118 protein-coding genes, 3 tRNA genes and 2 pseudogenes (2 of these 123 cut by a window edge) are annotated in these 115,343 nt (G+C 44.4%); 77 read left to right on the top strand and 46 right to left on the bottom strand.

Annotated elements, in window-relative coordinates; translation table 11 throughout:
* Window positions 1-228 carry the 3' portion of a hemerythrin domain-containing protein gene (locus QTA56_RS09545; protein WP_267980738.1) on the top strand. The gene continues 219 nt to the left of window position 1, outside the view, so the window shows 228 of its 447 coding nt (coding positions 220-447); the start codon falls outside the window, past its left edge; its stop codon occupies window positions 226-228.
* Window positions 229-256: 28 nt separating this feature from the next.
* Here the strand turns inward: QTA56_RS09545 and QTA56_RS09540 are convergent, their stop codons facing one another.
* The 3 genes from QTA56_RS09540 to serA all read right to left on the bottom strand — a co-directional run bounded on the left by QTA56_RS09540 (window position 257) and on the right by serA (window position 3,340).
* Window positions 257-1,126 carry an EamA family transporter gene (locus QTA56_RS09540; RefSeq protein ID WP_267980737.1) on the bottom strand — a complete coding sequence of 290 codons (870 nt, stop codon included), beginning with the start codon at window positions 1,124-1,126 and terminating at the stop codon, window positions 257-259.
* A complete protein-coding gene (locus tag QTA56_RS09535) occupies window positions 1,123-1,992 on the bottom strand; it encodes an EamA family transporter (RefSeq protein ID WP_267980736.1) in 870 nt (289 codons plus the stop codon). The genes QTA56_RS09540 and QTA56_RS09535 overlap by 4 nt, the downstream gene beginning before the upstream one ends.
* A gap of 115 nt (window positions 1,993-2,107) precedes the next feature.
* Window positions 2,108-3,340: a phosphoglycerate dehydrogenase gene (serA, locus tag QTA56_RS09530; protein ID WP_267980735.1), complete on the bottom strand. Its 1,233-nt coding sequence runs from the start codon at window positions 3,338-3,340 to the stop codon at window positions 2,108-2,110.
* 358 nt (window positions 3,341-3,698) lie between these two features.
* Here serA and QTA56_RS09525 point away from each other — a divergent pair, with 358 nt between their 5' ends.
* The 3 genes from QTA56_RS09525 (at window position 3,699) to QTA56_RS09515 (ending at window position 6,366) form a co-directional block, all read left to right on the top strand.
* Entirely contained in the window at window positions 3,699-5,108 is a 1,410-nt protein-coding gene (locus tag QTA56_RS09525) for an FAD-binding oxidoreductase (protein ID WP_267980734.1), read from the top strand.
* A 75-nt stretch (window positions 5,109-5,183) separates the two neighbouring features.
* On the top strand, window positions 5,184-5,525 hold the full coding sequence (locus QTA56_RS09520; protein ID WP_267980733.1) for a hypothetical protein: 342 nt from the start codon (window positions 5,184-5,186) through the stop codon (window positions 5,523-5,525).
* Window positions 5,526-5,601: 76 nt separating this feature from the next.
* Window positions 5,602-6,366 carry a nucleotidyltransferase domain-containing protein gene (locus tag QTA56_RS09515; RefSeq protein ID WP_267980732.1) on the top strand — a complete coding sequence of 255 codons (765 nt, stop codon included), beginning with the start codon at window positions 5,602-5,604 and terminating at the stop codon, window positions 6,364-6,366.
* A 30-nt stretch (window positions 6,367-6,396) separates the two neighbouring features.
* On the opposite strand, the gene QTA56_RS09510 is transcribed toward QTA56_RS09515, so the two are convergent.
* From QTA56_RS09510 to QTA56_RS09500, 3 genes are all read right to left on the bottom strand, one after another.
* The gene (locus QTA56_RS09510; protein ID WP_267980731.1) at window positions 6,397-6,711 is read right to left on the bottom strand and encodes a putative quinol monooxygenase; all 315 of its coding nucleotides are present in this window, start codon (window positions 6,709-6,711) and stop codon (window positions 6,397-6,399) included.
* A 1-nt stretch (window position 6,712) separates the two neighbouring features.
* Window positions 6,713-7,312, bottom strand: a complete 600-nt coding sequence (locus QTA56_RS09505; protein ID WP_267980730.1) for an NAD(P)H-dependent oxidoreductase — start codon at window positions 7,310-7,312, stop codon at window positions 6,713-6,715.
* Window positions 7,313-7,417: 105 nt separating this feature from the next.
* Complete coding sequence (locus QTA56_RS09500; protein WP_267980729.1) at window positions 7,418-8,290, bottom strand: DUF4349 domain-containing protein; 873 nt, start codon at window positions 8,288-8,290, stop codon at window positions 7,418-7,420.
* 181 nt (window positions 8,291-8,471) lie between these two features.
* Between QTA56_RS09500 and QTA56_RS09495 the strand changes: the two genes are divergently transcribed.
* Together QTA56_RS09495 and craA are read left to right on the top strand one after the other, a co-directional pair.
* Window positions 8,472-8,843, top strand: a complete 372-nt coding sequence (locus QTA56_RS09495) for a hypothetical protein (protein ID WP_267980728.1) — start codon at window positions 8,472-8,474, stop codon at window positions 8,841-8,843.
* Between the two features lie 354 nt (window positions 8,844-9,197).
* Window positions 9,198-10,430, top strand: a complete 1,233-nt coding sequence (craA, locus tag QTA56_RS09490) for a chloramphenicol efflux MFS transporter CraA (protein ID WP_411956091.1) — start codon at window positions 9,198-9,200, stop codon at window positions 10,428-10,430.
* Between the two features lie 100 nt (window positions 10,431-10,530).
* Here the strand turns inward: craA and sodC are convergent, their stop codons facing one another.
* Both sodC and QTA56_RS09480 read right to left on the bottom strand, forming a co-directional pair.
* Window positions 10,531-11,112 (bottom strand): superoxide dismutase [Cu-Zn] SodC, encoded by a 582-nt coding sequence (gene sodC, locus QTA56_RS09485; protein ID WP_267980727.1) that lies wholly within the window; start codon window positions 11,110-11,112, stop codon window positions 10,531-10,533.
* 379 nt (window positions 11,113-11,491) lie between these two features.
* Window positions 11,492-12,586, bottom strand: a complete 1,095-nt coding sequence (locus QTA56_RS09480; protein WP_267980726.1) for an AI-2E family transporter — start codon at window positions 12,584-12,586, stop codon at window positions 11,492-11,494.
* A gap of 341 nt (window positions 12,587-12,927) precedes the next feature.
* Between QTA56_RS09480 and QTA56_RS09475 the strand changes: the two genes are divergently transcribed.
* Entirely contained in the window at window positions 12,928-13,332 is a 405-nt protein-coding gene (locus QTA56_RS09475; RefSeq protein ID WP_267980725.1) for a hypothetical protein, read from the top strand.
* A 75-nt stretch (window positions 13,333-13,407) separates the two neighbouring features.
* Here QTA56_RS09475 and QTA56_RS09470 read toward each other — a convergent pair whose 3' ends face one another.
* A complete protein-coding gene (locus tag QTA56_RS09470; protein WP_267980724.1) occupies window positions 13,408-14,052 on the bottom strand; it encodes a ParA family protein in 645 nt (214 codons plus the stop codon).
* A 99-nt stretch (window positions 14,053-14,151) separates the two neighbouring features.
* Between QTA56_RS09470 and QTA56_RS09465 the strand changes: the two genes are divergently transcribed.
* Window positions 14,152-14,619, top strand: a complete 468-nt coding sequence (locus tag QTA56_RS09465; protein WP_267980723.1) for a Holliday junction resolvase-like protein — start codon at window positions 14,152-14,154, stop codon at window positions 14,617-14,619.
* Here QTA56_RS09465 and QTA56_RS09460 read toward each other — a convergent pair.
* The gene (locus tag QTA56_RS09460) at window positions 14,616-15,257 is read right to left on the bottom strand and encodes a class I SAM-dependent methyltransferase (protein WP_267980722.1); all 642 of its coding nucleotides are present in this window, start codon (window positions 15,255-15,257) and stop codon (window positions 14,616-14,618) included. The genes QTA56_RS09465 and QTA56_RS09460 overlap by 4 nt on opposite strands.
* Before the next feature lie 165 nt (window positions 15,258-15,422).
* Here QTA56_RS09460 and QTA56_RS09455 point away from each other — a divergent pair, with 165 nt between their 5' ends.
* The gene (locus QTA56_RS09455; RefSeq protein ID WP_267980721.1) at window positions 15,423-15,986 is read left to right on the top strand and encodes a hypothetical protein; all 564 of its coding nucleotides are present in this window, start codon (window positions 15,423-15,425) and stop codon (window positions 15,984-15,986) included.
* Window positions 15,987-16,043: 57 nt separating this feature from the next.
* Here the strand turns inward: QTA56_RS09455 and QTA56_RS09450 are convergent, their stop codons facing one another.
* Window positions 16,044-16,613: a hypothetical protein gene (locus tag QTA56_RS09450; RefSeq protein ID WP_267980720.1), complete on the bottom strand. Its 570-nt coding sequence runs from the start codon at window positions 16,611-16,613 to the stop codon at window positions 16,044-16,046.
* Between the two features lie 12 nt (window positions 16,614-16,625).
* Complete coding sequence (locus QTA56_RS09445; protein WP_267980719.1) at window positions 16,626-17,411, bottom strand: class I SAM-dependent methyltransferase; 786 nt, start codon at window positions 17,409-17,411, stop codon at window positions 16,626-16,628.
* A gap of 121 nt (window positions 17,412-17,532) precedes the next feature.
* On the opposite strand from QTA56_RS09445, the gene QTA56_RS09440 reads away from it, so the two are divergent.
* A complete protein-coding gene (locus QTA56_RS09440; protein ID WP_267980718.1) occupies window positions 17,533-18,810 on the top strand; it encodes a hypothetical protein in 1,278 nt (425 codons plus the stop codon).
* 52 nt (window positions 18,811-18,862) lie between these two features.
* On the opposite strand, the gene QTA56_RS09435 is transcribed toward QTA56_RS09440, so the two are convergent.
* The 8 genes from QTA56_RS09435 to glyQ all read right to left on the bottom strand — a co-directional run bounded on the left by QTA56_RS09435 (window position 18,863) and on the right by glyQ (window position 25,546).
* Window positions 18,863-19,438 (bottom strand): hypothetical protein, encoded by a 576-nt coding sequence (locus tag QTA56_RS09435; RefSeq protein WP_267980717.1) that lies wholly within the window; start codon window positions 19,436-19,438, stop codon window positions 18,863-18,865.
* A gap of 155 nt (window positions 19,439-19,593) precedes the next feature.
* The gene (locus QTA56_RS09430) at window positions 19,594-20,040 is read right to left on the bottom strand and encodes a hypothetical protein (protein ID WP_267980716.1); all 447 of its coding nucleotides are present in this window, start codon (window positions 20,038-20,040) and stop codon (window positions 19,594-19,596) included.
* Window positions 20,041-20,076: 36 nt separating this feature from the next.
* Window positions 20,077-20,499 carry a hypothetical protein gene (locus QTA56_RS09425; RefSeq protein WP_267980875.1) on the bottom strand — a complete coding sequence of 141 codons (423 nt, stop codon included), beginning with the start codon at window positions 20,497-20,499 and terminating at the stop codon, window positions 20,077-20,079.
* Window positions 20,500-20,635: 136 nt separating this feature from the next.
* On the bottom strand, window positions 20,636-21,229 hold the full coding sequence (locus QTA56_RS09420; protein WP_267980715.1) for a hypothetical protein: 594 nt from the start codon (window positions 21,227-21,229) through the stop codon (window positions 20,636-20,638).
* Complete coding sequence (locus tag QTA56_RS09415; protein ID WP_061397321.1) at window positions 21,222-21,950, bottom strand: adenylate/guanylate cyclase domain-containing protein; 729 nt, start codon at window positions 21,948-21,950, stop codon at window positions 21,222-21,224. Before QTA56_RS09415 ends, QTA56_RS09420 begins: the two co-directional genes overlap by 8 nt.
* Window positions 21,951-22,022: 72 nt before the next feature.
* On the bottom strand, window positions 22,023-24,089 hold the full coding sequence (glyS, locus tag QTA56_RS09410) for a glycine--tRNA ligase subunit beta (RefSeq protein ID WP_267980714.1): 2,067 nt from the start codon (window positions 24,087-24,089) through the stop codon (window positions 22,023-22,025).
* A 46-nt stretch (window positions 24,090-24,135) separates the two neighbouring features.
* Window positions 24,136-24,531 (bottom strand): tautomerase family protein, encoded by a 396-nt coding sequence (locus QTA56_RS09405; RefSeq protein ID WP_267980713.1) that lies wholly within the window; start codon window positions 24,529-24,531, stop codon window positions 24,136-24,138.
* Window positions 24,532-24,565: 34 nt separating this feature from the next.
* Window positions 24,566-25,546, bottom strand: a complete 981-nt coding sequence (glyQ, locus tag QTA56_RS09400) for a glycine--tRNA ligase subunit alpha (protein WP_267980712.1) — start codon at window positions 25,544-25,546, stop codon at window positions 24,566-24,568.
* Between the two features lie 377 nt (window positions 25,547-25,923).
* On the opposite strand from glyQ, the gene QTA56_RS09395 reads away from it, so the two are divergent.
* The 6 genes from QTA56_RS09395 to QTA56_RS09370 all read left to right on the top strand — a co-directional run bounded on the left by QTA56_RS09395 (window position 25,924) and on the right by QTA56_RS09370 (window position 32,528).
* A complete protein-coding gene (locus tag QTA56_RS09395; RefSeq protein ID WP_267980711.1) occupies window positions 25,924-27,111 on the top strand; it encodes a TCR/Tet family MFS transporter in 1,188 nt (395 codons plus the stop codon).
* 118 nt (window positions 27,112-27,229) lie between these two features.
* Window positions 27,230-28,492, top strand: coding sequence for a putative DNA modification/repair radical SAM protein (locus tag QTA56_RS09390; RefSeq protein ID WP_267980710.1), 1,263 nt, complete (start codon window positions 27,230-27,232; stop codon window positions 28,490-28,492).
* Window positions 28,493-28,494: 2 nt separating this feature from the next.
* On the top strand, window positions 28,495-29,289 hold the full coding sequence (locus QTA56_RS09385; protein ID WP_267980709.1) for a TIGR03915 family putative DNA repair protein: 795 nt from the start codon (window positions 28,495-28,497) through the stop codon (window positions 29,287-29,289).
* A gap of 126 nt (window positions 29,290-29,415) precedes the next feature.
* Window positions 29,416-30,681 carry a hypothetical protein gene (locus QTA56_RS09380; RefSeq protein WP_267980708.1) on the top strand — a complete coding sequence of 422 codons (1,266 nt, stop codon included), beginning with the start codon at window positions 29,416-29,418 and terminating at the stop codon, window positions 30,679-30,681.
* A 201-nt stretch (window positions 30,682-30,882) separates the two neighbouring features.
* Entirely contained in the window at window positions 30,883-31,296 is a 414-nt protein-coding gene (locus tag QTA56_RS09375) for a lysozyme inhibitor LprI family protein (RefSeq protein WP_267980707.1), read from the top strand.
* 122 nt (window positions 31,297-31,418) lie between these two features.
* Window positions 31,419-32,528 carry an HPP family protein gene (locus QTA56_RS09370; protein ID WP_267980706.1) on the top strand — a complete coding sequence of 370 codons (1,110 nt, stop codon included), beginning with the start codon at window positions 31,419-31,421 and terminating at the stop codon, window positions 32,526-32,528.
* A 70-nt stretch (window positions 32,529-32,598) separates the two neighbouring features.
* On the opposite strand, the gene QTA56_RS09365 is transcribed toward QTA56_RS09370, so the two are convergent.
* Complete coding sequence (locus QTA56_RS09365) at window positions 32,599-32,868, bottom strand: PspC domain-containing protein (RefSeq protein WP_267980705.1); 270 nt, start codon at window positions 32,866-32,868, stop codon at window positions 32,599-32,601.
* Between the two features lie 352 nt (window positions 32,869-33,220).
* Here QTA56_RS09365 and QTA56_RS09360 point away from each other — a divergent pair, with 352 nt between their 5' ends.
* On the top strand, window positions 33,221-33,865 hold the full coding sequence (locus tag QTA56_RS09360; protein WP_267980704.1) for a hypothetical protein: 645 nt from the start codon (window positions 33,221-33,223) through the stop codon (window positions 33,863-33,865).
* A gap of 105 nt (window positions 33,866-33,970) precedes the next feature.
* Here the strand turns inward: QTA56_RS09360 and QTA56_RS09355 are convergent, their stop codons facing one another.
* A complete protein-coding gene (locus QTA56_RS09355) occupies window positions 33,971-35,167 on the bottom strand; it encodes a DUF7639 domain-containing protein (RefSeq protein ID WP_267980703.1) in 1,197 nt (398 codons plus the stop codon).
* Between the two features lie 150 nt (window positions 35,168-35,317).
* Window positions 35,318-37,141 carry an acyl-CoA dehydrogenase C-terminal domain-containing protein gene (locus QTA56_RS09350; protein WP_267980702.1) on the bottom strand — a complete coding sequence of 608 codons (1,824 nt, stop codon included), beginning with the start codon at window positions 37,139-37,141 and terminating at the stop codon, window positions 35,318-35,320.
* 239 nt (window positions 37,142-37,380) lie between these two features.
* Here QTA56_RS09350 and QTA56_RS09345 point away from each other — a divergent pair, with 239 nt between their 5' ends.
* Window positions 37,381-39,696, top strand: coding sequence for a hypothetical protein (locus tag QTA56_RS09345; RefSeq protein WP_267980701.1), 2,316 nt, complete (start codon window positions 37,381-37,383; stop codon window positions 39,694-39,696).
* Between the two features lie 63 nt (window positions 39,697-39,759).
* Here QTA56_RS09345 and aroE read toward each other — a convergent pair whose 3' ends face one another.
* Window positions 39,760-40,548: a shikimate dehydrogenase gene (aroE, locus tag QTA56_RS09340; RefSeq protein WP_267980700.1), complete on the bottom strand. Its 789-nt coding sequence runs from the start codon at window positions 40,546-40,548 to the stop codon at window positions 39,760-39,762.
* 60 nt (window positions 40,549-40,608) lie between these two features.
* A complete protein-coding gene (pdxR, locus tag QTA56_RS09335) occupies window positions 40,609-42,090 on the bottom strand; it encodes a MocR-like pyridoxine biosynthesis transcription factor PdxR (protein ID WP_267980699.1) in 1,482 nt (493 codons plus the stop codon).
* A gap of 103 nt (window positions 42,091-42,193) precedes the next feature.
* On the opposite strand from pdxR (QTA56_RS09335), the gene QTA56_RS09330 reads away from it, so the two are divergent.
* Window positions 42,194-42,649 carry a GNAT family N-acetyltransferase gene (locus QTA56_RS09330; RefSeq protein WP_267980698.1) on the top strand — a complete coding sequence of 152 codons (456 nt, stop codon included), beginning with the start codon at window positions 42,194-42,196 and terminating at the stop codon, window positions 42,647-42,649.
* 47 nt (window positions 42,650-42,696) lie between these two features.
* Here QTA56_RS09330 and pdxR (QTA56_RS09325) read toward each other — a convergent pair whose 3' ends face one another.
* On the bottom strand, window positions 42,697-44,226 hold the full coding sequence (pdxR, locus tag QTA56_RS09325) for a MocR-like pyridoxine biosynthesis transcription factor PdxR (protein WP_267980874.1): 1,530 nt from the start codon (window positions 44,224-44,226) through the stop codon (window positions 42,697-42,699).
* A 36-nt stretch (window positions 44,227-44,262) separates the two neighbouring features.
* Here pdxR (QTA56_RS09325) and QTA56_RS09320 point away from each other — a divergent pair, with 36 nt between their 5' ends.
* Complete coding sequence (locus QTA56_RS09320; protein ID WP_267980697.1) at window positions 44,263-45,039, top strand: aldolase; 777 nt, start codon at window positions 44,263-44,265, stop codon at window positions 45,037-45,039.
* 9 nt (window positions 45,040-45,048) lie between these two features.
* Window positions 45,049-45,933: a dihydrodipicolinate synthase family protein gene (locus QTA56_RS09315; RefSeq protein WP_267980696.1), complete on the top strand. Its 885-nt coding sequence runs from the start codon at window positions 45,049-45,051 to the stop codon at window positions 45,931-45,933.
* A gap of 54 nt (window positions 45,934-45,987) precedes the next feature.
* Here the strand turns inward: QTA56_RS09315 and hemF are convergent, their stop codons facing one another.
* Window positions 45,988-46,929 (bottom strand): oxygen-dependent coproporphyrinogen oxidase, encoded by a 942-nt coding sequence (gene hemF / locus QTA56_RS09310; protein WP_267980695.1) that lies wholly within the window; start codon window positions 46,927-46,929, stop codon window positions 45,988-45,990.
* A gap of 132 nt (window positions 46,930-47,061) precedes the next feature.
* Window positions 47,062-47,664, bottom strand: a complete 603-nt coding sequence (gene ribA, locus QTA56_RS09305) for a GTP cyclohydrolase II (RefSeq protein WP_267980694.1) — start codon at window positions 47,662-47,664, stop codon at window positions 47,062-47,064.
* Between the two features lie 305 nt (window positions 47,665-47,969).
* Here ribA and dxs point away from each other — a divergent pair, with 305 nt between their 5' ends.
* The 9 genes from dxs to QTA56_RS09260 all read left to right on the top strand — a co-directional run bounded on the left by dxs (window position 47,970) and on the right by QTA56_RS09260 (window position 57,451).
* Entirely contained in the window at window positions 47,970-49,877 is a 1,908-nt protein-coding gene (dxs, locus tag QTA56_RS09300) for a 1-deoxy-D-xylulose-5-phosphate synthase (RefSeq protein ID WP_267980693.1), read from the top strand.
* A gap of 132 nt (window positions 49,878-50,009) precedes the next feature.
* Window positions 50,010-50,840, top strand: coding sequence for an inositol monophosphatase family protein (locus QTA56_RS09295; RefSeq protein WP_267980692.1), 831 nt, complete (start codon window positions 50,010-50,012; stop codon window positions 50,838-50,840).
* 76 nt (window positions 50,841-50,916) lie between these two features.
* Complete coding sequence (locus tag QTA56_RS09290) at window positions 50,917-51,453, top strand: shikimate kinase (RefSeq protein WP_267980691.1); 537 nt, start codon at window positions 50,917-50,919, stop codon at window positions 51,451-51,453.
* A 434-nt stretch (window positions 51,454-51,887) separates the two neighbouring features.
* Complete coding sequence (locus QTA56_RS09285) at window positions 51,888-53,810, top strand: DEAD/DEAH box helicase (RefSeq protein ID WP_267980690.1); 1,923 nt, start codon at window positions 51,888-51,890, stop codon at window positions 53,808-53,810.
* Window positions 53,811-54,227: 417 nt separating this feature from the next.
* Window positions 54,228-55,046 carry an ABC transporter ATP-binding protein gene (locus QTA56_RS09280; protein ID WP_267980689.1) on the top strand — a complete coding sequence of 273 codons (819 nt, stop codon included), beginning with the start codon at window positions 54,228-54,230 and terminating at the stop codon, window positions 55,044-55,046.
* Window positions 55,043-55,822 carry a lipid asymmetry maintenance ABC transporter permease subunit MlaE gene (gene mlaE / locus QTA56_RS09275; protein ID WP_004678635.1) on the top strand — a complete coding sequence of 260 codons (780 nt, stop codon included), beginning with the start codon at window positions 55,043-55,045 and terminating at the stop codon, window positions 55,820-55,822. The genes QTA56_RS09280 and mlaE overlap by 4 nt, the downstream gene beginning before the upstream one ends.
* The gene (mlaD, locus tag QTA56_RS09270) at window positions 55,822-56,499 is read left to right on the top strand and encodes an outer membrane lipid asymmetry maintenance protein MlaD (RefSeq protein ID WP_267980688.1); all 678 of its coding nucleotides are present in this window, start codon (window positions 55,822-55,824) and stop codon (window positions 56,497-56,499) included. The genes mlaE and mlaD overlap by 1 nt, the downstream gene beginning before the upstream one ends.
* A 20-nt stretch (window positions 56,500-56,519) precedes the next feature.
* A complete protein-coding gene (locus tag QTA56_RS09265) occupies window positions 56,520-57,152 on the top strand; it encodes an MlaC/ttg2D family ABC transporter substrate-binding protein (protein WP_267980687.1) in 633 nt (210 codons plus the stop codon).
* An 11-nt stretch (window positions 57,153-57,163) separates the two neighbouring features.
* Complete coding sequence (locus QTA56_RS09260) at window positions 57,164-57,451, top strand: STAS domain-containing protein (RefSeq protein ID WP_267980686.1); 288 nt, start codon at window positions 57,164-57,166, stop codon at window positions 57,449-57,451.
* Between the two features lie 45 nt (window positions 57,452-57,496).
* On the opposite strand, the gene QTA56_RS09255 is transcribed toward QTA56_RS09260, so the two are convergent.
* Window positions 57,497-58,510 carry a CorA family divalent cation transporter gene (locus QTA56_RS09255; protein WP_267980685.1) on the bottom strand — a complete coding sequence of 338 codons (1,014 nt, stop codon included), beginning with the start codon at window positions 58,508-58,510 and terminating at the stop codon, window positions 57,497-57,499.
* Window positions 58,511-58,821: 311 nt separating this feature from the next.
* On the opposite strand from QTA56_RS09255, the gene QTA56_RS09250 reads away from it, so the two are divergent.
* A complete protein-coding gene (locus QTA56_RS09250; RefSeq protein ID WP_267980684.1) occupies window positions 58,822-59,217 on the top strand; it encodes an NUDIX hydrolase in 396 nt (131 codons plus the stop codon).
* On the opposite strand, the gene QTA56_RS09245 is transcribed toward QTA56_RS09250, so the two are convergent.
* Together QTA56_RS09245 and recG are read right to left on the bottom strand one after the other, a co-directional pair.
* Window positions 59,171-59,854, bottom strand: a complete 684-nt coding sequence (locus tag QTA56_RS09245; RefSeq protein WP_267980683.1) for a ComF family protein — start codon at window positions 59,852-59,854, stop codon at window positions 59,171-59,173. The genes QTA56_RS09250 and QTA56_RS09245 overlap by 47 nt on opposite strands.
* The gene (recG, locus tag QTA56_RS09240; protein WP_267980682.1) at window positions 59,847-61,892 is read right to left on the bottom strand and encodes an ATP-dependent DNA helicase RecG; all 2,046 of its coding nucleotides are present in this window, start codon (window positions 61,890-61,892) and stop codon (window positions 59,847-59,849) included. The genes QTA56_RS09245 and recG overlap by 8 nt, the downstream gene beginning before the upstream one ends.
* 18 nt (window positions 61,893-61,910) lie before the next feature.
* Between recG and QTA56_RS09235 the strand changes: the two genes are divergently transcribed.
* Together QTA56_RS09235 and QTA56_RS09230 are read left to right on the top strand one after the other, a co-directional pair.
* Window positions 61,911-62,729, top strand: coding sequence for an NAD(P)H-binding protein (locus QTA56_RS09235; RefSeq protein ID WP_267980681.1), 819 nt, complete (start codon window positions 61,911-61,913; stop codon window positions 62,727-62,729).
* 122 nt (window positions 62,730-62,851) lie between these two features.
* A complete protein-coding gene (locus QTA56_RS09230; RefSeq protein WP_267980680.1) occupies window positions 62,852-63,832 on the top strand; it encodes a putative solute-binding protein in 981 nt (326 codons plus the stop codon).
* Between the two features lie 43 nt (window positions 63,833-63,875).
* On the opposite strand, the gene plsB is transcribed toward QTA56_RS09230, so the two are convergent.
* Complete coding sequence (plsB, locus tag QTA56_RS09225) at window positions 63,876-66,431, bottom strand: glycerol-3-phosphate 1-O-acyltransferase PlsB (RefSeq protein ID WP_267980679.1); 2,556 nt, start codon at window positions 66,429-66,431, stop codon at window positions 63,876-63,878.
* A 357-nt stretch (window positions 66,432-66,788) separates the two neighbouring features.
* On the opposite strand from plsB, the gene QTA56_RS09220 reads away from it, so the two are divergent.
* Complete coding sequence (locus tag QTA56_RS09220; protein ID WP_267980678.1) at window positions 66,789-67,661, top strand: acyl-CoA thioesterase; 873 nt, start codon at window positions 66,789-66,791, stop codon at window positions 67,659-67,661.
* Window positions 67,662-67,793: 132 nt separating this feature from the next.
* The gene (locus tag QTA56_RS09215) at window positions 67,794-69,035 is read left to right on the top strand and encodes a dicarboxylate/amino acid:cation symporter (protein WP_267980677.1); all 1,242 of its coding nucleotides are present in this window, start codon (window positions 67,794-67,796) and stop codon (window positions 69,033-69,035) included.
* 52 nt (window positions 69,036-69,087) lie between these two features.
* Here QTA56_RS09215 and QTA56_RS09210 read toward each other — a convergent pair whose 3' ends face one another.
* The 6 genes and pseudogenes from QTA56_RS09210 to QTA56_RS09185 all read right to left on the bottom strand — a co-directional run bounded on the left by QTA56_RS09210 (window position 69,088) and on the right by QTA56_RS09185 (window position 76,030).
* Window positions 69,088-70,032: a metal-dependent hydrolase gene (locus QTA56_RS09210; protein WP_267980676.1), complete on the bottom strand. Its 945-nt coding sequence runs from the start codon at window positions 70,030-70,032 to the stop codon at window positions 69,088-69,090.
* A gap of 128 nt (window positions 70,033-70,160) precedes the next feature.
* Window positions 70,161-70,937: a ribosome biogenesis GTP-binding protein YihA/YsxC gene (gene yihA / locus QTA56_RS09205; protein ID WP_267980675.1), complete on the bottom strand. Its 777-nt coding sequence runs from the start codon at window positions 70,935-70,937 to the stop codon at window positions 70,161-70,163.
* A gap of 83 nt (window positions 70,938-71,020) precedes the next feature.
* Entirely contained in the window at window positions 71,021-71,473 is a 453-nt protein-coding gene (locus QTA56_RS09200; protein ID WP_267980674.1) for an RrF2 family transcriptional regulator, read from the bottom strand.
* 77 nt (window positions 71,474-71,550) lie between these two features.
* Window positions 71,551-72,762: an NO-inducible flavohemoprotein gene (gene hmpA / locus QTA56_RS09195; protein WP_267980673.1), complete on the bottom strand. Its 1,212-nt coding sequence runs from the start codon at window positions 72,760-72,762 to the stop codon at window positions 71,551-71,553.
* A 504-nt stretch (window positions 72,763-73,266) separates the two neighbouring features.
* Window positions 73,267-74,817: pseudogene (locus QTA56_RS09190) on the bottom strand (helicase HerA-like domain-containing protein).
* A 19-nt stretch (window positions 74,818-74,836) separates the two neighbouring features.
* The gene (locus QTA56_RS09185; protein ID WP_267980672.1) at window positions 74,837-76,030 is read right to left on the bottom strand and encodes a PLP-dependent transferase; all 1,194 of its coding nucleotides are present in this window, start codon (window positions 76,028-76,030) and stop codon (window positions 74,837-74,839) included.
* 167 nt (window positions 76,031-76,197) lie between these two features.
* On the opposite strand from QTA56_RS09185, the gene QTA56_RS09180 reads away from it, so the two are divergent.
* From QTA56_RS09180 to QTA56_RS09030, 31 genes and pseudogenes are all read left to right on the top strand, one after another.
* On the top strand, window positions 76,198-76,926 hold the full coding sequence (locus QTA56_RS09180) for a type 1 glutamine amidotransferase (protein WP_267980671.1): 729 nt from the start codon (window positions 76,198-76,200) through the stop codon (window positions 76,924-76,926).
* Between the two features lie 226 nt (window positions 76,927-77,152).
* Entirely contained in the window at window positions 77,153-77,464 is a 312-nt protein-coding gene (rpsJ, locus tag QTA56_RS09175; RefSeq protein WP_000070912.1) for a 30S ribosomal protein S10, read from the top strand.
* Window positions 77,465-77,521: 57 nt separating this feature from the next.
* Complete coding sequence (rplC, locus tag QTA56_RS09170; RefSeq protein WP_267980873.1) at window positions 77,522-78,160, top strand: 50S ribosomal protein L3; 639 nt, start codon at window positions 77,522-77,524, stop codon at window positions 78,158-78,160.
* 11 nt (window positions 78,161-78,171) lie between these two features.
* The gene (gene rplD / locus QTA56_RS09165) at window positions 78,172-78,774 is read left to right on the top strand and encodes a 50S ribosomal protein L4 (protein ID WP_004683274.1); all 603 of its coding nucleotides are present in this window, start codon (window positions 78,172-78,174) and stop codon (window positions 78,772-78,774) included.
* Window positions 78,771-79,091 carry a 50S ribosomal protein L23 gene (gene rplW, locus QTA56_RS09160; protein WP_004777441.1) on the top strand — a complete coding sequence of 107 codons (321 nt, stop codon included), beginning with the start codon at window positions 78,771-78,773 and terminating at the stop codon, window positions 79,089-79,091. Before rplD ends, rplW begins: the two co-directional genes overlap by 4 nt.
* 11 nt (window positions 79,092-79,102) lie before the next feature.
* Window positions 79,103-79,927, top strand: a complete 825-nt coding sequence (gene rplB, locus QTA56_RS09155) for a 50S ribosomal protein L2 (protein ID WP_004678591.1) — start codon at window positions 79,103-79,105, stop codon at window positions 79,925-79,927.
* A 13-nt stretch (window positions 79,928-79,940) separates the two neighbouring features.
* Window positions 79,941-80,216, top strand: coding sequence for a 30S ribosomal protein S19 (gene rpsS / locus QTA56_RS09150; RefSeq protein ID WP_004678590.1), 276 nt, complete (start codon window positions 79,941-79,943; stop codon window positions 80,214-80,216).
* 11 nt (window positions 80,217-80,227) lie between these two features.
* A complete protein-coding gene (gene rplV / locus QTA56_RS09145) occupies window positions 80,228-80,557 on the top strand; it encodes a 50S ribosomal protein L22 (RefSeq protein WP_004683272.1) in 330 nt (109 codons plus the stop codon).
* Window position 80,558: 1 nt separating this feature from the next.
* Window positions 80,559-81,378, top strand: a pseudogene (rpsC, locus tag QTA56_RS09140) (30S ribosomal protein S3).
* A complete protein-coding gene (rplP, locus tag QTA56_RS09135) occupies window positions 81,318-81,731 on the top strand; it encodes a 50S ribosomal protein L16 (protein ID WP_004678587.1) in 414 nt (137 codons plus the stop codon). The pseudogene rpsC and the gene rplP overlap by 61 nt, the downstream one beginning before the upstream one ends.
* Window positions 81,731-81,928: a 50S ribosomal protein L29 gene (rpmC, locus tag QTA56_RS09130; RefSeq protein ID WP_000849927.1), complete on the top strand. Its 198-nt coding sequence runs from the start codon at window positions 81,731-81,733 to the stop codon at window positions 81,926-81,928. Before rplP ends, rpmC begins: the two co-directional genes overlap by 1 nt.
* On the top strand, window positions 81,925-82,182 hold the full coding sequence (gene rpsQ / locus QTA56_RS09125) for a 30S ribosomal protein S17 (RefSeq protein WP_004760649.1): 258 nt from the start codon (window positions 81,925-81,927) through the stop codon (window positions 82,180-82,182). The genes rpmC and rpsQ overlap by 4 nt, the downstream gene beginning before the upstream one ends.
* 92 nt (window positions 82,183-82,274) lie before the next feature.
* Window positions 82,275-82,643: a 50S ribosomal protein L14 gene (rplN, locus tag QTA56_RS09120; RefSeq protein WP_004657680.1), complete on the top strand. Its 369-nt coding sequence runs from the start codon at window positions 82,275-82,277 to the stop codon at window positions 82,641-82,643.
* 9 nt (window positions 82,644-82,652) lie between these two features.
* A complete protein-coding gene (gene rplX, locus QTA56_RS09115; protein WP_004760650.1) occupies window positions 82,653-82,970 on the top strand; it encodes a 50S ribosomal protein L24 in 318 nt (105 codons plus the stop codon).
* Between the two features lie 15 nt (window positions 82,971-82,985).
* The gene (rplE, locus tag QTA56_RS09110) at window positions 82,986-83,522 is read left to right on the top strand and encodes a 50S ribosomal protein L5 (RefSeq protein ID WP_004678582.1); all 537 of its coding nucleotides are present in this window, start codon (window positions 82,986-82,988) and stop codon (window positions 83,520-83,522) included.
* A 9-nt stretch (window positions 83,523-83,531) separates the two neighbouring features.
* Window positions 83,532-83,837, top strand: a complete 306-nt coding sequence (gene rpsN / locus QTA56_RS09105; protein ID WP_001074624.1) for a 30S ribosomal protein S14 — start codon at window positions 83,532-83,534, stop codon at window positions 83,835-83,837.
* Window positions 83,838-83,848: 11 nt separating this feature from the next.
* The gene (gene rpsH, locus QTA56_RS09100; RefSeq protein ID WP_002049732.1) at window positions 83,849-84,244 is read left to right on the top strand and encodes a 30S ribosomal protein S8; all 396 of its coding nucleotides are present in this window, start codon (window positions 83,849-83,851) and stop codon (window positions 84,242-84,244) included.
* Window positions 84,245-84,257: 13 nt separating this feature from the next.
* Window positions 84,258-84,791 carry a 50S ribosomal protein L6 gene (gene rplF / locus QTA56_RS09095; protein WP_267980670.1) on the top strand — a complete coding sequence of 178 codons (534 nt, stop codon included), beginning with the start codon at window positions 84,258-84,260 and terminating at the stop codon, window positions 84,789-84,791.
* A 14-nt stretch (window positions 84,792-84,805) separates the two neighbouring features.
* On the top strand, window positions 84,806-85,156 hold the full coding sequence (rplR, locus tag QTA56_RS09090) for a 50S ribosomal protein L18 (protein WP_267980669.1): 351 nt from the start codon (window positions 84,806-84,808) through the stop codon (window positions 85,154-85,156).
* Between the two features lie 2 nt (window positions 85,157-85,158).
* The gene (gene rpsE, locus QTA56_RS09085) at window positions 85,159-85,656 is read left to right on the top strand and encodes a 30S ribosomal protein S5 (protein WP_001141025.1); all 498 of its coding nucleotides are present in this window, start codon (window positions 85,159-85,161) and stop codon (window positions 85,654-85,656) included.
* A 6-nt stretch (window positions 85,657-85,662) separates the two neighbouring features.
* On the top strand, window positions 85,663-85,839 hold the full coding sequence (rpmD, locus tag QTA56_RS09080; RefSeq protein ID WP_000849088.1) for a 50S ribosomal protein L30: 177 nt from the start codon (window positions 85,663-85,665) through the stop codon (window positions 85,837-85,839).
* A 3-nt stretch (window positions 85,840-85,842) separates the two neighbouring features.
* Window positions 85,843-86,283, top strand: a complete 441-nt coding sequence (gene rplO, locus QTA56_RS09075) for a 50S ribosomal protein L15 (protein WP_267980668.1) — start codon at window positions 85,843-85,845, stop codon at window positions 86,281-86,283.
* A 45-nt stretch (window positions 86,284-86,328) separates the two neighbouring features.
* Entirely contained in the window at window positions 86,329-87,648 is a 1,320-nt protein-coding gene (gene secY / locus QTA56_RS09070; RefSeq protein ID WP_267980872.1) for a preprotein translocase subunit SecY, read from the top strand.
* Between the two features lie 20 nt (window positions 87,649-87,668).
* Entirely contained in the window at window positions 87,669-87,785 is a 117-nt protein-coding gene (gene rpmJ, locus QTA56_RS09065) for a 50S ribosomal protein L36 (protein ID WP_000867907.1), read from the top strand.
* Between the two features lie 107 nt (window positions 87,786-87,892).
* Window positions 87,893-88,249: a 30S ribosomal protein S13 gene (gene rpsM / locus QTA56_RS09060; protein ID WP_000090815.1), complete on the top strand. Its 357-nt coding sequence runs from the start codon at window positions 87,893-87,895 to the stop codon at window positions 88,247-88,249.
* A gap of 19 nt (window positions 88,250-88,268) precedes the next feature.
* Entirely contained in the window at window positions 88,269-88,655 is a 387-nt protein-coding gene (gene rpsK / locus QTA56_RS09055; protein WP_001040166.1) for a 30S ribosomal protein S11, read from the top strand.
* 12 nt (window positions 88,656-88,667) lie between these two features.
* Window positions 88,668-89,294: a 30S ribosomal protein S4 gene (gene rpsD, locus QTA56_RS09050; protein ID WP_267980667.1), complete on the top strand. Its 627-nt coding sequence runs from the start codon at window positions 88,668-88,670 to the stop codon at window positions 89,292-89,294.
* Window positions 89,295-89,312: 18 nt separating this feature from the next.
* Window positions 89,313-90,320, top strand: coding sequence for a DNA-directed RNA polymerase subunit alpha (locus tag QTA56_RS09045; RefSeq protein WP_004660372.1), 1,008 nt, complete (start codon window positions 89,313-89,315; stop codon window positions 90,318-90,320).
* Between the two features lie 18 nt (window positions 90,321-90,338).
* Window positions 90,339-90,704, top strand: coding sequence for a 50S ribosomal protein L17 (rplQ, locus tag QTA56_RS09040; protein ID WP_004641032.1), 366 nt, complete (start codon window positions 90,339-90,341; stop codon window positions 90,702-90,704).
* Between the two features lie 466 nt (window positions 90,705-91,170).
* Window positions 91,171-92,661 (top strand): flavin-containing monooxygenase, encoded by a 1,491-nt coding sequence (locus QTA56_RS09035; protein WP_267980666.1) that lies wholly within the window; start codon window positions 91,171-91,173, stop codon window positions 92,659-92,661.
* Between the two features lie 136 nt (window positions 92,662-92,797).
* Entirely contained in the window at window positions 92,798-93,298 is a 501-nt protein-coding gene (locus QTA56_RS09030) for a DUF2059 domain-containing protein (RefSeq protein WP_267980665.1), read from the top strand.
* Between the two features lie 52 nt (window positions 93,299-93,350).
* Here QTA56_RS09030 and QTA56_RS09025 read toward each other — a convergent pair whose 3' ends face one another.
* Window positions 93,351-94,523, bottom strand: coding sequence for an acyl-CoA dehydrogenase family protein (locus tag QTA56_RS09025; RefSeq protein WP_267980664.1), 1,173 nt, complete (start codon window positions 94,521-94,523; stop codon window positions 93,351-93,353).
* Between the two features lie 187 nt (window positions 94,524-94,710).
* Between QTA56_RS09025 and QTA56_RS09020 the strand changes: the two genes are divergently transcribed.
* From QTA56_RS09020 to QTA56_RS08990, 7 genes are all read left to right on the top strand, one after another.
* Entirely contained in the window at window positions 94,711-94,968 is a 258-nt protein-coding gene (locus QTA56_RS09020) for an FAD assembly factor SdhE (protein ID WP_267980663.1), read from the top strand.
* Entirely contained in the window at window positions 94,955-95,350 is a 396-nt protein-coding gene (locus tag QTA56_RS09015; protein WP_267980662.1) for a hypothetical protein, read from the top strand. The genes QTA56_RS09020 and QTA56_RS09015 overlap by 14 nt, the downstream gene beginning before the upstream one ends.
* A 207-nt stretch (window positions 95,351-95,557) precedes the next feature.
* Window positions 95,558-95,782, top strand: coding sequence for a hypothetical protein (locus QTA56_RS09010; protein ID WP_267980661.1), 225 nt, complete (start codon window positions 95,558-95,560; stop codon window positions 95,780-95,782).
* 344 nt (window positions 95,783-96,126) lie between these two features.
* The gene (locus tag QTA56_RS09005) at window positions 96,127-97,203 is read left to right on the top strand and encodes a hypothetical protein (RefSeq protein ID WP_267980660.1); all 1,077 of its coding nucleotides are present in this window, start codon (window positions 96,127-96,129) and stop codon (window positions 97,201-97,203) included.
* A gap of 75 nt (window positions 97,204-97,278) precedes the next feature.
* Window positions 97,279-97,860, top strand: a complete 582-nt coding sequence (gene rrtA / locus QTA56_RS09000) for a rhombosortase (protein WP_267980659.1) — start codon at window positions 97,279-97,281, stop codon at window positions 97,858-97,860.
* A 180-nt stretch (window positions 97,861-98,040) separates the two neighbouring features.
* Entirely contained in the window at window positions 98,041-100,245 is a 2,205-nt protein-coding gene (locus tag QTA56_RS08995; RefSeq protein ID WP_267980658.1) for a TRAP transporter large permease subunit, read from the top strand.
* Between the two features lie 67 nt (window positions 100,246-100,312).
* A complete protein-coding gene (locus QTA56_RS08990) occupies window positions 100,313-100,618 on the top strand; it encodes a hypothetical protein (RefSeq protein WP_267980657.1) in 306 nt (101 codons plus the stop codon).
* Between the two features lie 2 nt (window positions 100,619-100,620).
* On the opposite strand, the gene QTA56_RS08985 is transcribed toward QTA56_RS08990, so the two are convergent.
* Window positions 100,621-101,502: a DMT family transporter gene (locus tag QTA56_RS08985; RefSeq protein ID WP_267980656.1), complete on the bottom strand. Its 882-nt coding sequence runs from the start codon at window positions 101,500-101,502 to the stop codon at window positions 100,621-100,623.
* A 126-nt stretch (window positions 101,503-101,628) separates the two neighbouring features.
* Complete coding sequence (locus QTA56_RS08980) at window positions 101,629-102,405, bottom strand: AraC family transcriptional regulator (protein ID WP_267980655.1); 777 nt, start codon at window positions 102,403-102,405, stop codon at window positions 101,629-101,631.
* A 117-nt stretch (window positions 102,406-102,522) separates the two neighbouring features.
* Here QTA56_RS08980 and QTA56_RS08975 point away from each other — a divergent pair, with 117 nt between their 5' ends.
* Window positions 102,523-103,437 carry a DMT family transporter gene (locus QTA56_RS08975; RefSeq protein WP_267980654.1) on the top strand — a complete coding sequence of 305 codons (915 nt, stop codon included), beginning with the start codon at window positions 102,523-102,525 and terminating at the stop codon, window positions 103,435-103,437.
* Between the two features lie 58 nt (window positions 103,438-103,495).
* Here the strand turns inward: QTA56_RS08975 and QTA56_RS08970 are convergent, their stop codons facing one another.
* From QTA56_RS08970 to rnr, 4 genes are all read right to left on the bottom strand, one after another.
* Window positions 103,496-103,939, bottom strand: a complete 444-nt coding sequence (locus tag QTA56_RS08970; RefSeq protein ID WP_267980653.1) for a hypothetical protein — start codon at window positions 103,937-103,939, stop codon at window positions 103,496-103,498.
* 10 nt (window positions 103,940-103,949) lie between these two features.
* Window positions 103,950-104,156, bottom strand: coding sequence for a YheV family putative metal-binding protein (locus tag QTA56_RS08965; RefSeq protein WP_267980652.1), 207 nt, complete (start codon window positions 104,154-104,156; stop codon window positions 103,950-103,952).
* A 38-nt stretch (window positions 104,157-104,194) separates the two neighbouring features.
* Window positions 104,195-106,234 (bottom strand): M3 family metallopeptidase, encoded by a 2,040-nt coding sequence (locus QTA56_RS08960; RefSeq protein ID WP_267980651.1) that lies wholly within the window; start codon window positions 106,232-106,234, stop codon window positions 104,195-104,197.
* Between the two features lie 144 nt (window positions 106,235-106,378).
* On the bottom strand, window positions 106,379-108,799 hold the full coding sequence (gene rnr / locus QTA56_RS08955) for a ribonuclease R (RefSeq protein ID WP_267980650.1): 2,421 nt from the start codon (window positions 108,797-108,799) through the stop codon (window positions 106,379-106,381).
* A gap of 260 nt (window positions 108,800-109,059) precedes the next feature.
* Here rnr and QTA56_RS08950 point away from each other — a divergent pair.
* The 3 genes from QTA56_RS08950 to QTA56_RS08940 all read left to right on the top strand — a co-directional run bounded on the left by QTA56_RS08950 (window position 109,060) and on the right by QTA56_RS08940 (window position 109,359).
* Window positions 109,060-109,149: transfer RNA gene (locus QTA56_RS08950), tRNA-Ser, on the top strand.
* Between the two features lie 11 nt (window positions 109,150-109,160).
* Window positions 109,161-109,237 (top strand) — tRNA-Arg (locus QTA56_RS08945).
* 45 nt (window positions 109,238-109,282) lie between these two features.
* Window positions 109,283-109,359, top strand: a tRNA-Arg gene (locus QTA56_RS08940).
* 122 nt (window positions 109,360-109,481) lie between these two features.
* Here the strand turns inward: QTA56_RS08940 and QTA56_RS08935 are convergent.
* Window positions 109,482-115,343, bottom strand: the 3' portion of a protein-coding gene (locus QTA56_RS08935; RefSeq protein ID WP_411956090.1) for a hypothetical protein. The gene runs 1,605 nt beyond the window's last position; 5,862 of the gene's 7,467 nt are visible here — the last part of the coding sequence; the start codon falls outside the window, past its right edge; the stop codon is at window positions 109,482-109,484.

Genomic DNA, 115,343 nt, shown 5'->3' with positions numbered 1-115,343 from the left:
CATCATGAAATGGATGAACTGGTGGAGAAGCTTGAGGAAACCGACATGAGTAATCCTGGATGGCTTGCCATCGCCAAACAGCTCAGTGAAAAAGTTCATCATCATTTAAAAGAGGAAGAACACAAGTTTTTCCAGCAGGCGGGAAAAATCCTGGAGGATGCCGAAAAAGAAACTTTGGCCAAAAAATATCTTGCTGAATACCATAAATACAAAACCGTAGAAGCTTAATATTTTCAATGAGGGAGAGAAAACAGCGTCATGCTGATGCCGCTGTTTTCTCTCCACGCAAGGTGACGCCAATGGAGGCAATCATAATACAGCCCAATGCCACCCATTGAATCAGGCTAATCTGTTCATGCAGTAAAAACAGCCCTGCCAATGCGGCCAGCGCGGGCGCAAGGCTGGACAGTGTGCCATAACTGAGCTTGCTCAATTGTTTCAGTGCCATCAAATCCAGCGCATAGGGAATTGCGGTTGCCAATAGGGCAATGAGCAGCGCCTTGCCCCAGTATTGAGTATCCAACAAAGCGGGTGCATTGTTCCACAAACCAAAAGGCAGTAAAGTGATAGCGGACAGGCCAATGGCGATGGTCAGCGCATGCATGCCAATATTTTGCTGGACCACCCGATGCCCAAAATAAATATACAGTGCCCAAAAGAAACCAGCCCCGAGAGCGCATGCCGCACCGATATAGGAAAAATTCTGGGCATTGGCATCATGCCACGGTACCATCAGGGCAATCCCTAAAATGGCAAAAGCCACCCAGATATAATCGCTACGCTGTTTAATTGAAAGCAGGGCCAGACCCAAGGGTCCAATAAATTCCAGCCCCACAGCAATTCCCTGTGGCAATTTTCCTAAAGAGCTGTAGAACAGGATGTTCATACAGCCTAAAGACGCACTGTAAAATAACAGGTCACGCCATTTGAGCTGTTTGAGTCTGGATAAAATCTTCCATGAGCGAAACATGACCGCAACCAGAACCGTGGCGAAACTGAGCCTTAAAATCGTGACGGTCAATGGATCAAGGGTTGCAATCAACTGTTTGGCAAATGAGGCACTGATCTGGTAGGCCACCATGGATAAAACCATGTACAGCACGGCAAGCAACTGGAGATTTTTCATATAGCCTCTTTTTGCTGACGGGCATGCTGGGTGGTCACGGTGCAGCCAATGGATGCAATGATAATGGTTGCTAAAGCCAGCCATTGGTTCCAAAGCAGTTTTTCACCCAAGAAGATAAAACCCGATAAAGCGGCAACCGCTGGTTCAAGGCTCATCAGGGTTCCAAAGCTCAGTGGGGTTAAATTGCGCAGCGCGATCATCTCTAATGAAAATGGTAGTGCACTGGCTAAAATTGCCAGTCCAATAAAATAATATAAATTTGGCAGTTCAAACACATGCCCGACTGCACCAGAGAAAGCGGCGAAAGGCAGCAAGCATAGCATACCAATGCTCATCCCTAAACAAACGGTATGATTGCCAGAAATGCCAGAGGGCTTTTGCCCTGCAATGATATAAAATGCCCAGCATGCACCTGCACTGACCGCAAACAATACACCGATTAGGTCGAGACCCTGCTGGGCCTGTTGTAAGGGAAACAGCAGCACCAAGCCTAGAATGGCACAGCCCACCCAGATAAAGTCGTATTTTTGACGGGCATGGTACAGCGCCACACTCAGTGGCCCAATAAATTCAAAGGCCACAGCCAAACCTAAGGGTAAGCGTTCCAGCGATAAATAGAACAGAGCATTCATCCCTGCGAGGGCCATGCCGTAGCTGAGGATTGCTTTCCAGCGTACATTGCTGAAATTGATTTTCCAGATTTTAAAGATGACAGCCAAAATCATTGCGCCAAAAAATAAACGCATGGCAGAGACGGTTAAGACTGGAAAACTTTGAAAGAGAATCTTTGCTAAAGAACCGCTACCCTGCACACATAACATGGCAATCATCAACAACAGTAAGGCATGTACAGGGGTCTTGGACATGGGAGCAACTTAATTATTGGAACGATTGGTATAAATAGAATCTATTTCACATAATAATTCAAACGCCCATAAAAAAGCCACAGCTTAAACTGTGGCTTTTCCTGAATTGTCCTGATTAGAACAATACACGTACGCGGATCGTACCTTCAACATTGTGCAAGGTATCCAGTGCTTCCTGAGACGCAGATGCATCCACATCCATCACAAGGTAACCAATGTCACCTTTGGTCATTAAAGACTGACCTGAGATGTTGATGCCTTGTTCAGCAAACAGGGTGTTGATTTTGGACAATACACCTGGAATGTTCTTGTGGATGTGCAGTAGGCGATGTTGGCCTTCAGTCAATGGCAATGCGATTTCTGGGAAGTTCACCGCAGATAGAGTCATACCCTTATCTGAGTAGGCAACGAATTTCTCAGCAACTTCCAGACCGATGTTCGCCTGCGCTTCCATGGTCGAACCACCTACGTGAGGGGTTAAAATCACGTTGTCCAAGCCACGAAGTGGAGACTGGAATTCTTCGCCGTTTGCTTTAGGCTCTTTCGGGAACACGTCAACCGCCGCACCCGCAATGTGGCCTGATTTAATTGCATCAGCCAAATCTTCGATGATGACACAGGTGCCACGTGCCGCATTGATGAAGATCGAACCCTCTTTCATCTGTGCAAACTGTTCTTTCTTGAAGAAGTTACGTGTAGATGGTACATCTGGAACGTGTAGGGAAACCACATCAGCAGTTGCCAAAAGCTCATCTAAAGAACCAACTTGACGTGCATTACCCAACGGTAACTTGGTCACGGCATCAAAATAGATGACTTTCATACCCAGGCTTTCTGCCAATACAGAAAGTTGCGAACCAATTGAACCGTAACCAACGATACCTAAAGTCTTACTGCGTGTTTCAAATGAACCTACCGCAGACTTGTTCCAGCCACCCGCATGTGTGTCCTTTGATTTTTCAGGAACACGGCGAAGTAATAAAATGGCTTCTGCAAGAACCAATTCAGCGACTGAACGCGTGTTTGAATATGGCGCATTGAACACAGGAATACCACGGGACATTGCCGCTTTTAAATCGACCTGGTTGGTCCCGATACAGAAGCAACCCACCGCAATCAGTTTATTCGCCGCTTCAAAGACTTCCTCAGTCAATTGAGTACGCGAACGGATACCAATAAAGTGCGCATCCTTGACCGCCTCTTTCAAAGCTTCGCCTTCAAGCGCAGTCTTGTGGTAGTCGATGTTGGTATAACCCGCTGCATTTAAGGTATCGATGGCATTTTGATGCACACCTTCTAATAAAAGAAAACGGATTTTGTCTTTAGGTAGAGAAAGATGTTGGCTCATTACGGCTCCGCTACAAAGGCCAAAATTTAGTTGCCGTATCATAGCATAGAGCATGCAGTTATAGATATTTGCTTTAAAATTACCACAGCAGAATTGTTGATAATTTTTCAGCTTCACATGAATTTTATGGCTGATACACATTTTGTTATGACAGTATCTTGATCCTGCGCTTTATCCCATGCCTGCTTCAATGTAAAATGCATGCAACTGGTGGTCAAACCTCAACGAGCTAGGGTTTGTGCTGTCCTGTAGCGTTTCTATATTTTGGATGTTTTCATCATCTTGTTTTTAATAGATTGAAAAATATGATGTTGCCCTCCAGAAACCCGATATTTATTTCTTGCTAGGCCTGTAAACGATGAATGCTTCAGTCGCTTTAACACCTGAGTTATTGACCCAACTAACGGCAATTGTGGGTGAAAACCGTATTAAAACCGATGCCGATAGTCTGCAAAACTGGGGGCGGGACCATACCAAACATTTTGATCCGAACCCATCAGTCATCGTTTTCCCGTCAAGCACGGAGCAGGTTCAGGCCATTGTGAAACTTGCCAATGAATTTAATGTGGCGATTACACCATCTGGCGGTCGTACGGGTCTTTCAGCGGGTGCGGTGGCAACCAATGGCGAGATTGTCATCAGCTTTGACAAGATGAACCAGATTCTGGAGTTCTTCCCAGCCGACCGTATGGTGCGTGTGCAGGCAGGTGTGGTGACTGAACAGTTGCAGAACTATGCTGAAGAGCAGGGTATGTATTACCCAGTGGATTTTGCATCAGCAGGTTCAAGCCAAATCGGTGGCAATATTGGAACCAATGCAGGCGGCATCAAGGTTATTAAATATGGTATGACCCGTAACTGGGTGCTGGGCCTGACTGTGGTGACAGGTAAAGGTGATGTGATCCGTTTAAACAAGGGTATGATTAAAAATGCCACGGGTTATGCTTTGCAGCATTTATTCATCGGTGGTGAAGGGACTTTAGGACTCGTGACCGAGGCGGAAATCAAGCTTGAACGTCAACCACAAAACTTGCAGGTGATGGTGCTGGGTACGCCTGACTTTGAAGCGGTAATGCCTGTGTTACATGCATTCCAGAAAGAAATCGACCTGACTGCGTTCGAGTTCTTTGGTGAAGTGGCGATGCAGAAAGTCCTGGATCGTGGTCATGTACAACGTCCATTTGAAACGCAATGTCCGTTCTATGTGTTATTGGAATTTGAAGCGCCGTATGAACCAATCATGGACAAGGCCATGCAGATTTTTGAGCATTGCATGGAACAGGGTTGGGTAATTGATGGGGTAATGAGCCAAAGTCTGGAACAGGCACAAAGCTTATGGCGTTTGCGTGAAGATATTTCGGAATCAATTGCGCCATTTATTCCATATAAAAATGATATTTCCGTATTGATTACCCATGTGCCTGCATTTATTGCGGAAATTGATGCGATTGTGGCAGACAACTATCCAGACTTTGAAATTTGCTGGTTTGGTCATATTGGTGACGGCAACCTGCACTTAAATATTCTAAAACCTGAAAACCTGACCAAAGATGAATTCTTTGCCAAGTGTCAGGTGGTGAATAAATATGTGTTTGAAACAGTGAAAAAGTATGATGGTTCGATCTCTGCCGAGCATGGTGTGGGAATGACCAAGAAGCCATATCTGGAATATTCACGTTCGCCTGAAGAAATTGAATATATGAAAGCTCTAAAATTAGCTTTTGACCCGAATGGGATTATGAATCCTGGGAAATTGTTTGATCTTTAATGCTTGATTAAACAAAAGAATTTCTGTTAAAAGCGTATCGAAAGATGCGCTTTTTTTATAAAATTAGAGAATGTAATGAAGAATGATATTGATGGGATAAATTCGCTATTTGTAGACTATGATGAAGTTCAGGAAGTACAAATTTTATTTTCAACAGAGAAATCCGCCTATAACCTTAAGCTTATTCTAAAATGTAATATTAATGAAATATTTACGAATGTTTTATTGGTGAATTTTTACAATATAAAATTTTTGAATATACAAAATTCAGGAAATAATTTTACTCAATGGGCTGGTCTGCATATCAGAAAAAGGGATGATGGATGGGAATATTGTAATTACGAGGTTATACAAATTGAGGAAGAAGATGTTTCTTTTTCATTTTATAGCTTTGATTATGAGATTATCTCTGTTTAAAATTCAATGGATTAGAACAGTAACAAGATGATTATCTCTGTTAAGTCTTAAATTTTTAAATGTTGAAGTAATAGTAATGAACATCCACCACGAAATTGAAAAACTCTTTCAACAACGCCAGGACATTCCTCTTTTTTATATTGAAAGTGGTAGCCGTTTATGGGGAATGGCAAGTCCTGACAGTGACTATGATGTACGGGGTTTCCATTTACCGAGTAAAGACCAGTATTTTGACTATAAAAAATACCGTGACCTGATCGAAGTCATGGACGGTGATTTTGACTTTGTGTCCTATGATCTGGATAAAATGTTTGGACTGCTTGCTAAAAGTAATCCAACAGTTCTGGAATGGGTGCGAGCGCATATTGTTTATTTTAATGACTTTCCAGAATGGCAAGGTTTTCGGGATGGTCTGCTTGAACGCATTGATTATAGCGCCTTGTATCACCACTATTTGTCATTGGCAAAAGGTGGCATGAAAGTGATGCAAACCGCGGATAACTTTACTTATAAAAAAGTATTTTATTCGATTCGTGGTCTGATGTCGGCAGAGTTAGCCATACAGGAAATCATGCCTGAATTGCTGATCACCACATTATTTGAACAGGTTTCTGAGCATGATCCGTTGCGCCATTGGGCTGAGGATTATCTCGAAATCAAAAAGCAGCAGAAAGAAAAGGCACAGTTACCCGAAGCTGAACAGACGGCCATTCTCAAGTTGCTGGATAATAAAATTGAGCAGCTGGCGGCAAGAGAGATGCAGAAAGCTGATCGACGTGAGAGCCTGGAAGCGTATTTAACCGAATATAGCCGTCATTTAAAACAGCATTATTATCAGTAAAATAACTTATTTTACTGATGATTTTATCTGTTAAATTCCGCTTTTTAAGATACGGATTTTCACATCAGCAACATGCGCTTTGGTCGCTTCAAAATGCTGCTGCATGTGTGCAGTTTGCATATGGGCTTCCAGATGCGCTGTACTTTGCCATTTCTCTAGCATCACAATGCTGTTTTCATCCTGTGCCTGCATGGCAATTGCTGGAAGATGGTCAACCAGCGGCTCATAACCATGACAGCCATCTTCCGCCAGTACAGTTGGAATGATTTTCTGAAAGGCATCCAGAACGGCCTGACGATGTTCCGCACCTGCATGGGTGCGGATTTCAGCAATAATGGTCAGCATGTTATTTTCCTGTTTGTGCAGTTGCAAAAAGTTGATCTAAATGGGCTTTGTAGGCTTCAAGATAACTTGGCACATTTGGCATCTTGATCACGTCATTGACGATAAATGTTGGCAGTGCTTCCATGCCTAGAAATTGGTTGGCTTTATGGAATGGTAAATACACGCCATCAACGCCTACACCATGAAAAAACTGCTCTGGATCGGTAAAGGCCTCGATCGGGGCATTCCAGGTCAGCGACAGCATGTATTTCTTACCCTGAATCAAGCCGCCTGAACCATATTTCTTTGACGCATCTGAACGGCTACGTCCATCGCTGGCATAGAGTGAACCATGACCAAACGTGAAAACCTCATCAATGTATTTTTTCATGGTCCACGGCGCACCCATCCACCAGCCTGGCATTTGGTAAATCACCACATCCGCCCATAAATATTTTTCAATTTCGGCCTGAATGTCATATTCGCTATCAGTACGGGTGACCTGTACCGTATGGCTCAGCGTTGTTAAATAACTTTCAGAAAACTGGGTAAGGGTGTCATTCAATTCGCCATTGGAATGTTCAAATTGTTTGGCACCGTTAATAATTAGAATATTGCTCATGGGATACTCAAAAATAGATTGCTAAAACTTGAATGCATTTTAGGGAATCTATTCATGAGTAAAAATGCGTAAATCAGCAAAATACTATTGATCAAAAATCAATAATTAGCTGCTGTGCTTTCTTGCCTTATACACTTTACGAACCATCCAAATGGCAAATATGACTAGGTAGAATGCCCAGAATTGAATCAGCCAGAGTAGGGTTTCTTTAAAATAAGTTAAACCGACTTTGAATGATTCTGCAATTCGTGTCATTAATGGATCACTGTCCAATGTAGCGATGCGATGGATATTTAAATCATGGCGTTTACGGACTTTCGGCTGTTGATAGAACTCAAGCCGAATGGTGCTATAAGCCAGGCGGTCCTTGACTTCCAAATCGGTCAATTGTTGCAGTTGGTTGTTGACCGCATTGGATGGGCTGTTACTTTGGTTTGCAGTATTGAGCTTTTCTTCGAGTCGCTTTAATTCATAGCGTTTTGCTTCATAGCTTTGGCTGTTAAAGTTCAGCATAAGCGGCAGAAGATTATTCAGAAAAGTTGTGACTTGGTCATTGGGTAGGCGCACGGTGAGCTGTACGGTTGGCGTGATCTTTTCATAAATGTCGACACTGCCATCAATGCGGTTACGCTGGGAACTGTCACTGACCTGATAGTTGACCTGTTTCTCTTCAATATAGCCATTGTATTGCAACAACTGTTGTTCCAGTGTTAATGTGGTTTTTAACACATCTTGCACTTCAAATTGCAGTTGGGCACTTTTGACCAGTTGACGGCTTTGCTCCAGGGCGCTTTGCTGGGTACTGACCAGTTGTTCTGGGTTTTTGGTGGCATTGGTGCGAATCGCTTCACTATCTAAGGCTGCGCTTTCTGTGGCAACCACGGCATCACTTGCCACACTTTCTTCTTTTTTGGAGCAGCCAGCCAAAGTGCTGCCCACGATTAAAATAATCGTTAAATTTCTGGCTAAATCTGCCATATCATGATGCCCAATCTATTGTGATATTGATGTTATAAAATCAGTGTTTTTAATACTTTATGTCACTATCAATCATCTGATCATGACAACAAATCTTTTGCAAGCCATATACATTTTATTGCTTGGCAATTAAGTTTTGCATAGTAGCATAAATGAATCGGGCAAATTGGAACGATACAAAATGCATAAAATCTGGATGATTCTGGGATGCAGCCTGTTTCTGGCGGCATGTAATCCACCTATTGCGCAATCGCAGCAACAGGCGGCGGTACAAAAAAGTACCGCAATGCATGCGGTTCTATTGGATCAGCCGAACCTGTTCCATGATGAAACCAACTTGAAAATAGACCAGCAGTTTAACAGTGCTGAGAACCCAACCGATGCACAGGTGACTGTTGAGCAGGCCCAGCAGGATGATTCAGTGATTGCGGTACGAACTGAATACCAGTTGAAACGTGATCAGGAGGTCTGGAAGATCGTGAACAAGAAACAAAGTTATCAATGTGCAAGGGGAGACAATACCGATAAATTCCAGTTTGAGCTTTGTCCATAATTGACCTGTGAACTGTGGTTTAGCCTAAAAGATAAACAAAACTGTGGATAACTTTTCGGTTATTCACATATCTAAACAATCATTGGGATTGTACAAATTGCGGTCATTTTGAAAAAATGCTAAAGTTGCGTCTGGCAATTTGGCCAAAAGGTAAAAAATATTTACCAGTCTCACGTAAATAAATCATTTTTCTTATATACACCCTGTGAATACGGTGTTTTCACATTTATCACATGCTTTCTCACAGCATGACATCAAAATTTAAATCTCAACCATAAAGTCTTATGGTGATGATTCCATTTCCGTTTAAGGGAAATGGAACGAACCTGAGTTGGTTATTTTTGTGAATAGAACATGACAACAAATCATCAGAACATGACGTTAAACCGTATAACGCTCATGTTTCCATTAGCCTTGGTGCTATTTGAATTTTCAGTCTATATCGGTAATGACCTGATTCAGCCAGCCATGCTGGCAATTACGGAACAATTTGGGGTCAGTGCCACCTGGGCGCCATCCTCCATGTCGTTTTACCTGCTTGGTGGAGCTACTGTCGCATGGCTATTGGGCCCCCTGTCTGATCGGCTGGGGCGTAAAAAGGTTTTATTGGCTGGTGTGGCGTTCTTTACTCTCTGTTGTTTGCTTATTTTACTGACCCATAACATTGAGCAGTTCCTTGCCCTGCGTTTTTTACAGGGCATCGGCCTGACCGTGATTTCAGCGGTGGGCTATGCCGCCATTCAGGAGACTTTTGAGGAACGTGATGCCATTAAGGTGATGGCGCTGATGGCGAATATTTCCCTGCTTGCGCCCTTGCTTGGCCCTGTACTGGGGGCTTTCCTGATTGATTATGTGTCCTGGCATTGGGGCTTTGTTGCAATTGCCGCCGTGTCATTTCTAAGCTGGTTTGGTCTAAAGAAATTTATGCCCTCCAGACAGGAGAGCCGAGCCAGACAGCCTTTTATCTATATTTTTGATGACTTTAAAAAGGTGTTTACGAACAGCCGTTTCCTCAGCCTCAGTCTTGCCTTACCTTTGGTTGGCATGCCCTTGATGCTCTGGATTGCGCTTTCTCCCATTATTTTGGTGGATGAACTCAAGCTGAGCAGTGTGCAATATGGTTTGGCGCAGTTTCCCGTATTCTTTGGACTTATCGCGGGCAACATTATCCTGATCAAGGTCATTGACCGCTTTCCCTTGGGTAAAACCATCTTGATGGGTTTGCCGATTATGCTGCTGGGAATACTGTTTCTGGTGTTGGGCGTGATTTGGCAAAGCTATCTGGTGCCCTGCTTGCTGATTGGTATGACCTTGGTGAGTTTGGGTGAGGGAATCAGTTTTTCCGTAATGTACCGCTTTGCCCTGATGTCTTCAGAGATGTCAAAAGGTACGGTGGCAGCCGCTGTTTCCATGCTGTTGATGATCAGCTTTTTTGCGATCATTGAGTTGGTACGTGTGCTGTACACATATTTCCATATCTGGGCTTTTGCCTTGGCAAGTGTGGTGTTGATTGGCATCTGGTTTACCCAGCCACGGGCGGTACTGAAACAGATTATGCTGGAACGTCAAGCTGAGGGGATTCATTAATAAAAAAGCTGGGAAATCATCCCAGCTTTCAAATTTCTGTTTAAAACATCAACACAACTGTGGATATCTTTTAGGATACCCACAGTACCTAAAATACTTTTTACTTAATCACACCACAGGCAACCCGATCTCCGCCACCGCCCAAAGGCTTAGGTGAATCCGAATAGTTATCGCCACCTGCGTGAATCATGATTGCCCGACCCTGAATATCGGCAAGTTTCAGTCGTGGGGCAAGCACAGGCGTTGTTGCAAAACCCTTGTCATTCACGGTTAAGGCTGGTAGGTCACCTAAATGTCCATCCAGTGGCGTACCGTGATGGGCAACTTTCTCTGGATTGAGATGTCCGCCCGCAGCGAGGGCGGCTCCCATTTTGCCCTCTTTTTCAGCAGCTTCACATGAGGCATTTTCATGGATATGGAAACCATGCTCACCTGGAGAAAGTTTTCCAAGTGCAGGGGTAATGAGTAGACCTTTTGGTGTTTGCTGGAAAGACACGGTACCAATGGAGGCACCCACACCATTGGCATCCACCTGATGAACCGTGATCAGTTGTTTTTGGTCTGGTGATGTAGGCTGTGTCTGGATTTTATTTGCGTTGTTATCCAGATTAACCGATGAACAGGCAGCGATACTTAGACTGAGACAACTCAGTAGGGAAAACTTTTGAATCATTGAAGTCATTGCGAGGCATCCTTAATTGATTATCTTTATCAATTAAATTCAAGCAAAGTTTAGGAGAACTCGCAAGCTTCTTTAATTATTTGATAACAAAAAGGTTAAATAAATTACTTAACCTAAATTCGATTTAAATATTTGTTTAACTTACGGCAAAAATATCTTGGTGGAATCTTGCCGAGTTTTCATCCAATTTCAGGATAAGCCGTCGGCTGGACCTACTTTTGTTTCGGCAAAAGTAGGCAAAACCATTGTCATTCGCAAAACTCGTTGACTACTGTCAGCTAATTTAATGAATCACAGAAACAGCATTTTATTAACGGAGTCCTGTCTCAAACAATTGCGAATGACATTTCCGAGTATCATATCTCTTGCCGAATTCAGGTCACTTGGTCTCAGGTGGAGTCTCAAGTACGGCAACAGGTTCTTCCACATTCTCATGCAGCCATTCACGCCAAATTGCCAACAGGATTGCCAGAATGACTGGACCGATAAACAGGCCAACCAGACCAAAGCTTGCGATTCCGCCCAGTACACCAAACATGATCAACAGGAATGGAATCTGGGTTGCGCCTGAAATTACCAATGGACGGATCACATTATCCGAAGTGCTGACGATACAAACACCCCATGCAATCACACCAATCGCTTCAACAGTCTGGCCCTGCGCAAACAGCCACAGACCAACACCGAAATAGGAGACTGGTGTACCAAATGGAATCAGGGCTAAAATGAAAGTGACCATCGTCAGCAGCATTGGGTTCGGTACACCCGCAACAAAATAACTGAAACCTGCCAAAAGGGCCTGTGCAACTGCGGTTAAGCCTACGCCGTATACCACCGCACGGGTTGTTTCTGAAATGGTGTCAAGGTAATGATGCACACGTGGGCCAATCACCATTTCCATGGCACGGCTGACCTGTGCCAGAATCATCTGCCCATCACGATAGAAGAAGAACAGGGTCATGATGGCAAAAGTCAATTTGACTAGGTTGCGGCTAATCTCACTGAGAACAAAACGCCCATAACTTAAATGGCTTTGAATCCATTCCGCAATATTCTTGGTAATGCTGTTTGGGTCATTACTCAGTTCGTTCACGGTACGGCTAATGTCCTTGCCCACCACAGGCAGGTTTTTAATGAAGTCAGGAATCTGGATATGCCCTGAAAACAATTGTCTCTGTAAATTAAAATAGAGGTTACGCCCTTCCAGTTGCAGCATGAAGATGGCGCAAATAAATGGAACCCCAATCACCAGAATGACCAGACTGATCATGATGGTGGCATTGAGGGTGGGGCGATTTTCCCCAAAGAAACGGCGCTGTACCCATAAATACACAGGCCAGGTCATATAGGCAATAATTGCCGCCCAAAGTACAGGCACAATAAAATATTTGAGAATACTGAATCCCAAATAGATTAAGACAAAGAACAGTCCAAACAATAAAACACGTTGTAATGTGGGAGCGTATTGTTGCACAAGCGTCCGTCTCTAAAGATAAAAGTTGAATAAAATCATATTAACTGAAAAATGTGTCCAGTAAAATTTTCATTCGGTAATTTCACGTTTAAATATCTGGATGAAATGAGGAGGATAAAGCTGATAGGTATGTTTCAGCCAGCCGATTATTTTCAATGGAGTGGCCAGTGATCGGCAATATGTATAGCTCAGTATTTACCAAAGTTTTAAGGCTGCAATACAGCAATTTACCATAGCAACATTTGCTATCGACTTTAATACAGGAGTTGGCAAAGAGTTACAAAGCGTATTGTTATATTGAATTCATCATACATCATAAAGTGAATTTAAGGAGCAGTTCGATGACACATTCAAATAATCAGGACAATATCTCTCCAAAAACAGGTCAGGACCATCATTCACAACCGAATAACAGCAATGGTATACAAGCCGAAAGCGCAGTGGCTGCCCTCTTAAACGGTGATAAACTCAGTTATCAGCAAGTGGAAGGCCTGACGGACAGTGATCAATTACAGCAGGCTATAGAAAAGGAAGATATTCCTAAAAATCCTGAAAATGCCCTACAGGAGCAAGGTGCGGAACGTGAACAGGCAATCCAGTCAAATAATGGCAGTCACGGTAACGAGACCATCCGCAAAGCTGTGGAAAACCTCGATAGTGATGAAATGAGACATAACCTGAAAGATGAGGGTGATGACACAGACCAACCTAGCCCAAATCCCGCACCTTTCATTGAACCCAAATAAAGATAGGCTTTAGTCGGTGCAGTTGCATAAATGGCCCATACCTTGTTCCATCCTGCCGTGATGGAACAAGATGGTTTAAAACCATTGGCTTGGATCATCCACCAACTGATTTAAAACAGGCTGCCACTGACTCTGAATACTGACAAAGTTCTTCTGTGGCTTATCAAAAACACTGAGTCCCTGCATCGCCAATGTCCCATAGGCACTCCGTTCGGAAATCCATGCCACAGGCTGCTGCTCAATCTTGCTAAAGAAGTCCTGAATATCCTTTGAGCTGGCGTTATTTGGCTTGACCCGATTGGCAATCAGCAGAATCTGAACTTTGCCCTTACGAATCCGTTTGATGTCCTGCAAATGCTTGAGGAAACGGCGGGTACTGTCAATGTCGAAAAACGACGGCTGTAATGGCGTGACAATCGCATGTGCCTCACTGACCAGTTGTTCCGCATGTTCTCCTGAAAGGGCACCAGGCGCATCAATAATCAGGTAGTCCAGATTCTTGGGTGCCTCACCAATGGATTTCTCATGTCGCCAGTCCAGACTCTGAATTTCGGTCACCGTTTTAGGACGCTGCTTGAGCCATTGTAAGGCGGATTTCTGGTTGTCCGCATCGGCCAGCGCAACCTTATACCCTTTTTGTGATAATGCCGCAGCAAGTGTAATCGCCGTCATGGTCTTGCCACAACCGCCTTTCTGATTTGCAATTAATATGGTTTTCATGAAATTTGCGTTTTAACGAGTCTCTTATATTCCATTCTACCTTAGCATCTTTTTCAGCGTGGTAGGTTACACTTTAGGCTCAGAACAGGGGGAAATTTTATGTCAGTTTGGTTGGCAATGCTGATAGGCGGATGTATTGGTGTGGTGATCACCACCATTATATTATCCAGCACACGCAATGGGCGTATTCAGGCGGAATATGAACAGTATATTGCTGAACTTGAATTGGCACATAAACAGGCACTAGTTGACGCGCAGAAGCGCAGTGTCAACACCAGTCGCGCGGTGTTAAAGGGCAAAATGGCTGAGCAGTTTGCCCCCATTCTGCCTGAGTTTCAGTATCTTCCCAGTGATGCCAAGTTTCTGGGTGACCCCGTGGATTATGTGGTATTTGATGGCTATACCGATTTCCGTGATGGCGATGGTGATGCCGAAGACATTGAGGTGATCCTGCTGGATATTAAAAGTGGCGGTGCGCGCCTGAGCAAGGGACAGCAGGCCATTGCCCAAGCGATACGTGAGGGACGGGTGCGCTTTGAAACCCTGCGTATTGATTTTAATGATTAATCCGTAATCTCAAGATTGAGCTTTTGTACCCGTGCCATCAGCATCTTTTGCGCAATACTTGGAATGCCCTCGGCATCAAAATATTGCTTTTCGATAAACTTGAATTTTGCCTGTTGCAGGCTGCGTTCAATGTCCCGATTCAGGTGGCAGCCATCGCCAATACGTTTTTGAATTGGGGTAAGCAAGGTCTGTAAAGACTGAATCTTGACCGAGTTGGGATGCTTGACGTGCTCAACCAGATGGAAAGTTCCCGTAGGTTTCAGCACACGATAAATTTCTGCCAGTGCCTGATCCAGTCGGGCAATACTACACAGTGTCCAGGTGGAAACCACATGATCTAGGGACTTGTCGGCAAAAGGCAGTTTCTCTGCATGCGACTGCACATGCTTGACATGGAATGGTGCATGCTGAACCCGTTCAACCGCCAGATGGTAAATGTCTGGATTTGGTTCAAGCGCATACAGTGCATCGACATTGCCATAAAATGGAATGTTTAAACCTGTTCCAAAACCAATCTCAAGCACTTCGCCCTCAATCGGTAGCAGCAGTTCACGGCGTTTATCCATCAGGCTGGCGGTTTGCATGACCTGATTGAGCAGGTGCGGGAAAACCCGACGTTGATAAAATTGATAAATCATAGAGTTCCATTCATTGATTTAAAAAAAGGGAGTGGAGTTGTCACAAAAATATGACCAGAGAGCGTTTGACTGTTACCAAAAAAAGCACTTTCTTGCATGGTCTAAGCATACTATGAAGAGAAGTGATTTTCTAAGTTTTCAGTGATATTTTTGAGGATGGTCAGCATGAACAAAAGCCTATGGATCAGTTTATGCATGGTGGCTGCGATTGGACAGGCACATGCATCGACCAGTGGTGCGGAATATAATATTGCCAATGGTTTATCGCCTATTTTAAAAGACCAATCCATCTCTGTGTTGCAGCCTTTTTATGGTAATTTCCGTATTCTCGGTTCAAAGGTTTATCAGGATGATGAACAGGCAAAATTCTCGCCAATTGACTATGCGGTGAGTTGGGGACTGTTCGCCCAGCCTGAGATTGCCCGCACCATTTCAGTCACGCAGTATGACCGTTATTTGAACTGGAAAATGGACAGGCTGCCTGTCCCAGCCAATCAGGCCATGCAGATGGTGTCGAATATGCATATCATTCCCGCCAATCCCAAGATTGCCCAGCAGATTAAACAGGTAAAGCGCGGTGATTTGGTGCAGCTCAAAGGTGAGCTGGTTGAGGTGCGTGACAAGGATCTGGTGTGGAAGTCGTCATTGACCCCCACAGACACAGGGGATGGCGCCTGCGAGCTATTTCGTGTGAACTCTATCCAGTGGATTGAGAAGCAGAAGATTTAAATTGGATCTTTCTTGAGATGTAGAGGGGCTAAATGCTCCTCTACATCTTTATAGGTTTTATTCAGTTTGCATTTTTGAATCAGCAGTTTGAGTGCTTTTCCAGTGATGCAACTGACTTTGTGCATGCAGGTACTGGTTTAACTGATCCACCTGTTTGCCTGTGTCGGTTGTGCCTGTACCTGATGAAGTACTTTGCTCTAGCACTTTAGCCTGATTTTGCCAATAATCTGACAACAAACCCTGAATATAGCGACCTTGCTCGGTTTTTAATTCCAGATCTTTCAGCATCGTCAGTGCAGAGTGGATATTATCTTTCTGGCGCTGCTGTTCAAATTCTGGTGTCAGTGTATTGGCCTCTTTCATTTTCGCCAACTCGATTTCCATACTGTCACTCATTGCGGTAAAACGCTGGTCATAATCTTCCAGAATGGCAATGTCATGTCCATCATCAGGCGTGGCAGGGAATTGCTTGATGGGTGTCTGGTTCAGTTCACCAATTGAATTGTTGACTGAACTGCCTTGCTTTTCATTATTTGGGACAGGTGGTTGGTTCTTGTTACAGGCACTGAGCAGTAGGGTGGTGCTGAGTACACAGCTTATTGCAAATATTGTTTTGATGTTTGGCATGGTCAACTCGATCTATAATGAATTTGATGTTTTCTGAAAATGATATGCAAAAGTGGTGTAAGGAAAATCTATCTGATCTTGCGCAGTTAGGCCTGTAAAATCAAATACAATTTGTTCAAATCTTGCTTTTAGCTCTTGCTGCTGCTGTGCTGGCATTGCCGCAATAAAACTGGTGGACAGCAGGCGTTTGCTGACCACCTGCTCGACTGTTCCCCGATGCAGTAACTGAAAGGTCTCTAGTTCCACAAATTTAAAGAGCTGCTGATTTTCAAATACCTGTTTCCATTTTTCACTATGGTAGCGTGGGGTATCCCCCTCAAGTGGTGCAATTTCATCCGCCAAGGCCCTGACCCAATCAACTTGAATATCACGTTGGTTCCAGACCAGTCCCAGATGTCCTGATGGTTTTAATACACGATGCATTTCAGTCAGTGTTTCAATGTTTGAGAACCAATGGAAAGACTGGGCACAAACCATGGCATCAACCGATTCATTTTGCAAAGGCAGTTGGTCACTGAAAGCCTGTACACATTCAACTGTTGGATGAACCTGTTGCAACTGTTGCAGCATTTCCATCACGGGTTCCACCGCAATCACTTTTGCCTGGGTTTGAATGAGGTAGGGTAAGAATTTGCCAGTCCCAGAACCGAGGTCAATAACAGTGGAACTTTCACCTATTTGGAGGCGATCTTGTAACCAAACCGCTATTTCTTGCGGGTAACTGGGACGGACCTGCTCATACAGTTCAGCACCTGAACCGAAGCCTTTTGCAGCGGATGGATGTAAGGATTGTGTCATTTTTTGCGCTTTTTAATCTGTCTTATCTCTATAAAATAAGATACTCCGCAATAATGAATTGGCAAAGCCCTCATTTGATGCGTTTTTGATACCCGCCTAGGATGAACTTTTTAGTGTGAGCATGGATAAGCAAATAATATTTGAAGATGAACATATTCGCGTTATTTTTTTAAAAGGTTCAAGTGACGCTTTGGTGATTTCTTTTGGCGACCTGATTAGCCGTGCCAAAGGCATGTCGATTAATGCTGAAAAATCATTATTCAAATATCAATACAATGTGATTGGCATTATGCCGAAACAGAAATCGTGGTTTCCTAAAAGCAGCATGTTGCAAATGCAGCAACAGATTCAACCCATTTTGCAGCAATTCAAGGAAATTGTGGGCTATGGTGGTTCAATGGGGGGCTATGCCGCAATTAAGTATTCAAACTTGTTGAATATGCAAAAAGTGGTGGCATTTGTCCCGCAATATTCAATTGATCCCGAAGTGGTACAGGATCGCCGTTATGCCGAATTTTTTGATGCCGCATTGCATCAGAATATGCAGATTCAGGCGGATGAGGTTGATTCATCACGGGAATACATTCTGGTTTATGACCCCTACTATGCGGAAGACAAAGAGCATTTCCTGAAAATACAGCCTTTGCTGCCGAATATGCAGGTGATTCATCTGCCATTTACAGGCCATGAAGCCTTGTCTGTGCTGGCAAGTTCGCAACTGCTGCATGATTTTGTTGAGCAGCCTTTTGACATCACCTATTTCTATAAACGAGTGAGGGAGGTCAAAAAGCAAAGCAAGTTCTATTACCGTCAGGTGATTGATCATGTACTCACCCGACATCCTCAAGCCTTGTTAAAGATTTTACAGCAGAATGATTTTGAGCTGGATGAACGTTATTTTGATGCCGTGTTAAAACAAAAGCTGGTGCAGCAATTATTTCGTTTAAAGCAGGGCACTGAACAGAACCTGCATAAATTGGGGATACCGATCCATTTTGTGCAGCATGCTCAGGCACAGGCTGCCAATGTGAAAACGGCTCAGGGTACTGCTCTGGTTTTTAATTTGGTGAGTTTAAAGCTTGAAAGCTATGAGGCTGAGATCATTGAGGCCAACTCACAATACCTGCTGTCCTTAAAGGAACAAGCCAATACTTTGGTTTCCCTTGAACTGAATCATGAAAGCTATTTGCTAACCATGAATGACCGTGGGATTCATAAGCTAATCAAACAAGGTGAAGCTTTGCCCCTTGACCAGTCACCATTGGTTTTTAAGCGGTATGCGGATTTTTGTAGTATCAGCTATAAACAACTAACCTTGAGTTGTGATGCACAGGGATTGGGTCAGTTTGTTGAAAATAATGTGGATGAGCAAACTCACCTACATCTTGCTGAATCGTAAATAAAAAAGCCCTCTACAATCGCAGAGGGCTTTTTAGATTGAATTGAAAAGACTAGTTTGCACCCACTTTGGCATTGGTGCCAACATTGGCATCCACGCCCAAGATTTTCACACCAACATTTGCACCTGCCTGAGCCTGTTTCTTATCTGCATTTAAGCCCGTTTGCGCTTGAATGGATGAGTTTCCAACATTAACCCCTGCTTGGGTATTCAGGCCAATCGATTTTTGCTCAGCCTGATGTTGCTGATGACGTTTTTTTGCTTCCGCTCTTTTTTCAGCAGCAAACTCCTTGCTATCAGCAGCTTTCTCTACCGCATAATCCTTACTGTTTTTAACCACTTTCGCGGTTTTATCCACCACCTGTGAACCCACATTGCTTGCTGTAGCCACCGTTTTCTGGGTTGCCTCCACACCTGTGTTTATAGCGGCATGACTGACATGATGAGCTGCGTGACCTACGCCCTGGGCGGTATTTTTGACTGCGCCTGCAACGCCGCTAATCAAGCCACCAGACTGTACATTGACCTGAGCTGAGCCATTGGCATTTACCCCGACGTTTTGTGCAAAAATAGAGGCAGAAGCGAGAATACTTGTTGTCACGATAGCTGTCTTGATCATTTTCTTCATTGCGATTTCCTTAAGCGATGTACCGTTTGGGGTACTTCATCAACGCAACTGCATCATAGCGGGCAAAAAAGCGGAAATGTATGGATTTCAGCAAAACTTTACAACCAGATTACAGCTTAAAAACACTTTGGAGAGAAATTATGGAGATGGCAAATTTAGCCACACTGGTCTAAAGCAGTTTGGTTAAAGTAGCTTTTTAACTTGTCAAAGTTCTGTTTTACCTCAGGTTTCTGAATGTCAAATACTGTGGTTTTTCGCGTTTTCTGATCTAATACAGGTTTTTCAGTGGTCGCATTGAATAAACGATTCGGCACATATTGATAGGTTTCAGAAAAAGCCCGACTCAACTGATTGCCTTTAAATTCCCATGATTCCGTGCTCTGACCACCATCAAAATAACCTGTAAACTGGATCATGCAATGATCCTTATATTTATTTAAGGATGCCGCATTGGTCTTGGTATCGGGTAGGGCATCAATGTTCTGAACCTGTTGCAGTTGTTGCAAAGGTGGCTCGGTTTGGGGGGATAATGTAGAACATGCAGTGAAACCAATACTACTGATTAAAGAAAGCAAAATGGTTTTAAAAGGTGTAACAGTCATTGTTTCATTCATTCCTGTAAATCTTGTTAAATCGTATTAATTTGATGAAGGTTGGCTCAGTTCAGCACGCTCAATGGGCACATTGCCATCATTGGTTCCAATCACGGCATCTTTGGTGTCCTGCCATTTTTTAGCAGTATATTGTTTGGCTTTTTCGGTTTGTTCCTGAACAATGACTGATTGCTCAGCAGTGTATTCCTTGGTACTTTTCCACTTTTCACTCATTTTTTGAGAGGTGTTTTCAGATGCACCCTGAATTGAGCCACCAAGATTTTGCAGGCCTTTACCTGTTTTATACAGTAATACACGGCCTAAGCTTGGATTGTCACCATAAGGCATATTTGGAGATGATGCTGTACTCGATGCGTTTGTGGTAGTGGAAGTTGTGTCGCTTGCCCATAGGGAAGAGGATGCAGTGAGTGCAGCAGTCAAAGCCAATATCTGTACTTTATTCATGATCTTTCTGTCCTTTCAGCGATATTGTTACAATTCAAGTTTTATAGCTTATCGCCAAGTTCAAGAAAAGAATGTAGGTGATGTGAAATTGATACAGTGAAATGACAGCTTACTACAGAAAACTCTATACTAGATTGAATCATTTAACGTTTGAGACTTTAGTAGTAGTTTTTTGAACTTCTACTTTTTTTGTATTTGGTGCGAACAGGAAAGATATTGAACCTATTACAATTAAGCATGCGATGAGTCCTACAGCAAATTTTAGTCGAAAAATTTTCAGATCGCGGATGTAAATTAGCTTAAGGTGTTCAAATGCAAGCTCTTTTGTAAATGGGAAATTTGGTTCATCTAATTCATTGGAATAATTAGTAACAGTCTGCTGGGCACGAATATCAGTACGAAAGAAACCATTAATCAAATTAAATTTGAAAGTTCCTCCCCCATAATATGTCCCTTTCTGAGCATAGCCATCATTTATATGTTTACAGGGGTTATCTATTGCTGAAAGAGCCGCTAATAAGATTAAAACAGCAATCAGCCAAATTGCAAAGATAAGCCAAGCTAATCCTTGTTGCCACCATAGACCATTAGAGTTTAAAAACTCATAAATTGTTCTAATCTGAGGGAATGGAACAATACATCCTGCAAGTAAAGCTCCAATTTTAAAATCAATAGCACGAATATTCTGTTGAGTATCTTGGATAGCAGATTGCAAAAAAGTGGATTTATCCATTTTGTTGTACCCAATTATTCATTGCCACATTGACAGTATTACCTTCATAGCAAGTATATGTAGAGTTCCAATTTAGCCAATCAATTTTCTTTTTATTATCATCAGTTAGATTGTCATAAAAAGTTTTACTGTAAAGAGTTCTTTTGGAATTTGATCTATTAGCTTTTGAACATAGATCTGCCGTTTCACCAACAAGTTTTCCGATCCATGTTACTTCATTTATTCCACTACCACTGTATCCAGCTTTGATCATAAGTACGTCTGCATCATGACATGCGATACCTACTTTTATTTCAGAATATTTTTTCTTTTTTAATTTAATATTTAGAGTATCAATGATAGATGCAGCTTGAGCTGCTGTATTGAAAATACTATCTATATCACTTTTCTTAGGGCTGTTAAAAACGCCCCAAACACAATCACCCTCGATATAAATTTCTCTTAATCTTGTATTGCCATTAAGAACAGCAACTAACTCAGAAATATAACTTCTATATATTTTAGCAGTAACAGGACGTGTATGCTTTTTTGAAAACTCCTTGGAACCTCTCATATCAATAAATATAGCAGAGCAAAAAATGTAATAGCCATTTGTGAAAGTTAAATTATCACGATTGGGAATTTCTTTTTTATCTTCATAATTATTATCAGATGAATCCAAAATTTCATCTATGCGGTTACGGCTTTTTTCAAAATCATAAGCTTTATAATTTGCGTGCATTTTTCTTCATCAATAAATAAACCCCACTATTTTATAGCGGGGTTTATTTAAAAGATCAAGTATTCTAAATACTTAACCCTGCAACACACTCACATCCGCAATTGCCGTGAATAAATCACGCAACTGGGCCAATAAACGTAAACGGTTGGCTTTCAAATCAGCATCATCTGCCATGACCATGACATTTTCAAAGAAAGCATCAATTGGTGCACGAAGTGCAGCAAGTTTAGAAAGGGCTTCGGTATAGTTACGCGCAGCAAGTAAAGGCTGAACAACGGGAGTGAGTGCTTGAAGTTCTACATAAAGTGCTTTTTCAGCCGCTTCAACCAGATTCGCTTCAACCACAGCACCTTCAGGCGTTGCTTCTTTGGCAAGAATATTGGCAACACGTTTATTTGCCGCAGCCAATGCAGCCGCTTCCGGCAGGGTGCGGAAATGATTGACCGCAGTGACACGCTTGTCAAAATCAAGTGGAGATTTTGGCGCAAGTGCCTGAACCGCCTGAATCACATCAACGGCAACGCCTTGGTCTTCATACTTGGCACGGTAACGACCCTCAAGGAAAGTCACTGCATCCGCACGGGTTTTGTCGTGATCTTTAACTACATCGCCATAACCTTGTAGGGCAAAGTTCACAAGCTCTTCGATAGTGACATCAAGTTCATTTTCAATGATGAGACGTAAGATACCAATCGCGGAACGGCGTAATCCAAACGGGTCTTTAGAACCTGTTGGTGCCTGACCAATCCCGAAAATACCAACCAGCGTATCTAAACGGTCAGCAAGGGCAATAGTTGTACCTGTCTTGGTTTGTGGTAATACATCACCTGCAAACTTCGGTAAGTATTGCTCACCCAACGCTTCTGCAACTTCGTTGTTTTCACCCTCAAGGCGTGCATAATATGTGCCCGCAATACCTTGAAGTTCAGGGAATTCACCCACCAGCTCAGAGGTTAAGTCACACTTCGACAATAACGCCGCTTTTTCAGCATCGGCAACATTCGCACCTGTAATAGGTGACAATGCCACAGCCAATTTTGCAATACGTTCTGACTTGTTCCAAAGCGTACCCAATTGAGCCTGAAACACCATATTAGCTAATTTTTCTTTACGGCTAGCGAGAGGCTGTTTCTGGTCTTGCAGGAAGAAGAATTCTGCGTCAGACAAACGTGGACGTACAACTTTCTCATTGCCCTCAATAATTTGAATCGGGTCTTTCGACTCAATATTTGAAATGGTAATGAAGTAAGGCTGTAATTTACCCTCGGCATTGATTAAGCAGAAATACTTCTGATTATCCTGCATGGTGGTAATCAAGGCTTCTTGAGGAACGGCTAAATAACGTTCTTCAAAGCTTGCACGCAAAGCGACAGGCCATTCAACCAGACTGGTGACTTCATCCAACAGGTCTGCTGGCACAATGGCAGTGGCATTGACTTCATCCGCCAACTTTTTCACTTGTTCCTGAATGGTTGCCTGACGCTTTTCAAAGTTGGCAACCACATACGCTTTTTCCAACGCCGCCAAGTAGTCATTGGCATGTGCCAAAGTCACTGCTTCTGGTGCATGGAAACGGTGACCGTAGCTTACATTGCCCGCTTTGTGATCCTGAATGGTGGCTTCAATGACTTGACCATCTTTCAGCAACACCACCCATTTGACTGGACGAACAAATTCAGTACGGCTTGCCGCTGAACGCATCCGTTTGGCGATTGGCAAATTGTCCAAAGCCGTCTGTAAAATTTGTGGCAGTAATGCATCAAGGCTTTGACCTTTAACATCTTTTAGGAAGCAAACCTTTTCAACTTTACCTGCCTGAAATGTGGAAAGCTGGTCAACGCCAATGCCTTGACCACGCATAAAGCCTTCAAGTGCTTTGGTCGGTTTACCCTCAGCATCATACGCTGCCTGAACAGCAGGACCATCAAAACGTTTTTGCGTGTCGGCCTGTGCTGCATCAATATCCACAATCTTCAGCGCTAAACGACGTGGCGCGGCATAAGCTTCAATAGAGGCAAAGTTTAGGCCTGCATCCTTTAAACCCTTTTCTGTTTCTGCCTTCAAGGCATCACGTAAGGTTTTTAGACTTTTGGGTGGAAGTTCTTCACAGCCCAATTCAAATAATACGGTATGTGTCATGTTCAAATGTCTTCTAAAAATATTTATCTGTCATAAGCAAGATGATCTAAACATCTACCTTAAACCCTAATGCAACATCGCAAGCCGCCTGACCACCACGAATCCCCCAATTTTCCAGTGGAAGATCGCGAACAATGATCGTCACGTACTTGGGTGGAATACCGAGCAACTCAAGATTATTGACAATGCCTTGATAAAGGTTTCGTTTTGCATCCACAGAACGCCCAGCAAAGGCATCAATGCTAATCTGCGTATAAAACTCAGGCTGTTCCTGATGCGGTGGACAGGCAAAACGATGCGGTAAATGGGCGATGAAACGGATATGTTTATCTTTTTCAGGAATCTGGAAGTGTTGAACCAAAGCAGAGTGAACAGCCTCAATGATGGCGATTTCCTGCTCAGTTGAGTATTCACGTCTTACTTCAATCACAACACTTGGCATTTTGATCTTCCTAAATCAGATGTTATTTTTCCATTTATGTATTGGCTTTGTTCTGTGCAGCTTCCGCTTCAACCTGTGCCTTGAGTTGAGCCAATACCTCATCACGCAAATGCGGTTCTGCCATTGGGAAGCCAAGTTCAGCACGCGCCTGTACATAGCTTTGGGCAATGGCACGAGCAAGGGTACGCACACGCAAGATATAACGTTGACGCTCAGTCACAGAGATTGCACCACGTGCATCCAGCAAGTTAAAGGTATGTGATGCTTTCACCACTTGTTCATAGGCTGGTAGAGAAAGCTTGGCTTCGATTAAACGGTTGGCTTCTGATTCATAGAAATCAAACAGTTCAAACAGTTTGTCAACAGGTGCGTATTCAAAGTTATAGGTCGATTGCTCAACCTCATTTTGATGGAATACATCACCGTAGGTCACCGTACCAAACTGGCCTTTGGTCCACACCAGATCATAAACCGAATCGACACCTTGCAGATACATCGCCAGACGTTCCAGACCGTAGGTGATTTCACCTGTCACTGGATAACATTCAACGCCACCGACTTGCTGGAAGTAAGTGAACTGAGTTACTTCCATGCCGTTCAGCCAAACTTCCCAACCTAAACCCCATGCACCTAGTGTTGGAGATTCCCAGTTGTCCTCAACAAAACGAATGTCATGCGTCAGTGTATCAATCCCGATGGCTTTTAAAGAATCGAGATAAAGTTGCTGAATGTTGTCTGGGTTTGGCTTAAGCACAACCTGAAACTGGTAGTAGTGTTGTAGGCGGTTTGGGTTCTCGCCATAACGGCCATCTTTTGGACGGCGTGATGGTTGTACATAGGCTGCATTCCAGGTTTCTGGGCCTAATGCACGTAAGAATGTTGCAGTGTGGAATGTTCCCGCACCCATTTCCATATCATAGGGTTGTAATACGACGCAGCCTTGCTCCGCCCAATAGTTTTGTAGGGCAAGAATTAAGCCCTGAAATGTGTCAATATGCGAGATCGCACGGCTCATGCTGTATCCGTTATAAATTTAGGAAAAATTGTCCCTAAGTATAAGGATTTTGGGGGGGAGTGGCAAAGGCTTAATGCGGGGAAAATTGCTGAGGTGATGGCCTGGGTTTTTGCGTTTCCATCATCCTGCTGATTAGATTGTGAGCCTCATCATTTTAATGTTAGGATGTGCAATGTAATCTTTTTCATTGTTACGATAAAAAATTCGCGAAAAATCGACTTGAGGTTCATTTCCTATTCTTTGGGAAAATACTCAGTTTGACACATATCCCAATCTTTTAAGGTTCGGTCAGCGTTCATCAGGGCTTGAGATGTTATCAGGCATCGTTAACAGGTTTCCACAGTTTTACTGTGCCTGATTTTTCGATAGGACGCTTTATGAATCGACCTTTATTTATTATTTTTGCAACCATTGCGCTGGATGCTGTTGGTATCGGGCTTATTTTTCCGATTCTTCCCTCATTACTGCAAGATATGACACACAGTACCCATATTGCAGTATATATGGGGATATTGGCCAGCCTGTATGCAGCCATGCAGTTTATTTTTTCTCCCTTGTTAGGGGCTTTAAGTGACCGATGGGGCCGTAGGCCGATCCTGCTGATTTCACTTGCTGGTTCAGCAGTCAACTATCTGTTTCTGGCCTTTTCGCATAGCCTACTTTTCCTGTTTCTGGGGCGTATTATTGCTGGGATCACCAGTGCCAATATGGCTGTTGCAAGTGCCTATATTGCCGATATTTCTCAGGAAAGCAGTCGTGCGAAATATTTTGGTTTAATCAATGCCATGTTTGGCGCAGGCTTTATTATTGGTCCTGTGCTGGGTGGATTTCTGGGTGAATACTGGTTAAGGCTACCTTTTCTGGTGGCGGCCATGCTGACAGGATTTAACCTTTTACTTGCCTATTTTGTTTTACCCCAATCCCGACAGGTGACCTCAAGGAAAGGGCCATTACCCACATTAAATCCTTTGAAGGTGTTTGCTGGTGTTGGCTCAGTTCATGGTGTACTTCCCCTGATTGCAATTTTCTTTATCTTTAGCGCCATAGGGGAGGTGTATGGGGTTTGCTGGGCATTGTGGGGACATGACACATTTCAGTGGAATGGGTTTTGGGTTGGCCTTTCGCTAGGGATGTTTGGTCTATGTCAAATGCTGGTTCAGGCCTTTATCCCACGCCATGCTTCAAGCATATTGGGTGACCGTAACACCGTGCTGATCGGTATAGCCTGTACCTGTGTGGCTTTATACGTGATGGCCTTTGCCAAAAGTGGCTGGATGATTTTTGCGATTATGCCTATTTTTGCGTTGGGAAGTATGGGTACGCCCTCACTGCAAGCCTTGGCTTCCCAAAAGGTTTCTGCCGAACAGCAAGGCCAGTTTCAGGGGGTGATTGCATCTACAGTGAGTTTGGCATCCATGATTGCCCCCTTGTTTTTCTCCACGCTTTATTTCCAGTTTCAGGCGCAATGGCCAGGTGCAATTTGGCTGAGCGTGATTGTGATTTACCTGATTGCCTTGCCCGTTGTTTTGTACAGTACCCGAACTGTTTTATCTAAAGGAACTTGAAATAACAGTGCATTGAAACGACAAGCCATGACGTAAAACTGCTTTTGATCACTTATGTTCGAGCAAAAGCTTATGTTAATTTTTTACCTCTCGTTCGTTGTGTATGGTGGTGAAAGGCGTGTCTGATCGCATTCGTGAAAAACTGCAAATTCTTGCGGACGCTGCCAAATATGATGTGTCCTGTTCTTCCAGTGGCAGTGACCGTAAAAATAAGGACAAAGGTTTAGGTGATGCCAGTCATGGTGGGATTTGCCACAGCTATACCGAAGATGGCCGTTGCGTTTCACTGCTCAAAATCCTGTTGAGCAATGTCTGTATTTTTGACTGTGCCTATTGCGTGTCACGCCGTTCCAATGATGTCAAACGGGCTGCTTTTACTGTTCAGGAAGTGGTTGATTTGACCATGAACTTCTATCGGCGTAACTATATTGAAGGGCTATTTCTAAGCTCAGGCATTTTCAAGTCGGCAGATCATACGATGGAGCGGATGCTTCAGGTGGTGAAGAAACTGCGTCTGGAAGAAAACTTTAATGGCTATATTCATCTCAAAACCATTCCAGGGGCATCGCCAGAACTGATCCATGAAGCGGGGCTTTATGCAGACCGAATGAGCATTAATCTGGAAATGCCGACTGAAATTGGTTTGAAAGCCTTTGCCCCTGAAAAATCCCATCAGGAAGTGCAGAAAGATTTGGGACTGGTTCGAGATCGCCTGATTCAGCTCAAGGATGAACGCCAGATCACCAAGCACGTGCCGAAATATGTACCCGCAGGGCAGACCACACAAATGGTGGTGGGGGCACATCAGGAAACCGATCAGGATGTTCTACTCATGGCGGATCATCACTATAAGGAATTTAAACTCAAGCGGGTCTATTTCTCAGGCTATATCCCGATCAATACAGAAAATAACTACTTACCTGTGGTGGGTTCCGCACCACCACTTTTGCGCGAAAATCGGCTTTATCAGACCGATTGGCTGATGCGTTTCTACGGTTTTCAGGTCAATGAAATTGTCAATGAACGCTTTCCAAATCTGGACCTTGATGTTGATCCCAAACTGAGTTGGGCGCTACGCCATCCTGAACAGTTCCCAGTGGACTTAAATCGGGCGGATTACCACATGATTCTGCGTGTGCCAGGGATTGGGGTGAAATCAGCCAAGAAAATTGTACAGGCACGCCGTTTTGGCAAGGTGCATATTGATTTGTTGAAACAGCTCGGTGTGGCTTATCAGCGGGCAAAGTTCTTTATTCGCTGTGAAGACAGCCCACGTTTCCAGAAAGAACTTTCCTCCAGTTACATTCGTCAACAGATTTTAACGCAGGGCTCATCCAAGTATGTTCAGCAACTCTCTCCACAGTTAAGTCTGGGGTTTTAAGGATGTGGGGTGGAGGAATGGTCTATTATTATTTTGATGGCTCAATGGTTGGATTACTGAATTGTGTATTTCGGGCATTCCAGTTCAGGGAGTTTCAGGTCAAGCTCTGTTTATTTAAAAATGCCCAACATGGACTGTTTTCCAGCATTGTTGAAATCCCCAATAATGAACAATATGCGCAACGGGTCTGGTCGGCACTCCAGCGTAAACTTTCACAGTCCGCCTTAAGGCAGTTTTATTTTGCCTATCTGTCTGAATCTCTGGAAGCGCACCAGCACTTACTCAATTACTGTATTTATGTGTTTAGTCAGCAGGGTTCAGTCGAAACGGATTATTCGCATCCCAGTGTGTTGGCAATTTCTCAATGGACAAAAAAGGTGGGACGTGAAAAGCATCGTATGGAAGCCTTTATCCGTTTTAAGAAAACCACTGATGGGCTATTTTTAAGTCTGGTTCGTCCAGACTTTAATGTGCTGCCTTTAATCCAGCCACACTTTAGGCGGCGTTATCAGGATCAACGCTGGCTGATTTACGATGAGCAGCGCAAGTTTGGCCTGTATTATGATTTGCACGAAATCCATGAGGTTTCACTGCAAGCGGATGAAATTGATCGCAATCTCGAAAATGGTTTCAGCCAAAGCTTTCAGTTGCAGCTTGACGAGCAGGAGGTTTTATATGACCAGCTCTGGAAAGACTATTTTAACAGCATCAATATTAAGGAACGTCAGAATATTAGGCTGCATGTGCAGTATCTACCCAAACGCTACTGGCGTTATCTCAATGAAAAGCTCATCTAAACCAGCTTATTACTGTCTGTAATCTTCCTCATTCAAATAAAACTTAAAAAATGCTGAACAAACTGTTGTTGTTATGTTATAACGTAACAATAATTTAAGATCATTTGTCCAATAGGGGAAGTTACAGTGAAGAAAATAAAACAAGGCTATGTGCTGAGTGCGTTGTTGAGCAGTGTGCTGCTTTCAGCATGTGGAGGGGATTCTTCAGGTTCATCGTCAACCGTTACACCCAAGCCAGAGCAACCTGCAAAAATCTATGAGGGGCGTTTGGTCATTGCCAATGATGACAGCATTCGTCCCTTGCTCTCAGTTTATGATTTGGCGGATCAAAAAGTCATTCATACAACAGCGTTAACTTATATCCCATCCGCGATGTATGGCAGCCCGCAGTCACGTTATGCGGTAATGCTGAGCCGCAATGAGGGTGTAGTGCAGTTTGCAGACAGTGGCGTGCTGAACAAGGATAATCTGCTACAGAAGAATATGCCGCATGTATTGGCGTTTCAGCTCAAGGGTGCAACACCCGCACACTACCGTAGCTTTAATGGTTTGGCTGCATTGTTCTACGATGGCAGCGAAGTTGAAAGCTCCAAGTTTGATGTGTTTAATGATTCAGCAATTGAGAAACAGTCCATTTCCAGCCAAAAACTGCCTAAAAAACATCATGGTGTGGCTGAACCGCGTGGTGCCTATGTGCTCAGTACCTATTTAGCCAACGATGCCGATACACTCAGTATTGTGAAGAGCTATGAGTTGCATGGTGACCATTTCCATGAGGAACAGACTTTGGCAAATGGCTGTAACCGTTTGCATGGCGCCGCCTCCATCCAGCAATATGCTGCCTTTGGCTGTGAAGATGGGGTACTGGTGGTTGAGCAAAAGGGAAGTCAATTTATTGATAAGAAAGTTTTAATTGATCAACGAATTACCACCATTGCTGGACATGAAAAACTGGACAAGTTTGCTGCCTTTGCCACAGGAACGCATGCCTTATTTATTATTGATCCAAACAATTTAAATGCAGTGAGTCTGGATTGGTCTTTAGGGGCAAAAGAGGCGGATGGCACAACGCCAGTGAAGCGTTTGCAGCAGGTGGTCAATGCCTCAGGCCATTATCTTGCGATTCTGGATAGTGCAGGTATGGTGCATGTGGTGGATACGCAAAGCTGGCAACGCATCGGGCAAATCAAGGCCATCCAAAATGTAAATGCGACTGAACTTGCTAAAAGTCGTCTGGTGGTCAATGCAGCCACAGAGACGGTCTTTATCAATGATACGCAGGCTAAAACCATTGTGGAGCTGGACCTGAAAAATCTCAAAATAAAACAGACGATTCAGTTGAGTGATGTACCAAATACCTTTACCTGGCTAGGTGTTGCAAAGACATTTTAAGACAAGTCATGAATAGACTGGCAGCCCATAGAGTGGGCTGTTTTTGTTTGAAAGAGGATGATTGTTTCTTGTATGTAATTTATATATAAGCTGTTTCTTAGACTATGCAAACAGGAAAGCGGCCACTAGAATTTGTAATGGAGAACTGAATAAGGCTGATAGCAGTATTTTTTAAATATTATAAAAAAACTGGAGAAAAAGATGGTCAGGTTGAGCGTGAAAATACTGGGTTTGGCGTTGGCTATTTATACAACGGCAGTACAGGCAGCCTCTCAGGAAGCACCAGACCCTTATAACCAGTGTGTTGATGAAACGATTCAACAATTAAATATTGGTCATATCAATAATGCCGTGGTGGAAATCTGTAGCAATAAAACCAAGACGTTATATGCGAAGCAAATTGTAAAACTATTGGATCAAATTAAGAACCAAAGTAAGGACGACCAACAACCTGAACGTTACAGCGATATTATGAAATCACAACAGCTATGGAAAAACTTTGTTGATCAGGAATGTCGTAATGCGGGCGCCTATATCGGTTCTCCCATGTATGAGTTCTGTCCGATGCAAAAATATGCGGAGCGCGTGGAACAGCTTGGTGAATACCTGAATTGATCTTGTCGGGGTTCAACAAATTTACTCATAACCTAAAACTATAATTTAAATACATCTTTGTTAGGAGATAGGCGTATACTGCGCAACGAATCAAAAACAACACTATTCCAGCAAGGTGCATTGTGAGCTTTACCCAATCAGACTGGCTAAATTTTTTAAAACCCAACTATAAAGTTCTTCCCCTGAAAGAACGTCTTTACTCAGGCATCGGTGCGTTGTGTGGCCTTGCCATATCATCACTGGTCAGTTGGTATGTACTGGGTGGCATGAATGTCTGGTATATCGCACCGATGGGTGCATCATCAGTGCTTTTATTTGCGGTTCCCAACAGTCCACTGGCACAACCCTGGAATGTGGTTGTTGGAAATACGCTGGCAGGGATTATTGGGGTGGCCTGTACTCAATATTTACCTGATCTGACCAGCGCATTTAGCGTGGCAGTTGGGTTTGCTATTTTTATGATGATGACTACAGACTCCTTGCATCCACCGAGTGGGGCAGTGGCGATCACCGCAGTTTTGGGTGGTGAGGCGGTACATCGTCTAGGATTTCATTTTGTACTGTATCCAGTGCTATTGAACTCGATTTTACTGTTGCTGTTTGCGGTATTTTTTAACCGTTTAATTGGGCGGCATTATCCCATTACCGCGCATGTCAATGAGCGTTCTAAAGACCCGACCCCAACACAGAAAGTCTCAATTCAACCCAAGGATATTGAATATGCCCTGGAGCAACACACCGAGTTGTTGGACATCAGTCAATATGATCTGGAAAAAATCATTCTGGAAGCACAGGAACACGCAAGCGAACGCCTGAATAGTTACTTTGTCTGTCAGGATATTATGAGTCGGGATGTCATCAAGTTACATGAAGATGATGATATTCATCAGGCGTTAGAGAAGTTCAAGGAAGTCAACCTCATGAGTCTGCCTGTCGTCAATGCGGAAGAAGAACTGGTTGGAACGCTGGCCTTATATGAGGTGGTGGAATGGTTTAAGGGTGCCGCTGATCCAAGAAATTCGTGGCAACATTATGTGAGACAGATTATGAGTCGCCGTGTCGTCACTGTGGAGCCATCACAGCCGATTCAGGATTTAGTCCCCTATTTTGTGGAAAAATCCTTTAACTATATTCCTGTGGTGGAGAACCAGCGTCTCATTGGAATTGTGAGCCGTGCCGACATGATCGCGGCGTTACAGCAACTCCTCAACCAGCAATATGTTTTAACCTGATTCAGGCAAAAAAAAGCTACGGTTGTATTAGGGGTAAATCAACCGTAGCGACCAAAAGAGGAAAGTGGGATTAGCGTTTTATGTGTTGATCTTCATAAACTGTCTTAACAGGTTGATGGTAGCCTTGAACATGGTCAACACGTGCTGTCTGCTGTTTCGGAATTACCAGCCATAAAATCAGATAGACCAAAATGCCAGGAAAGGCCGCACTCATGAGTGAAACCACCACAAAGATCAGGCGTAGCAAATTTGCATTCCAACCAAAACGTTCCGCAATACCGCCCATTACACCAGCGATCATGCTTTGTTGGTTTGAGCGATATAAACCAGAATTGGCCATTAAGTCTATCTCCTTAAATAAATGAAACAGCAGTAAAAAATAAAAAGGGTTTTGTTCAATGCTGTTAATTAGGAGATAGGGGCAAAGCTGATTTTTTAAAGTTTCAATAGGCGAGAGAATAGTTACGGTATGTAACTTGTTGATGGAAAAACCAACAGTATCGCCTAAAATGCACCGACTTAAAGCATGTGGCTTGGGTTAATCGAAATTTCGGTCTTATCAAAATACTCCACGAATGGACTTTTGGAGGCATATAACAAAACGGTTCAATCGTTTTGATCTTTCCAAAAAGTTTATTTATTGGAATGGTGAGGGGAAATGGTCACGATATCGATGTTAGAGATTTATGGATATGCAGTTTAGGTTATTCTTATCGTGGTTTAGCGTAGGCGCTCTATTGAGCTTTGGGTTGAGTGCCTGTGATAGCCATCACCCCGAATCCGCTAAACAACAGGCCCAGACGCAACCGAGCCATGAAGTCATGGAATCAGACCAGCAGCAGGGGATGTCATTAACCCAGGTTGCTGGACAGGCCACCCTGCCTCATCCTGTGACACACAAGCATACGCCAACTAAACTGTCTGAAACCGAGCTGGCCTATGTGGGACGTTATCATGCGCGTATTCCATGTACCGATGCTTTCGCGGGTTGTGTCAATAACGAGAAAGAAGCGGAATATATTATGAACTTGCTGGAGGATGGCTCTGTCTACTGGACCAATACCAGTTTTGGTCGTCTGGGTTCAGATTCATCGCGTAATGTTGCCAAAATTGAGCAAACCTGTAAGCAGGTGCAGTGGCATGTTGAGCCAGTGGAAAAAGAGATTGTGGTGCGCTGTGCTGCCGCTGACGTGAATTTATATTACCAGATCAATCAGGACCAGAATCTTGTGATGGATCTGGATAAAATCTGGAATGGAGATCAGGGCCGCAACCGCAAGTTCTTTAAGGAATATCCATTTCCCCAAAAAGCCTATGTTTTTGAAAAGGCGGAATGATCTTTTTTATCCTTAAATAAACCAATAGGAAAAAGTACCTCATGAGTTCCTAGGTACTTTATTTTTATAAAACCCAAGATTAAAGTATCTAATAGAATTCTAAGATTATAAAAAGGTTAGGATTTCTTGAGCCAATTGTTGAGCCTTTTTCCTGGACCAACCAATAGCAAAATGTTTCTGTGCTAAAATGGGTGTGTTCAAATTAATGGATTTTATATGCCGTTCAGCATCTACACCATGTGTAATCATCACTTTGGGTTGAAGATGTTGAATCAGGAAATCAAAAATAAAGGTGTCTTGATCAGATTGTGTTAGATCGGTTTTTTTGCGCGTCGGCAGGGCATAAATATTTGTTTCCATGACAACTAGATTTGGATGAATACTGAATAATGCATCATTGATCCATTCGATGACTCGGCGAGTATTACTGAGCGCAGGTTTGCCAGCATCTATACGGTCTTGTTGATAGGCTTCTAACCAGTCATTTTTATTGAAGCCTGTAGCTGGATCAAAATAGTTCCAAAAGTCATCTGCTTGAGTCGCTGGATTAAAACCAATAATTAAAATGTCAGTTTTTAGTGGATTGCCATTACAAACAAAAGGTCTGATGTTTTGATTGCCCGCCAAATTTTTTAATTCTTTATAAAATTTTTCCAACGGTGTGGATGTATCAAAAATCTCTTTACTGAACTGTTGAATTGCTGGCTGGAATTCAGGTTGAACAATTGAATATCTTAAGGGCAAGGGTTCCTGATAAATTACTTTGCGGATGGGTATGTCATGTTGATCCATATCCCCTAAAACATATTTACGATGGTGTGTGGGGATGGCTTCATAAGCGATTATTAAATATTCAATATTTTCTGCACAAGGGTGGGTTAAATAGTTTTCCCAAGCAATTTGACAACGTGCGCTTGAATCTGGACGATCATTGAGTTCATCAATAATATCTATAACTTCCTTTATTAAATCATCATTGTTTTTATAGTATGAAAGAGAGGGGTAAATTCCAAATTCACCGAGGCTTTCTATCTCAAGTTTAGAACTTTCAGCGATTTGAACAGTAATTTTTCCCTCTTGAATCTCTTGCTTAAGTTGTTGCAGGTTAAAGTGCTGATAACCACATCTGATTGTACCATCCTGATAAATAGACAGTGTTTCTAAAGAATATAAACACCCTGCTTCGTCAGGATCATATATTTCAAGTAAGACAAATACTGGAAGTGTTGTGCCAATGATAAAAGTTCCATCTTCTGCCTTTTTATAGATGCCATAATTTAGATTGCCTTTCCTAAATGTCATTTTTATTTGCCTATATGATGTGGAGCTGTTTTATTTTTTTAGAATAATCGAGAGGATAGGAAAATCACAATAAATCAGCGACATCATTTGACGTTGCTGTTTGGAAAATAAAAAAAGAGCGCATCAAGCGCTCTTTTTTGTCAGTTCCGATTAGTAATCGAAGCTGAAGTGTTCTGGTGCAAGTGAAGTCAAGGTACGGGAAGTCGAAACCATTGATTCTGCATGACCCTGCGCACGTGGCAACAAACGGTCAAAGTAGAAGTCAGCAACCTTGATTTTTGCTTTATAGAATTCAGGAGTTTCAGCACCGTTGCCTGCTTCCAGTTTTTCAGAAGCAATCACGGCCTGCTGAGCCCAGAAGTAAGCCATCATCACATAGCCAGAGAACATCAAGAAATCAACAGAAGCTGAAGAAACGATGTCACGGTCTTTACGTGCAGCAAGCATGATACGAACAGTCAATGTGTTCCATTGAGCGCAAAGCTTGGTTAGGTCCCAGGCGAAGCGGCGTAGATACTTGTTGCGGGCATGTGTAGCACAGAACTTCAAGATTTCAGCAGTATAGTCACGAACAACCTTGCCTTTTGAGCTTAGAAGAACTTTACGGCCGATTAAGTCAAGTGCCTGAATACCTGTAGTGCCTTCGTACAAGGTAGAGATACGTGCATCACGCGCGATTTGTTCCATACCCCATTCACGGATATAACCGTGACCACCAAAAACCTGCATACCATTGTTGGCAGACTCTAGGCCAAGCTCAGTCAGGAAGCCTTTAAGAATTGGTGTATAGAAACCAAGTTTGTCATCGGCAGCTTCATAAGCAGCTTGATCACCACTTGCCAACGCATCCGCCATCTTGTCTGCAAGTTTTGCAGCATGGTAGATCATTGAACGACCGCCTTCAGCAATCGCTTTTTGAGTCAGCAACAAACGACGAACATCAGCATGGTGGATAATCGCATCACCTACACGCTCAGGCTCTTTCTTGCCAGAAAGGGCACGCATCGACATGCGGTCTTTCGCATAAGGCAAAGCGCCCTGGAAAGACAATTCAGCATGTGCAATACCCTGAACTGCTGTACCGATACGTGCAGTGTTCATGAACGTAAACATGGCATGTAAGCCTTTGTTCACTTCACCAATCAGGTAGCCTGTTGCATTGTCAAAGTTCAATACCGCAGTTGCAGAAGCCTTGATCCCCATTTTGTGTTCGATTGAACCACAAGTCACTGGGTTGCGTTCACCAACAGAACCGTCAGCATTCACGATGAATTTAGGTACGATGAACAATGAAATACCACGAGTTCCTGCTGGTGCATCTGGAAGACGCGCAAGCACGATATGGATAATGTTTTCTGTTAAATCATGCTCACCCGCAGAGATGAAGATTTTAGTACCAGAAATTTTATATGTGCCATCAGCAGCAGGTTCTGCCTTGGTTTTCACCTGACCCAAGTCTGTACCACATTGAGGTTCAGTTAGGCACATTGTGCCAGACCAGGTACCTTCAACCAGTTTAGGCATATAAGTCGCTTTTTGCTCATCTGTACCGAACTGGATGATGGTGTTCATACAACCTGTACTTAAACCTGGATACATGGTGAATGACCAGTTTGCAGTACCCATCATTTCAGACTTGATGAGGTTTAAAGACATTGGCAGGCCTTGACCACCAAACTCTTCAGGGTAGGAGAGACCTTGCCAGCCACCCATGACGAACTGGTCATACGCTTCCTTGAAGCCTTTAGGTGTAGTCACTTCACCATTGTTAAAGGTACAGCCTTCTTCATCACCTGACTGGTTAAGTGGAGAAAGTACGTTTTCGCAGTAATCTGCCGCACCTTCAAGAATCATATCAACCGTATCTGCATCTGCATTTTGACCACTTGCCAAAGTTTGGTAGTGTGCAGGATAATCAAACACTTCATTCATTAAGAAGCGAATATCACGGAGCGGGGCTTTATAAGCTGGCATAATCTTAATCCTGTATTTGAATCGTTTTGGATTATCTGTTTCGATACTTTGATTATTCACAATGGTGATAAAAATACATTGATAAACACTATGGAAAAGACTGTCAGAAAAGCGAATTGATCAGGCGGTAGTGGCGTGAAAAAGTCATCTTCCCACTGGTGTTTGAAACTCATTTTAAATATGAAGATGATTAAATTTACAGTTGTAAATATAATGATATAAAGGTGTTTGGTAAAACTATGCGTTTAAAATATTTAACTTTATGTGTATTGGGGTTTAGTCTTTCTGCATGTTCTCAGCATGTCATTAAAACCAATTCTGGTACTGCAAACCTTGAACAGAAAGCCATTAACAGCATCAATGCGATGTATGAATATCCAAGCTATGACTACCGTGGAAAGTTTAATATCCATGTTGATCTGGACCAAAATAAAACCGTAAGCAAAGATGACAAGGCGGCTCTGGATGCCAATGTAAAGCAAAAGGTCGATCAATATCTACGCGACCAGAAAGTCAACCTGAACACCACACAGAAGCAGGCCTTATATGAAGCCCTTGCACAACAGCCAAAACAGTTTGGCGGCAGCAAGGCGGAAAAGTTTACCCGTGTCATGGCCAATGTTCTGAATGACATGCAGTTTGAATATGATGGTTCAGTGCATTACCGACAGAAAATGGGATCATTCAACCTCACCGCGCGCTATGAAAAACCGACCTTGCTGGTACAGGCGAAAGTGCCCATGGTGCTTGACCTGAATGATTATAAATTCTATATCAACTACTTCGCCCTGATGCCCTATCTGGTGAATAAGGAAAACCAGAACAATCTGGCCTATCTGGATTTTTCAAAATACCAGCATTTGTTCAAGCAGGTGGATATCAAGAAATTTGCTGAGTATGTCAAGGCATCCAGTGCGGTGTATTACCGTCTGGCAAATCCAAATGACATACAGGCGCTTGCAGTTTCTTCAAATGACCATGCGGCAGGTGTTGTGGAAAAGATTCGCCTTAAAACATCAGTTGAGGAGCTCATTCTTCAGGCAAACCTGTATAGCAAGGTCAATGAAAAATATCTGGTACAGCAGGTCCTAAATTTCAAGGAAAAGAGTTTAGAGAAACTGGTTGCAGACGAAGTGGATGCTGCGGTTCAGTCAAAAGTCAAATCAGCAGATTCCTCTGTGCTGACTTCAAAAAACTCGGCCGATGATGCCAGTGTGGTCAGTCAACAGCTTTATCGTCTGGTAAATCAACATCTGGGTGTTGATGATGCAGATGAGTCCTATAGTTCTGCTTCTGAAGATGCGGCGCAGGCTGCTGAACAGGCACGAGACGCAACTGAGGAGATGGATGCACTGGAGAACACCGATGAGGCTGCTGCGGATGAGCAGGGCTTGACTGCTGAACAGTGTCTGGCACTGCAAAATACCGCTAAAACCACTTATGGTGATGTGCAGTATTGCCAAACTGTTTACGACGTGGATGTATTTGGTCAGGAGACCACGCCACGCCTGGGAGCTTATCTGGAAAAACTGCAAGTCTTGGAAAAGATATTTGCAGCGTATGACCAAAACCAGTTTATTGATGATCAGGCATTTAAGGCACTCTGGATCAAGCATCAGGCAGACATAGATGCAGCCTTGCCACCTGTGAGTCAACGCAACCCATTTGTGATGGATGTGGGACTGGATGCGAAAGGACGTGCAATTAAGCTGGATTATGACCTGAACTATGCCTTACCAGAATTCAAGTCACGCTTTAACCTGAAAGCGGATATGCAGATTTCAAACTACGGCAAGGCCACCCCGATTGATCAGGCACAGTTGAAACGTGCAAAAACATGGGCGGAAGCAAGCAAGGGTTCAATGCTGGAACAGGCGATTGGCAGCTTCTCGGAAAAACTAGGCCAGTCTACCATTCAGGAACGTTCTGCACAGCCTTATACCCTGTCTCTGGATGACCAGCTAAAAGTGATTGCGGAACAGCGTTATGATGCAACCCATTCCTATGAACAAACCTATAAAGCTGTATTTATTGCCAAGTTGACTGAAAGCCAGCCACAGGTTGTGCAGCGTTATTCCACTCAGGAGTTGCAGGAAATTGCCAGTGTCTACGCCTACTGGTACTCGGATGAGGAGGTGTATAACCCAGAGGGCAAGGCACTGAAAGCGATTGAGGGTTTACAAGGCAAGCACCACCTTGAACAGGAAGACCAGTTTGATGACAAGCTGGGGCGGGCGGTGGACCGTATTGTGAACGATGCCATGCGTGGTGATCAGGATCGTCAGGCCCTGAAAAAGTTAAAGGTACAATACAAACAGCCACAGCAGCTTTTTGCCAAACAGTATCAAATCCAGTTTGAACGTGAAAATGGTGCATATCCTGAGGAAAAAAACGTGCTGGAACAAACAGCCAATATTCTGGGGCAGGTTTATGTGGATGCACGCAAAAACCAGCTGTCTGAGAAGTCAATCAAGAACTTAAAGGCTGAACATAATGAATTTATTGATTATGAAATCTTTAAGGATGTGTACCAGAAAATGCTGAGCAGCAAATAATTTAATTCCCCAAAAAAAGGAACCTGCTGCTTGCAGGTTCCTTTTTTGAAGTTTACTGAACGATTATAAAAAATCTTTAAGTTCAGGTTTGACTCCATTCCAGATTGAAAAGGCCTCAATTGCCTGTCCAACCAGCATACCAAAGCCATCGGTGGATGGAACCTGACGTGCCTGAGCCTGATCCAGAAAACTGGAGGGTTTGCCATAGGCCATTTCATAGGCATGATGGAAAACCAAAGTTTCAGGAAGTTGCAACGCATCACCTGTTAAGCTGGCTGACGTTGCATTAATTACAAAATCAAACTCACCAGAAAGTTGTTCTAGGCTGGTGGCTGTAAGTTCAGCTTGTGGTACGGCATCTTTTAAATCTTCAACCAGTTGTTCTGCACGGGCGAAAGTACGGTTGGCAATCACGATTTGTTTTGCACCTGCCTGTACCAATGGATAGATCACACCACGAGTCGCACCGCCAGCCCCTAAAATTAGGATGCGACTGTTTGTAAGATCCCAGCCCAAAGCCTGAATGGCTGCAACCAAACCTTGCCCATCAGTATTGTCACCAAAAAGTTTTCCATCCTGCATCCATAAGGTATTCACGGCTTTGGCAATTCTGGCGCGTTCAGTCAGTTGATTACATAAGGCAAATGCCTGCTCTTTAAAGGGAACGGTCACATTCATTCCAGCACCGCCTTGTGCAAAAAAATCCTTTGCCGTATTTTCAAAGCCATCCAGCGATGCAAGAATTTTTTTATAATTTAAATCAACGCCCGTTTTTGCTGCGAATGCATGATGTAATTCTGGTGAGCGGGATTGTTCAATTGGATTTCCAATTACAGCAAATTGTTTGGTCATGGCGAAAATGGTAAATAAAGAAAATAGGGGCAGTGTATAAAGTTGTGGAAATGATCGCAATTAGCATGAGTGATTTTTAATCTCAGTTGCTAACTTTTGGATATTTTCCTTAATTTCATCAACCGTATGTGCGGCATATCCAAATAGCACACCTGCCCTTTGAAATGAAGTTTGACAGTAGCGGGATAAAGGCTGGACAGCTAGCTCTAGTTTGCTACATTGAGCAGTGAAATCCTGCTCTGTCCATGAATCTTTCATCCAACAGACCAAATGAATTCCTGAATCTGTGGGCTGAATCGTCAATACATCAGAGAGATATTGCTCAATTGCTGCAATTAAAGCCTGTTGGCGTTCATAACAGGCTTTGCGGACTTTACGTACATGCCGTGCATAATGCCCCTCTTGAATAAACAAGCTCAAAACAACCTGTTCCAGATAAGAACTGCGAGTATCAATATGATTTTTTGCCAAACTGAATAGGTCAATGAGAGACTCGGGAATCACCATAAAACCTAAGCGAAATTCAGGAAACATCATTTTGGAAAATGTGCCTGAATAAATTACACGTTGCTGTTGGTCCAGACCCTGTAAGGCTTGAATAGGTCGAGTGCCATAACGAAACTCACTGTTGTAGTCATCTTCAAAAATCCATTTTTGTTGCTGGGCCGCCCAATCCAACAATGCCAAACGCCGAGTTAAACTGAGTGTGCCACCCAGTGGAAATTGATGTGAGGGTGCGGTGTAAACCAGTTTGGCTTGGGCATAATGCTGGATAATGTCGGGAATTTTCATTCCCTCCTCATCACTACAAACTGGATGAACCTTTGCCCCAAAACTACGAAAAACAGCCAATGCCGCATCATAGCCTGGCTCATCCAGACATACCTGATCCTGTGCCTGTAATAGCGCATAAGCGGTTAAATGAATGGCCTGTTGTGTCCCGTTCACAATCAAAATTTGTTGTTCAGTACAATTGAGTCCACGTGTAGAGCGTACATATTGGCATATCGTCTGTCTTAAAGGCAGGTAGCCTTTTGAATCATGGGCCTGTCCAATCTGATGATAGGATTGCCGCCATGCTCGCCCAAGCAGTTTTCCCCAAAGTTGATGTGGAAATAAATCCACGCAACCCACGCCAACATGAAAGGTACGTTTACCTTGTGGTAACTGTTGTTTCTGCCAGCAAGCTAAATGTTGGGCAAGGTGGGGATTTACATTCAGCGTTTCAGTTCTGGTTGATAGATGAAGATGCTGTTGGGTTTGCGCTTGGATCAACTGGTCAGGAATGGTTTCTGACACATAGGTTCCTGAGCTTGGTTTGGTCAATAAATAACCCTCATCCAGTAGGCGGTCCAAAGCCGACAATACGGAATTACGGGAAATGGACATCATTTCTGCCAAAACTCGGCTTGAGGGCAGTTTTGTGCCAGCAGATAAACGACCATCTAAAATGGCATCCCTGAGCACCTCATATAATCCATCCTTGATGGAACCTTTTGGTAAAATCAAGTGTGGAAAATAGGCAGAGGATGAAATCGCCATAATCAACTGGTACTTTAAAAATTATAATAACTGTATCTTATGATGATACCACTCTCAACACTACACTTTGATCTTCCATAACGAAAGATGACGGAGTGTCAGGATGCAGACTCAGGAAATACAGGTTATCCCTGTCCAGCAACAGGATTATCAGCAGTGGATACCATATTGGCTGGCGTATCAGAATTTTTATAAAGTGGCGCTTGCCAGTTCCACCACACAAACCACATGGCAACGCTTTTTTGATGAAGCTGAACCCGTTTATTGCGCCGTTGCCAAACGAGGTGAACAGGTGTTGGGGTTTGTACATTATGTCATTCACCGTTCAACTTGGGCTGAGCAAAATTATTGTTATTTAGAGGATTTATTTGTTTCACCAGAGGTGCGGGGGCAGCATGTTGGCAAGCATTTAATTGAATATGTTCAGCAGCAGGCCATTTTACAGCAGTGTGACCGCCTATATTGGCATACACAGGAAACCAACCATACCGCACAAAAACTCTATGACTGGATTGCTGAAAAGCCTGGGATTATTGAGTATCGGATGGTGTTGAAATAAAATTTAATCAGGCCAGGATCTTGGGATTTTGGCCTTTTCTTTTAAATCTATTGATTTATGTTAGAGACCATTGCCTGAAATAAATGTTGAATTACCTGTTCGATTTCCAGCTCTGACAAGGCTGCAAAACCAAAACGGATATAAAAATGTGGGTTCTCAATCGTTAAATCTGAACCAAAGTCAAATTCTGAATGAATGTTTAATTGTTTTAATCGTTCTATATACTGAGTTTGAAAAGGAAAATTAAATTTCACCCATAATGCCATTCCTCCCGCAGGTGTCGAAATTTCAACCTTATCCTGAAAAATCTGCTGAAAGGTCATTACCGCAAAATCTCGACGGCTTTGGTAGATTTTCCGCATCTTGCGGATATGCCGTTTAATTTCACCTTGCTGCATCAGTTCAGCAATCGCCAGTTCTGTAATCGCATTGCCTTGTTTATCAATGAGTAAAATGTCCTGATTCATGGCTTGGACAATATCAGGATTTGCAACAACATACCCAACCCTTAGACTTGGCGCAAACACTTTGGACAGCGAGCCAATATGAATCACCTTATCGGCATGAGGTAAGCTGATTAAGGGCGGAATGGGGCGGCTGTCATAATGGAACTCATGATCATAGTCATCTTCAATAATATAAAAATCAAAACTTTTGGAGAGTTCCAAGAGTTTTAAGCGCCGTTGCATCGACATGGAAACGGTGGTGGGATATTGATGATGCGGTGTGGTATAGATCGCAGCGACCTGATAGGTGGATAAAATTTCGGTTAAATGATCAGTATCTAAACCATACTGATCCAAACGCACCCGTACAACCTGATAACCATGCGATAAAAATGTGTCAATTGCAGGTGGATAAGCCCAGTGTTCCACCACAACCACATGACGCTGGGCTTTAGATTGAGCCAACACCCTTGAAGCCAGAAAAATACCCATTTGGCTACCCCGAACCACACAAATATGTTCAATGGAACTTTGGATAAAACGTTCCATTGACAACATCTGCTGTAAAGCTTGTCGTAACTCGATGCTACCTTGCGGATCACCGTAGCCCATACTCTGATGGCGGGTGACCTTGATCAGGGCATGGCGATAGGCACGAGAAAACAATTCATAGGGAATTAAACGGGTGTCGGGCACACCATCATTCTGAATAAGATGTGTTGGGCGGGGTATATCTATTGTCTGTGAGATAGGCCTGGCTTTGGGCTGGTCTTTGTATTTTAAGTCAGGAAGATGCGCTGAAACAAAAGTGCCTTGTCGAGCTTTGGAAACCAGCCAGCCTTGTGCCTCTAAATCCTCATAGACGGATTGTACCGTTTTACGATTGATTTTTAACTCATTGGCCAAAGTCCGAGAGCCTGCCAGCCGTGTTCCTGAAGCTAACCGTCCCGATAAAATATCCTGAATAATCTGATTCGCCAACTTGAGAAAAAGGGTCTTTTCTTCACGATCTTCAAGGTGTAGCCGAAATTTCCATGACTGTTGCCCGATTTTCTGAATCATCGTTTGCTGGACCATATAAGTTTTAAAAACTGGATATTTTAAACCATCCACAGACTTTCTATTCTGCATATGTCCCATCTACAAATCAAATGAATAGGAGGATTTATGGAGACAGCATTACTTGATAAACAGCAGTTGATGCACAACGCACAGCAAAGTATGCAGCAGCTTTTTCAGGATGTGGAATATACCGAACAGCAAAAACTGGCGTTGACCTGCCGCATTTTATTTGATCATGGACATGATTCAGGTTTGGCTGGGCAAATTACCAGCCGCACAGCCAAAGGTAATACTTTCATTACCCAGCGCTTTGGACTCGGTTTTGATGAAATTACCGCAACAAACCTGTTGGAGGTTGATCAAGACCTTAAACCTTTAAATGGTCAGGGTATGGCGAATCCAGCCAACCGTTTTCACACATGGATTTATAAACAGCATCCAGATGTGAACTGCATTATCCATACCCATCCTACCCATGTCGCCGCTTTGTCAATGTTGCGTGTGCCCCTGATGATTGCCCAAATGGACACCTGTGCATTGTATGGGGACTGTTCTTTTGTTGGTGAATGGCCAGGTGTGCCTGTGGGTAATGAAGAGGGGATTTTAATCTCTAATGCTTTGGGAAATAACCGAGCAGTTCTGCTCTCCCATCATGGGCAACTGGTCACAGGCAAAACAATTGAAGAAGCCTGTAACTTGGCGATTTTGATTGAGCGTGCGGCACGTTTGCAATTACTTGCCATGTCCGCAGGACAGATTCAACCGATTCCCCATGAGTTGGCAAAAGAAGCCCACGACTGGGTATCCACAGATAAACGTAACAAGGTTAATTTTGCTTATTACGCGCGTAAGGCATTGAAAAAACATCAGGATTGTATCTAGGAGGTCAGTATGAAACTAAACGGTATTATTGCCTATCCCATTACACCATTTAAAGCGGATGGTCAGGAAGTCGATTTTGATGCACTGAGCATTAGCTTAAATGCCTTATTGGAAAATCAGTGTGATGCAATTGCACCATTAGGGAGTGCAGGGGAAGGTGCCTATTTATCTTGGCAAGAATGGCAACAAGTCGCACAAAAAAGTATTGAAGTGGTGAATCATCGTGTACCTGTGATTTTGGGGATTTCGGAATTGACCACTGCAATGGCGATTCAAAAAGCTAAAAAAGCTGAAGAATTGGGTGCGGATGTGATTATGGTGATTCCTGTGTCGTATTGGAAACTGACTGATCAGGAAGTCTATGAATATTATCAACAGATTGCAGCATCCACCAAATTACCGATCATGGTGTATAACAATCCTGCCACCAGTGGCATTGATATGAGTCCTGAACTGATCGTGAAGATGTTCCAGAATATCGACAATATTTGCATGGTCAAAGACAGCACAGGCGATATTCAGCGTATGCACAAGTTCCATGAACTCAGCAATGGACAGCTACCATTTTATAATGGTTGTAACCCATTGGCACTGGAAGCGTTTTGTGCAGGCGCAAGTGGCTGGTGTACGGTTGCACCAAATTTATTGGGTAATTTGCCAAGTCAATTGTATCAGGCAGTTCAGGATGCTGATCTGGTACAGGCAAAAGCATTATTTTATCGCCAATTGCCATTATTGCGTTTTGTGGTGCAGTACGGTTTGCCTAAAACGGTTAAAGCAGGTCTAAATGAATTGGGCTTTGCGGTGGGTAAACCCAGAAGTCCTGTGCAAGAAGCCAGTGCAACTGAGCGACAACAACTTAAAGCCTTAATGAAATTGGCGATAGCAAATTAAATTTTTATCAAAAGCCCCTTGCCTAGTGTGATGGATGGGCAAGGGGGCTTTTCTTTATTTCTCTAAACCCAACCAGTCTCTTGGTTTTAAATAATAATCAGTGAGTCGTTTTTCAGGTGAGTTTTCATCCCATTCAGGACGATACGACCAGCCTGCAAGATTAGGTAAACTGACCAAGATCGATTCAATCCGTCCACCTGTTTGCAAACCGAATAAAGTGCCACGATCATAAACCAGATTATATTCAACATAACGACCACGACGATACAACTGGAACTCACGCTGAGCTTCGGTATATGGCTGCTCACGATGCTTTTCAAAAATTGGCAGGATTGCTGCTAAATAACCATTACCAACAGCCTGCATATATTGAAAACAGGTTTCAAAATCCCATTGATTGAGATCATCAAAGAACAAACCACCCACGCCACGCTGTTCATCACGGTGTTTTAAGTAGAAATAATCATCACACCATTGTTTATGCTCGGCATAAACATTTTCACCAAATGGCTGACATAAGTCATAGGCAGTTTGATGCCAGTCTAAAATATCCTGATCATCTGGATAGAACGGGGTTAAGTCAAAGCCACCACCAAACCACCATACAGGATCTTGTCCCTCAGGTTCAGCCACAAATAAACGCACATTGGCATGTGAGGTTGGAATATTCGGGTTTTTGGGGTGAATCACCAGCGACACACCCAAAGCCTGTGCCTTTGCGCCAGCAATCTGCGGATGGCGTTCAGTTGCGGAAGCAGGCAGCTTGCTGATATTGATGTGGGAGAACATGACCCCACCTTTTTCAATCACTTCACCATTTTGCAGAACACGGGAACGGCCACCGCCGCCTTCAGTTCGTTGCCAATCATCAATGATAAACTCAGCGGTTCCACCGCCTGCACGTTCCTGCTGTTCTAGTCCTGCACAAATCCGTGCCTGTAGGTCGAGTAAAAACTCACGAACACGTTGAATATCAACTGAAGTTGGATGCTGCATGATGATCCTCTTAAAGTGATCTAGGAATTGCTTATATCAAAACATAAAATCCATAAAAAAAGTAAGGGATTTTTGCCTTTTACCATAAAAATCCCTTAATTGCCTTATTTTTAAACATTTTGAAAAAATGAATCAGAAGTCATCTTTTTTATATAGGTGATCCATCCGTTCACGTTTGGTTTTTAAATAATGCTCATTGAATGGATTACGACCCACTGTAAGTGGAACACGCTCCACTACATTAATGCTTAGATCAGTCAATGCCTTTAATTTTAAAGGATTGTTGGTGATCAACTTCACTTCTTTGACTTGCAGATGATCCAGCATAATGCTGCACATATCGTAACGGCGGGCATCGGCAGGCAAGTTCAACAACAGGTTGGCATCGACTGTATCATGTCCCTGATCCTGTAGGGCATAGGCACGAATTTTATTGGTCAGGCCAATCCCACGGCCTTCCTGACGCAAATATAAAATCACACCCTGGCCTGCTTCATTAATTAAGCGTTGTGTGGCTTGCAGTTGAGGCCCACAGTCGCACTTCAATGAGGCAAAGGCATCACCAGTCAAACATTCAGAATGGATACGCACGAGTACAGGCTGATTTGGTGCAGTTTCTAGTCCTTTGGAAAGCGCCACATGCTCTTCGCCCGTTGCTGGGTCTTGAAACACGGAAATATTGAAGTCACCAAAAGCGGTTGGTAGCCTTGATGTTGCAACAAATTCAATTGGCACAGAACGCTCACTATGATAATAAAAAACAGTCAAAGTATAGCTTAATGTGTGAAGATTGCGTGAATTGGAATTTCTGATTTTTCACATAAGTTTTTCTTTTTCATACAAAGCACACAATAATGGTTGATAAACAGTGACATAATTCAGGATAATCTGCCAGCCAGTCCCTGAGACTGGCATGAGAATGTTTAGCACGACATCATTCGCCCATGTGGCTGATTGAAGGTAGATCATATTTAATTGTATGATTGCCCCCATTTAACCCAGCTTCGGATTTGCCAGGCTTAAAAAGGCTTCGCCACATTATGTTGTATACCGAAATTCCAACTCAACGTCCTGTTACGCCATTGTTAGATGGAATTGATCATCCACAACAGTTACGTCAGCTCGAACAAGGCCTGCTCCCACAAGTGGCGGACGAGTTGCGTCAATATATTCTGTATGCGGCAGGACAAAGCGGTGGCCATTTTGGTGCAAATCTGGGAGTGGTTGAACTGACGGTTGCCCTGCATTATTGCTTTAATACACCCCAGGACCGTCTGGTTTGGGATGTGGGCCATCAGGCTTATCCACACAAGGTGTTGACGGGTCGCCGTGACAGAATCATCACGATTCGTGCCAAAGATGGTTTGGCTGCATTTCCTGCCCGTGAAGAATCCGAGTTTGATACCTTTGGGGTAGGGCATTCATCAACAGCAATTTCTGCTGGTCTTGGTATGGCACTTGCGCGTCGCTACCAAAAAGATCCATGTGATGTGGTTGCCATTGTCGGTGATGGTGCAATGACCGCAGGTATGGCCTTTGAAGCCATGAATGATGCGGTTGCCCATGATGCCGACTTGATTGTGGTACTAAATGACAATGATATGTCGATCTCATGCAGTACAGGCGGCTTTGCCAAACACTTGGCGGCGATTTGGGAAACAGGGCAGTTGGTCAATGTGAATGAACAGGGTGAAGCCTATGTTCAGCCACATCCAAAATGGACCTATAACTCACGTCTGCACCAGTCAGCAACAGATGCTGCGGATAACCTGTTTAAAGCGATTGGTTTTGATTATTTTGGGCCGTTTGATGGCCATGACGTGGAACAGTTGGTACAGGTTTTCCATGCCCTGAAAAAACGTAAGGGTCCACGTCTGGTGCATGTCTATACCAAAAAAGGCAAGGGCTTTGCCCCTGCGGAAGCAGACCCAATTACCTATCATGCCATTACCAAAATTGCGCCCGTAGCTTGTGCACCAGCGAAAACTTCTTCTTCAAAAGCAGCGCCAAAATATTCGGATGTGTTTGGGCAATGGCTCTGTGATGAAGCTGCTCAGGATGCGCGTTTGCTGGCGATTACTCCAGCCATGTGTGAAGGCTCGGGTATGGTGCAGTTCGCACAGCAATATCCTGAACGTTTCTTTGATGTGGCAATTGCAGAGCAGCATGCGGTGACGCTGGCAGCAGGCATGGCTTGCGAGGGCTTAAAGCCTGTGGTGGCAATTTACTCAACATTCTTACAGCGTGGCTATGACCAGTTGATTCATGATGTTGCGTTACAGAATCTGGATGTAACTTTCGGTATTGACCGTGCGGGCTTGGTTGGTGAGGATGGCCCAACCCATGCGGGTGCCTATGACTATGCCTATATGCGTACAGTTCCAAACATGGTGATCATGGCACCAAAAGATGAAAATGAATGCCGTCAAATGCTGCATACCGCCTATCACTATAAAGGGCCAACAGCAGTACGCTATCCAAGAGGTGTAGGAACAGGTATTGAAATTCAACAACAGATGACTGCTTTGGAGATTGGTAAAGCTGAAATCGTTGCTGAATTTAATCAGGATGCTGAACAACAGATCAGTATTCTCGCCTTTGGTAGCCGTGTGGCAGCTTCAGTTGATGCCGCAGCGCAGTTTGCAAATCAATATGCAGTTGGCGTGCGTGTGGTGAACATGCGTTTTGTGAAACCACTGGATGAACAAATCATTCGTAAGCTTGCTGAAAAGACCGACCTCTTTGTTACGGTGGAAGAGCATGCAGTAATGGCGGGTGCGGGCAGTGCGGTAAATGAATTTCTGGCGCAGGCGAGAATTGTGAAACCTATCTTGAACCTTGGTTTGCCAGATGCCTTTTTACATCAGGCGACACATCCGCAAATGCTGGCGGACTGTGGTCTGGATAGTCAGGGTATTTTAGCCTCAATTCAAAAGGCGTGGTTTTAATCAACAAACCATGTGAATGTGGAAATAATTTTTCGCAACATTTTTTCCCTAAAAGCGCTTATATTTGATAGAATATGAGCGCTTTTATGCATTATTCTTTGTCAAAATCTTCAAATTTGTAGTGGGTGTTCAATGGAACCTATGGTGGTTATGGCTGCGCGTGCGGCTCAAACAGTTGGTCAAGAGCTTTTAAAGGCACATCAAAATCGTCATAAACTCGATTTACAAGTTGAAGAAAAAGGCATTGATGGTCCAGTAACGCGTGTTGACCGTTACATCGAACAACTTACCATTGATACCCTCCGTAAAAGCTATAAAAACCACAGCTTCCTTGGTGAAGAGTTTGGTATGCAGGAAGGTAAAGGTCACGATGCAGACTGGTGCTGGGTGATTGATCCCCTGGATGGCACACAAAACTTTATTCATGGTTTTCCACATTTCTGTATCTCAATTGCGGTACAACATAAAGGCGTAACTCAACACGGTGTGATCTATGATCCAGTGCGTGATGAATTGTTCTCTGCCAGCCGTGGCCGTGGCACAGTGATGAACCAGCGTCGTATTCGTGTCAATGTCAAAGATAATCTGGAAAACACGTTCCTTGCAGTGGGTCATCCTTACCGTGCAAAACGTAATGGTGAAATAGTTTCTTATGCGGAACAGCATTTCGCTTCATTATTGGCTGTAACCAAATCAGGCGCGCAAATCCGTCGTGGTGGTTCTGCCGCACTGGACTTGGCTTATGTGGCTGCGGGTCGTTTTGATGGTTTCTTTGAGCTTGGCTTAAAACCGTGGGACATTGCTGCGGGTGAGCTGATTATTAAGGAAGCGGGTGGTGTGGTTGTTGATGCACGTGGTGGTAATGATTCATTTGACAATGGTCAGGTGCTTGCATGTTCACTCAAGATGCTAAAACCGTTGATGCAGGCAGTTGTTCCAGCTTGGGGCGAAGCTGCAAAATAATTTGTAGATTTATAAAAAAGCCCTCAATATTTTGAGGGCTTTTTTATATGAAATGATAAAAACAAGGTTAAATGAATTGTTGATCTATTTTATTGGTCCAGGTGGTGCGGGAAAAACAACCACGGCAAAGTTGCTGGCATCGCAATTAGGATGTGCATGCTATGATCTAGATGAGCACTTTATACAATTCGAAGATAATATTGGACAGTACATTGCAGAACATGGCTATCGAGAATATGCGGCTCGAAATGTGCAATTATTTTTAGAATTACAACAAAAATCTGAAAATCAAGAAATAATAATTATTGTATGTTCTTCAGGATTTATGACTTATTCAGAGGATACTCATCAAGACTATATAAAAATAAAGAATGAAATAGAGAAGCATAAATTCACCTTTTTATTGTTACCCTCATTGGAGCTGGAAAAATGTGTTCAGGAAATTCTTACAAGGCAGATGACTCGGACGTATTTGAATGCTTCTTGGAAAAAGGAAGAGTTGAAGATCAGAACACGATTTCAACTGTATGTCAGATTGGATTGTCAAATTGTTTTAACGAATGAAGTGCCAGATATTATTGTGTCTGGAATAAGGGAAATATTAGGGAAATAATGGCAGGCTATTATTCTCAGATGGCTTGCTACCTATTGTTATATAAATATAATTTTAAAAAATAGTAGGGAACTGGAAGAATGGCTTTAGCAAAGAATTGTTATTGAATTACGAAAACCTATTAAAAAAGGTGACTTTTAAAATTATTCTGCTATAATCCGCGCACGCACTTAAATTCCAGTTCATTACCTGAACATTCAGTTCTATTCATATTATGCGCACGCTGTCCATAGAGAGGACCACATCTTGCGCCCAAATCGCTTAGCGATTCTTCAGGTTGAGGCAGTAATCAAGCGTGCGTTTAGTCCACATCGTCGTTATTCGGATTGCCACTGAATTGTACTTATATTCAGCTTGAGTCGCTTTGCCGCTTGTTGCCGATGTCTATTTTTTGTATTTATTAAAATGGAGCACCCATTAGGGTGAAACTCTCTATGAGCAAAACTTTTGCCGAATTTTCCTTACATGAAACCCTACAACAAGCACTTGAAGGTTTAGGCTTTACTAGCCCGACACCTGTACAGGAACAAGCAATTCCAGCTGCTTTAGCAGGTAAAGATTTATTAGTTTCAAGCCAGACTGGTTCTGGTAAAACAGCTGCATTCCTACTCCCTACATTAAATGCTTTAGCGGGTCAGGAAACTTTTGTGCCATTTAAAGAGCGCATGAAAGCAGTGACTCAACCAAGCATCTTGGTTTTATGCCCGACACGTGAATTGGCTCAACAGGTTAGCCAGGATGCGATTGCATTTGTACGTCACATGAAGGGCGTTCGTATTGCCGCAATCATGGGTGGTATGCCTTTTGGTAAGCAAATTCAGCAGCTTAAAGGTGCACAAGTCATTGTTGCAACCCCAGGCCGTTTACTTGACTTGGTTAATCGTCGTCAGTTGAAACTTGATAAAGTTGAATCGTTGATCGTTGACGAAGCTGACCGTATGTTAGACCTTGGCTTCTCTGAAGATTTGGAAGCGATCAGTGATCTGGCTGCAAACCGTAATCAAACACTCATGTTCTCTGCAACATTTGCGGACCGTATTATCCGTTTAGCAGAACGCATGATGAACGATCCTGAGCGTATTGCGATTGAGACAGGCCATAGTACCAATACCGATGTAACTCAAACATTGCATTGGACCGATGGTTTTGAGCACAAGAAGAAATTACTGACTCACTGGTTGTCTGACGAATCAGTTGATCAGGCGGTTGTTTTTGCAAGCACGCAAGAAGATACCGACATGCTGGCTGAAGAATTGGCTGAAGCAGGTCACTCGGTTGTTGCGCTACATGGTGCGATGCCACAAACTGTTCGTAACCGTCGTTTACGCAGCATTCGTGAAGGTCGTGCAAAAATCCTGGTGGCAACTGACGTTGCAGCACGTGGTTTAGATGTACCAACCATTTCTCACGTGATTAACTTCGGCTTGCCAATGAAGAATGAAGACTATGTACACCGTATTGGCCGTACAGGTCGTGCGGGCCGTTCAGGTCAGGCGATTACCTTGGCGACTTACCGTGAACGCGGCAAAATCCGTGCCTTGGAAGATTATTTAGATGCACGTTTAAATGTGTCTGAAATCGAAGGTCTAGAGCCATCTCCACCTCCTGCTCGTTCAGGTCGTGATGGTGGTGGTCGTGGCCGCGGTGGTAATGGCGGTGGTCGTGATGGTGGCGGCCGCGGTCGTGGTGGTTTCGGCGGTGGTCGTCGTTTTGAAGGTGAAGGTAACTTTAAGCGTCGTGAAAGCGGTGATGATCGTCCACGTCGTAGCTTCGATGACAAACCTCGTGGTGAGCGTCCAGCGTTTGCTGGTGAAGACCGCCCACGTCGCGAATTCAATTCAGATCGTCCACGTCGTGAGGGTGGTTTTGAAGACCGTCCACGTCGTGAGTTTAATTCAGATCGCCCACGCCGTGAGGGTGGTTTTGATGATCGTCCAAAGCGTAGTTTTGGTGGTGAAGACCGTCCACGTCGTGAGTTCAATTCTGATCGTCCACGTCGTGAGGGTGGTTTCAATGATAAGCCACGTTTTGATGCGAATGATGACAACCGTGGCAATCGTGTAGACTATAAACCACGTCGTGAGGGTGGCTTCGGCGACCGTCCAAAACGTGATTTTGGTGATCGTCCACAACGTGAGGGTGGCTTCGGTGACCGTCCAAAGCGCGATTTTGGTGATCGTCCACAACGCGAGGGTGGTTTCGGTGATCGTCCAAAACGTAGTTTCGGTGATGACCGTCCAAAGCGCAGTTTTGGCGATGACCGTCCAAAACGTAAGTTCGGCGGTGAAGATCGTCCAGCGCGCGGCACTCGTGAAGAAACTTTCGGTGGTGACCGTCGTCGCAAAAATGACTTTTAATCGATAAAAACCGATGAAAAAACTAAGCCAGTTGTAAAACTGGCTTTTTTATTTGGGATTAGTCAGGTAAAATTGTTAAAATGTGTGCTAATTCAAATTTTGTATAAGAAATGAAAAGGGTTAATCAAAACAAAAGTCTTTTGAGTCGAATGTGGTCTTTCATATGCAATGATGGACTGCCATGCCTTTTTGTCATTTTGATGCTCTGTAATGGCCTGTTTTTCGCCTATGCACTTTTTGATGCCAATCACGTCGATTCATTAAATGTTAATTCCAGCCAAACCACCAGTCAGGTCGTCTCAAAAAATAACTACATAAATTAATAATCTTCATACGTCGCTTATCAAAATAAAAACAACGATTTAATCTTTCAGTGTATAGTATGCGTGCATAAAAAGTGCAGGAATGAATGCCATTATGAATAACAAATCTCCTCTCGATAGCGAAGCCCTAATTGAAGTTAAAAACCTGAGCTTTAATCGAGGAGAACGCGTCATTTATAACGATATCAGCCTTAAAATTCGACGTGGTCAAATTACTGCCATTATGGGACCATCAGGTACAGGTAAGACTACTCTATTGCGTTTGATTGGTGGACAACTGAGTCCCGATCAGGGTGAAGTTCTACTGGATGGTAAAAATATTGCATCCATGTCACGCAATGAGTTGTTTGCTGCACGTGCCCGTATGGGTATGTTATTTCAAAGTGGTGCACTGTTTACTGATATGTCGGTCTATGAAAATGTGGCATTCCCGATTCGTGCACATACCAAATTGCCAGAACACCTCATCGCAGAACTGGTGGCATTAAAACTTGAATCCGTCGGTTTACGTGGTGCTGAGCAGTTGATGCCAACTGAGCTTTCGGGTGGTATGAACCGCCGTGTGGCTTTGGCACGTGCCATTGCACTTGATCCTGAACTGATTATGTATGATGAGCCGTTCGCAGGACAGGACCCGATTGTGATGGGCGTATTGACCCGCCTCATCCGTTCCCTGCGTGAAGCGTTGGATTTAACGACCATTGTTGTCTCACATGATGTCTCAGAGACACTGTCGATTGCTGACTATATTTATGTGGTAGCGGAAGGCAAAATTCAGGGTGAAGGTTCACCTGAACAATTAAAAAATCACGCATCGCCATTTGTGCGCCAGTTTTTAACAGGTTCGGTTGAGGGACCTGTCGAATATCAATTTACACACCAAGCATATTTAGATAACGAGGTTCGTCCATGAATGCGATTGCCTGGCTAGGTAGACTCGTTATTGAGCGAATAAAGGGAATTGGTGCTGCGGCGTTAATGCTCCTGCAAGTTTTATTTTCCATGCCATCCAAAGGTGGCTTTCAGCGTTTTGTGTACCAGATGTATCGTGTCGGGGTGATGTCCCTGCTGATTATCGCAGTTTCAGGCTTATTTATTGGTGCTGTTCTTGGCTTGCAGATGTATAGCATTCTGGTCACCTTTGGCAGTGAGGCGATGCTGGGTACAGCAATTTCACTGACATTACTGCGTGAGCTGGCCTCTGTGGTGGCTGCCTTGCTGTTCGCAGGCCGTGCAGGTTCAGCACTGACTGCTGAAATTGGTTCCATGAAGCAGAGTGAACAGCTTGCCAGTATGGAAATGATCGGGGTTGATCCACTTCGTCAAATTGTTTCCCCTCGTTTATGGGCAGGGATTGTCAGCTTGCCAATGCTCACCGTGATTTTTGCAACCATTGGCATTATTGGCGGCAAGATGGTGGGTGTTGATTTCTTGGGTGCTGATGAAGGTTCATTCTGGAGTGGCATGCAAAGCAGCGTGCAGTTCTGGCATGACATTTTCAATGGCACCATTATTAAAAGTATTGTATTTGCCCTGATTTGTACATGGGTAGCGGTCTATCAGGGCTATGCCTGTGACCCGACACCTGAAGGTATCGCGACTGCAATGACCAGAACGGTCGTATATTCTTCACTTTGTGTATTAGGTTTTGATTTCGTGTTGACTGCGGTCATGTTCGGAGGGATTTAATGAAATCACGTACTAGTGAGCTGGCCGTAGGTATTTTTGTCATTATCTTCGGTATCGCTCTATTTTTTCTTGCGATGAAGGTCAGTGGCTTAGTCGGTACCAATTTACGTGACAGCTACAGCATGACAGCGCAGTTTGATAATGTGAATGGTTTAAAACCACGTGCCAAGGTAACCATGAGTGGTGTCACCATTGGCCGTGTAGAATCCATTACCCTTGATCCAGTGTCGCGTCTGGCAACAGTCAAGTTTGACCTTGATGGTAAGTTAACCAGCTTTAGTCCAGAGCAACTCAAGGAAGTGCAGAAGAACGCACTTGAAGAATTGCGCTACAGCGCTGACTATGAGCAGGCGGATGCCGCGAAACAAAAAGAAATGGAACAGCAACTCATCCGCAACATGACCTCCATCACCAGTCTGGATGAGGATGCTTATATTATGGTTGCAACCAATGGTCTTCTGGGTGAGAAATATTTGAAAGTGGTGCCAGGTGGTGGTGTGAACTACCTTAAACGTGGTGACGTGGTTTCAAATACCCAGGGTACAATGGATTTAGAAGATTTAATTAGCAAATTTATTACAGGTGGTGCTGGTAAAGCCACAACTGGCTCAACCGCAACAGAGGGTTCAACTTCACAGCCAGCCGCCGCTGAAGCAGAACCATCTTTCGCTGAGTAATTTAGGTTAGGAGATTGTCCGTGAACACATTATTGAAACAAACGCTAACAGCAAGCGTATTATCAGCTATGCTTGCAACCACAGCATTTGCAGCACCAACAGAAACTCCACCTGATTTTGTCAAGCGTGTTGCTGATGGGCTGATTACCCGTTTAAAAGCAGATAATGCGAAATTACAGAATAACCCAGCTTTGGTAAGAACGATTATTCGTCAAAATCTTGACCCATATGTAGATTCACAGGCGTTTACACGTATTGTGTTGGGTACTTATGCCAATAACCAATATACCAATGCTGCACAGCGTGCCCAGTTTGAGAAAAACTTCCGTGAAGTGATCATCGAAAACTATGGTGGTGCTTTTGCAAAATATACCAACGAAAGCTACACCATGCGCCCTTATAAAGCGTCAAACAGTAAAAACCCTGTGGTGACGCTGGACTTCCTGCACAATGGCGAAAAGATTCCTGTGTCGTTCCAGTTAAACGACAAGGGCGATCAGTGGAAAGTACGTAATATCAATGTGTCTGGTATTGACCTTGGTTTACAGTTCCGTAACCAGTTTGCGGCAACTGTTCAGCGTAATGGTGGTGATATCAATAAAGCGATTGCAACCTTTAAACCAGATGCAGATGCTGCCGTAAGCAAAAAATAAGGTGGTGACGGGTGATTCAGTATATTGACCAGCAGTTAGTTGTTTCCAAGACGATTAACTTTGAAAATGCGGAACAGGTTTATCAGGCTGGATTAAAGCATATTCAACAGCACAAGGCTTTCCCCTTGGTTGTTGATTTGGCTCAGCTTGAAAATGGTAATACCTTGTCTTTGGCGGTATTGGTGCAATGGTTGCGCCAAACACCTGAGAACAAAGGCCTGCATTTTAAAAATGTCTCTGAGAAGATGCTGAAAATCATCCAGGCCAGCCATCTACAGGATGACTTGAAGTTAATTTGATCAAAATCTTGTCGAAATAAAAAAGCACCGTCAGGTGCTTTTTTATTAAATCCATTTTTTCCAGCGGAAATACACCATCGGCAACACCAGAAATGCCATCAAAATGCCAGTGACAATCCAGAAACTGAGATTGCCATGTGCAAAGGGAAGCACGTCAGTGTTCATACCATAAATACTGGCGATCAGCATCGGAGGGGCAAGCATACTGGGTAAAATCGAGAATCGACGAATCGTGTCGTTCTGTTCGGTGTTAATGAACCCAGAGGTGGTATCCAGCAAGAAGCGTACTTTCTGGAACAGGAAAGCGTCATGTTCAACCAGCGAGCGAACATCCTCACTTAACTCGCGAATATCGGCATCATAAATATGACTGCCCAAGGCACGTGGACGAGATAAAAAGGTCAGTACCCGACGTAGGTCAATCAAACACAGCTGGGCTTTTCCGAGCATGTCTTCCTGCTGTGCCAGACGCGTAATCATGTCATCCAGATCCAGTACCTTTTCACGGTGATGGTTATTCAACACTTCGGTTGAGTATCTTTCCAAGTCTTTGTGGATATCTTCGAGGATATCCGCAAGTTCATCCAGCTTTGCCTCAAGCAGGCCCAATAAAATCCAGGTCGGATCTTTATAGTCCATGTCATAGTCATTGCGCCGCGCACGCGCACGGAACGCACGGAACGCCACCAGCTTTTCACCACGCAGGGTAAACAGGCGGTCTTTATGCAAAATGAACGCAACCGTTTGCACCATTGCCAGCATGTGGGATGATTCTTCCGCATCTCCATCCACCTGATAGTTTTTATTCTTTGTTAAAAAATAGGTGCTGATATGTAAAATACCATCGTCATCACGGTAAAATCGTGCCGATGAGGAAATGTCTTCAAGTGACTTTAAGGTGGGCAGGTTACGGTCATAGGCATCCAGCACCCATTGTTGTTCTTCCTGCGAGGGGGCGATGAGGTCAATCCACACCAGTTCAGGGTGCAGATCAAAGCTGCCGTTGATGGTTGCATCTTCCAGACTACCGCGCTCTGTGGCATAAAAGGCTTCAAGCATGTCTTTTTTCCTCGCGCAGTCAATATCAGACTTTCTGCTTTCATAGAAAGTCAGCGTGTATTTTAGACAAGGATCGGCTGAAAAACACTTGCCTAAACGTTATTTTGTTAAAAATCTTGTTACATAGTCTACTTTAGCAGCATGACAGTTATATAAAACGGTTTTAATTGTATGAAATCTAGGGGCTGTTGATCTAAAGAATTATCGTTGTCCAGATGAGTCATGGCTGAGCAGGACAATACCAAATCTATGGTTGTTTAGTTCCATTGTAATGAATGCATCAGTTGAAATTTAAGTGTGAGGAAAGGGTATTGAAAACGATTACTGTGGCTGCGGCTGTCATTCTAAATGAGCAGAATCAACTGCTTCTAGTGCGTAAACAGAATACGCAGGCATTTATGCAGGTGGGTGGAAAACTGGACCTGAACGAAGCACCTGAACTGACCATCCAGCGTGAGATTTTGGAGGAGATTGGCTGTGAATGTGAGATTAAACAGTTTATCGGGCAGTTTGAAACGGCGGCAGCAAATGAACCAGGCCATGTTCTGGTGAGCTATGTTTATTCAGTTGAACTCAAGCAGGTTCCACAAATTGCGGCTGAAATTGCTGAGATGAAGTGGATCAATTTGGATGATCAGTCCACAGTATTGGCACCACTGACTAAAGAGGTGGTGATTCCATGGTGTCAGCAAAACCTTGTAAGCTAGACTCGCGATGTTGTGCGGCTGACAAACATACACTATGGATCTGTTGGCAGCCGAGCTGTTCCAGCACTTTCGACAAGGCGGTAATGGAACTTCCTGTAGTCACCACATCATCCACAATCAGCACCTTTCGATAGCGGACTTTTCCTGATGGGTCGGCAATAAATTGCTGCTCAATATCTTCCAATCTCTCTAGACGTGAAAAGCCTTTTTGTGAGTGTTGTGCCAGACGTTGTACAGGCTGCCAGACAGGAACATTTAGGTTATGTGCTAGCACTTTAGCCAATAGTAGGCTCTGGTTAAAACCGCGTTCTACCAAGCGATCTGTGGAAATTGGCATTGGCACTATGGCCTGGACTTTGGGAAGCTTGAGCTGTAGCAAAAGGCCATTCAATAAACGTTGATGATGCAGTTTTTGCTCATATTTAAACTGTTGAATGATGCGGTCAATTGGGTATTGATAATGGCAGGCAACAAACACCTGCTGCTGGTTACGGGTAATGTGCTGTCTCAACCACGGCAGTTGTTGCCAGCAACTTTGGCACACACCAAAATGCTGTTTTACGCCAATGTCACACAGGCTGCATGGAGTGAAATAATCAAAAACCTGTTGTGCTGATCTGCCAAGTAATTTAAACATAAGCGTATCTTGGTGCTTCAGGCAGCCAGCGTTTGAGCAGGCCGTTAGCATGTTGTGGGTAATCCTTGAGGATTTGTGCCGCCACATAATGCGCCTGATTAAGCAAATGGTCATCACGTTCCAAACGGGCCACGCGAAAGCCCATCTCACCTGTCTGTTTGGTGCCCAGCAATTCACCTGGGCCACGAATTTCCAGGTCCTTTTCAGCAATCACAAAGCCGTCATTGCTTTCCCGTAGAATGGAAAGGCGTTCCTGTCCATTCTGTGACAACGGGGTTTTATAGAGTAGGGCGCAGAAACTTGCAGTTGCGCCACGACCCACCCGACCGCGGAGCTGATGCAGTTGAGACAGCCCCAGCCGTTCTGCATTTTCAATCACCATGATGGAAGCATTGGGTACATCCACGCCGACCTCAATCACTGTGGTGGCAATCAGCAGTTGCAATTCATTGTCCTTAAAGGCCTGCATAACGGTCTGTTTTTCATCCGCTTTCATTTTGCCATGCACCAGCCCAATGTTGAGCTCAGGAAAACGTTGCTTAAATTCCTGATAGGTGGCCTCGGCTGCCTGGGCATCCAGTGTTTCAGACTGCTCAACCAGCGTGCAGACCCAGTAGGCCTGCTTGCCTTCACGACAATTTTTTGCAATACGTTGCAGAACTTCCTCGCGCCGATCCAGTGGAATGGTCACGGTTTGGATGGGGGTACGTCCTGGTGGAAGTTCATCAATCATGGAGGTGTCCAGATCACCATAGGCACTCATGGCCAGCGTGCGGGGAATTGGGGTTGCGGTCATCACCAACTGATGAGGTGTGAACTGGTCTGAACCCTTGTTGCGTAGGGCAAGCCGTTGATCAACCCCAAAACGGTGCTGTTCATCAATAATCACCAGACCGAGTTTGGAAAACTCCACATTGTCCTGAAACAGTGCGTGGGTGCCCACAATCAACTGGGCATGACCCTGCTTGATCTGTTGTTCGGACTGAGCGCGTGCCTTGCCTTTCTGCTTGCCTGACAGCCATGCCACCTGAATGCCCAACGGTTCAAACCAGCGTTTAAAGTTTAAGTAGTGCTGCTCGGCAAGAATCTCCGTTGGTGCCATCAAGGCCACCTGCCAGTCCGCTTCCAGCGCATGACAGACAGCGACCGCTGCAACCAGCGTTTTACCTGCCCCGACATCGCCCTGTACCAGACGCAACATTGGCTGATCCTGTTTGAGGTCGTGCAATATTTCCTTGGAAACCCGTTTCTGGGCATTGGTCATCTGGAATGGCAGGCCATTCAGTAATTGCTTTGCCAAAACCTTGCTGCTGTTAAAACGCGGGGCGGCAATCTGGCGGATATAGGCACGGCGCGTCAACAAACTGACCTGATGGGCAACCAGCTCCTCAAAAATCAGGCGCTGCTGTGCAGGATGGGAACCCTGATTAAGCTGCAACATGTTGGCATCGGTTGGTGGTTCATGGATATAATGCAGGGCCTCTTTCAACTCATAGCCATTACTGTATTTGCTTGGCAGCAGTTCAGGCAGGTCATCGCTATGATACTGTAAAGCCTGACGCACATATTCCCGTAGTTTGGGTTGAGTCAGGCCCTCGGTACTTGGGTAGATTGCGGTAAGCTGGGTTTCGGGTAAGGCGGTATGTTGCTGGATCACCTGAATTTCAGGATGGTAAAGTTCCAGACCACGCGCGCCGACCCGAACCTCGCCAAAAATCCGTAGGCGTTGCCCAATCTTGATACGGTCGGTCAGACCCTTGTAAATATGATAAAAACGTAAAGTAACCTTGCCAAAATCATCCTGTAGCAATGCTGCAAGTGACTTCTTTTTGCCAGGTGGGAAGTCAACTGACCTGACTTCACCCTCCAGCAGGTAACTGCGCCCAACCATCAACTGATTCATTGGAATAATCGTGCTACGATCTTCATAGTCACGCGGAAGATGAAACAGCAGGTCATCCGTGCTAAAAATGTGGAGCTTTTCTAGCAGGGTCGCTGCGGCAGCACCAACGCCTTGTAATTGCTGGACTGAGTTCATCTTTGGTCAGGGATATGTATGCATATTTTATTTATTGGTTATGGTAAAACATCTCAACGTGTTGCTAAACACTTATTTGAGCAAGGTCACCACATTAGCACAATTAGTCGCAGTGCAAAAACAGATTGTTACGCGACACATGAGATACAGGATATTCACCAGCTCGACCTGACCGCATTTGCTCCGATTGATGTGGTCTATGTGTTGCTTGCTCCGTCACAAGGGGGAATCGAGGCCTACCAGCATACCTACGTGGACAGTGTTGAACCGATTGTTCAGGCATTAAAGTCACACCCTGTTCAGCGCATCATCATTGTTTCATCCACCCGTGTGTATGGTGAAAATGCAGGGGAGAGGGTTGATGATGAGTCATTGATCCAGCCTGCCGATGAGCAGGGCAAGCTGTTAAGGAAAATGGAGTTGTTGTGGCAGATGCATTATCCCCAGCAGAGCATCATCGTTCGTCCAACAGGGATTTATGGAACATCGGTTGCCCGTCTGCAAAGAATGGCTGAGCAAACGTCAACCCACCCAGCCATTCATTTGAGTAACCGTATTCATATTGATGATTTGGCAAGGTTTTTGGCTCAGCTTGTGGATGTGGAGAATGTGCAGCCCAGCTATATCGTCACCAATAACATGCCTTTACCCATGCATGAAATCCTGCTCTGGTTCCAGCAACAGCTTGGCCTGCCTGCATTGAGGCTGCTATCTGAACAGCAGACAGGGAAACGCATTTATGCCACCAGACTGATGGAAATGGATTTTAAATTTGACCATTTGATTTGCTTTAATGACTATGCGGCGGCTTTGTCGGCACATGGCAATCCAGAATAATTCGATTAAACTGCAAGCGTTTTGATTCGGGGTATGGCTTTTATTGCCATTAGATGTCAGTGTATCTTCCAGATGGCTTGGATTATGCACATGGATTGCAGGAAAATGAGCAAAGGTCAACGATGAAAAAAATAATATATACAATGCTTCTCGGATTAATTGCGACAAACAGTTGGGCGGGTGAACAGACCTGGTGTGTATTTGACCCTGTGGGGACTCAGGGGGATATTAGCCGCAGGTTGCAGGATATTCGCCTGTATGCACAGCAAAGCCAGGTCCAGTTGAAATTTAAAACCTTTAACAATGAAAGTGAGGCGATTCAGACATTTGACCAAGGCAAGTGTTCAGGGCTGGTTGCCTCAAACTTCAATACTTACCGTTATAACCGTTTTATGGGAAGTACAGGCGGAATTGGCCTAATTTCAAATAACCGTGTGGCGCGGATGCTACTGCAACTGTTCAATCATCCCAATGTGGAAAGGCGCATGGTGGGGTCAGACTACGAAGTGCTCGGCATGATTCCGATTGGTACAGCCTACATGATGATGAACACCCAGCAGATCAGCAAGGTCTCCCAGTTAAAGAACAAGAGAATCGGGATTCTTGAAAACAATCCCCCACAACAGGCATTGGTGCAGAGTGTATCGGCCCAGCCCGTCTATGTGGACTTTTCCAATGCGGTGGATTTATTCAAGCAAAAGAAGATTGATATTTTGGCCGCACCCGCTTATGGCGTATTGCCTTATAACATGAAAAAGGAATTTGGTGCTTCAACACAGGTGGTCAACTTTCCTGTTGCCTATTTTGCAATCAATATCGTGATTCGGCCCCAAAGCTATCCCACAGGTTTTGGCCATCAAATCCGAAGCTGGTTCGTAAAGAATAGCAATGTGCTGGCGGCACAGGCAATGCAGTGGGAGAACCATTTGCCCGCCTATTACTGGGCGGATATTTCAAGTTTTGAGAAACAGGGCTATGAGGCATTGGTGGCGAAAATCCGTAACCGCTATGTCGATTCAGGTTACTACGACGCCTATTTTGTTGACCTGATCAGACGGCTACGTTGTCTGGATGATCCGCAATATCTCGAATGTCGGAAATAAAAAAACCTCAAAGCGAAGTTGCTTTGAGGTTTTAATTGCAATATTAAGCTTTTTTACGTTTCAAGCGGCGTTTGGCCTGTTGTGAAGCCATTGCCTCCAGCGCTGTCGCCAATTCCTCATCACTGAATGTGGTGATGTGCTGCAACATCTGCAAGGTCGCTTCGTCAAGCACCAACTGGGCACCTGCCGCCATTTCACTAAAGTTGTCATCATATTCAATGAAGCCCTGTTCATTGTTGCGAATATAATTCTGCTGGGTCAGCACCTTAATAAAGCTTTGGAACAGTGCCTTGTCAAAGAACTCTGGTGAATTAAATTCATAGAGCACAGACAGGCGTTGACCCAATAAGTGGCTCAGCTCCTCAACCTGTTTGGTGGAGATATTGCCAGAACCACGCTGGGTAATCAGCGCAAGCGTCATGTAATAACGTTCCAGGCTCTGTTTCACAGGCAATGCCAAGGTCACAAGTTTCTGGTGTTCTTCGCTATTTGGTGTTGGGCTGAACAGGTTGCCATCATGGTCCTGAAAGATCAGGCCAATCTGTACCAGAGCATTGATGTAGCTATCAATATGCTGTTGCAGTTCAGCTGGCTGCCATTTCATGAACAGTTCAGCTTTTAGGAACGGATACAGGGTACGGATGACGTTGCTTAAATCGGTCTTGTTAATTTTACCGTTGTGCTCAACCAGTGACGCAACCAGTGATGGCAGTACAAAGGCATGCAGGATATTGTTGCGGAAATAGGTGAGCAGGACCGCCTGATTCTCCTCAATCGCAATAATATCGCCCAACACATGCTGTACGCGCTTGATCAGTTTGAGCTTCATGCCATAGGCAATGATTTCCTTGCCTGATAATGAGGTGACCTGAGTGCGCTCGTCATACGGTTGCTGGGTGGCCAGATCACGGTAAATGTCGAGCTGTTTTGCACAAATCTCTTCATCCAGCGTATGTTTTGGCGTTGCCAACAAGATCAGCGAAAGCAGGGAAACAGGGTTGACCACCACCGCACGGTTGATGTTTTCCAGAATCAGGTTGGCTGAGCTTGAAACCACACTGGAAATTTCTGCTGGAGTCGGTGCATCATTCTTTTCAATCTGGATATGGTCTGCATTGTGCTGTTTCAGGATGTCATCAAGAAAAACAGGTTCACCAAAGTTGACATGCACCTTACCGAAAATACGCTCGATTTTACGCAGTGTTTTCACAATACCAAAGATTGACTCAGCCTCTTTTGGCTTGCCCTGCATCTCACCCACATAGGTTGAGCCTTCCATTAGGCGTTCATAGCCAATGTAGGTTGGAACAAAAACAATTGGCTTGGCCCGACCGCGTAGATGACCATGAATGGTCATCGCCAGCATCCCTGTTTTTGGTGGCAGTAGGCGGCCTGTACGCGAGCGTCCACCCTCGATAAAGTATTCAATCGGTGTGTTACGCGACAAGATACTGTATAAATATTCCTTAAATACCGTGGTATACAGGGCATTGCCACGGAAAGAACGGCGGATAAAGAATGCGCCACCACCACGTAGTAGCTGGCCCACAAAAGGCAGGTTCAGGTTATCACCCGCGGCAATATACGGAATCATCAAACCACGTTTATAGATCACATAGGACAGCAACAGATAGTCGATATGGCTACGGTGACATGGCGTATAGATAATTTCGTAGTCTTTTGCCAGCTCACGCACGGTGCTGAAGTTATGCACCTCAACGCCGTCATAAAGCTGTGTCCATAAACGTGTCAAGGCCATGTCAGCAAAACGTACCGCTGATGCCGAGTAGTCAGAAACGATTTCATTGACATAGCCAATGGCACGGCGTTCAGCCTCCAGCATGCTGATTTTATGCTGAATACTTTCACGGCGAATGGCATCCTGTACATCTGGTGCCTTAATGACAGATTGCATCACGTTGCGACGGTCAGACAGGTCAGGACCAAGCACCACCTCGCGTTGCTGGTCAAGATAGGTGTCCAGTGAGCTTGCGATATAGGTGGCGGGAGAGATGTTTGGGTGATGCGCTTTGGCATAATCTACCAATTCACGCAAGGATTGTGGTTCATGGAACTCTAAATAGGACTGGCGACCATGCAGGCCAATATTGACCAGTTGTTTGACCGTACCTGGTGTCGCCCATGTATCGGAGAACAACAATTTAAACCATGAATCCTCTTTATCTGGCGAACGTCCCCACAGTACGGTCACAGGAATAAGCTGCACCTCAATTTCAGGCTGCTGTTCCAGCGCCTCAATCAATTGTAAAAGACGCGGAGGGAAAGTCTGGGTGTTAAATAAATTATTTTCATTCTGATGCAAAAACAGGATTGAGTTTTTTTCGTGGTAGGTCCCAAAACTCAAGGCATCCAATGCAGGCTTGAGATGAAGACGGCGGGTTTCCCCATCCACAACCAGTGCGTTGCTGCGTGAATAGTTTTGTAGGACATAGCAGACCAGCTTGTTTGAATCCTGGTTTTTTTGCTCTACTGCGGTGGATTCTGTAGGAACTTCACCAAGAACATGCGGGGTTACCACAAGGTCAAGCAACTTACTCGAAAGTTGGCGATACATTTGACCAAATCCAGTCTTGGACATTACAAACTCCTAAATCATAATCCTGACAGTAAGTCATGATGAGCACGACATTCTGCGTTATTCTGACATAAAACGATATGTTATTTTCTGACAAAATATAGCGTATTTGGTAGATTTTATCGTTAAAAATCGTATTTTTAGCGGTTATAAATAAGAATAACGTGACGGACAAATCATTTTATCCTGAGCATATTTATTGGAATTTATGGCACAATCAAGTCAGGCTGCTCATGACGGTTGATCTGAATTGTCCTGACTTCGCCCTGTGCATGAGCTAAAAACAGTGTTTTATTGTGGCACTATAACTGTCCTCATGCCTGGGTTGATTTCTCCTCATTGGTGTTGGAAGGTGGTTACATGAATGCTTTGACTCAAGAACTCGTTGAATTATTGACGCTGGAACGGATTGAAGAACATATCTTTCGGGGCAACAGCCGCAATCTGGTCGGTAAACGGGTATTTGGCGGGCAGGTGCTAGGGCAGGCGTTAAGGGCCGCATCCTACACCACAGATCGTCCAGCACATTCACTGCATGCCTATTTCCTTTATGGCGGGGATGTGAATGCACCTATCATTTATGAGGTTGATCCCCTGCGTGATGGAAAGAGTTTCGCCAGCCGACAAGTCAGGGCGATCCAGCATGGACGTACGATTTTTTCTGCAATGGTATCTTTTGCCAATCCAGAAGAAGGATTGAACTATCAGCATAAAGAGCCAGAATACCCTGCGCCAGAAGAGTTAAAGTCTGAAAAAGAACTAAAAGAGAGCATGATCAACTTTGTGCCTGAAAATGTCCGTGCCAGTTTTATGCGTGAGCGTCATGTGGAAATTCGACCAACTCAATTGGTCAATCCATTTGCCCCACAACCAGAGGCGCCGTATTACGCACATTACATTCGTACCCATGATCAAATTCCTCAGAATATTGACGAAATTTCGTTACATCAGGCCATCGTTGCGTTCTATTCAGATTTTACCTTGATGACCACGGCATTGCGTCCACATGGTCTTTCATGGATTTCTCCAAATCTACAATGTGCCAGTATTGACCACACCATTTATTTCCATCGTCCACTGCGTGCAGATGACTGGATGCTCTACGATATGGAGGCAACCATCAGTGCCAGTTCGCGTGGGCTAAACTTTGGACGGATGTGGCAAAATGGCCAGTTGGTCTGTAGCACAGTGCAGGAAGGCTTGATTCGGCTCAGGGAAATTGAAACCCAGTAATATATGAATTGATAAAAGAAGACCATCATTTTGATGGTTTTTTTAATGATAAGCATGTGACAAAAAATTGCTCGATTCTTCAACATGAGCGTGCCATAGTACCAATAAGTTAAAAATGTCTTATCCATCATAATGAATCTAAATACGCAAATTTTAATTGCCGCGATACTGGGTGTGGCATTTGGTTTCCTGTTGATTGCCTATCCACAAACACTTTTCTTCGATTACAGCCTGTACGGTTTGGGCATATTAAGCAGCATTTTCATTGGCTTGTTGAAAATGCTGTTGATTCCCCTGATCTTTAGCTCAATTGTGGTTGGCGTTTCCAACTTACAGGCAGGTGGGCAATTTGGACGGGTCTGGAAAATCACTGTACTGTGCTGTTTTACCACAACCACACTGGCACTGATTTTAGGGATTGGCTGTGCGCATCTGTTTGAGGTGGGCAAGGGCATTGACATCAGCCTTTTTCAGGCAGAAATCCAGAACCACCAAACCCCCGATACCCTGACCCCCTCCAGCTTTTTCACCAACTTTATTCAGAATACCCTGATTAATCCTTTTAAGGCATTTAGTGAGGGTAATGTACTCGCGGTTGTGCTGTTTGCACTGTTCATTGGCGCGGCGTTGGTTAAGGGTGGGGAAAGTTTTGCCCTGGTGCGGAAGATCAGTCAGCAATTCTTCAACATCATGATGCTGCTGGTGAGCTGGGTGATGCGACTTGCGCCAATTGGGATTTTTGCCCTGCTTGCCAAGCTGATTGCAACCGAAGACCTTTCCGTGCTGAGCCGTCTGGCTGAGTTTGCGGTGGTGGTGACGGGCACCACAATTTTCCACGGCGCGGTGGTGTTACCTGCCTTGCTGTGGATTTTTGGAAAGATGAACCCGATTACCTTTTTTCGAGGAACTCGTACCGCCTTGGTCACAGCATTTGCAACCAGCTCAAGTTCCGCAACCATGCCACTGAGTATGCAGTGTGCCCAGGAAAATTTAGGCGTACGTCCACAAACTGCGGGTTTTGTCATTCCCTTGGGGACACAGCTCAACATGGATGGTACGGCGCTGTATGAAGCCGCTGCTGCCTTGTTTATTGCGAACCTGATGGGCTTGGACTTGAGTTTGACCCAGCAAATTATTGTCTGTCTAACCGCCATGATCGCATCTTTGGGCGCACCAGGCATTCCAAGTGCAGGCATGGTGACCATGATTATGGTGTTGCAGTCGGTTGGACTACCTGCGGAGGCCATTGCGATTTTACTGCCGATTGACCGTGTGCTGGATACAGTGCGTACCGTGGTCAATGTGCAGGGTGACATGATGATCAGTGTGGTGGTTGATCGTTATGCCAAACAGGCAGAGGCTGAATTAAGTTAAATTCTGGCAATAAAAAAGCAGGATTAATCTCCTGCTTTTTTATTTGAATCAATTATGCTGCTGGTTGTAAGGCACGTTTTGCCGCTGGTGAGTTATTGAGATAATTCACGGCATCCTGTGTATTGCCCTCTTTTACAGGGTCGTACCACGGCATGAGGTAATCAAGCTGCTGGGCGACCAACCAGGCTGGACCTGGCAGAATCTTGGAATCCTGAAGCGCAATCTTTGACCATTCGATCCAGATCCACGGTTTGAACAGGCTTGGTTTTTTATCTGCAAAACGCGGGTCCTGACTCATGATGTGTGCTGCGCCATCTACCCACAAGCCCAGTACACCAATAATCACGGCAACACTAAGGTAGTAGCGTGCGACATAACCACCGCCTAAATGACGGTAAAGGTCAAATGCAACGGTACGGTGCTCGATTTCTTCAGAACCATGCCATTTGATTAAATCCAGCATTTCAGGGTCTGCACCAAGTTCCGCCCAGCGCTTGTTGTAAAGCGCATATTTACCCAGTACACAGGTCATGTGTTCGACGGTTGCGATTACACCCAGACGGAACAAGTCCCATTGATGGTCAAGGGCCTGTGGAATTTCCTTGCCAAATGGTTTGTCTGCCAAAGCCTTGGTGAACAGGAAGTCCATAATGTCGAGGTTGCGCTGAATATCAATATTGCGCTGGCTGAGATATTCCTTGTTCGCAGAGGTGTGCGCTACAGCGTGCATAGCTTCCTGACGAATAAAAGCCTGAACATCTTCCTTTAATTTTTCATCAGTGATTTGCGGAAGCACCTTGTTGTACAGGCGGCAAAACCAGAACTCACCAGCAGGTAGAATGTTATTAATCTCATTAATAAAATAACTGGCAAAAGGCTGGTTAGGAATCCAGTCTACGGGCGTGTTTTCCCAGTCAAACTTTACCTTGCGTGGGAGAATTTTATAGTCAATCGAAGAACCAAGAACTTTGTTCTTCACAAATGATAGTAATTTCATCGTTTAGTCCTAATCGATAGTGCAATGAACCAACACTAGCAGTATATGAAAACATCCATGTAGTTGTGTTTAGCAATTCAGGACAATTAAAAATTATTTTATGCATCAAGTTGCATGAAATGCATTTTTTACGCTTGAATGTCCGTTTCTGATGCTTCGGGAATCTGGCTGAGGTCAAATTCAACGGCTTGATCAAGGGTGTAATTCAAACGACCTGCCATCACGCTAGCCAACTCTTCCAAGCCAATTCTGTTGAGGGATGAGAACAATTGAATCGAGAAGTCCAGTTTCATTTTCTTCAATTGCTGTTTGACTTCCAGCAGGGTTTTATTGGCAGGGCCACGATTCAGTTTATCGGCCTTGGTTAAAAGAATATGCACAAATAAATGACGTGAGTGTGCCCATTCCAGCATCATCAGGTCGAAATGCTGCAATGGATGGCGGATATCCATCAATAACACCAGACCTTGTAAACTTTTACGATGGATCAAGTAATTTTCTAATTCTTTCTGCCAAACGATCTTCATCGCTTCAGGTACAGCCGCATAACCATAACCAGGTAAGTCAACCAGACGCTGCTCTGGATTGCCCAAGCTAAAAAAGTTGATCATCTGGGTACGGCCAGGTCTTTTAGAGGCACGCGCCAACTGCTTTTGATTGGTCAGTGCATTGATCGCACTCGATTTTCCAGCGTTTGAACGGCCAGCAAATGCAATTTCGTAACCCGTATCTTCTACGCATAAAGCCAGTTTTGGCGCACTCATTAAAAATTCAGCTTGGCGTAACCAATTTAAAGACTGGACTGCATATTCGGTGATAGCAGGGTCCATCTTTTTTTCATAACTGATTTTTTGCTTAGGTGCGAGTCTGGCTTTGGTATCTTTCGATTTTTCACTACGACGCATAGAAGCTTACTTTTGAATTGAAATAGCAATGACTATTATAGAGGATGTCAGCGATTGGTGCGAATCTCATCGCCAGATTGTGGCTAGGCTTTTTGAATCAGCTGTAAAAAATCAATGTTTGAGCTTGGCGAGGAGGGCAGGATACTGTGTTGCAGGACTTCATCCAGCGTGTACTGGTCAAGACTCTGATAAAAACATTCCAGTGCCTGATCCAGTATACCTTTCAGACCACAGTGCGAACGTAGCACACAAGGAGGAGTGTTACATTCTACAATTTGATGGTTGCCCTGCAAGATACGAACGATTTCACCTAGTTTAAGCTGTCTGGCTGTTGGATTAAGACGGATACCGCCGCCCTTGCCACGCGTGGTGACAATCCACTGCTGTTTGCCCATAAAGTGAACGATTTTAACCAGATGGTTTTGTGACACATGCAGGTCTTGCGCAATATCGGCAATCGTGTACGGTACATCACTCGGGCGAGCGATATACATCAAAATTCTGAGCGCATAATCAGTAAATTTATTGAGTTGCATGGTTTCACTCAATCGATTGCTTGAAATAGAAAAGGCTAGTCTATCACAGGCTAGCCTTATACAAAACGCAGGACAGATTAGCTCAATCGAACCCCACCTGTACCAAATGCCTCGCTATGAATGTTTTCGGCAGGAATACCACGGGCAACCAACGCCTTATGCTGTTCCGCCATAAACGGCATTGGACCACAGAGATAGTAGTCTGCATTGATTGGCAGTAAGGCGGCATCCATCGCTGCCAAATCCAGACGGCCAGCAACGTCATAATCTTCACCCAGTACATCACTTTCATGTGGGAACTCGTAGGCGGTAAATGTGCTCAGGCGTGGATATTTTGCCTTTAATTCATGAATATGCTGTTTCATGGCATGCACCTGACTGCTACGGCAGGCATGAATAAAGCTGACAGGTTGAGGCATATCTTCTGTCACCAATTGATTCAGCATGGCAATCATTGGAGTTAAGCCAACACCACCACTGATAAACACATTACGTTTTTTGCTATCAATCAGGTAGAAGTTGCCTGTAGGTGCAGACACCTCAATTTCTGAACCCTCAGCCAAGCCATGTAAGGTGCTTGATACCCAGCCACCTGCCAAATCACCTTTTTCATCTTCACGCTTGACTGAAATACGCAGGTAGTCTGCTTGTGGACTGGTTGACAAGGTATATTGACGTGGTTGTCTTAAACCCAGTTCCTCAACAAATACACGGACTGAAATATATTGACCCGCTTCATATTTTGGTAACTCACCGCCATCGACAGGTGCAAGGTAGAAAGAGGTGATTTCATCACTTTCAACCACTTTCTTGGCGATTTTAAAGGTACGCCAGCCCAACCAACTGCCTTTGGTTTGCTGATGCTGGTCATAAATCGCTTTTTCAGTGTTGATAAACAATTCAGCCAATTGACCATAAGCCGCAGCCCATGCCGCAATCAATGGATCTTCCATTGAAATGCTGAGCACTTCACTGATTGAATGCAGCAGGTTTTCACCCACAATACCGTAGTCAGGTGACTGAATATTCAGGCTGACATGCTTGTGGGCAATGAGTTCAACCACAGGCAGCAGCACAGATGGGTCCTCAATGTTTTCCGCGTATGCCAACACAGCGCCTGCAAGTGCCTGAGCCTGGGCACCACTGCGTTGGTGTCCCATGTTAAAGGTTTCCTTTAAATCAGGATGATTCCCCAACATGCGGTTATAGAAATAACCAGTCAGTGCCACACCGTTTTCACGAAGTACAGGTACAGTTGCTTTTACAAGGTCAATTTGCTGTGGAGTCATTTTTGATCTCTCTTGGCTATCATTTATAAGATGTATTTAAAATACATTTTTAAATATGGATTTGCAATATATATTTAAATAAAAACCATAAATTTTTTATGGAATATATTTATAATATTGTTTTTGATAGAAATTAAGAGGATTTATTGGAATGGCTGGCAAAGAAGAGCCCTAATGTATGGAGGAATTGGTTGAAACAGGATGTCATTTTGAGATCAAGATTGCCTTGCTTTTGTTTAAAGTGATTGATATATCGTGCATTGGTTTTTATTTGGAAAGATAATTGGATTCAATTTGCCACGGTTGTCCTGATTTTAATCATATCTAGATTGGTTTCTGTCGCACCACGGTTGGCATTAACTGTATTGCTGGTACTGTTTTGGGTGGAAATGGGTTGAGATGATGATTTCGCTATTTGAAATCTCAGGTTGTTAAGGAGATTTAAAAGTAAACCATCATCTCATGAAAATTACCAACAGACTTTTGACGTGCGGGTTTTCTTATTTAGCGTTTACCAAACAACGACCCCAGTAATCCTCTTACAATTTTCTGACCTGTGCTACCGCCTAAACTTCGTGCTGCACTTTTGGCAAAGGTTCCAACAATATCCTGCGTCAATTTCTCTCGGTCACGCTGGGCTTTTTCTGCGGCCTTTTGCTGCTCTCTGGCAAAACGTTCCTGTTCCTTGGCTTGTTGTTTGGCTAAAGCTTCCTGTTCCTTAGTCTGTTGTTTTGCCAACTCATCCGCCTGTTTTTGTTGAGACTGCTGTAATACTTTTTGTTGTAATCGTTCATAGGCACTATCCCGATCAACAGCTTGATCATAGACACCTGCGACAATGCTTTGACCAATAATCACTTGACGCTCTTCAGCGCTAATTGGACTAAATGCCGAGTAGGGCGGCATTACCCAGCCACGTTCCACAATTTGTGGTGTGCCTTGTTCGTCCAGACAGCTAATCAATGCCTCGCCCACAGCCAGTTCGGTAATGGCCTGATCAACCCTGAATTCAGGGTTGGCACGGAAAGTATCCGCCGCAGTTTTTACTGCCTTTTGGTCTTTTGGGGTAAAGGCACGTAGCGCATGTTACACACGGTTACCCAGTTGGCCCAAAACGCTTTCAGGCAAATCCAGTGGGTTTTGGGTAATAAAGTAAATCCCCACACCTTTGGAGCGGATCAGGCGAACCACCTGTTCGATTTTCTGTTTTAAGGCTGGACTGGCATTGTCAAATAACAAATGAGCCTCATCGAAGAAGAACACCAGTTTCGGCTTATCAATATCGCCAACTTCTGGAAGCTGCTCAAACAGTTCAGAGAGCATCCATAACAGGAATGTGGCGTACAGTTTGGGGGTGTTCATCAATTTATCCGCAGCGAGGATATTGATATAGCCCTGACCATTGCTGTCTGTCTGGATAAAATCCAGAATATTCAGGCTGGGTTCACCAAAGAATTGCTCACCGCCTTGATCACCTAAAGCCAGTAAATTACGTTGAATGGCCCCAAGACTGGCTGGGGAAAGATTACCATACTCAGCTTTCAGTTCAGCCGCATTTTCACTGACATAACTCAACATTGCTTTAAGGTCTTTAAAGTCAATCAGCAATAGGCCCTGATCATCGGCAATACGGAAAACTGCGGAGAGCACACCCTCCTGGGTGTCATTCAGATTCAGCATCTGCGACAACAATAACGGACCAATTTCCGAAATGGTGGTGCGAATTGGATGACCCTGCTGACCAAATAAATCCCAGAACATCACAGGAGATGCTGCAAACGGCACCGATTCAATATTCAGCGTTTTCAGGCGCTCATCAAACTTGGGACTGCTTGCACCTGCCTTGGCTAAGCTTGATACATCTCCTTTGGCATCAGCCAAAAACACAGGCACCCCGAGACGGGAGAAACTTTCAGCAAGTACTTTGAGTGTCACGGTTTTACCTGTTCCTGTTGCCCCTGCAATCAAACCGTGCCGATTGGAAAATTGCGAATGTAAAACAATATCTTGAGTGGTATCTGTGGTTTTTTTAGCAATAACAATGGGTGTACTCATTCTTCACCTATTCTTTATCTCATTCGAGCTGTTTTAATGCGTTTTGAATATCTTGGATTAAATCTTGTGGATGTTCTAGTCCTATACAGAAGCGAACCAATAAACCTTGTTGTAAATGTGTATTTTCAAGCGTACGCATCTGTTTTAAATCATAAAGCATGACAAGGCTGACAGGGCCGCCCCAGCTAAATCCAAGTTTAAACAGCTTGAGGCTGTCGCAAAATTTACGGATCGCGGTAATATCAAATTCAGGCTTAAAAATAACACTGACCAACCCCGCACTTTTACCTGTGATGCAAACCTCTGTCCAGAATGAATGACCTGCGGAATCTGGGTCTGCTGGATGTAGCACCTGACTGAATTGGGGTTTTTGCTTTAACCAGCCTAATAAGGTCAAGGCACTTTTTGACTGCTGTTCATAACGTAGTGACATATGCGCCAGACTACGCTGGATTTGTGCAGTATCATCACCCGAAACGGAGATGCCCTGAATGGCGTGCATACGATAGAGTTTATGGTGCAGATGTTGGTCACACGTGACCACTGAACCCATCAGTATGTCGCCACCACCGCTGGGGTATTTGGTCAATGCATGAACCGTCATATCAACAGCAAGATGCTCATCAGAGAAATCAAAGGCATTAAAGGCCAGTCCAGCGCCCCATGTGTTATCCAAAGCAGTCAAAACATTGGCTTGTTGTGCTTTTTTAACCAGATTTTTGAGATCTGGAAATTCCAGCGTGACTGAACCTGCTGCTTCAAGCCAGATCAGTTTACTTTTTTCTGTCGGCTGAAAGCTTTCCGCATCAATTGGGTTGTAAACCTTGACCTGAATACCATAGCGGTCTTGCAGATTCTTTAAATGCTCAAGGTTTGGCCCATAAATATTGTCTGCCACCCAAACCTCATCACCTGAGCTTAAAAGAGCACTGTTTACTAAATTAATTGCAGATAAACCACTAGGCGCAAGTAGGCAATATTTTCCACCTTCAATCTGGGCGATATTGTCGCCTAAGGTAAATGTGGTGGGTGTGCCATGTGTACCATAACTATAGTCGTAGGGATTGGTCCAGTGACGGTCAAAAAGGTGCGCCGTGGTTTTAAAAATAATGGTGGATGCACGAAATAGGGGAGGCTGGATGGTTTCTATATATTGAGGGGCTTGGCGTGGTGCATGGATGAGATCAGTTTGGGCATGATTGTGTGTCGTCATGGGGCAAAATCTAGGCAATATAATGGTTTAGGTTAAGAGAAAATACACAATCCTGCCAGTGGTTTGCATATTTTGTACAGAATCGGTACAGAGCAGGGAGTCAGCACAAAACTGGCTTTATTCTTGCTAAGACTAATTATCATTCTAACGACAACAGGTTTTGGCGCATGAAGTCGCATTTAAGAGTGCATTATTTTCAGCACATTGCAGGCGAGGGTTTTGGAAGTTGCTATAGCTTCCTGAAAGCACATAAAGCAAAAATTACCGCTACAGAATTCTTTGCCTTGCCCGTTGATTTACCCCTTGAGTTGGAGGCATTGCCTCGTGTGGATGAGGTTGACCTGTTGATCATTATGGGTGGAACCATGAGTGTCAACGACGAGGCAAACTATCCGTGGCTCAGACTGGAGAAACGCTGGTTGCGTCGCTATCTGGCCGCAGGCAAGCCCGCGATAGGATTGTGTCTGGGTGGACAGCTCATTGCCAATGCTCTGGGCGCGGCGGTGAGTCGCAATCCTCAGCAGGAACTGGGCTGGATGGATGTGGGACGGGCATCTTCCGTTCCAGAACATTGCTTCCAAATTCCCGAGAAAATTAACATTATGCAATGGCATAGTGAAACCTTTGAAATCCCCAAAGGTGGTGTGCGTCTAGCAGAAAACAGGGTGTGTCGTAACCAGCTTTATCAAATAGGGCGGAATGTTCTGGGTTTTCAGTTCCATCCAGAAATGACACCGCACGCCTTGCAGCTATTGATTGAAAATGAGGAGGATATGGCGGTATTTAATGGGGAGTATGTACAATCCATTGCAGAGTTGAAAAAATCTAATCAAAGCAAATTCGAACAGGGCAATACCCTGCTGAATCAGGCGATTGAATATGTGGTGAGCGCATAGGCGGGCTTTAAGGCCAAAAAAAGAAAAGAAGAATTGCATAAGACTTAAACAATCGCTATAATGGGCGACCCTCAAATGGAGGGCGTTTTCTACGAAGAAAGTAGTCAACGCATTACAGTCGTGGCATCGATCACGACCTTAGTGAATTTCACTGCCCTTGACACTTGCCAAAAGGTGAGGTGCGTCATGGGTGATTCTTTATATATTTGGCTTGGAGTTTACTGGTATGTCTAACCAGAGAATTCGTATCCGTTTGAAGTCTTTTGATCATCGCCTGATTGATCAATCTGCTCAAGAGATCGTAGAAACCGCTAAGCGTACTGGCGCACAGGTGTGTGGTCCAATCCCGATGCCTACTCGCATCGAACGCTTCAACGTTCTTACTTCACCACACGTCAACAAAGACGCTCGTGACCAGTATGAAATCCGCACTTATAAACGCCTGATCGACATCGTTCAACCAACAGATAAAACTGTTGATGCATTAATGAAGTTGGATCTTGCTGCTGGTGTTGATGTTCAGATCGCTTTGGGTTAAGGCTTTCGGTTAATTAACTCTAAGTTAATTAGGCCGCTTTTTTAGAGGTTTATGCACATGGCTATTGGTTTAGTCGGTCGCAAATGTGGTATGACTCGCATCTTTACTGAAGCAGGTGTTTCTGTTCCAGTAACAGTGATTGAAGTTGATCCAAACCGCATTACGCAAATCAAAACACTTGAAACTGATGGTTATCAAGCAATTCAAGTAACTACTGGTGAACGTCGCGAATCGCGCGTAACTAACGCTCAGAAAGGTCACTTCGCGAAAGCGGGTGTTGCTGCTGGTCGTCTGGTTAAAGAGTTCCGCGTTACTGAAGCTGAGCTTGAAGGCCGTGAAGTTGGTGGTTCTATCGGTGTTGACTTGTTTACAGTGGGTCAAATTGTTGACGTAACTGGTCAGTCTAAAGGTAAAGGCTTCCAGGGTGGTGTTAAGCGTTGGAACTTCCGTACGCAAGACGCTACACATGGTAACTCTGTATCTCACCGTGTATTAGGTTCTACAGGTCAAAACCAGACACCTGGTCGCGTGTTCAAAGGCAAGAAAATGGCTGGTCACCTAGGTGATGAACGCGTAACGGTTCAAGGTCTTGAAATCGTATCTATTGACGCTGAACGTTCTGTTTTAGTTGTTAAAGGTGCAATCCCTGGTGCAACGAATGGTGACGTGATTGTACGTCCTACCATCAAAGCGTAAGGTGAAATAGAATGAATTTAAAAACTGTTTCTGGCGCTGCGGTTGAATTATCAGAAGTTGCTTTTGGTCGTGAATTTAACGAAGCTCTTGTACACCAGGTTGTTACAGCTTACCTAGCTGGCGGCCGTCAAGGTACTCGTGCTCACAAATCACGTGCAGATGTTTCTGGTGGTGGTAAAAAGCCATTCCGTCAAAAAGGTACTGGTCGCGCTCGTGCGGGTTCTATTCGTAGCCCAATCTGGGTTGGTGGTGGTAAAACTTTTGCTGCTCGCCCACAGGATTGGTCTCAAAAAGTAAACCGTAAGATGTATCGCGGTGCAATGCAATGTATTTTGGCTGAACTTGTTCGCCAGGATCGTCTTGTATTGGTTGAAGAGTTTGCTGTTGCTGCTCCTAAAACCAAAGACTTGCTTGCTAAATTGAACGACTTGAATGCAACTCGTGCATTGATCGTTACAGATGCTGTAGATGAGAACTTATATCTTGCAGCGCGCAACCTTCCACACGTTGATGTGGTGGATGCAACTGCAATTGATCCTGTTAGCTTGATCGCATTCGATAAAGTTGTCATGTCTGTAGCTGCTGCTAAGAAAATTGAGGTAGAACTCGGATGAACAACGAACGTCTATATCAAGTCCTACAAGGACCAGTATTCTCAGAAAAAGCACAAGTTTTAGGTGATACTGCTGGTGTTCAGGTGTTTAAGGTTGCATTAAATGCAAACAAGCTTGAAATCAAGAAAGCAGTTGAACAACTCTTTGGTGTTGAAGTTGTTAAAGTAAACACAACAATCACTAAGGGTAAAACAAAACGCTTTGGTAAGACATTGGGACGCCGTTCTGATGTTAAAAAAGCATACGTCACCCTGAAAGCTGGCCAAGATGTTGAAATGGCTGACTTGGGCGATACCGCTGACAACGCAGCGGAATAAGGACGAAAATTATGCCAATTCAAAAATGTAAGCCAACGTCTCCAGGACGTCGCTTTGTAGAGAAAGTGGTTCATGACCATCTTCACAAAGGCGCTCCTTATGCACCGTTGGTAGAAGCTAAAAAACGTACTGGTGGTCGTAATAATAATGGTCACATCACTACACGTCACGTGGGTGGTGGTCATAAACAAAACTACCGTATTGTTGACTTTAAACGTAACAAAGATGGTATTCCAGCGACTGTAGAGCGCATCGAATACGATCCTAACCGTACAGCGCATATTGCTTTGTTGAAATATGCTGACGGCGAACGTCGTTACATCATTGCGCCTAAAGGCCTACGTGCTGGTGATAAAGTTCAATCTGGTAACGATGCTCCAATTCGTCCAGGTAACTGCTTGCCACTTCGCAACATGCCAATCGGTTCTACCCTTCATAACCTTGAACTTAAAATCGGTAAAGGTGCTCAGTTAGCACGTTCTGCTGGTACTTCAGTTCAGTTGTTGGGTCGTGATGGTTCTTACGCTATCGTTCGTTTACGTTCTGGTGAAATGCGTAAAATCCACGTTGAATGTCGCGCTGTCATTGGTGAAGTTTCTAACCAGGAAAGCAACCTACGTTCATTGGGTAAAGCTGGTGCTTCACGCTGGCGTGGTGTTCGTCCTACCGTACGTGGTATGGCAATGAACCCAGTTGACCACCCGCACGGTGGTGGTGAAGGGCGTAGCAAGGGTATTCAACCTGTAAGCCCATGGGGTCAAAAAGCGAAAGGGTACAAGACACGTACCAACAAGCGTACGACTAAGATGATTATTCGCGACCGTCGCGTCAAGTAAAGGAATCTGACTAATGCCTCGTTCATTAAAAAAAGGTCCATTCGTCGACGCGCACCTGTTCGCTAAAGTTGAAGCGGCAATTGCTGCAAACAACCGTAAGCCGATCAAAACTTGGTCACGTCGTTCAATGATCCTGCCAGACTTTGTTGGTTTAACAATTTCTGTTCACAATGGCCGTAACCACGTTCCAGTGATCATCACTGAACACATGGTTGGTCATAAACTAGGTGAATTCGCGCCAACTCGTACCTATCGTGGTCACGGTGTTGATAAGAAGTCTAAACGTTAATAGGTGCTATGATGGAAGTAACTGCAAAATTACGCGGTGCCGCTATCTCGGCACAGAAAGCACGTTTAGTTGCTGATTTGATCCGTGGTAAATCGGTTGCGCGCGCGCTAGACATTTTAAACTTCAGCAACAAGAAAGCGGCTGTGCTTGTTAAAAAGGCACTTGAGTCTGCAATCGCCAATGCTGAACACAACAACAGCTTAGATGTTGATGACCTTAAAGTAACTACGATCTACGTTGATGAAGGCATGAGCCTTAAACGTATCCTGCCACGTGCCAAAGGCCGTGCAGACCGTATTACTAAGCGTACTTGTCACATCACCGTTAAGGTAGGGGTTTGATATGGGTCAGAAGGTTCATCCAATCGGTATCCGCCTGGGTGTTGTGAAACGCCATAACGCTAACTGGTATGCGAGTCCGAAACAATACGCTGAATACTTGCTTAAAGATCTTCAGGTTCGTGAGTTTTTAACTAAAAAACTTAAGAACGCGATGGTAAGCAACATTCTTATCGAACGTCCTACAGGCGCTGCTAAGGTAACAATTAGCACTGCTCGTCCTGGTATCGTTATCGGTAAAAAAGGCGAAGATATTGAAAAATTACAGCGCGAACTCACCAACATTATGGGTGTTCCAGCGCAAGTCAGCATCAATGAAATCGATCGCCCAGACTTGGACGCACGTCTAGTTGCTGAAGCAATTGCTTCTCAGTTGGAAAAGCGTGTAATGTTCCGTCGTGCTATGAAACGTGCGGTTCAAAACACCATGCGTGCTGGCGCAAAAGGTATCAAAGTTGAAGTTTCTGGCCGTTTAGGTGGTGCAGAGATCGCTCGTACTGAATGGTATCGTGAAGGTCGTGTACCTTTGCATACGCTTCGTGCGGACATCGACTATGCAACTATGCGTGCAGAAACAACTTACGGTACGATCGGCGTTAAAGTATGGATTTTCCGTGGTGAGATCCTGGGTGGCATGAAACAAGTCATGAACCCTGCTCCTGCTGAAGAACGTCCAGCTAAACGTGGTCGTGGTCGTGGTGAAGGTCAGGAACAACGTCGTGGACGTCGTAATGACCGTGCTGCTGACAAGGGAGAATAATCCATGTTGCAACCTAAACGTACCAAATTCCGTAAAGTGCACAAAGGCCGTAACACTGGTCTAGCGCATCGTGGTAGTACAGTATCATTTGGTTCGATTGCAATTAAAGCAACTGAACGTGGTCGCATGACTGCGCGTCAGATTGAAGCTTGCCGTCGTACCATTAGCCGTCGTATTAAGCGTGGTGGTAAAATCTTCATCCGCGTATTCCCAGACAAACCAATTACCGAAAAGCCATTAGAAGTTCGTATGGGTAAAGGTAAGGGTAGCGTGGAATACTGGGTGTGTCAGATTCAGCCAGGTAAGATCCTGTACGAAATTGAAGGTGTGAGCGACGAGTTGGCGCGTGAAGCTTTTGAATTGGCTGCCGCTAAACTCCCGTTTAAAACCACTATCGTGACTCGGACGGTGATGTAATGAAAACTAAAGATCTACGTGAAAAGTCGGTAGAAGAGTTGAAAGCGTTGCTTGATGAGCAACAGCTTAACCAATTCCGTCTTCGTATGGCGAAAGCAACTGGTCAACTAGGCAAATCGCACGAAGTGCAAATTGCTCGTAAAACAATTGCTCGTATCAAGACACTCCTTACCGAAAAACAGGGGAACGGACAATGAGTGAAAAAACAGTCCGCACGTTAACAGGCCGTGTTGTAAGCGACAAAATGGACAAGTCTATTGTTGTGCTTATTGAACGCCGTGTTCAACACCCGTTGTATGGCAAATCAATCCGCCGTTCAACTAAACTACACGCTCATGATGAGAACAATGTTGCTAAAACTGGCGACTTGGTGACCATCAAAGAAAGCCGCCCAATTTCTAAAACTAAAGCTTGGACTTTAGTGGAAGTCGTTGAAGCAGCTGCTGAGTAATTAGACGTTCTTGTTGCATCATCGGACAATTTCGAGTACTCTTTGAGCCTTTCGAAATTGCGACCGGTGATGCTCGGTTTTGGAGTAGGGCAATGATTCAAACCGAAAGTATGCTCGACGTAGCAGACAACAGTGGTGCACGCCGCGTACAATGTATCAAAGTACTAGGTGGTTCACATCGTCGTTATGCTTCTGTTGGCGACATTATTAAAGTTACTGTAAAAGAAGCAATTCCACGCGCACGTGTTAAAAAAGGTGACGTGATGAATGCTGTAGTTGTTCGTACAAAATTTGGCATCCGTCGTCCAGATGGTTCAGTGATTCGTTTCGACGATAACGCGGCTGTTATTTTGAACAACAACAAAGCTCCGATTGCGACTCGTATCTTCGGACCAGTGACTCGTGAACTTCGTACTGAACAGTTCATGAAAATCATTTCATTGGCTCCTGAAGTTCTATAAGAGGCAATCATGGCTAAGATTAAAAAAGGCGATCAAGTAATCGTGATCGCAGGTAAAGAAAAAGGCAAACAGGGTACCGTTTTGTCTGTTTCTGAAGACCGAGTTAAGGTTGAAGGCCTTAACTTAGTGAAGAAGCATCAAAAACCAAACCGTGCTACTGGCGCTGAAGGCGGCATCGTAACACAAGAGGCGACGCTTCATATTTCAAACGTGGCAATTTTTAATGCTACAACCCAAAAGGCTGACCGTGTTGGTTACCAAACGATTGATGGCGTGAAAACTCGCGTTTATAAATCAAATGGTGAATCAGTGGCGGCAGCGAAGTAATAGGTTGAAAAGGCAATGGCCAGACTTAAAGCACGTTACAATGACGAACTTAAAGCGAAGTTAAAAGAAGAACTTGGCATTAAGAATGTGATGGAGATTCCTCGCATCACCAAAATCACCCTGAACATGGGTGTAGGCGCAGCTGCAACTGATAAGAAATTATTGGAAGGCGCTGTAGCTGACATGCAACTCATTGCTGGTCAAAAGCCAGTTGTGACCCTTGCGCGTAAATCAATCGCTGGTTTCAAAATCCGTGATGGTTGGCCAATTGGTTGTAAAGTTACTTTACGTGGCGACCAGATGTACGAATTCCTGGATCGTTTGATCTCGATCGCAATCCCTCGTATCCGTGACTTCCGTGGTTTTTCTTCAAAATCATTTGATGGTCGTGGCAACTACTCAATGGGCTTAAAAGAGCAGATCGTTTTCCCAGAAATCGATTTTGACAAAATTGATCGTATCCGTGGTTTAGACATCACTATTACGACCACTGCTCGTAGCGATGACGAAGGCCGTGCGCTTATGCGTGCATTCGGCTTCCCGTTCAAATAAGAGGTCGATATGGCTAAGAAAGGTATGATTAATCGCGAATTGAAACGCGAAAAGACAGTTGCTAAATACGCTGCAAAACGTGCTGAATTAAAAGCAACGATTGCAAATGTAAACGCAAGTGACGAAGAACGTTTCGAAGCGATGTTAAAGTTACAAGCATTGCCACGTAATGCATCTCCAGTACGTCTTCGTAACCGCTGTGGTTTAACTGGTCGTCCTCATGGTTACTTCCGTAAGTTCGGTCTAAGCCGTAACAAATTACGTGACACAGTAATGCAGGGTGATGTACCAGGCGTAGTTAAGGCAAGCTGGTAAGGAGCGACTAAATGAGTATGCAAGATACCGTTGCCGACATGCTAACCCGTGTTCGTAACGCACAAATGGCAAAGAAACAAACTGTTTCTATGCCTTCTTCTAAGTTGAAAGTTGCTATTGCAAACGTACTTCAACAAGAAGGTTATATTTCAAATGTAGAAGTGGCTCAAGAAGAGACAAAATCTACTTTGACTATTACGTTAAAATATTTCGAAGGCAAACCAGTTATCGAAATGGTTAAGCGCGTAAGCCGTCCAGGTCTTCGCCAATACCGTGGTAAAGATAAACTTCCAAGCGTTAAGCAAGGTTTAGGTATTGCAATTGTTTCTACAAGCAAAGGCATCATGACTGATCGCGCTGCACGTGCTGCGGGCGTTGGTGGTGAAGTTATTGCTTTTGTTTCTTAATAGGTGATTCCTCATGTCTCGTGTGGCTAAAGCCCCAGTAACTGTACCTAATGGTGTAACAGTTACTCAGAACGGCCGGCAGGTCGAAGTGAAAGGCAGCAAAGGTACATTGTCTTTCAACCTGCATGCGCTGGTCGAGCTTAAACAGGAAGAAGGTAAACTTCAACTTGCTCCAGTGAAAGAGTCGAAAGATGCCTGGATGCAGGCTGGTACTGCTCGCGCTGTATTGAATAACCTTGTAAAAGGTGTTAGCGAAGGCTTCGAACGTAAGTTACAGCTCGTTGGTGTTGGTTATAAAGCTGCGGTGAAAGGTGACGTTGTTAACCTGGCACTCGGTTACTCACACCCAATTGACTACGCTTTACCTCAAGGGGTAACAGCGGAAACTCCAACTGCGACTGAAATCATCCTGAAATCAGCAAACAAGCAGTTGTTAGGTCAAGTGGCAGCGGAAATCCGTGCATACCGTTCTCCTGAACCATATAAAGGTAAAGGTGTTCGTTATTCGGATGAAGTTATTCTTCGTAAAGAAGCTAAGAAGAAATAAGGCGCGAGGTTCTTATGAACGAAAAGAAACAATCCCGTTTGCGTCGTGCGAAAAGCACACGCTTGCACATTCGTGCATTGGGTGCGACTCGTTTGTGTGTCAACCGCACGCCGCGTCACATCTATGCACAAGTTATCTCAGCAGATGGTGGCAAAGTTTTAGCGCAAGCTTCAACTTTGGATGCATCATTGCGTAGCGGTGCGACTGGTAACATCGATGCAGCAACAAAAGTTGGTGCTTTAATCGCAGAACGTGCGAAAGCAGCAGGTGTAATGAAAGTTGCATTTGACCGTTCTGGTTTTAAATATCATGGTCGTATCAAAGCCTTGGCTGATGCTGCCCGTGAAGGCGGCTTGGAGTTCTAATCATGGCGAAAGTTGAACAAAACGAAGGTCTCGTTGAAAAGCTGGTTGCCGTTGATCGTGTAGCCAAGGTTGTTAAGGGTGGTCGTATCTTCTCTTTCACAGCATTAACTGTTGTGGGTGATGGTAATGGTCGTGTAGGTTTTGGTCGTGGTAAGGCACGTGAAGTTCCAGCTGCTATTTCTAAGGCGCTTGAAGCTGCTCGTCGCAACATGATCACTGTAGACCTCGCGGGGACTACTTTACAACACCCTGTGAATGCTCGTCATGGTGCAAGCCGTGTATACATGCAACCTGCTTCAGAAGGTACTGGCGTAATCGCTGGTGGTGCTATGCGTGCCGTTCTTGAAGCTGCAGGTGTACATAACGTACTTGCTAAATGTTATGGTTCTACTAATGCTGCCAACGTGGTAAACGCAACTTTCAAAGGTTTGCGTGATATGACTTCTCCTGAGAAAGTCGCTGCGAAACGTGGTAAGTCAGTAGAAGAAATTCAAGGGTAATCAATCATGAAAACGATTAAAGTTACCCAGACTAAATCTTCTTCGCATCGTTTAAAAAATCATAAACTTTGCCTACAGGGTTTAGGTCTGCGTCGTATTGGTCATACTGTAGAAGTGCAGGACACGCCTTCTAACCGCGGTATGATCAACAAAGTCTACTATATGGTTAGTGTAGAGGAATAAGCCATGACTCTGCGTTTAAATGAACTTGCGCCTGCAGAAGGTGCTAAGCGTGAACACCGTCGTCTGGGCCGTGGTATCGGTTCTGGCGTTGGTAAGACTGGTGGTCGTGGTATCAAGGGTCAAAACTCACGTAAAAGTGGTGGTACTCGTCCAGGCTTTGAAGGTGGTCAAACAGCACTTTACCGTCGTTTGCCTAAATTCGGTTTCACTAGCCAAATCGCTTTGAAAACTGCTGAAGTACGCTTGTCTGAGTTGAATAAGGTTGAAGGTGATGTTGTTAGCCTTGAAACCTTAAAAGCTGCGAATGTTGTTCGTCGTGACCAAACTCGTGCTCGCATCGTGCTTTCTGGTGAAATCACTCGCGCGTTCACTGTACAAGGTGTTGCGTTGACTAAAGGCGCTAAAGCTGCTGTTGAAGCTGCTGGCGGTAAAGTCGAGGAGTAATCTCGAGTGTCTATGACTCCTAGTTCTACTGGTCATGTAAACATGATGAAAGGCCAACCATTTCATGTGAAATACCGTGAAATTATTCGTCGATTAATGTTTTTGATTGGCGCGTTATTGGTCTTTCGACTAGGAGCGCATATTCCGTTGCCAGGTATTGATAACGTAGCGCTAGCACGGTTTTTTAAAGCTAATGAAGGTACTTTCTTAGGTTTATTTAACATGTTCTCTGGCGGTGCGTTGGAACGCATGTCAATTCTGGCGTTGGGAATCATGCCGTATATCTCTGCATCGATTATCGTGCAGTTGATGTCAACGGTGGTTCCTTCGCTGGAAGCTTTGAAAAAAGAAGGCGAACAGGGCAAGCGTAAGATCAATCAATATACGCGTTACGGCACCCTGCTGCTTGCACTTGTGCAAGGGGTGGGTATGTGTGCTGGCCTGATCAGTCAGGGAATTACCCTGACCTCAGGCCTGGCATTCTATGTTCCAGCAGTCACTTCGTTGGTTGCGGGAACAATGTTTTTGATGTGGCTAGGGGAGCAGATTACCGAACGTGGTGTTGGTAATGGTATCTCCATGATCATTTTTGCGGGTATTGTGGCAGGTTTGCCAAATCTCGTGATTCAGTCGTTTTCGTCTGTTCAGAATGGTCAGGGTAGTTTAATTGGTCTGGCTGTATTCGGTTTATTATCGTTGGCAGTCCTCGCTGCGATTGTGTTTATTGAAAAGGCACAGCGTCGTATTCCAGTAAACTATGCTCAAAAGCAGCAAGGTCGTCGTGTATTTACTGCACAGCAAACGCATTTGCCATTAAAAATTAACATGGCAGGTGTGATTCCAGCAATTTTTGCAAGCTCATTGTTATTATTTCCAGCGAGCTTGGGACAATGGTTGGGAAGTGCTGATCCAAATGCAGGGATTGTAAAACGTAGTCTGCAAGATCTGGCATTGGTGTTATCGCCTGGACAGCCGTTGTATTTAATGCTCTTTGGCGCGTTAATTATTTTCTTCTGTTATTTCTATACTGCGCTGGTGTTCAGCCCAAAAGAAGTTTCAGAAAACTTAAAGCGTAGCGGAGCATATGTGCCTGGTATCCGCCCAGGTGAGCAAACGGCTCGTTATTTAGATCATATTCTTAACCGTTTGACATTTATTGGTGCAATTTACATTACAGTCGTATGCTTGATGCCGATGGTACTGCAAAGTTCATTTGGTATACCATTCCATTTGGGTGGAACATCGTTGCTGATTGTGGTGGTTGTGGTAATGGACTTTATGGCGCAACTTCAGGCGCACCTTACCTCGCATCAATATGATGACCAAACGTTAATGAGAAAAACGACTGCTCATCCTAAGGGATAAGCGCACTTAGAGGTTTCATCATGAAAGTACAAGCTTCTGTAAAGAAAATTTGTGGTAGCTGCAAAGTTATCCGTCGTAATGGGGTTATTCGCGTGATTTGTAGCGCAGAACCTCGTCATAAGCAGCGTCAAGGTTAATTTAATTAAGACCTGTTGATTTCAGTAGGCTAATTAGGTTATTATCCGCCCCTCAAGATTTTTGTGGGGCGGTTGATTATCTTGACTGCCTTTTTGGAGAAAATTGAATGGCTCGTATTGCCGGTGTAAACATTCCGGATAACAAGCATGCTGTTATCTCTCTCACGTATATTTTTGGTATCGGTCGCCACACTGCTAAGAATATCTTAGCTGCTGTAGGTATCACTGAAACCACGAAAATTCGTGAATTAGATGATGCTCAGCTTGATGCGATTCGTGCAGAAGTTGCCAAGGTTCCGACCGAAGGTGATTTACGTCGCGAAATTTCCATGAACATCAAACGTTTAATGGATTTAGGCTGCTACCGCGGTCTTCGTCATCGTCGCAGCTTGCCTGTTCGCGGACAACGCACCAAAACTAACGCACGTACCCGTAAAGGTCCGCGCAAACCGATTAAAAAGTAAGATTTCTGGAAGCTAAAAGATGGCTAAAGATACTCGCACACGCAAGAAGGTCACTCGTACCGTCTCTGAAGGTGTTGCACACATTCACGCGTCTTTTAATAACACCATTGTAACGATTACCGATCGTCAAGGTAATGCATTGGCTTGGGCCACCTCAGGTGGACAAGGCTTCCGTGGTTCACGTAAATCAACTCCGTTCGCTGCTCAGGTAGCTGCTGAAGTTGCTGGTAAAGCAGCTTTGGATTACGGTTTGAAAAATCTGGACGTCCTTGTGAAAGGTCCTGGTCCAGGTCGTGAGTCTGCGGTTCGTGCATTAGGCGCAGTGGGTTATAAGATTAACAGCATTACCGATGTGACTCCAATTCCTCACAACGGTTGCCGTCCACCTAAAAAACGTCGCGTGTAAGGAGAAACATTCATGGCTCGTTATATTGGTCCAAAATGCAAACTCTCTCGTCGCGAAGGGACAGACCTGCAACTTAAATCAGGCGTTAAACCGTTTGATGTAAAAACTAAAAAAGCGAACAAAGCACCTGGTCAACATGGTGCGGCTCGTGGTGGTAAACAATCTGAGTATTCACTACAATTACGTGAAAAACAAAAAGTACGTCGTATGTACGGTGTGTTAGAGCGTCAATTTAGTAACTACTATAAAGAAGCAGCTCGTGTTAAAGGCGCAACAGGTGAAAACTTGTTGAAATTGCTTGAAAGCCGTCTGGATAACGTTGTTTATCGCATGGGTTTTGGTTCTACACGTGCAGAAGCTCGTCAGTTAGTTAGTCACCGTTCTATTACTTTAAATGGTCGTCGTGTAAACATTGCGTCTATTCAAGTAAAAGCGGGTGATGTAATTGCGGTTCATGAAGGCGCTAAACAACAATTGCGTATCAAAAATGCAATTGAATTAGCTGCTCAACGTGGTATCCCTGCTTGGATGGAAGTTGATCATTCTAAGTTGGAAGGTACGTTCAAAGCTGCACCTGATCGTTCTGATCTACCTGCTGAAATCAACGAAAGCTTGATTGTAGAATTGTATTCTAAATAATCCTTGAGGTAGCAATAAATGACGCGTACTGCAAACGAGTTTCTAACTCCGCAAGCGATCAAGGTCGAAGCGGTGAGCGGGACCTCGGCAAAAGTGATTCTGGAACCTTTGGAGCGTGGCTTTGGTCATACTCTAGGTAATGCTTTACGTCGCATTCTATTGTCTTCTTTGCCTGGCGCTGCTGTGGTTGAAGTAGAAATAGAAGGCGTCGAGCACGAGTACAGTACTTTAGAAGGCTTGCAGCAGGACATCGTCGAGCTCTTGCTGAACCTAAAAGGATTGTCTATTAAGCTGTTCGATCAAAACGAAGCATATTTAACATTGGAAAAACAGGGTGCAGGTGACGTAACAGCAGCTGACCTCCGTTTGCCGCATAATGTTGAAGTGGTTAACCCTGATCATTTAATTGGTACTTTGAGTTCTTCTGGTTCATTGAAAATGCGCCTTAAAGTTGCTCAAGGTCGTGGTTATGAAACATCTGACTCACGTTTCCCTGAAGGTGAAACACGTCCAGTAGGCCGTTTACAGTTAGATGCGTCTTATAGCCCGATTAAGCGTGTGTCCTATACCGTAGAAAATGCGCGTGTAGAACAACGTACCGATCTTGATAAACTCGTAATCGATCTTGAAACCAATGGAACGGTTGATCCTGAGGAAGCAATCCGCAAAGCGGCAACAATCTTGCAACAACAAATTGCAATCTTTGTTGATCTTCAGAAAGACCAAACTCCTGTGGCTCAGGAACCGCGCGAAGAAGTTGACCCAATCTTGCTTCGTCCAGTAGATGATCTCGAGCTAACTGTTCGTTCTGCTAACTGTTTGAAGGCAGAAAATATTTACTACATTGGTGATCTTGTTCAACGTACTGAGGTTGAGTTGTTGAAAACTCCAAACCTAGGTAAAAAATCGTTAACAGAGATCAAAGATGTTTTGGCATCGAAAGGTTTACAACTCGGCATGCGTTTGGAGAACTGGCCACCAGCTAGCCTCCGTATGGATGACCGTTTTGCCTATCGTAGCCGTTAATTAAGTAGGACTATCACCATGCGTCATCGTAATAGTGGTGTGAAATTAGGCCGTACAAGCAGCCATCGTAAGGCGTTGTTCCAAAATTTAACAAATGCTTTGGTTGAGCATGAGTTAATTAAAACAACTTTGCCTAAAGCGAAAGAACTTCGCCGCGTTGCTGAGCCTTTAATCACTTTAGCTAAAAACGATACAGTAGCAAACCGTCGTTTAGCGTTTGCTCGTACTCGTTCTGCAGCAACTGTTGGTAAATTATTTACCGTTCTTGGCCCTCGTTACAAAGAGCGTAACGGCGGTTATCTACGTGTTCTTAAAGCGGGCTTCCGTGCAGGTGATGCTGCACCAATGGCTTACGTTGAACTTGTAGATCGTGAAGTAAAATAATACTTTCACGTACAAGAGCAGCTCAGTTGTTCAAAAAGGTCGGTTTTTTAGCCGACCTTTTTTATTGGCCATTTAAAACAGGAAATAAAGCTTAGCTTTTCTGCTTCATATGATTATTACATCAGATTAAATTGATCATTTTTTTTGATTGGCATGTATATCAATCTAATGTTCAGCTAGAGAATGTCTTATTAAAGTTATAACTGTAGTCGTTTGTTCTACGTAGTGAATTTTATGATAAGAACCATGTGATGATGCCACAGCTTATTGGTAAATGTATTTTCTTGATATAGCAAGTATTCCCAAAAACCTAAATCCAAGCAAAAATATCAAGATTTTTTTCACTCATATTTCTTTAAAATGTCCCGAACTGATATAAAAAAACCGATGAATGACTAAACTTGACATTGTGTATTGTCAAATTTGTGCTTTAATAAAGACATGATTTATACAGGGTATAAAAACAATGGAAAAGCAAGTTGATGTATTAATTATTGGTGCTGGTATCTCTGGGATTGGGTTAGCCGTGCATCTTTCTAAAAACTGTCCACAACGTAACTTTGAAATTCTAGAGCGTCGTGAAAGCTTTGGTGGAACTTGGGATCTGTTCCGTTATCCTGGTATTCGTTCTGATTCTGATATGTCAACTTTTGGTTTTAATTTTAAACCTTGGGCCAAAGAAAAGGTGCTTGCAAGTGGTGCTGAAATTAAGGGCTATTTAAGTGACGTCATCAGCGAAAACAATCTGAAAGATAAAATTCATTTTGGTCATCGTGTCCTTTCAGCTAACTATGATTCAGCTAAGAAAAAATGGTTTGTAGAAATTGAAGACAATAACAACAAGAAGCAGACTTGGTCGGCTAACTTTGTTATGGGGTGTACTGGTTACTATAACTATGACCAAGGCTATGCACCGAAGTTTCCGAAACAGGAAGACTTTAAAGGCCAATTCATTCATCCACAACACTGGCCTGAAAACCTAGATTATACAGGCAAGAAAGTGGTCATTATTGGTAGTGGTGCAACAGCAATTACCTTGGTACCGTCAATGGTGAAAGGTGGAGCAGGGCATGTCACCATGTTGCAGCGTTCACCAACATATATTGCAACAATTCCTTCAATCGACTTTATTTATGAAAAGACACGTAAATTTATGTCTGAGGAAACAGCTTATAAGTTTACCCGTGCACGTAATATTGGTATGCAACGTGGTATCTATGCACTGGCGCAAAAATATCCAAAAACAGTACGTCGTTTATTGTTGAAAGGTATTGAGTTGCAGTTGAAAGGTAAAGTGGATATGAAGCACTTTACGCCAAGCTACAACCCTTGGGATCAGCGTTTATGTGTTGTACCAGATGGTGATTTGTTCAAGGCATTACGTGAAGGTAAGGCAAGTGTTGAAACGGATCAAATTGAGAAGTTCACTGCGAATGGTATCCAGTTAAAATCAGGTAAACATTTGGAAGCAGATATCGTTATTTCTGCAACTGGTTTGGAGATTCAGATTTTAGGTGGTGTGAAAGGTTCGATTGATGGCAAGCCAATGAATACTTCACAACATATGCTGTATCAAGGTGTGATGGTGAGTGATGTGCCGAATATGGCAATGATCATTGGTTATATCAATGCTTCATGGACACTCAAGGTTGATATTGCTGCGGATTATATCTGCCGTTTAATCAACCATATGGACAAGAATGGTTATGATGAAGTGATTGCCCATGCAGATCCGTTACAACTTGAGCAAGACACCATTATGGGTAAAATGTCTTCGGGTTATATTGCCCGTGCAGCGGATGTGATGCCAAAACAAGGTAAACAGGCACCGTGGAAGATCACCAACAACTATCTTGCTGACCGCAAGGAATTGAAAGACGCTAAATTTAATGATAATGTTTTACAGTTCCACAAACGTGGTGAACAGGCAGATCGTAAGCCAAAACTAGTGTCATAATCTGACATAGGTGAAATTGAGAACCTCATGTAAATACATGGGGTTTTTTATTGATATGACTTTGGATATTCTTTCAATCGGAAAAATATCGCGTATATTTGATGACATTAAAAAATTGAGAATCAGGGAAAGAGTGATGAAGCAATGGGTGGTTTTAGGGGCATTATTGTTCAGTACCGCTGTTTTGGCAGATGATGTAAAACAAAAGGAAGTGATTGCACAGAAGCTTGTTGAGGTAGATGGAACGGAGCAGGGGCTGGAAGCGACAGACAAGTTGATCCTGGATCAAATTAAAATGCGCTTACCCAAAGATATCCCAGCAGATTTTTATACAGACTTAACCAAGAATCTCAATTCTGAACAAAGAAAACAGTTCATTATGCAACGTTATGTAGAAACGTTTAGCCAGAAAGAGCTACAGGCTGCACTCTCATTCTATCAGTCTGCGGAAGGCAAAGCCTGGGCCAAGAAAGCCAGTGAAATTGGCAGTGAAGTGGCACATTACACCACTCAAAATGCGCGTACCGCACTCAACACCACCATGCAGCAGCATGTGGAAAATCCAACAGTTAAACAGTTGATGGCTCGCATGAATCCAGCACCTGTTCAGCAACCTGAAAAAACTGAACAGAAATAAATAAAAAAGGGGAATAGTGAATTAACACTATTCCCCTTTTGAATTTTTAAGCTTATAGGGTACGGGAAATCAACTCTTTCATGATTTCGTTGGTACCTGCATAAATACGGTTGGCACGGTTGTCGATATAGGCACGGGCAATTGGGTATTCCAGCATATAGCCATAACCACCATGGAGCTGTAGGCAGTCATCCACAACTTTTGAGAACATATCCGAGAGTTTATATTTTGCTGCTGCCGCTGCGTCCACGCCCAGACTTTCTTCCAACTGGAGTTCCATACAACGATCCAGATAAGTACGGCAGAAATCAATTTCTGTACGCAATTCCGCCAGCTTAAAACGAGTGTTTTGGAAAGTACCGATTGGTTTACCGAACGCCTTACGGTCTTTAGTGTATTGTACTGTATGTGCAAACGCTGCTTCTGCACCTGCCTGACAGATAATCGCCACCAGCATACGTTCCCAAGCCAGCTCTTTCATTAGCATGATAAAGCCCATGCCTTCCATGCCCAGTAAGTTTTCTTTTGGTACACGAACGTTGTCAAAGAACAGTTCGCAGGTGTCCTGACCTTTCATACCGATTTTATTTAATGGTTTGCCTTTGCTAAAACCCGCACGGTCAGCTTCAACAATAATCAGGGACAGGTTGGCAGAACCTTTTTCATTGTTACCTGTTTTGCAGACCACAATCGCCATATCGCAGAGATAGCCATTGGTGATGAAGATTTTAGAACCATTAATCACATATTCATCACCATCCAGTACCGCAGTGGTGCGTACGGCCTGTAAATCTGAACCTGTACCTGGTTCAGTCATTGCAATGGCAGTAACAGTTTCACCTGTTGCCATTTTAGGCAGCCATTCTTGTTTTTGCTCTTCATTACCAAAGTTGTTGATATAGTTGGCAACGATGTCTGAGTGTAGGGAAAAGCCTGTGCTTGAGTCCATGGCGTAGGCTTGCTCTTCAATCAGGATCATGCTGTATAGACGATCTACACCTGAACCACCATATTGTTCTGGCATGGTGGTACAGAGTAGGCCAAGCTCACCCGCCTTGTTCCATAAGTCACGGTCAACATGCTGTTGTTTCTCATATTTCTCAATATTTGGAACAACTTCTTTTTCATAAAATTTACGGACTGTTTCGCGGAATGCTTCATGCTCAGAAGTAAATAGTTTACGCGGTAACATATTTGGAATTGGACGAATTGCACCTGATTGCATTTGTTATTTTTTCCCTAGAGTGTTGGATTTAAACATTCATTGCCACGATACAAGAAATTGAAAATAGTGGACAATGTGATCAATGCTCAATTTGACTGATGTATTTGGTCACTTGGGAAAAATCCCAGCGAAATTCTTGAGGGGATCGGGTAAACTAGGCCCAAATAGTTGCATAGTGGAATAAATGATGTCCGATGAAATGACACTTGAAGAACGTAAGGTGATTTATCGTTCACGTCGTGGTTTAAAAGAAATTGATGTGTATTTTGATCCCTACGTCAAAAACTATTATCTCAGTGCAGACCCAGCAGAAAAGGCCTTGTTTGCCGAACTGGTTGATCAGGAAGACCCTGACTTGCTGGACTGGTTTATGGAAGTGGGCGAAGCGCCAAGAACTGAAATCAAGGACTTTATCCTAAAATTAAAACAGTATGTCCACGGCTAATCGTGTTTTTGAGTTGCAAGTCAGTCGCTTTATGATTGTTTTGCAACTGTTAATTTTTATTTTCCTGATGATTTTACTCTATCAGCTATTAGCTTTGGGGATTTGGCTGCTGTGTCTGGGGATCATGGTCATCGCCTGGTTCAGGTTTTTGCAGCAACCTCAAGTCAAGCGTTTTGAGTATCTGGAAGATCAAGACTGGTCATTTGAGTTTGCTGTTTCAGACCTGTCGATACAGCGTCGGCAAATTGTGAAAATGATCGACCACCATTGCTATATTGTCCTCTATTTTTCTGCTTCTCATGACAAAACCTGCATCATTTGGTGGGATCAATTGCCAGTTACACAGTGGAAAAACCTTAAATTACTGGTAAAACTACTCTAATTGTTTGACAATTCTACAACTGTATAAAATTAATAAGAATATATATATCAATTATTTAATCTATTTTTGAATAAAATTTACTGAAATTGTTAGATTAAATACTCTAAAAATTCGTGAAAATTATGATTGTCAGACAATCCAGCCCTGAACTCGCGTTCCTTTTCGTTAAAGTACAAACACCAACGTAAAGTATGGTGGAGGTCCAAAATGATGGAAATTCCAACATGGTCGTTTCTGTTGATTGCAGTGGTTTTCGCAATCGTTATAGGAAGAGCAGGAACTTTACTCAGGGAACTTCTTGAATCACGTCAATCCAGGGTTGCTGTGAACAAGAGAAAGAGATTGAAAGTGTCATCAATATACACACTCCCAGTGAATAATGATGATGAACGCCAATCTAGTGTCCACCAAAAGTGGATACGCAAAGTGTAGGAGGTCTCTATGGAGATTTCAATGTGGATGTTTCTGGTAATTGCAATCGTTATGGCGATTGTTGTAGGAAGAGCTGGAACATTACTCAAGGATTATTTTCAACAAAACTAGAATATAAAGAGTTTCACGTTTTTACCAGTTAATAAGTAGCATGTGCTGAACCGTCGCAATGCTACTTTTTTTTGCCTAAAATTTTTGTATTACCAATCATCTGTCAATTCGCTTATCTGTGAAATGTGTCAAAATGTCCGCGTTAAAATTAGAGCAATTACTCTTTAATTCAGGTATTGCATCTGATAAGGTACATCTAAAAGGAAAAACAAATTAATTAGAGGACAGGAAGAATGTCTAAACTCCATAAAATTGGACAGGGTGTGGCGGTTGCGTTACTTACAACTTCAATGTTATCAGGCTGTTCTTATGTAATTAAAACGGGCGCCAATGTGGCATTAAGTTTTAGTGAAAATCATATTGTACCACCGATTTTGGCAATGGATGATGCTGAAATGGTGTGTAATTCTGGAAATGCGCTAACACCAGCAATCATGTCCACCAAGGACATGGGGGCTGATCCAACCCGTATGGCGGTATTACTGTATTCAGCGGCGGGAATGTGTGCGGAGAATGAGGCACTGGAAGCAGAATTGCGTTATTTGCGTGCATCCAAGGCGGGGCAGGTTACTGAGGCCCAGGATGCGCGTATTGAGCAGAAACGTTGGGCGGGTATTGCGGCTGAGCGTCAATATGCGGGTTACCAACTGTTTGCAAACCGTTGGGAAGCAAAATACAAGTATAAGCTAGGTGACTCTTGCCCAACCATGCGCAATGACCTTGACCAGACCGTTTACCTATTGGGTATGGTCAGTGGTTTGCAGGCCATGACCAATGACATTAACTCTGGTGGTGCAATCAACGTACCTAAAGATATTGCGGGTATTGTTGAGCGTGGTATGGCGTGTCTGGACAATGAAAAATTCTGGGGTGCACCGATGGCAACCCGTGCCGTGATCTGGACATTGTTGCCAGGCGCGGGTGACGGCAAGCCTGAACCTTATGCAACCATGAAGGAATCCATGCAGATTGGTGAGAAGAAAGGTGTACGTCTGGCTCATGCCCTGTATGCGGTTGCGGCACAGGCAAGTGGTGATGATGCTAAACTCCGTGATGCGTTCCGTTCTTATGCGGCGGCATCCACTGAAGATAAACCTGCAAATCCCCAGTTCCGCCTGATTGATAAAATGGCTGGTTTGATGGTACGTGGTATTGCAGATCGTTACTGGACTGAAAATACAGGTGTGAGGGCAGGTGACGAGGGGCTAACCACGTTCTGGGATGACAAACAGGAAGACTCATCTTTAGATGACTTATTTGATGGCGGTAGCGGAGCGGAAGCTCCAGCAGAAAACCAGCCTGCTGAGTAACCTGAATTAAACGACCTTTTACATGAGAAACATCTAAACTTGTAAAAGGTCTGTTTTTTCATGAGGTAGATATAAATGAAAGATCAAATATGGATAGGGAAAGTCATTTTGATCGCTGTATGTATTTCAGTGTCAGCGTGCCTGCAAGTCTTTGCTGATCATTTCATTTATTGGAAACCAAGTTTACTGGCAGAGTTCTGGCGTCTATGGACGGCACACTGGGTGCATGTTGGATGGATGCACTTCTTTCTGAATATGTTGGCATTTTCTTTCCTTCCCTTTATCTTTCCCCATGCCCGCAACTGGCATTTAGGTGCATTGCTGTTGCTGTTGCCACCATTTATTAGTCTAATCTTTTATTTTTACCTGCCTTATATAGAGGCCTATGCTGGTCTTTCTGGCGTGTTGCATGGTTTATACACCGCAGTCAGTCTGGTGTATTTGCAGTATCCACATGAACGTAAGTTTGCAATATTGGTTCTGGTGCTGATTGCGGCCAAAATTATTTGGGAAAACACTTTTGGCCAGACAGGAACAGCCCAACTGATCGGCAGTCCTGTACTGACCGAAGCACATTTAATTGGTGCCATTGGTGGTGTGTTATGTGGTTTAGGTTATTTATTGGTAAAAAGGAAATATAGAGAACACACAAATTGATAAAAACAACCAACAAAAAAGTGATTGTAGTCATTCTTTTTTGAAAAAGTTTGCTGCAAATTTAGGCGGTTTAAAAAGGGATTGGTTACGACGAGGGTAAATTCATTTATCTATCAACCATGGACATCGCATGATTCAACATCTTTGGATGGGTGTTGATAACAATAAACTGGAATAGACATGCAAAATGATCAAGAGAAAAAGTCTGGGTTAGCCCGAATAGGCTATATCTGGAATGATTGGATATCAACATTCATCATTCTTGCTTTGTTGCTAATGACTTTGCTTATTGGTACTGGCGAGATGATTCACGGTCAAATGCTCCGCATGGGGGAGCGTCTTTACGGTGATCAAACAACAGGGATGCAGTACTCGTTTTTACGGGCTGAACCTGAAAAACCATCTTGTGATCGACATCCTGATATTGAGACACAAGTTCAAGAACAGATGAAAGCCAATGCGGCAGACGAGTTTGCCAGCATGTTCGGTGCTGCATCTGAGTCTGATGTACGTGCGTCCTTATTGGCTGCACAACAACAGTGTGAAGAGAAATACCAGTTCTATGATAAGGCAATGAAGCACTTGGAAGCTCATCCAAGTATTCGTACTTACCGTACAATGGAAACCACATTCTTTGGTGTCTTCAAGCTGGGTTCTGAAAACCAGACCGTTCTTTTATTGGTCATGGTGCTGTTTGCTTCTATTACCGCTTCGTTACGTTATCACCATATTGGTTTGCGCGCGCCAAAAACCAAAATGGACTATCGTGTTTATTCAGCATTGATGGTGGCGGGTAACGCATTACTGAGCTACTCAGTTATTAGTCAGTATCACTCTGTATTAAACTCAGGTGTAGAGGTTGCTGGGAAAACATCGGTTTTATACTGGTTGTGGATTGCACTCTTTGTTTCCTTGACTGTGATCAGTATTTTCCAGTTCTTCGTGATTCCTAAAACGGCACAACCAAAAGGTAATTTTGGTCTGGCACTGTTAAGTGTCCCGCTTTACGCATTCATGTCGCTGGTGACAGGTATCGTATTCACGTTCTTCATGGACTATCCAATGGGGCAAGGGATCTACCTTGGAATCCTCGTTGAGTTCTCAGGGATCTTCCTGAATCTTGCATTGTTTATTTGGGCAGGTATGTTGCTCACTCAAACACGTGTCATGGATTTGTTCCTGAATATCCTGCGTCCGTGGAACCTTGCACCTGAAACATTAACCTGGTTGATCCTGATTGCAGCAGCAATTCCAACAGCATACACAGGTGCTTCTGGTATCTTCGTTATTGCAGCGGGTGCGATCATCTATAAGGAAGTGTGGAACTCTGGTGCACGTCGTCAATATGCATTGGCTGTATCTGCAATGTCAGGTTCTTTGGGTGTGGTGATTCGTCCATGCTTACTGGTTATCCTGATTTCAATGCTCGATAGTCGTCATGTCACCTCTACAGAGTTGTTTGACCACGGTATCTATGTATTCTGGCTCACAGCATTTATTTTCCTTGGCGTATCCTTGATCCTTGCTGAAGAAAAGTTCCGTGTGAACTCACCTAAGGTTGCGGTTCCTGGAATGTTGCGTGCCTGCGTACCAGTGATTCCATACGTGATCATTGGCTTCGCTGTGGTGATGTTCTACAAGCTGGCTTTGGACACTTCAATCAACGAATTCACCGCGCCAATGATTTTGCCGTTGGTGTTGATTGCAATGATTCTGTTTGACAAGCTGTTTGCATCAAAAGTTGCGCCTGCGCCAGTGGTTGATCCAGCCCATGAGGCATTGGTACGTGAACATGAGAAAAAATCAGAATTCCTAAAAAGCCATGATCCGCATGGTGCAAAAGGTTTTGGTTTTGGTGGTGCACTACGCTTTGCAACGTCGGAAACCGTTGGTCATATTGGTGCGTTAATCCTGCTGATGGCATTGTCTGCAAGCGTGGGTGGCTTAATCGAACGTGCTGAAGTCGTTGAATTGTTACCAACACACTTGGGTAATATCTATATTTCACTTGCCTTTATTGCATTGTTGCTTGCAATCATTGGTATGACAACCGATCCATTTGGTGCGGTGATTCTGGTTGCAGCGACAGTTGCGCCTGTGGCCTACGAGAATGGTATCCATCCGATCCACTTCTGGATGATCGTACTGGTTGCGTTCGAGTTTGGTTATGTAACACCACCTGTGGCCCTCAACCACTTGCTGACACGACTCTCTGTCGGGGATGAAGAGGTCTCGGCCGCCGATAAGGAAGCGAAAGAGAAATACACCAGCTTCTACTTCCGTTATGAGCGCTGGTTACTACCAATTATCGTGTTGTTCTCATCATTGGTGTTGGTGACCTATGCACCATATATCTTCCAGATGTTTGGCTGGTATAAGCACTAAGTTGAAACCTAAAGAAAAGCAGCTTCGGCTGCTTTTTTTATTGTTATTTTATCGAATAGGTCAAGCCATGAAAGAATTGAGTCAGGAAGAGTATCAGGCCACCTTTTTTCCTCCCATGCTGGATGTTACAGAGACTGCTGAGGAAATTGTGGATTTATGGGATTATGCTGATCCTGTGATTGAACAGCTTTATCATTCCTGTACTGCATGGGAATGGTATGTGAAACATATTTATGAAACTGGGGATGAATTCCAGCATCTTAATATTCCAGTGCCTTTAGACAATACCTATCTTGTCGTGATTGTCGATAAGCCCAAACAGAAAATTCTGGGACACTATGTACTGGATTTACATCCTTACCCAAGACACTGAGTTTATCGTACTGAAGCTTTTGCTCTTTGTATTAAAGGGCTGGATAAGGTAATTGCAATCAGGATAAAGCCAAAACCAATTACACTATATAGATCTGGTATTTCATTCCAAAGTAAAAATCCCCAGATGCCAGCAAAGATAATCGCTATATAATTGACGGGCGCGATTTGACCAGCAGGGGCAAGACGGTAGGCATGAGACATAAAAATCTGGCTGACATTTGCCAGTACACCCGCCGCAATTAAAAAGAATAATTCTTGTAGATGATAAGGCCGCCATACCCAAAACATCGGAATAATAGAAAGTAAGCTACCAATAAAACAGAAATAAAATACGATTCGCTCAGGTGGTTCGGTCTGGGTGAGTGCCCGAACGGTAACAAATGCCATGGAGGCCAATAGGCTGGAAGCGATGCCAACCATTGAAATCCAGTTCAATAAACCTTGATCAGGCTTTGCTACACAAAATACCCCGATAAAGCCCAAGGCTGCGGCACAGAGCATTGCCGTGGTAATCCGTTCCTTTAAAAACAGCCATGCAATCAGTGGAATAAAAATAGGGGAGGAGTAGGTAAACACCATGGCATTGGATAATTTCAAGTGGGCAATCGCATAGAAAAATCCATACATTGCAGCAAGCCCAACCACACTACGCCATGTATGCATCCATAGTTTTTCCGTTTTCACAAAACCAATTCCCTGCTTGAAGATAAAAGGAAGAAACAGGATTAATCCAACCACATTACGGAAAAACACAATGGTGTAGTTATCAACACTATGGGAAGCATATCGGATACAAATGCCCATCACTGAAAAAAGCAGTGCGGAAATGGTGAGACAACCAATCGCCAGAAACAGGTTGCGATCAGCTTGATGAGAGTCCATATCGAATGCTGGCTGGAAGAAACTGAACGTATTGTATGCTTCTCTGCAAGAGAAAGAAATGAGCTGTGGATTTCGTTTGCCTAGAGTGACTGAGATTTTCCCATCCACTTAAATGGATTGAACCAACTACTCATTTTCCTGAAACTGGTTGAGATAATCAGTTGGGGTCATGCCCAGTTCACGTTTAAACATGGCACTAAAGGCACTTGGGCTGTCATAGCCCAAATCAATCGCCACATTGAGAACAGGTTTTTTCATGGCTAAATCAATCATGGCCTGCATTAGTTTGGCCTGTCGAACCCAATGTGAAAAATGTAGACCTGTTTCCCTTTGGAAATGTCGTGCAAGAGTCTTGCTACTGATATGTAGCTGTTGGGCGGTATCTTCCAGATTCCAGTTCAAATCCAGATGATTTTTTATGTTTAGACAAAGCTGTTGCAGCCTTGGGTTTTGAGGATCGGGTAGGTTAAAGGCAAGGGCAGGCAATATTCGGACTTCATCCAAAATTAGCTGGAGCAGTCTTTCATTGCGGGTGTTGGGTTGAATGGTCGTCTGTATCTGCATTGCGCTGCTCATCAACTCACGCAACAAGGCAGGAATCGCCACCACACGACATTGATTGATGAGGTCAGTATCAGCAATGGCTTCAATAAAAACGCCCCGTGCCTTGACATCACCACTGCTGAGTAGGGCATGTTTTTTTTGTGCTGGAATCCAGGCACCACGTCCAGGTGGGATGATCCAAATCCCTTCATGGGTCTGTATGCGGATTACACCCGTCAAGGTATGGATTAACTGGATGCGGTCATGGCTATGCCAGTCTTCCATATGTCCATGTGGATAATTTTCTGAAAAGGCATAGACTGGATAATCCAGAAAGCCATGTTTAAAGTTCTTTCCCATTTTTAGTCTGGACCTGAATAATCTGTCTGTTTTGCGATAGTTTTAGTCTTTTTATCGAGAAACGATGTACTGATTATTTTTTAGCATGATCTACATACCCATGTATAGGTTGAGATCATGTTTCAGAAAGCTTATTTTTATCCCTTATTCGCTATTTTGTTCTGGGCGGGTAATGTGGTGGTTTCCAAAATGGCAAGCCATGCCATTTCTCCTGTTGCGATTACCTTTTATCGTCTGGTGCTGGCACTCGCAGTGATGAGCACTTTTGTGCTGGTTCCTGTCTGGAGAAACAGGCAAACCATCAAACAGTATTGGAAACAGTTGGCATTAGGTGGTTTTCTGTCGGTGTCTTTATTCCAGTTTTTGTCCTATCAGGCTGCATCCACCACCACTGCAACCAATATGGCGATTGTGACCGCATTGATTCCGTTACTGACCATGATGTTGAGTAGTGTGGTTCTGAAAGACAAAATCAGTTATGGCATGTTGTTTGGGGGTGCCTTGTCATTTTATGGGATTCTCTACTTGTTGAGTCATGGCAGCATTTCCCAGATTTGGCAACAGGGCGTACATTTGGGTGATGGCTTAATGCTGATTGCGGCTGCGGGTTACGCCTTGTATGGGGTGTTGCTGAAACGCTGGAAAATGCCGATTCCCGCATGGCAATCCAATTTTGTGCAATCGAGTTTTGCCATTTTATATGTACTGCCTTTTTTTGTATTTTTACCTGCTTCGGGGCGGTTGTTGAATCAGCACACCATTCCATTGATTGTATATGCCAGTATTTTCTCGTCTGTATTGTTGTCTTATTTATGGATTGAGGGTGTCAGACATTTAGGGCCGAATCGCAACAGTATTTTTATGAATTTACTGCCGTTATTTACCGCATTGATTGCAGTGGCGCTATTGGGAGAGCATTTACAGGTGTTTCACTATATTGGAGGTGGTCTAACATTGTTGGGAATCCTGATTGCCCAAACCATTCAAAAACCGATTCAATTCAAGCAGGATGCAGGTCAAATTGTGGAATAAAACATACGGCAATAAAAAGCTTTAACTGAGGTTAAAGCTTTTGTCATTTCATTTGGGCTTATTTCTGCGCCGCGATTTGTGCTTCCAGAAGCTTGACCTGTTCCTCTTTGAGCTTAAGCAGTGCATCGACATCATCATGCTGCTGCTTGAGTTCCTGCTGCTGATCCTTAAGCTGTTGATGAATATCATCCAGCTTGGCAATTTCCTCTTTTGCCAAGCTGTCATTTGTTGGAAGCGGCTCTTTAATAATTGATTCCTCAACCAACTGGATTGGTTCGGCAACTTCACTGCTGGCTGCTGTTGATTCAGGTGTAACAGTGGTTTGCTGTTTTACCGTCGCAACTGGTTTTGCTGCAACAGGTTGTTTCTGTGTGCTGGCTGACTGCTGATCCTTTTGTGCCAAAAACCATTGCACAGCAAGAAACAGCGCCACCACAACACTAATTCCACCAATTATCATCCATAATAATCTGGAATTTTCTGTTTGGTATGTGGACATCATTTTTAACCTTCTAGTCAAAACGACGAGGTTTGAACTGTATCACCCCAATTTCATCTGGCTCAGCGGGTTGCGGTTCTTCCATATGGGTCGGACGTTTTTCGCTATAAGCACAGTCGATACATTCAATCCACTCGTCATCCACAGTGATGATCTTAACCACACGATCTAACGCTCCGCATTTGGGACATTTTGCACCCGCGATGAACTGTCTTTTCATGTCAGTTAATACCATGCTGTGAACAATAATGACGTAGTTTAAGCGGTTTTATCCGTGTTCGTCCAACCTTGATGGCGTAATAATGCATCTATTTTGGGGTCTCTTTTGCGGAAATTGCGAAACGCATCAAGTGCCGTATCTTTTCCGCCAACTGCTAGAATAAACTTTCTAAACTCTTTTCCAGTCTCGGTATTAAAAATACCCTCGCTTTCAAAGCGGTCAAAGGCATCACTGGCTAAAACCTCAGCCCATTTATAGGAGTAATAGCCCGCAGCATAGCCACCCGCAAAAATATGGCTAAAACTATGCTGGAAACGGTTATAGGCAACTGTTGGCACCACTGCAAATTTGGCCCGAATATCGTTCAGCGTTTCCTGAATCTGCTGGCTGTCTAAAGCAGGTGTTTGGCGATGAATTGTTAAATCAAACAAGGCAAATTCAATCTGACGCAAGGTCTGCATGCCTGACTGGAAGAAACGTGCATTGAGCAGGGCAGATAGCAATTCTTGTGGCAATGTTTGCTTGGTCTCAGTATGTTCACTGAGCACATCAAGGCTTTCATTGTCCCATGCCCAAAACTCCATAAACTGACTTGGTAATTCTACTGCATCCCAAGCGACGCCATGCGTCCCTGCAACTGAGATGTTATCCACTTCGGTCAGCATATGGTGTAAGCCATGACCAAATTCATGGAATAAGGTAATCACTTCATCATGGGTCAGCAGGGCAGGTTGATTACCAATTGGTGGGGTAAAGTTGCAGACCATATAGCAAATGGGTTTTTGTAGACCACTAGCAGTTTGTACACGGGAACGGAAACCACTCATCCATGCACCGCCACGTTTGCCATTGCGGGCATATAAATCGAAGTAGAAGCCACCGACTACTTGGCCCTGATCTTCAATTTCAAAATAACGCACATCATCCTGCCAAACAGGCGCCTGGCGTTCGACGATCTGGATACCGTAAAGGCGCTGCACAATCTGGAATAAACCTTGAACTACTTTCGGTGCGGGGAAATACGGTTTAAGCGCTTCCTGAGAAAGGTTGAACTGTTGTTGTTTTAGCTTTTCAGAGTAATAGGTGGCATCCCAGGGTTTGAGTTCATCAACCCCATCCTGTTGGGCAATGCTTTTTAGTTCTGCAATTTCAGCCAATGCAGGCGTGCGGGCATGTTCTGCCAGATCGACCAGAAATTGATTGACGGTTTCTACATCAGGTGCCATTTTGCTGGCAAGGGAGTATTCGGCAAAATTGTTAAAGCCGAGCAGTTGTGCCATTTCCTGACGTAAGCTCAGGATTTCTTCCATCACAGAGGTATTGTCAAATACAGTTTGGTCAGATTGTTCTGATGCACGGGTGACATAGGCTTTATACAGCTCTTCTCGCAACTCGCGATCATCAGCATAAGTCATAATTGCAAAATAAGCAGGGAAATCCAGTGTGGCAACGGCTTGTTCAAGCTTACGTTGTTGTCCATATTGCTTTAATAATTCAACGCTGCTTTGCGGTAAGCCTCGCAGTTGCGCTTCCGTTAACGGCTTGAAGTAGGCTTGGGTTGCATCGAGTACATGGTTGGAAAAGTCAGAAGACAGTTGAGATAAACGTGCTGAAATTTCTGCATAGCGTTTTTTGGCTTCGCCCTCAAGTGCAACGCCTGACAGTTTGAAATCACGTAAAGCTAGTTTAATCGCACTTTGTTGCGCTTCGCTGAGGGTCTGGAAAACTGCACTATCATGAATCTGTTGATAGGTTTGATACAATGCTGTGTGTTGCCCAAGCTGGGTATAGTATTCACTCAGACTCGGTAATAGTGCTTGGTAGACTTCACGGGTTTCCACATTGTTCATCACAGCATTGAGGTGCGACAAAATGCCCCATGACTCACTCATGTTATTTTCAAGCTGATCAACTTCGGTCAAGGTTGCCAATTGTGCCTCGCTGTTTTGTGGCACTTCATTGAGTTGATTTAAAAAGTTCTGACCATTTTGAATGTTTTGTTCGATCTGTTGCTTTAAATCGGCAAGTTGAATTTGATCAAATTGAGGAACGGGAAGTGTCGCCTGTTGGAGTGTCATTGTATTTGTGCCATATCATCTTTAAACATATTTATAGATGTAGGGCTTAGCGGGGGAGAAATCAAGTAAGAGAGATGTTAAATCCAAATAAAATAGCCCTATCAAAATAGGGCTATTGTGGAACACAGAAAATATTGAGCTAAATTAGTCCTGTTTAGTTTTTGCATTGTCCTTTTTCTTTTTCACTTTCTTCTTGGCTTTCTCTTTGGTTTCAGGCTTGGCTGATGCTTTTTTAGCAGGTTTTTTGGTATAAGAACTTGGTTTGTTCTTATCCTTTTTCTTACGAACAGGCTTTTCACCATCTTCACTGACTTGGGACGTTGTGGATGGTTTACTAAAAACCTCTTCAGTTGCTGGAGCTTTGACAGATGTGGTGCGAGGTGCTTTCTGGCGAATCACACGCCCCAAATGCGTCAACTGTTGTACCAATTGAAAGTCAATTTTACGTTCTTCCAGATTGACGCCTGCAACCAGAATCTTGACTTCATCGCCGAGACTAAAGGATTGACCGCGATTCTGACCAATCAGGCTTTGGCTGGCTTGATCATACAGGAAATAATCTTCACCCAGTTGGCTGACATGAATCATACCATCGACATATAAATCCTTGAGTGTCACGAATAGACCAAACTCAGTCACCGCACTAATGATACCAACAAACTCATCACCTAAATGTTGTTGCATATAATGGCATTTCAACCAAGTGGTGACACTACGTGAGGCTTCATCGGCACGACGTTCAGTTTGTGAGAAATGCTCGCCTGCATCATCTAAAGCGGCGCCAGACAATGGGTAAACTTTCTTATCGAGATAGGCTTTAATGGCACGGTGCAACAATAAATCTGGATAACGACGAATTGGTGAGGTGAAATGGGTATAGGCTTCATAAGCTAAGCCATAGTGCCCTGAATTTTTTGCCCCATAATAGGCTTGCATCATTGAGCGTAACAACACCGCATGAATACTTGGTGCATCAATACGATCTTTGGTTGCTTCAATGACCCGTTGATAATCGGCCTGTGTTGGTTGCTCAGGAAATGGCAAGCCAAGCAATTTGACAAAATCACGCACTTTCTGGATACGTGAGAATTCTGGTGCTTCATGCACACGATAGAGCATAGGAATGTCATGTTCCAGACAATATTCTGCTGCGGCAACGTTGGCCAGCAACATACATTCTTCGATCAGCTTATGTGCATCATTACGGGTACGTGGCAGGATTTCCTTGATTCCACCCAACTCATCAAAGGTCATATAGGTTTCAATGGTCTCAAATTCCATTGCATGACGTTTGGCACGTAACCCTTTTAATGTCTGATAAAGTTGGAATAGGGTATTCAGTGATTTATGAATGCTCTTATCCGCAGGGATGGCATCGGTTGCACCCTCAAAATAAGTCGCCACCTGATTATAGGTCAAACGTGCTTTGGAGTGCATAACCGCAGGGTAGAATTCATAACCTGTGACTTTACCAGCGCGTGAAAGTTTCAAATCACAGACCATACATAGGCGGTCAACGTGTGGATTTAAAGAACACAAACCATTGGACAATGCTTCTGGCAACATTGGCAGCACGAAATGTGGGAAATAAACCGATGTACCACGTTCTTCCGCTTCTTCATTTAAAGGTGAGTCCAAACGTACATAATGGCTGACATCTGCAATGGCAACCACCACGCGATAACCACCGCCTGCACGCTTCTCTGCATAGACTGCATCGTCAAAGTCACGGGCATCTTCACCATCAATGGTGACCAATGGTAAGTCACGTAGATCGACACGTCCTTTACGATCCTGTTCCGATGGCTCTTTAAAGCTTTCAGCTTCCTTAATCACCGCTTCTGGAAATTCATAAGGCAAGCCAAATTCTAAAATGGTTTGCGGAATAATAATCTCGGTATCGGCTTTGTCCGCCATTGACTGAACCACATGACCTGTTGCCAGTTCTTCACGGGTCGGGTAGTCATCAATGGCAACGCGTAGCATATCGCCCACTTTGGCATTGGCGTGTTCGATTAATTCTTTTTCTAAGGTGATGGGTTGATGCTGATTGGGGTTGCTTGGTTGAATAAAGTATTCACCCTCATGTTCAGCCACTTTACCAATAATCTGTTTAACACGACGTTGCACCACTTCGGTAATAAAGCCCCATGCCTTACCTTTACGGTCTACAGAGGTCTGGCGCACTTTAACGCGGTCACCATTAAAGACCAGACGTAGCTCACGTTCAGGCAACAGTACATCATCCTGACCTGCAATATTGGCAGAGCCCAGTCCTTTGCTGTTGATATAGACCGTTGCTTCATGACTCGGTAAGTCTGTTGCAGGCTGGAACTTAAATCCGTCTTTCATCAGTTGACCGTCACGTACCATTGCGCTTAAGCGGTGGTTGAGTGCATCAATACTTTTTTGATCTGGGATATTAAAGTGGTCCACAAGTTCCGCATGGGATTGTGCAGTTTGTAATTGTTCTAATGTAGTTAAAATAAGGGTTCGGCTCGGAATAGGATTATCGTAACGTTCAGCTTCTGCTTTTGCTTCGGGATCAACCCAATTTGTAGTCATATCGTTTCAATTCACATCTGGCAGATCGGTTTAGCATAAGTCATTCAAACTTTAACTGCACGTCAAAGATTGCAAGATTCTGTTTGTTACACCGATCTGAATAAAGGAGAGAACACTATATTAACAAGCGTTGGGCTAAAAAATGCTGAAAAAAAACAGAAATTGATTAAAAAATATTTGATTGATATAAAAAAACAGAAAAAAACAGGATCATCGCTTGTGTAATGTGGTTTTAGTTTGTATTATTGCGCTCGTGTTACGGTGAGATGGGTGAGTGGCTGAAACCACATCCCTGCTAAGGATGCATACGGGTAACTGTATCGAGGGTTCGAATCCCTCTCTCACCGCCACTTTACTTAAGGCGCTCATAGCTCAGCTGGATAGAGCACTTGGCTACGAACTAAGGGGTCGGGAGTTCGAATCTCTCTGAGCGCACCAAGTAAAGATTAAAGTAACACATGCCTAAATAGGCATATAAGTAATGCGCTCATAGCTCAGCTGGATAGAGCACTTGGCTACGAACTAAGGGGTCGGGAGTTCGAATCTCTCTGAGCGCACCAACTTAAAGAAATTAACCGCTTAATTGCGGTTTTTTTATGCCTGTAATTTGAAGCTAGGCTATGAAAAATAATCGTTATAAAAAAAGCCGCTGATGACAGCGGCTTTTTTTTGTCATTTTTTATTAGAAATGATGGAATAACGAACCGAACAGATTGTCAGTCACGTTATGTAAAGAGGTTGGTAATGAAACCAGATCAGCTAAAGAGCCACCATTTGGATTAGGTTCACCTACAGCGATGCTATGGCTGCCAGTGACTGGACCGAGAACAGAATTTAAAATACTGTCAACGCCCGTATGGGTCATACTATTGGTACCACAGCCACAATCATCTCCACTTCCGCCTGCATTGATGGAAATAAGCTCACCCACATTGCCAAGCAAACCTCCCTCGCTACTGAACAGACCATTTACAGTGCTTTGTAGGCTGTCAAGAGATAGATTGCCACCAATCACATTTTGGATTGGCTGAGCAATGCCAGTGAGTAGGTCTCCACCAATAATGTCAGTGATTGAGCCTAAAGGACCGCCGTCACCGCCACCGATTCCACCAGTAATACCACCAATGATGCCAGTCACTGCACCTAGAGGACCGCCGTCACCGCCGCCAATTCCACCTGTGATACCACCAATGATGCCAGTCACTGTGCCTAGAGGACCACCGTCACCGCCGCCAATTCCACCTGTGATGCCGCCAATGATGCCAGTGACTGCACCGAGAGGACCGCCGTCACCGCCGCCAATTCCACCTGTGATGCCGCCAATGATGCCAGTCACTGCACCAAGAGGACCGCCGTCACCGCCACCGATTCCACCAGTGATACCACCAATGATGCCAGTCACTGCGCCTAGAGGACCGCCATCACCACCACCAATTCCACCAGTGATACCACCAATGATGCCAGTCACTGCGCCTAGAGGACCGCCATCACCGCCACCAATTCCACCTGTGATACCACCAATGATGCCAGTCACTGCACCGAGAGGACCGCCGTCACCGCCGCCAATTCCACCAGTGATGCCATCAATGATTCCAGTCACTGCACCGAGAGGACCGCCGTCACCGCCAATGATGCCACCGACATCAGTGAGGTCGCCTGCAATATGCTGAACAAGACCGCCAGCTGTTGAGCCATTGGTAATCAGTGTGCCAATCACACCCGTTGCAGAACCAACTGCACCGCCAATGTCAGCCCCAGCAAGGTCGGAAATGGTTTCAAGTGTGCCGTTTACGGTGTCACGTGATGTTTCAAAGGTGAGCGTACCGAGGTTGGTCAGATCAACAATAGGGTGTACCTGAGGGAAGATGCCGCCGATGGCGCCACCCACAGTCTCGATGCCTGTGTTGATGATTTCAGTTTTAAGGCTTTCCACGCCCTGAAGCACATCAATGCCTGTCTGGATCACGCCAGTGACAGGGTTGTTGCCGAGGTCGCCACCCGTGATGCCACCAATAATTCCAGTGACTGCACCGAGAGGACCGCCATCACCACCACCGATTCCACCTGTAATACCACCGATGATTCCAGTCACCGCGCCTAAAGGCCCGCCATCACCACCACCGATTCCACCCGTGATGCCGCCAATAATTCCAGTGACTGCACCTAAAGGACCACCGTCACCACCGCCGATTCCACCTGTGATGCCGTCAATGATTCCAGTGACCGCACCAAGAGGGCCACCGTCACCACCACCAATTCCACCTGTGATGTCACTGATGATTCCAGTGACTGCACTTAAAGGATCACCGTCACCACCGCCAATTCCACCTGTAATACCGCCGATAATTCCAGTGACCGCACCAAGAGGACCACAGTCACCACCGATTCCACCTGTGATGCCGTCAATGATTCCAGTGACCGCACCAAGAGGCCCGCCATCACCACCACCGATTCCGCCAGTGATGCCACCGATGATTCCAGTCACCGCACCAAGAGGATCACCGTCACCACCACCAATTCCACCTGTGATGCCACCGATAATTCCAGTGACCGCGCCCAAAGGACCGCCATCACCACCACCAATTCCACCTGTGATGCCACCGATAATTCCAGTGACCGCGCCCAAAGGACCGCCATCACCACCACCAATTCCACCTGTAATGCCACCAATGATTCCAGTGACTGCGCCCAGAGGCCCGCCATCACCGCCGATGATGCCACCGACATCAGTGAGGTCGCCTGCAATATGCTGAACAAGACCGCCAGCTGTTGAACCATTGTTAATCAGTGTGCCAATCACACCCGTTGCAGAACCAACTGCACCGCCAATGTCAGCCCCAGCAAGGTCGGAAATGGTTTCAAGTGTGCCGTTTACAGTATCTCTTGATGTTTCAAAGGTGAGCGTACCGAGGTTGGTCAGATCAACAATAGGGTGTACCTGAGGGAAGATGCCGCCGATGGCGCCACCCACAGTTTCAATACCTGTGTTGATGATTTCAGTTTTGAGGCTTTCCACGCCCTGAAGCACATCAATGCCTGTCTGGATCACGCCAGTGACAGGGTTGTTGCCGAGGTCGCCACCCATGATGCCACCAATGATTCCAGTCACTGCACCGAGAGGCCCGCCATCACCACCATCGACTCCACCTGTGATACCACCGATGATGCCAGTCACTGTACCAAGAGGACCACCGTCACCACCGCCAATTCCACCAGTAATGCCGCCGATAATGTCAGTGACTGCGCCGAGAGGCCCGCCATCACCGCCACCAATTCCACCTGTGATGCCACCGATAATTCCAGTGACCGCGCCCAAAGGACCGCCGTCACTGCCACCAATTCCGCCTGTGATGCCGCCAATGATGCCAGTCACTGCGCCTAGAGGACCGCCGTCTCCGCCGCCAATTCCACCTGTGATACCACCGATGATGCCAGTGACTGCACCAAGAGGACCGCCGTCACCACCACCAATTCCACCTGTGATACCACCGATGATGCCAGTGACTGCACCGAGAGGACCGCCGTCACCGCCACCGATTCCACCAGTAATACCACCGATGATGCCAGTTACTGCGCCTAGAGGACCGCCGTCACCGCCGCCAATTCCACCTGTGATGCCGCCGATGATGCCAGTCACTGCACCCAGAGGACCGCCGTCACCATCACATCCGCAGTCACCATTCACTAGGCCACTGATGGTGTCGGTAATAATTTGAATAGGATTACCCCCGTCACCGCCGATTACACCGCCAATCGTACCAGTAACGATTTCAAGTGGATTACCACTATCTCCACCAATGACGCCGCCGATTGTACCTGTGAGAATATCAAGAGGATTACCATTACCCAAGCTATATGTAATGTTGCCAATACTGGTTGCTGCGCCATCAACCGCACCCATTGCTGTGCCCAATACACCTGTACTGTCAGCATCACCAGTAACGAGAGTCACCAGATTTGTTGCTGGCGTAATCAGGTCACCATTTCCTACGGCATTTAAGTCGAGCACAGAAATTGCGTTGCCTGAGAAATTAATTGGAATGGTAATTTGTGTCAGCAAGCTTGCGCCATCTCCCACACCGTTACCGATGCCATAGTTATGGTCGCCATTACCCGATGCAATACCACCAAGTACACCACCTGTGCCATTGCTGCCTGTATTGTTCTCAGTGTTGTTATTCTCAAAGGTATTGTGAGTGGTTGTCCCTGCATTGTTGGTTGAGTTTGCAGTTGCGGTTCCAAAGAGTGAGATTGCATTTCCTGAGAAATTCACTGGTATCGCAATTGGTGCCACAATGCTGGCATCATCTGCAACCCCATTGCCAATACCATAGTTTTGTTCGCCATTGCCCGCAGCAGCACCATTCAGTAATCCGCCACCCAATCCACCTCCTGCTCCACCAGTACCGTTGTTGCCACTGTTGTTGGTACTGTCATTGTCCTGAAAATGGTTGTTGGTGGTGGTTGATGAATTGTTGACAGAATTTGATGTTGCATTGCCAAAAATGGAGAATGCATTACCTGATGCATTAACTGGTGTGGTGATTGGCATCACGATACTGGCATCATCTGCAATGCCATTGGCAATACCATAGTTGTGTTCACCATTCCCTGCGGATACACCGTTTAATGCACCGCCACCTGTGCCACCACTGCCGCCATTGTTGCCACTATTGTTGGTGGTGTCGTTGTCCTGATAGTAGTTTGTCGTTGTGGTGGATGAGTTGTTGACAGAGTTTGATGTTGCGTCACCAAAGATGGAGAACGCATTACCAGAGGCATTCACAGGTGCGGTAATCGGCGCGACAATACCTGCATCGTCAGCAATGCCATTGCCAATCCCGAAATTGTGTTCACCATTGCCTGCGCCAACACCATTGAGCAGGCCACCTAAACCACTACCTGTGCCGCCGACACCACCACTATTGCTGTTATTGACGCTGTCATTGTCCTGGAAGTAGTTTGTGGTCGTGGTTGATGAATCATTGACTGAGTTGGAGGTTGCGTCCCCCAGGAAAGAGAATGCATTGCCTGAAGCGCTGAGTGGGGTGGCGATTGGCATGACAATACTGGTGTCGTTGCCAATTCCGTTGCCAATGCCGTAGTTATGGTCGCCATTGCCTGCTGCTGCGCCATTGCCCCAGCCACCAATACCATTCCCAGAAATTTCACCAAGCCCTGTACCATTGTTACTGTTTTTGGTGGTGTCATTATCTTCAAAGTGGTTTACGGTGGTGGTGGATGAGTTGTTGACCGAGTCAGAGGTTGCATTTCCTAGTCCAGAGAATGAGTTGCCCAGTGCATTTGCTGGCATGGTGACTGGCATGACGATACTTGCGTCATCGCCATTGCCGTTGCCGATTCCATAGTTATGCTCACCATTGCCTGAACCAAAACCATTCAGTAAACCACCAATGCCATTGCCTGCCGTACCGTCAACCCCAGAACCGTTGTTACTGTTATTGGTGGTGTCATTGTCATAGACATTGTTGGTTGTGGTGGTGGATGCATCGTTATGGGATGAATTGTGCGCATTGCCAAATGCGCTAACCTCATTACCCAGGGCATTCATTGGTGCTGTAAATGGTGCAGTAACATCAGCATCATCGCCGTTGCCATTACCGATACCGTAGTTCTGCTCACCGTTGCCCGCACCAAAGCCATTGACCAGACCACCAATGCCGTTACCCGCATCGCCTGTTCCATTATTGCTTTGGTTGGTGGTGTCATTGTCATGAACGGTATTTGTGGTGTTGGTTGTGGCCACATTATGTGAGGTATTGCCTGCACCCTCACTGGTTGTACCGAACCAGGAAACACCATTACCCATTGCATTGACTGGTGTTACGATTGGAGATGTCCAGCCAACATCATCGCCGTTACCATTACCAATGCCGTAATTGTGTTCACCATTACCCGCCGATACACCATTGAGTAAACCACCACCAAGACCATTGCCTGTATCGCCACCTACACCGTTATTGCTGTTGTTGATGGTGTCATTGTCATAAACAACATTTGAGGTTGTGGTTGGTGCGATATTGGTTGAGGAAACGCTGTTGTCATCGCAATTATCGGCATTGCCAACGGAATTGCCAAAGATATGGACAGGGGAGGTAACAGGTGCCGTAATGTCAACATCATCACCATTTCCGTTGCCGATACCATAGTTTTGCTCGCCATTGCCCGCAGCAGGGCCGTTGCCCCAACCATCAATACCATTGCCTGTGTTGCCACCAGCACCATTGTTGCTGTTGTTGGTGGTGTCATTGTCGAGTACGAGGTTCGATGTTGTGGTTGGTGCGGTATTGACTGAGTCAACATTACCGCTGCCTACGCCTGCAAATGAGTTGCCCAGTACCTGAACAGGTGTCGTCCACGGTGTGGTGATGCTGGCATCGTCACCGTTGCCATTGCCGATACCGTAGTTGTTTTCCTCATTGCCTGCTGAAACACCATTTAACAAACCGCCATCGGTGCCATTGCCTGTAGCGCCAACGCCATTACTGCTGTTGTTGGTTGTATCGTTGTCTTCAACAATGGT

It is taken from the genome of Acinetobacter thutiue (assembly GCF_030385805.1).
Taxonomy (GTDB): Bacteria; Pseudomonadota; Gammaproteobacteria; order Pseudomonadales; family Moraxellaceae; genus Acinetobacter; species Acinetobacter corruptisaponis.
The sequence above is the reverse complement of the archived record's forward strand: the minus strand, read 5'-3'. Positions and strand labels throughout refer to the sequence as shown.

Coding starts and splice junctions, on each gene's coding strand:
- QTA56_RS09540 (WP_267980737.1), bottom strand. CDS start 1,126: ATGAAAAATCTCCAGTTGCTTGCCGTGCTGTACATGGTTTTATCCATG.
- QTA56_RS09535 (WP_267980736.1), bottom strand. CDS start 1,992: ATGTCCAAGACCCCTGTACATGCCTTACTGTTGTTGATGATTGCCATG.
- serA (WP_267980735.1), bottom strand. CDS start 3,340: ATGAGCCAACATCTTTCTCTACCTAAAGACAAAATCCGTTTTCTTTTA.
- QTA56_RS09525 (WP_267980734.1), top strand. CDS start 3,699: ATGAATGCTTCAGTCGCTTTAACACCTGAGTTATTGACCCAACTAACG.
- QTA56_RS09520 (WP_267980733.1), top strand. CDS start 5,184: ATGAAGAATGATATTGATGGGATAAATTCGCTATTTGTAGACTATGAT.
- QTA56_RS09515 (WP_267980732.1), top strand. CDS start 5,602: ATGAACATCCACCACGAAATTGAAAAACTCTTTCAACAACGCCAGGAC.
- QTA56_RS09510 (WP_267980731.1), bottom strand. CDS start 6,711: ATGCTGACCATTATTGCTGAAATCCGCACCCATGCAGGTGCGGAACAT.
- QTA56_RS09505 (WP_267980730.1), bottom strand. CDS start 7,312: ATGAGCAATATTCTAATTATTAACGGTGCCAAACAATTTGAACATTCC.
- QTA56_RS09500 (WP_267980729.1), bottom strand. CDS start 8,290: ATGGCAGATTTAGCCAGAAATTTAACGATTATTTTAATCGTGGGCAGC.
- QTA56_RS09495 (WP_267980728.1), top strand. CDS start 8,472: ATGCATAAAATCTGGATGATTCTGGGATGCAGCCTGTTTCTGGCGGCA.
- craA (WP_411956091.1), top strand. CDS start 9,198: ATGACAACAAATCATCAGAACATGACGTTAAACCGTATAACGCTCATG.
- sodC (WP_267980727.1), bottom strand. CDS start 11,112: ATGACTTCAATGATTCAAAAGTTTTCCCTACTGAGTTGTCTCAGTCTA.
- QTA56_RS09475 (WP_267980725.1), top strand. CDS start 12,928: ATGACACATTCAAATAATCAGGACAATATCTCTCCAAAAACAGGTCAG.
- QTA56_RS09470 (WP_267980724.1), bottom strand. CDS start 14,052: ATGAAAACCATATTAATTGCAAATCAGAAAGGCGGTTGTGGCAAGACC.
- QTA56_RS09465 (WP_267980723.1), top strand. CDS start 14,152: ATGTCAGTTTGGTTGGCAATGCTGATAGGCGGATGTATTGGTGTGGTG.
- QTA56_RS09460 (WP_267980722.1), bottom strand. CDS start 15,257: ATGATTTATCAATTTTATCAACGTCGGGTTTTCCCGCACCTGCTCAAT.
- QTA56_RS09455 (WP_267980721.1), top strand. CDS start 15,423: ATGAACAAAAGCCTATGGATCAGTTTATGCATGGTGGCTGCGATTGGA.
- QTA56_RS09450 (WP_267980720.1), bottom strand. CDS start 16,613: ATGCCAAACATCAAAACAATATTTGCAATAAGCTGTGTACTCAGCACC.
- QTA56_RS09445 (WP_267980719.1), bottom strand. CDS start 17,411: ATGACACAATCCTTACATCCATCCGCTGCAAAAGGCTTCGGTTCAGGT.
- QTA56_RS09440 (WP_267980718.1), top strand. CDS start 17,533: ATGGATAAGCAAATAATATTTGAAGATGAACATATTCGCGTTATTTTT.
- QTA56_RS09435 (WP_267980717.1), bottom strand. CDS start 19,438: ATGAAGAAAATGATCAAGACAGCTATCGTGACAACAAGTATTCTCGCT.
- QTA56_RS09430 (WP_267980716.1), bottom strand. CDS start 20,040: ATGACTGTTACACCTTTTAAAACCATTTTGCTTTCTTTAATCAGTAGT.
- QTA56_RS09420 (WP_267980715.1), bottom strand. CDS start 21,229: ATGGATAAATCCACTTTTTTGCAATCTGCTATCCAAGATACTCAACAG.
- QTA56_RS09415 (WP_061397321.1), bottom strand. CDS start 21,950: ATGCACGCAAATTATAAAGCTTATGATTTTGAAAAAAGCCGTAACCGC.
- glyS (WP_267980714.1), bottom strand. CDS start 24,089: ATGACACATACCGTATTATTTGAATTGGGCTGTGAAGAACTTCCACCC.
- QTA56_RS09405 (WP_267980713.1), bottom strand. CDS start 24,531: ATGCCAAGTGTTGTGATTGAAGTAAGACGTGAATACTCAACTGAGCAG.
- glyQ (WP_267980712.1), bottom strand. CDS start 25,546: ATGAGCCGTGCGATCTCGCATATTGACACATTTCAGGGCTTAATTCTT.
- QTA56_RS09395 (WP_267980711.1), top strand. CDS start 25,924: ATGAATCGACCTTTATTTATTATTTTTGCAACCATTGCGCTGGATGCT.
- QTA56_RS09385 (WP_267980709.1), top strand. CDS start 28,495: ATGTGGGGTGGAGGAATGGTCTATTATTATTTTGATGGCTCAATGGTT.
- QTA56_RS09375 (WP_267980707.1), top strand. CDS start 30,883: ATGGTCAGGTTGAGCGTGAAAATACTGGGTTTGGCGTTGGCTATTTAT.
- QTA56_RS09365 (WP_267980705.1), bottom strand. CDS start 32,868: ATGGCCAATTCTGGTTTATATCGCTCAAACCAACAAAGCATGATCGCT.
- QTA56_RS09360 (WP_267980704.1), top strand. CDS start 33,221: ATGCAGTTTAGGTTATTCTTATCGTGGTTTAGCGTAGGCGCTCTATTG.
- QTA56_RS09355 (WP_267980703.1), bottom strand. CDS start 35,167: ATGACATTTAGGAAAGGCAATCTAAATTATGGCATCTATAAAAAGGCA.
- QTA56_RS09350 (WP_267980702.1), bottom strand. CDS start 37,141: ATGCCAGCTTATAAAGCCCCGCTCCGTGATATTCGCTTCTTAATGAAT.
- QTA56_RS09345 (WP_267980701.1), top strand. CDS start 37,381: ATGCGTTTAAAATATTTAACTTTATGTGTATTGGGGTTTAGTCTTTCT.
- aroE (WP_267980700.1), bottom strand. CDS start 40,548: ATGACCAAACAATTTGCTGTAATTGGAAATCCAATTGAACAATCCCGC.
- pdxR (WP_267980699.1), bottom strand. CDS start 42,090: ATGGCGATTTCATCCTCTGCCTATTTTCCACACTTGATTTTACCAAAA.
- QTA56_RS09330 (WP_267980698.1), top strand. CDS start 42,194: ATGCAGACTCAGGAAATACAGGTTATCCCTGTCCAGCAACAGGATTAT.
- pdxR (WP_267980874.1), bottom strand. CDS start 44,226: ATGCAGAATAGAAAGTCTGTGGATGGTTTAAAATATCCAGTTTTTAAA.
- QTA56_RS09320 (WP_267980697.1), top strand. CDS start 44,263: ATGGAGACAGCATTACTTGATAAACAGCAGTTGATGCACAACGCACAG.
- QTA56_RS09315 (WP_267980696.1), top strand. CDS start 45,049: ATGAAACTAAACGGTATTATTGCCTATCCCATTACACCATTTAAAGCG.
- hemF (WP_267980695.1), bottom strand. CDS start 46,929: ATGCAGCATCCAACTTCAGTTGATATTCAACGTGTTCGTGAGTTTTTA.
- dxs (WP_267980693.1), top strand. CDS start 47,970: ATGTTGTATACCGAAATTCCAACTCAACGTCCTGTTACGCCATTGTTA.
- QTA56_RS09295 (WP_267980692.1), top strand. CDS start 50,010: ATGGAACCTATGGTGGTTATGGCTGCGCGTGCGGCTCAAACAGTTGGT.
- QTA56_RS09285 (WP_267980690.1), top strand. CDS start 51,888: ATGAGCAAAACTTTTGCCGAATTTTCCTTACATGAAACCCTACAACAA.
- QTA56_RS09280 (WP_267980689.1), top strand. CDS start 54,228: ATGAATAACAAATCTCCTCTCGATAGCGAAGCCCTAATTGAAGTTAAA.
- mlaE (WP_004678635.1), top strand. CDS start 55,043: ATGAATGCGATTGCCTGGCTAGGTAGACTCGTTATTGAGCGAATAAAG.
- mlaD (WP_267980688.1), top strand. CDS start 55,822: ATGAAATCACGTACTAGTGAGCTGGCCGTAGGTATTTTTGTCATTATC.
- QTA56_RS09255 (WP_267980685.1), bottom strand. CDS start 58,510: ATGCTTGAAGCCTTTTATGCCACAGAGCGCGGTAGTCTGGAAGATGCA.
- QTA56_RS09245 (WP_267980683.1), bottom strand. CDS start 59,854: ATGTTTAAATTACTTGGCAGATCAGCACAACAGGTTTTTGATTATTTC.
- recG (WP_267980682.1), bottom strand. CDS start 61,892: ATGAACTCAGTCCAGCAATTACAAGGCGTTGGTGCTGCCGCAGCGACC.
- QTA56_RS09235 (WP_267980681.1), top strand. CDS start 61,911: ATGCATATTTTATTTATTGGTTATGGTAAAACATCTCAACGTGTTGCT.
- QTA56_RS09230 (WP_267980680.1), top strand. CDS start 62,852: ATGAAAAAAATAATATATACAATGCTTCTCGGATTAATTGCGACAAAC.
- plsB (WP_267980679.1), bottom strand. CDS start 66,431: ATGTCCAAGACTGGATTTGGTCAAATGTATCGCCAACTTTCGAGTAAG.
- QTA56_RS09220 (WP_267980678.1), top strand. CDS start 66,789: ATGAATGCTTTGACTCAAGAACTCGTTGAATTATTGACGCTGGAACGG.
- QTA56_RS09215 (WP_267980677.1), top strand. CDS start 67,794: ATGAATCTAAATACGCAAATTTTAATTGCCGCGATACTGGGTGTGGCA.
- QTA56_RS09210 (WP_267980676.1), bottom strand. CDS start 70,032: ATGAAATTACTATCATTTGTGAAGAACAAAGTTCTTGGTTCTTCGATT.
- yihA (WP_267980675.1), bottom strand. CDS start 70,937: ATGCGTCGTAGTGAAAAATCGAAAGATACCAAAGCCAGACTCGCACCT.
- QTA56_RS09200 (WP_267980674.1), bottom strand. CDS start 71,473: ATGCAACTCAATAAATTTACTGATTATGCGCTCAGAATTTTGATGTAT.
- hmpA (WP_267980673.1), bottom strand. CDS start 72,762: ATGACTCCACAGCAAATTGACCTTGTAAAAGCAACTGTACCTGTACTT.
- QTA56_RS09185 (WP_267980672.1), bottom strand. CDS start 76,030: ATGACGACACACAATCATGCCCAAACTGATCTCATCCATGCACCACGC.
- QTA56_RS09180 (WP_267980671.1), top strand. CDS start 76,198: ATGAAGTCGCATTTAAGAGTGCATTATTTTCAGCACATTGCAGGCGAG.
- rpsJ (WP_000070912.1), top strand. CDS start 77,153: ATGTCTAACCAGAGAATTCGTATCCGTTTGAAGTCTTTTGATCATCGC.
- rplC (WP_267980873.1), top strand. CDS start 77,522: ATGGCTATTGGTTTAGTCGGTCGCAAATGTGGTATGACTCGCATCTTT.
- rplD (WP_004683274.1), top strand. CDS start 78,172: ATGAATTTAAAAACTGTTTCTGGCGCTGCGGTTGAATTATCAGAAGTT.
- rplW (WP_004777441.1), top strand. CDS start 78,771: ATGAACAACGAACGTCTATATCAAGTCCTACAAGGACCAGTATTCTCA.
- rplB (WP_004678591.1), top strand. CDS start 79,103: ATGCCAATTCAAAAATGTAAGCCAACGTCTCCAGGACGTCGCTTTGTA.
- rpsS (WP_004678590.1), top strand. CDS start 79,941: ATGCCTCGTTCATTAAAAAAAGGTCCATTCGTCGACGCGCACCTGTTC.
- rplV (WP_004683272.1), top strand. CDS start 80,228: ATGGAAGTAACTGCAAAATTACGCGGTGCCGCTATCTCGGCACAGAAA.
- rplP (WP_004678587.1), top strand. CDS start 81,318: ATGTTGCAACCTAAACGTACCAAATTCCGTAAAGTGCACAAAGGCCGT.
- rpmC (WP_000849927.1), top strand. CDS start 81,731: ATGAAAACTAAAGATCTACGTGAAAAGTCGGTAGAAGAGTTGAAAGCG.
- rpsQ (WP_004760649.1), top strand. CDS start 81,925: ATGAGTGAAAAAACAGTCCGCACGTTAACAGGCCGTGTTGTAAGCGAC.
- rplN (WP_004657680.1), top strand. CDS start 82,275: ATGATTCAAACCGAAAGTATGCTCGACGTAGCAGACAACAGTGGTGCA.
- rplX (WP_004760650.1), top strand. CDS start 82,653: ATGGCTAAGATTAAAAAAGGCGATCAAGTAATCGTGATCGCAGGTAAA.
- rplE (WP_004678582.1), top strand. CDS start 82,986: ATGGCCAGACTTAAAGCACGTTACAATGACGAACTTAAAGCGAAGTTA.
- rpsN (WP_001074624.1), top strand. CDS start 83,532: ATGGCTAAGAAAGGTATGATTAATCGCGAATTGAAACGCGAAAAGACA.
- rpsH (WP_002049732.1), top strand. CDS start 83,849: ATGAGTATGCAAGATACCGTTGCCGACATGCTAACCCGTGTTCGTAAC.
- rplF (WP_267980670.1), top strand. CDS start 84,258: ATGTCTCGTGTGGCTAAAGCCCCAGTAACTGTACCTAATGGTGTAACA.
- rplR (WP_267980669.1), top strand. CDS start 84,806: ATGAACGAAAAGAAACAATCCCGTTTGCGTCGTGCGAAAAGCACACGC.
- rpsE (WP_001141025.1), top strand. CDS start 85,159: ATGGCGAAAGTTGAACAAAACGAAGGTCTCGTTGAAAAGCTGGTTGCC.
- rpmD (WP_000849088.1), top strand. CDS start 85,663: ATGAAAACGATTAAAGTTACCCAGACTAAATCTTCTTCGCATCGTTTA.
- rplO (WP_267980668.1), top strand. CDS start 85,843: ATGACTCTGCGTTTAAATGAACTTGCGCCTGCAGAAGGTGCTAAGCGT.
- secY (WP_267980872.1), top strand. CDS start 86,329: ATGAAAGGCCAACCATTTCATGTGAAATACCGTGAAATTATTCGTCGA.
- rpmJ (WP_000867907.1), top strand. CDS start 87,669: ATGAAAGTACAAGCTTCTGTAAAGAAAATTTGTGGTAGCTGCAAAGTT.
- rpsM (WP_000090815.1), top strand. CDS start 87,893: ATGGCTCGTATTGCCGGTGTAAACATTCCGGATAACAAGCATGCTGTT.
- rpsK (WP_001040166.1), top strand. CDS start 88,269: ATGGCTAAAGATACTCGCACACGCAAGAAGGTCACTCGTACCGTCTCT.
- rpsD (WP_267980667.1), top strand. CDS start 88,668: ATGGCTCGTTATATTGGTCCAAAATGCAAACTCTCTCGTCGCGAAGGG.
- QTA56_RS09045 (WP_004660372.1), top strand. CDS start 89,313: ATGACGCGTACTGCAAACGAGTTTCTAACTCCGCAAGCGATCAAGGTC.
- rplQ (WP_004641032.1), top strand. CDS start 90,339: ATGCGTCATCGTAATAGTGGTGTGAAATTAGGCCGTACAAGCAGCCAT.
- QTA56_RS09035 (WP_267980666.1), top strand. CDS start 91,171: ATGGAAAAGCAAGTTGATGTATTAATTATTGGTGCTGGTATCTCTGGG.
- QTA56_RS09030 (WP_267980665.1), top strand. CDS start 92,798: ATGAAGCAATGGGTGGTTTTAGGGGCATTATTGTTCAGTACCGCTGTT.
- QTA56_RS09025 (WP_267980664.1), bottom strand. CDS start 94,523: ATGCAATCAGGTGCAATTCGTCCAATTCCAAATATGTTACCGCGTAAA.
- QTA56_RS09020 (WP_267980663.1), top strand. CDS start 94,711: ATGTCCGATGAAATGACACTTGAAGAACGTAAGGTGATTTATCGTTCA.
- QTA56_RS09015 (WP_267980662.1), top strand. CDS start 94,955: ATGTCCACGGCTAATCGTGTTTTTGAGTTGCAAGTCAGTCGCTTTATG.
- QTA56_RS09010 (WP_267980661.1), top strand. CDS start 95,558: ATGATGGAAATTCCAACATGGTCGTTTCTGTTGATTGCAGTGGTTTTC.
- QTA56_RS09005 (WP_267980660.1), top strand. CDS start 96,127: ATGTCTAAACTCCATAAAATTGGACAGGGTGTGGCGGTTGCGTTACTT.
- rrtA (WP_267980659.1), top strand. CDS start 97,279: ATGAAAGATCAAATATGGATAGGGAAAGTCATTTTGATCGCTGTATGT.
- QTA56_RS08995 (WP_267980658.1), top strand. CDS start 98,041: ATGCAAAATGATCAAGAGAAAAAGTCTGGGTTAGCCCGAATAGGCTAT.
- QTA56_RS08990 (WP_267980657.1), top strand. CDS start 100,313: ATGAAAGAATTGAGTCAGGAAGAGTATCAGGCCACCTTTTTTCCTCCC.
- QTA56_RS08985 (WP_267980656.1), bottom strand. CDS start 101,502: ATGGACTCTCATCAAGCTGATCGCAACCTGTTTCTGGCGATTGGTTGT.
- QTA56_RS08980 (WP_267980655.1), bottom strand. CDS start 102,405: ATGGGAAAGAACTTTAAACATGGCTTTCTGGATTATCCAGTCTATGCC.
- QTA56_RS08975 (WP_267980654.1), top strand. CDS start 102,523: ATGTTTCAGAAAGCTTATTTTTATCCCTTATTCGCTATTTTGTTCTGG.
- QTA56_RS08970 (WP_267980653.1), bottom strand. CDS start 103,939: ATGATGTCCACATACCAAACAGAAAATTCCAGATTATTATGGATGATA.
- QTA56_RS08965 (WP_267980652.1), bottom strand. CDS start 104,156: ATGAAAAGACAGTTCATCGCGGGTGCAAAATGTCCCAAATGCGGAGCG.
- QTA56_RS08960 (WP_267980651.1), bottom strand. CDS start 106,234: ATGACACTCCAACAGGCGACACTTCCCGTTCCTCAATTTGATCAAATT.
- rnr (WP_267980650.1), bottom strand. CDS start 108,799: ATGACTACAAATTGGGTTGATCCCGAAGCAAAAGCAGAAGCTGAACGT.